Genomic DNA, 89394 nt, shown 5'->3' with positions numbered 1-89394 from the left:
TTCCCCTTCCTTTAACACAGAGGGGAGCAAGCGGAGCGCGGTAGGAAATTAAAAAATTCACCATTTCTATTGTCCAATTTATTGACATAGATCCATCTACATTCTTATTTAGCAGCAGGTCAACCTGGAACTCCTTTAATTTGTCGAGAAATATGGGGTTGGAAAATATATTATGAGTTACATCTGGTATATGAATATCTTTAACGTGACCAAATATCGCAAGAGAAGTATCGTCAAACTCTTCGACTTCTTGCAAAAGTTGCCTGTTTTCCCATAGTGTATAGGAATAGGATCCTTGTCTATCAAGCACGCTGCCAATAACGCTGTCAATAGTATCTGTGCTTAGCTGAGGTCGCGCCTCTTGAACCGATTCCCATCTATCAAATACACTACCAAAAGTATCATCAGATCTCCAAAACAATTGATACGGATAAATGGTATTGTCTTTCTTTAACCCTTGAACTTCAACAGTTGGATATTCGTTAAGAGTATTCTCTTTATTTATAAACTCCTCTTGATTGATTAAATAATAAATAGGAATTTTGATTGGCTCACTTTCAATATACATTTTTTCTATCTTATTTTTGCTTGTATCTGTAAATATAAATGCTTTTTCTAGTTCAACAAAATAGTCTTCTGTTCCTCTTATGTTGCCATTTTCATCTAACACGACAATCCAAGCATTATGCTCTTGGTAAAAGTCTTGTTCCAATTGTCGCAACCTATCCTCCTCATCAATATTTAGATATTCTTGACGAAAAGATGCAATAGCTTCTGTTAATTGATTGACTTTTTCCTCGGCATAAAATCGTTCAAAAAATAATGTTTGTCCAACAAATATAGCTAGTAAGATAAACAAACATAATCCTGTTGTTAAAAGAAATAACTTCAATACTATCCGGTTTTTCATGATTTCTCCTCAAATTTATAGCCAGCTCGAACCATTGTTTTAATTTGCTTTGCACTTGTTCCAAGTTTATTTCTTAAATTCCGCATATGCGTATTGATTGTTCGATCATCTCCGGCATACTCATACCCCCATACTTGATTGATTAATTGTTCCCTAGTTATAACAATATTTTTATTCATCATTAAATATGTTAATATTTCAAACTCAGTATGTGTTAATGCTATGTGTTTTCCATCCACTTTTATTGAATGAGATTGAAGATTCACTTCAATATGTTGACTAGTCAAAAGATAGTCCTTTTTGTTGGGAGTGTGGGAATGAGACGCCAGTAAACGTTTTGCCCTTGCCAATAATACACGTGGACTATAAGGTTTTGTAACATAGTCATCTGCGCCTAACTCAAATCCTAATAATGTATCTTCTTCATCTGATCGTGCTGTCAAAATAATGATAGGGACAACAGACTTTTCACGGATTCTCTTACAGACTGACCATCCATCTAACTTGGGCATCATAATGTCTAAAATAATTAGGTCAATGCTAAAATTTTCAAATAAATCTATTGCTTCCGCACCATCACTTGCTTCCAAAACATCACAACCAGCATCTAAGAAATAATCTTTACTAATTTCCCGTAAAATATGTTCATCTTCTACTATTAAAACCGTTTTTTTCATTTGAAATGTCTCCTATAGATGATTTGTGTTTTATCCACATTTTAAGTATTTTAATTCTAACAAATAAATGTTAACAAGAACATGTAAAGATAAAATAAAGAATTGATAGCAATGTAAAGGGAAGTATCAATAATGATATACTCCCCTTTTCGTATGTTTAATCATAAATTTATTTGATTATTATGTAATTTTTGGTAACCATATCATATAAGAGAGCGCTGTGTACATAGAGTGAAATCAAATATGGATACATTGAAAGATGTCTGTAAGAACCACGATGTAAGCATTGATCTTGTGAATGGTTTGTGCATTTTTATAAAAAATTTCGATCAAAACTCACTTAGAATTTTTTAATTGAAAGAGGCAAGTATCGCAACTTTTTTTACAAACATCGCGTCTTATGGAGTACCAAGTCTTAAGGCTTGTTTGAGTGCCTTTGAACAGTGGGCATTCTATCAAGGAGCTATCGATATATGGACAAGAAATTTTAACTATGTGGAGCAGCTTTATGATTATGGAAGTGCGTTACGCAAAATCATGTACACTACGAATGTTGTAGAAAGTATCCATTCCAGCTTTAGAAAAGTGACAAAAAAAAGAGCATTCCAAACGAGAACGCCCTTCTAAAAGTCTTGTATTTACGAACAAAAAGAACTTGAAAATAAATGGGAAGGCGGCCATATTCAACAATGGGCAATGGTCATGAATCAGCTATTAATTCATGATCACCTTCATGAACTTGTGTTAAAGTATTTAGAATAACTTACACACTTTATTTGACAAACCCTTATATATAATTATTCCGTTTCAATGGTATAACCAAGTTCTCTTGCACCATCAATGAAATTATATATATTTAATTAATTCATGCACCCTATAGTGAAAAAGCAGAAGCACTTCTATTAGCTGGTTTAGTATAAGACCATCCTTTACTTTATAAATGCTACTTCTCGAGGTAAAGTACCTTCTTGTATCCAATTTTCTATCAATTGGTTAAAGAAATCAGGATCTAATAAAGAAATTCCATGACCTACTTTAGGCATAATTATCCCCGTGCAATTTGAATTACTTGAAACTAAATCTTTCGCTGATTTTTTCATTACTGCTTTTTCCTTTTCTCCAACAGTAACCAGTATCTTGCCTTCCGCTTTACTAAAATTTTCAGGTATTTCAAACGACATATTTTCTTCTAATATTCTAATAAGTGTATCTGATTTCATTTGAGAACTTTCCTTGTAATATTTATCAAAGTATTCCTCACTGATATAGAGTGTTTTGGCTTGAAGTTTTGAAAATGACTTATTTTTAACTAAGGGGAAAGACAATTTTATCGACGGTCGAATCATTTTTTTAATAATTGAGTGGGGTCTTACTAATGCACTGTTAATAATCGCATAATCTACTAAGTTAGAATTAAGACTCAGCATTTTAATAGTAACTTGTGCACCTAATGAGAAGCCAACAACAATAACTTCTTTGCCCTTTGCATTTTTTTCTATTATCTCATTAACCTTTTCTGCACTTAGATGAATAGAAAATTTCTCTGTATTTTTACTTGCACCTTGTTCTGGTAAATCTATCGTAATACAATGATAATTACTGAAATATTGTATTTGTTTATCCCACATCCAACTACTTACTCCACCTCCATGTATAAACAACATTAATGGACTGTTCTTATCTCCATACTCTTGATATGTTAAGCCCAAACGATTCACCTTCTTTTTTTGTTTTATTAAAGTAAACTGCCCCGTTAGTGTAAGTACATTATTTCACCAAATCCCTCTTATCTATTTATATTTTACCATATATTCCTAACATTCTAAATCGAATCAAAAATGGATTCTCGTTTCCGTCGGTATATAGTTCCTCGATGTCCCTTACCTTGGAACGAGATTCTCCCATATGTTGAAGCACCCCATTCTTATTTAATGTAATCTCTCCTCTCTTTTAAGTTGCTCTTGCTTTCATCATATCTTATCGAAAAACCATCGAGAAAGATTCGAAAAATGGAACTCGGTTTTACAGAGTAGATGGGGGAATTAAGGTGATAGATAGAAGAATCATCACGTTTTTCTCTTACTCTCTACTTCATATTTTTTCACGCGCTTACATTTTTCTTTTATCTCCAACACTTGTCACGCTTAGTTTCTCACTCTTTTCTCCAAACAAAAAAAGAACCGAGAAGCTGTACAAATAGTACGTTCCCGATTCTGATAAAAGTATGACATAAGGTCGATACATAAACTGCTTCGATAACCCGTCTTTGTAAAACTTACTTACATCTTGCAATAAGAGTTACATTTTTGTAAGAGAGAGTTACGGGGGAGACAACAACATGTAGCTTTTAAATAAAGTTTGATCAAAAATACCTGGCTAGCCCTCGTTTTTCGCTAAATTAAAAGAATCCATTTTGAAAAAAGATTGATCAAAATGGATTCTTCTCCAACAGATTTCAATTTGGTTTTTATAAAAAAGTTTGATCATTTCCTATCTATGTTGCTCCACAATCGGCCTTATTTTAATTGAGGGTGAGAATCATCTTCTCCACATCTCCGCCACGAGTATTAGAAGACAGTAACCATGAATCCATATTTCTCTAAATTCTATTTTTCTGGATACACTACAATCAACTGATTCTTGATAGTTGATTCATTGCTTCGTATTCTTTGCTAGATAGCTCTATAAGAATATCAGAAGCATGATTTAAGAATAGGATTTCATACGTTTCTCCAGCTTTTCTGATAAGCTTAGAAACTTCCTCCCACATAGGCGCAATTTCGGTAAAGAGATTATATGCATTTTGTAAAGGAGCACTATCAAATATAATCAAGCATTCTTTTAGGAAATCTCTGTACATATTTCTAAAGAGAGATCCCCCGGTTTCCCCGCTCTCCATTAATGTAGCTGTTAATACTAAGTCATCTTCAATATTTTTGCTTCTCTCAAACCACTTATTAATCTCTGCGCTAGTCTTCTTAGTACCTTTATACCCTAAATTTTTTATAGGAGGATTATATAATCATACTTTGTAAGTTTAGTGCAATCTCGTTTTTCTTTGGTATAAGATAGATTTTTTGAAGACATTGGACCTTTTGCGCTTCTTGCCAATGCCAAGTTTTCAAGACTTGTTTTTACCGTACCACCCTGTTGTTTTGTATCAACTAGGTAGGCAAAACTATCGTCATATCCATACATAGCCACATAATGACCAGCAAAATGTACTTTATTAGTGAAATAATCCAAGTAATAACTGTCAAGCTTTAATCCTACTACAATTCCTTTATCTATGTTCTGTTTAACATTTTCCCGTGCCTTTTTTAAGGAAGAAGTCTCTTTTACTTCCATTTGAAGATTTAAGTTATTTACAATGTTACGGGTAAGAAGATCTGGTTTAACCCTTCCTCCAAGAAATGGAAAGTCCATGTTTTTCATGTCCCAATATATAGCCTAATCCTTCACCAATACCAAACAACATCGCCTCGGACATATCAATTCCTAAACTTTTTAATAAACTACCGGTAGCAGTAGTTTCACAGTGTTGGCCAGAAAAAGGCGAGAAATTCTTTACGATCATTTATCCATTCTCCTATCAACATTTTTTTCTAATAAATCCGATATTAAGGTATCCATAAATTCATTTTCATGTTTAATTAATAAAAGAGGGTGTCTGAATAACGCTTGTACGTGAAAAGGTAGTCTTAGTCCACCTTGAGATTCAAATTGTTTATTTATGTTTTTAGCCACTTCAGAAAGAAAATCTTTTCTATTTTGAAGTGCTGTCAAAACTTCCTCTGTAGTTAAGAATGGAATGTCTGCAAGAGCTAAATCAAATCTATTGTCTCTTTCCCGAGAAGATGATAAGGATTCCAAAGTATTCTGTTTTAGTATTTTCACACCATTATCTGTTACTTTAAATTTCCTTGGCATTGGTCCTTTACCTTGTTATGTAGGTTTAATCAAAAAAGCTCAGAAACGCTTAAATTACCTTAAACAGAAGAATCCATTTTGAAAAAAAGATTGACCAAAATGGATTCTATACTACAGTATAATAAGAGTTTTTTATAACAAATTTTGTTTGGGATTTTAGTTTGTTTAAAATATCTTTTTTAGAAATTGGTGAATTAGCTCACTGATCTCTGTAGCATGTGTTTCAAGAGCAAAATGCCCAGTATCAAGTAAATGGACTTCTGCAGATAGAATATCGCGCTTATAAGCCTCAGCTCCAGCAGGGAGAAAGGCAGGATCATTTTTACCCCAAACAGCTAATAATTGAGGTTGATATTTGCGGAAATAGGCCTGAAAATCAGGATAAAGATCCACATTTGTTCTATAATCACCAATCAAATCCAGTTGGATTTCTTCAGCCTCTGGCCGTGACATGTAAGCAATATCCAGTGAATAACCATCTGGTGAAACAAGGCTAGTATCCGTCCCATGAAGATACTGAAAACTGCGGATGGTTTCGGGTGTCAGGGATTCCCGGCATGCTTCACGATTTTCAGCTGTTGGAGAGTGCCAATAATTCTCCCATGGTCCCCAAGTGTCACTAAATCCTTCTACATAAGCATTGCCATTCTGACTAATAATCGCTTGGATCCTTTCCGGGTGAGCCATTGCCAAACGATAACCAATTGGTGCACCGTAATCAAACACATAAAGCACATATTTTTCAAGAGCTAATGCATCTGTAAAGCCTTCCATAACTTGGGTCAGACTATCAAAGGTAAAGTTAAATTGACCACGCGGTGGGGTTATTGTCTGACCGAACCCAGCAAGATCTGGTGCAATGACACGGTAATCTTCTGCCAATCTGGGAATGAGATCACGAAACATATGGCTAGAGCTTGGAAACCCATGTAATAGTAAAATCACTTGACCATCCTTAGGCCCAGCCTCACGATAAAAAACTTCTACATCCCCGACCTTCTGTTTATGATAACTAATTTTCATTATTTACATCTCCTTTAGATTTTTTATTAGGATTTCTTACAATTTCATCTATCTGTTTTTACGAAGGGCCAACAAGCGTTTTAGGTTATCATCAATAAATTTGTTATCGGTACTATTGATTCCTCGACCAGCAAAATGACCCCAAGTCGACTCGATAGGTTTAAAAACAGCATTAGGTATAAGTTTCGCCTCGTATTTGTTCTCGTCCGCAGTGCAGAAGAGATCCGTACTTCCTGGCATGATGCATGCAAACGCATTAATGTTTCTGAGGGCCTCATCGAAATCTCCGTTATAGTCAGGATTTGCACTAATATCTGCGTTTTGTCCAGTCCATAACATGGTTAGGAAATTGTATGGATCCATTTTCATAAAGCTATGTTCAAAGACACCAGCTACAAACTCTTCCAATGAATCAAATCCCATTTCTCGATAAAGTTCCTCTCTGTAAAACGCCTGAGATATTCCCCATCCCGCATAAACACGCCCAACGGCACGCATGTCTGCAGAAGTCAACTGCTTTAGTTTACTCGAATCAAAGCCAATTGCAGCCATGAGCGCAGCTTTCATTCCGTCCAGGACCACATACGTTTGCGACCAAGTCTTTGCACTTCCGCAGAAAGGTGCAATTCTTTCCACCATGTCGGAATAACTTGCTCCCCATTGGAATGATTGAATCCCTCCCATGGACCATCCAACCACGAGTGCAATCTTTTGAATGTCGAATTTTTCGGTCACCAGCCGATATTGAAATTTAACATTATCAAAGATGGTTACCTGTGGAAAATTAGCCTTGTCAAATGGAGCAGGCGTGTTACTAGGGGACGAAGATAATCCGTTCCCTAGCAGATTTGGAACGATAATAAAATATTCCTCCGGATTAAGTGCCATGTCGTTTCCAATCAACCATTCATTCTGAACATGCTGGTCGCCAAAAGCAGTTGGAAAGATGACCACATTATCTTTCTTTTCATTCAAAGTGCCATAAGTCTTAAAAGCCAGAAATGCGTTCGGTAACGTCACTCCTGATTGTAAGGTTACGTCACCTAAATCAAAAATCTCGTAATCCACATTATTTTCTCTCCCTTCAAAATGAACACAAACATTTAGAATTTTTTTCTTGTTATCAGTATAAAGCTATGTTCACCTCCTAATATAACCTTTATAAATTGATTTTACCGGTTATATAATCGTATGTTACTACACTTTTTCTAACTTGTAAATATCTTTTTTAAAGGTTATAATATTGTTGAGGTGAAACATATATGAACAAATCACTATTCTTATTAGGTGGAACGGCATGGATAAACCTAGTAAATACGACGTATATCTCCGAAAACCAAAACATTGATATCCTTATCGAACCATCAAGTACTCTTCAATGGCTTGAAGAAAATAACCTATTACGAGAGTCAGATTTTCAGGCTTTAAAAAATGAAGATAAATTGCTTAATTCGCTAACAGTCGAGCTCCGATCGCTTCGTGACCTTAGCAAAATGATTTTAAGTGATTTAGAACAACAAGGAAAACTTTCTCTAAATGTTACAGAGCAATTAAAAAGGCTTACTAAACAAGTGAAGGTAAGCTTAACTATTGATTCGGAGTCTGACAAATTAGAATTGGTCTATGAAGGGCTAACAACTAGAGAACACGTGCTATATATGATTATCCACTCAATTATTCAAACGTTGGATACAATTCCTACCCATCGAATTAGGAATTGCGAACATCCAAAATGCCTTCTCTATTTTGTCGATACATCAAAATCAGGAAAAAGACGCTGGTGTAGCATGGAATTATGCGGAAATCGCCAAAAAGCAGCCGATTTTTATGCAAGGAAAAAGAAAAAGTAATACACAATGTCCCCCAATAACTTTCTTTTTCCCTCCAAATCCACCTCAATCCCTTGTCACACCTAACCCCAACCCAATTTTACAAATAATGGTGCGTAATTAATGTTTTTCCGTAAGTTATAGAAAAAGGAATGACATAAACAAGAAAAAAAAGAGCAGAAGAAAAAATAACTCTTTTCTCTTCCGCTCTTCTATCTCATACGTATCAAGGGGGTCTCGCTCTAACTCACTCATTTTTCTCTCAAATCTTCTCTCTCCATCCTTTCTCTCAACCATCTTTCTCTAATGGTGAAAAACATTAATACTTGCGGAAAGAGATTAATTCGTACGGAAAAAGATTAATTGTGGGTGATACACAATTCTTCAAAAGAAGTCTTTAGATGTTCTTTTTCTTTTCGCCACAAAAAACACCCCTTTGGCTAAATAAAACCAAAGGGGGAAAGCTTCGCAACTTTTTTATAAACATCGTGACTTCAGCCTTCGTTCTGCCGAATCCACCTGTACTTCAGACCCCGTAACCTGTCAGTCACGACGCATGCAGGAGTATTGACGGGATGGTTTCAGGAAACTTGGTTCCGTCATTCCCATCCTTGGTTGTAAAGTTAGGATTATCCGCTAAGTAATCCCCTGCATTTCACGCTTCGAAGCGCTTATAGCAGAACTTGTCGAGCGGCGCCCGTTTGTTTAAGATAGTGATTTGAGTAATAGTCCCTTTTCTTCTAAAGAAGCTTTGAGAATAGGTAGAGATGCTGGTCCCATACCGTGTAGTTGTAAAATCTCGCGTTCAGTAAAACTCGAAAGTTTTTGTAAGGTTGTAATTCCCTCCTGCTCCAAAGCTTGTCTGGCAGGATTTGAAAGTAGCGAAAGAAAATCCAGTGTCCGGTTTCAGTTCTTTGCGCCCAATAGTTGAAGATCGAAATAATTATCATGATTGCTACCTTTAGCTTATTGAAGTAACGTACCATATAGTAAATTGAATCTAACAGAGGGAGTTTAAGTCGATTATTTTACAAACTATTGCGGTTTTTTTCTCCCCATTCACATAATTGTTCTAACACAGGTAATAGGGTTTCTGCTTTTTGTGTGAGGCTGTACTCCACTTTTGGTGGAATTTGAGTATACTCTTTTCTTCGAACTATCCCATCTGCTTCCAATTCTTTAAGTTGAGAACTTAATGTTTTAAAGGTAATAACTCCTATTCTTCTTTTCATATCATTAAAACGAACGGGTTGATTTTCCGCTAAGAGATAAAGTATAAGCATTTTCCATTTACCTCCAACTACTTTCAATGTATAACCAAAAGGTGTCTCTTGGATATTACCCTTTTCTTTGTAATCAGCCATACTCATATTGACACTATCCTTTCTCATAGTAGCTATCAATAAAGTGCGTACTACTTTTTTCACTGTACTCATTATATACTTATCTTACTTTCAAATAAAGGAGAGAGAAAAATGAGTAAAGTTAGAACCTATAATCACGATCTTTGGGATCATGGTATTAGCCAAGGCTATAGTGTTAACGGCACTATTTACGTTTCAGGTCAATTTTCACACAATAAAGATGGTATGTTTGTTGGCAAGCACGATATTGAAACCCAAACTCGACAAACACTTGAAAACCTGGATCGTGTACTGAAAAAATTAGGGGTCAAAAAGTCCAACCTATCCTATGTGGAAATCTATCTAACAAACCCGAAAGAACACTCTGACCAGGTCATCGTTTTGTTCAAGGAATACTTAGATAAACATCGACCGGCAGGCAGCCTAATCGGTGTAACTTATTTGGCGTTTCCAGAGCAACTGATTGAAATCTCAGCCATCGCACATTCTGATGAGGTAATTTAAAATTCAAAACGAAGTAATTATTCTAATATCACTTCTTTCTGTAGCTGACCTCTATACAAAAAGTCTATAATGATATTGAAAAAGCAATATCATTATAGACCACATAAAATTCCTTCGTACTGATTTTTCACTAACCTAATTCTTAGTTTAATAAACTTTCATCCATTATCTGGCCCTAAGCGGCCCCGTCGTTCTGCTAATAGGGAGGATAGTTTAATAATTCAGTTATTTAATACATAATCAATATTATTAGACGTTAACCTGTTCTTTAATCGATGCAACCCAGTCATACTGTATCTAACTCTGCATCAATTTCTGTAAAATCATACTAAAAACCTTTTAACATCAAATTCTTTATTTTTTGTTACTATTCTTAAAGCCTACTTCCTCCAGAAGCATCAATAACTTGCCCTGTGATCCATCGTGCTTCTTCGGATGCTACAAATACAACAATATCAGCAACATCTTCAGTGGTACCTACTCTAGAGAATGCGGAAAATGCCGCTGCTTCAGCACGTCCTTCTGGTGTGGCGCGCATATCCTTGTTCATATCAGTAGCCGTAACTCCAGGCGCTACTGCATTAACAGTAATGCCCTTTGATGCAAAATGTGGAGCTAAGGCCAAAGTAAGTGTCTCAATGGCCCCCTTGGAAGCTGAATAAATGGTATTCATTGGAGCAGCAACTCGAGTAAAACCAGTAGAAATGTTAATGATTCTTCCGCCGTCCCGCAAAAAAGGGCTCGCTGCTTGAGTAATAAAGTACGGAGCTTTAAAGTTAACATTAATCGTATCTTCAACCGTTTCAATTGACGTTTCTTCAAACGGAAAGACTGGTGAAATACCTGCATTATTGACTAAGATGTCCAAGTGCACAGTCCCTAACTCCAAACGAACAGCATCTTCAAATGCGGCCCAAAGCTTTTTTACACCGGAAATACCCTTGGTTAATTCTGCTTCCAGAGCTACAGCCTTTGAACCCAACGCCTTAATATCATCAACAACTTTTAAAGCAGCATCCCTATTATTGGCGTAATGAACACCTATAAAATCGGCCCCGCCAGCAGCTAATTTTTGGGCTATTTCAGCCCCTATCCCTCGACTTGCCCCTGTAACCAAAGCAACTTTACCACTGAATTTTCCTTCATTTGTCGACATATTATCCTCTCCATTTAATAGAAATTTTAATCACTTTTTAGCAAAAAATTCTTAGCACGAGTATAGAGCTATCTGGGCTAGCGGTATCTCATTTTGTAAAATCTTCGCTTAGCCCATCCTTGTTTTTTACATAAAAAGAACCTCTAAGTACGTTGTTGGACTCTTTCACACATATGGCCGGCCGAATAACATAACAATCGTTATGTTATTGAAGGTATACGATTCGGTTCGATTTGTCAATAACATAATGGTTATTATGTTATTCTGTTTTTAGACTTTTTTGTGTAGGCATTATGTTAGTATGATGTGTTGTGTTCTGTCGAGATTAGACAAAACGCGACCGCGTTTGGTGCCTGATGTGTGGCAATTCAGACGGCAGAGTATTTTGACGATCGTTCGCTCCCGTAGGTGTCCTTGCCCAGGCTCGCTTCAATCCGTAATGTGTGTTATGATAAAGTATAAAAATTGGACATGAGCCCTTTTAATATCAACTGTTATAAAAAAGCGAGGTGATCTGACTGATGGGACGTAACCGTGAATTCGATGTGGATCAGGTACTGGACGCGGCAGTTTGTGTGTTTTGGCGCAAAGGCTACGAAGGCACATCATATACAGACCTCACGCAGGCTACAGGTGTCGAACGACCTGCGCTCTACTCGGCGTTTGGCAACAAGGAAAAATTGTTCCGCCAAGCGTTGGCTCATTATTACGAGCACTACCTGGATTATTTCCCTGCAGCGCTGGAACTGCCAACCTCGCGGGAGGTGGCCGCACACCTCCTCTTCAGGTCGGCCGAATTGCATACTCGTTACCCGGATCGCAAGGGATGTCTATATGTCCACGGCGCCTTGGCTGGCTCTGACGATGCCGAATCTATTCGGTGTGCCCTGATCAATGCACGTACAGACGGAGAGGCATCGCTGCGTGATCGCTTCGAACGGGCAAAGCAAGAGGGAGATTTGCCGGTGACCACAAACTGTGCTTCACTAGCTGCATTCGTGATGGCAGTGCTCCACGGAATGGCTGTCCAAGCCAAGGCTGGCTTCAGTCGCGACATGCTTGAGGCTGTTGCTGAGCAAGCACTCTCCACCTGGCCTACCGGTAATTCCACACTTTCCAGATAGCCATCCTAAAACTTAGTGCAGAGGAATATCATTATACAAAAACACAAGCTTGGCTGTCATGCCCCGGGATATCTGTAATCAATTACAGGGCCTTGGGGTTCCGTCAGACATATGGATCCGTCCACCCAGGACGTACTAAAATCGATTCATCTGGTTATATGGATAAGTATCGAGGTGGGTTTGAGTCATCTTTTGCGTAATAGAGAGCCACTAATAGTATACAGGAAGTTTTTTAAGGTTAATTATCGTAACGTTTTGGAACTGTATATGTTCAGTGGTAACTTAGTTCCTCCCTCACACCCCCCTCCATTCCCCTGCCCTCCTGTCTCGGATACACTTTCTCTATTTCTATTATGTAACTACGTTCTTCCCTAAAACATCCGATTTTTCTACCAGAATTTAGCTGGTGTCGAATTGGAAAAGGTTGCAGAGTTGTTTCCTAGTAGTTGGAACAGAAAAAGAAATTGAATAAAGAAGAGTAAAAGATTCTCTTCCATTTCTCTCTTCCTCTTTCTAATACATTCGATTGAATAATTGCTGGAATTTGATTGACAAAAGGTTAGTTAAGGCCAATATTAAATATAGTTTAGGAGTTGAATTACATTATATTAAATACATAAGCTCTACACCCTCTTCACTCTTCCATTTTCCATGAACCTACTTTGTTATCAAGGGAGAAGCATTGGAGCTGATGCTTGATCAGTATCGTTAAGCGGAAAGCGACCATTGCTTGATAAAGCTGGTTGTAGACAGCATTACGGCGCTTTTTCGTGCAATTTTTTCAGCACCAAATGTTGTTTCGCCCTTCGATTGACCAGCCTGTTTGGTACAAGTCACTGATTTCTTGTGTACTGATTTTGGCATCATTGCAAACCATCGTTATTCTATCCTTCACTATCGAGCATTTCATTCAATCATTAAGGATGTTTCATATGCCCAATTTTGATCACTGCCTCTCGAATAATAGACGAAGCAGGATCCACTGGTACCTCTTCTATCACATGTACGATGGGATTAATTTTGATGAGCAACTAATTGAAATCAGCGCCATTGCCCACACCAACTAAAGTTGGGAGCAAAAGCACTTTCTTCTACGTAAGTACCTGACTTAAAAGTGCGTACTTACATATTGCAAACTCTTATTCTATACTCAAAGAGCAACAAAATTTAAGGGAAGGAGGATAGATCAAATGAGGACACTTATTGTGGTAGCTCACCCAAGCATAGAATCATCCATCGTCAATAAGTACTGGATGGAAGAGTTAAAAAAGCAACCTAAAGAGTTCACAGTACATGAATTGTATAAGGTATATCCGGAAGAACACCTTGACATTAAACAGGAACAGCAGCTAATTGAATCCCACGAAAATCTGGTTCTGCAATTTCCCATTTATTGGTTTAGTAGTCCACCACTTCTAAAAAAATGGCTGGACGATGTTTTTCTTGAAGGATGGGCTCACGGATCTAATGGCGGTGATAAATTAAAAAATAAAAAAATAGCATTAGCTGTTTCGGCAGGGAGCACTGCGAATGACTACAGTAAAGATGGAAGATACAGTCATACCTTAGAGCAAATACTTATTCCATTTGAAACAACCTTTTTCTATTGTAAGGCTGATTATCGTTCCATTCATGCATTTTACGGTGAAGAACCCTCAAAAAATGAATTAGAACGTAATATGCAGGAATATCTAACGTTTTTAAGAAATCTTTAAACAAATAACCCGGACACTTGGGTTGACACAAATCATTTATAGGAGTGATGAAAAATGACTAACTTATGGAGTACAGTAACTGTTGGAAATTTAAAACTACCCCATCGTTTAGCGATGGCCCCGATGACTCGTAACCGTGCGCTTTTTGATGGAACACCAGGAAATTTAAGTGCAGAATATTATGGGCAACGTGCCTCCCTGGGTTTACTGATAAGTGAAGGAACCCAGATATCTGATGATGGGCAAGGATATCTTATGACTCCTGGTATTTACACAGATAACCATGTGGAAGGATGGCGGAAGATTGCCGATAAGGTGCATGCTTCCGGTGGTCACCTATTCATTCAATTGATGCATGCAGGGAGGATGTCGCACCCGGATAATACCCCCCATCATCGTCAACCCGTTGCACCGTCAGCAATTGCACCCAGCATCCAGATGTTCACTAACAATGGAAAGTTGGATATCCCGGTTCCTAGGGAATTGAGCCAAGCAGAAATAAAAGAAACGATCGAAGATTATAGAATAGCAGCTGCGGCAGCTATAAAAGCTGGTGCTGATGGAGTGGAGATTCATGGTGCAAATGGTTACCTTATTCAACAATTTATTAGTGAACATTCCAATCATCGCACAGATGAATATGGAGGTTCTATTGTGAATCGCGCTCGCTTTGCCATAGAAGTTGCAAAAGCGGTTGTAGATGAAGTTGGAGCAGAACGTACTGGAATTCGTATTTCTCCAGAGGTTCCGCTTGGTGGCGTTGATGAGGGAAGTAGCGCTCTCGATGTATACCGTTACCTCGTTCCGGAGCTGGCAAAGTTGAACCTCGCCTATATTCATATGTTACATGTCGGAAACGAAGAATTGCTTAGTGAAATTCGTTCCGCATGGCCGAATACTCTGCTGGTGAACCGAGCAGGTCGTCCGCTGAAAGATATCGCTGTCGACATTGACGCAGGACTTGCTGACATTACTCCTGTTGGCGCCTGGGCTTTGGCGAATCCCGATCTAGTAAAACGGTTGAAGCTTGATGCTCCATTGAATGAACCGGACAGAGCGACTTTTTATGGCGGGGACAGCCGCGGATATACGGACTATCCGACGATAGATGAAAAAACCCTGCAAAATAGGTAAGGATAATGGGATAAATAACAAAGAATTTTATGTTGATACCCATTTGGTTTTAAAAAACGAGGAAAGCGTCAGGAAAGTGGGCTCAGCATTTAATAGTCTCATTTTCCTGACCATCCTCAAATAGAGAAGTGGAACGTATAAACCAGAAAGGAAAGTGGAAGTATGTGAATACAGAAAGCGTGGAAATGATCTACCTTGAATTCATTTCGCCCCAATCACACATCATGTTTACAACGGAAAGAAGCGATCGTCCCCGATCGGATAGCGAATATTCTACTTTGGGAGGAATTTGAGGATATTCTTTACGTACGACAATACCGTCAGCTTCCATTTCTTTTAACGTCACGCTTAGTGTCTTGAAAGAAATATTCAAGATGCTACGTTTTAACTCATTAAATCGCATCACCTCGTTTTCCAATAGCCAATATAGAATAATGATTTTATATTTCCCACCGATGACAGAGAGGGTATATCCAAAGCCAGTATCCTTTAAATCAACAACGTCTGAGGGGTGTGTCTCCTCCAATTCATTATGCATATCATCTCTCTCCTCGCACAGTTTTTATTTTTGCCTCCAATATACTGCCTACACGAATTGTGATAGCAGGCTTCTTTTTATTCTTTTTTATAACACAGTGTACACTTGAAGTCAAACAACAAAACGCTTGAGTGGAAAAAGAACAATCGCTAGTTGAATGCAAGAATATGGATCCATTAATTGCTGAAAATCGATTCACTCTTTACTCCGCTGATAATGAAGCTGGGACAAAAGAATGGATCATGACAAAAACCAAACGATTATTCAAATAGACCTACTAGCTTATTTTGCTTCGTAGTAATTGTTGAGAGGCTATCATTACGTAACAATCGCTCCGAATGTCCACTTTTCTTTCCACGGGTTTTTCTCCTCAGCTAACTTTGGTAAGGTGTTCTTCTTTGCTAAAGTTAGCTAAAGAGAATGCCCCTCGGAAAGCGAAACGATCAGCCGGAGCGGATACTTTGCACTCGATATCATAAAACTTAAGTTAGTGAACGGTATCCCTATATTGCACAACATACTTATTGCATCGTTATTATTTGATGTGAAGAGAATAGGTTATGTCCTAATCTCGCTGATAATGGTCAGTATTTTTTAAACAAATTAACACTTGCATTGGAGAATAAAGTTAGTTATTATGTTATTGATCAATCACTAATTAATGATAAGGAGGTTTAGTAATGGGCAGGTCGAAATCAAAAGCGAGATAAAAAAGATGTTGCTACAAGGAATTAAACTGAAAGCATAAGAAAAAAATCAAACAATAGGAGCTTCTAATGGAAAAAAATGTTGCGCTTTGAGGCGTAAAAAGGAGAGGAAATACATGAGTACCAAAAAGAATCCCACGTCCGGACTGATCCTAGATGTCTTCGGACCTGTCGTAGAGTTTTTAACAATGCCAGAAGATGAGCACAATGACTTTTGCGTCATGAAGGGTGAGCTCCCGCCTGGTGGTGTTATTCCCCTTCATAGTCACGGTGATACGGAGGGGTTTATCGTCATATCTGGCGAGATAGAGGCTTTAAGGCAAGATACGCAGGGCTACGAATGGATCAAGGCAAAAACAGGTGATTATATACACATTCCTGGGAATTCACAGCACGCTTGGAGAAACGTTTCCAGCAAACCCGCAGTTCTTCATATTATCGTGACGAATAAAATGGGACAATTCTTTCAAGAGATAGGAAGACCAGTGAGCAATCCTCCCAAACCTGTGACACCAGATGACCTGTCTCACTTCGAGGCTGTAAGCGTCAGATATAATTATTGGAACGCAACTCCCGAAGAAAACGCAGCAGTCGGAATAAATTTTAGTTTCTAAAGATATTTGTCCGGTTTGCCACACCATTTTGACTTAGTGTTACAAGGAATCAGATATTGACTGGCCAGGTAGTTCTCTCCCCCATTCAAAACAAATTTACTAATTAACACTTGCATTAGAGATCAAAGTTGGTTATTATGTTATTGATTAATCACTAATGAATAGCGGGAGGTTCTAGCAATGGTCAGTCCGATTAAAAAAAATCGTAAGGAAGAAATTCTTGAAGCAGGGATCGAAGTATTTGCAAAACAAGGGTATTACAATACAACCACCTCACATATTGCAGAAAAAGCCGGGATCTCGCAGCCATATGTTTTTCGATTCTTTAAAACAAAAGAAGATTTATTTATTGCCGCTTTAGAGCGAGCCTTTGATAGAATTCTTCAATCTTTTAAAAATATTACGGAAGAATCCGAACAAACGGGTGTTCAAATGGTTCAAGCTTATGAAGAACTTACGGTATCCCATCCTAACGAAATCGCTTTACAGGTGATCGGAATTTCAGTAACGGATGAAGCTGTCCGAAATTGTACAAAAAAGTGGCTATCCCGCATTAGAAATTATGTATTGGAGAGATTTAAATCAGTAGGAATTGAGAACCCTGAACGTGAAGTTACCGTATTTATAGCCATGGGAATTTTATGTAATATTTCTTATTTCATAGACCTTCCTGAGCTTTTTGATATGTAATCCAAATAAATTACCGAGTCAAATGAGGTGTTTATTTTAGTTTTTGTAATTGATCAATCAATAATAAAAAGGGGATGATGATAAGTAAAGGAATGAAGGGCATCTGTGTGCATCAAGTGAGACCATGCGGTATTCGCGTTATATTATTATTTTGTCGGTTTAATTGTAATTGATCAATCAATAAATAATATTGGAGAGTGAATGAAATGAAAAGTGTTGTTCAAAATCAAAGAAATACCAATCAGCGAAGTTCTAATCGCTATTTAGCGCTCGTATTCCTTAGCCTTGCTCAATTTATAGTTGTTTTAGATTCATCCATTGTGAATATTGCTCTACCATCAATAGGAAATGACCTGCTTCTTCATACCGATACATTAAGCTGGATCATCGTCGCTTTTGTTGTTCCTCTGGGAGGCTTGCTTTTACTCGGTGGACGTTTGGCTGATCGTTTCGGACATCGAAGAATTTTCATGGTGGGGGCAATCGGTATTATGCTGGGTTCAGCGATGGCGGGCTTGTCAACTTCCATTGAAATGCTTTTGGTCGCACGCGCAATCCAAGGAGTATCAGCTGCCTTCTTGTCGCCTGCCGCTTTGGCACTAGTCACGATGCTCTTTACAGAACCGAAGGAACGTGCCAAGGCATTGGGGATTTGGGGAATCGTAGCCGGTATTGGTAGCGGAGCAGGCGTCTTGCTTGGTGGCGTTTTAATCTCCATGTTCGGTTGGTCCTCCGTGTTTTTCATCAATGTTCCGATTGCGCTTCTTATCATTGTATCTATACCTATACTGGTAACCAAGGATACGAAAACGAAGAATATGAAAACAGATGTATTAGGAGCAGTGACCGTGACAGCAGGCTTGCTGGCGTTTATTACTGCATTTTCAGCGGGAGAACAAGTTGAAATGATGACAATGTTGATTCTCATTCTAATTGGTATTGTACTACTTATTGCTTTTGTATTTATTGAAAAGCGGGCTAAAGGCCCTCTTGTACCATTCAGTATTTTTCGTAATGCTTCCGTAACAAAAGGAAATGTAGCAATGTTACTGCTTGGCGGTGCAGCCATTGGTCTATTCTTCGGACTTTCAGTGTATATGCAAAATGTTTTGGAATATGATGCACTTACAACGGGACTTGCACAGCTTCCGCTCGTTGTCGCATTGATCATTGGGGCTGGAATGGTTCCAGTCGTTATGGAGCAAATAGGTATAGAACGGACGTTAGTTTTTTCACTCTTGTTGTTTTCGACTGGCTTAATATGGCTGTCTTTTGCACCTAGTAATGCTTCATTCATGGTTCATTTGCTCGGTCCGACCCTTGTAGTTGGAGTTGGTGTGGGAGCATCACTTGTAGCGAGTACTACACTTGCCGTCGATGGTGTGGCTCAAAGAGAAAAAGGCCTTGCCGGAGGACTTGTTAACTCCAGCCAGCAAATCGGTGGAGCACTCGGTATAACAATTCTTATCATTCTCTCTAGCACTCGAACCGATTCCCTTATTTCTCAAGGAGATAACATGGCGGATGCGCTCACTGGCGGCTTCAGCTGGGTGTTCATAGGAGGAGCAGTTTTTGCAATCATTGGCGCACTGCTCGTTATCATTGCTCAACGAAAAGCTCATACACCATCAGCAAGATCAAGCGTTGCGAATCAAGAGTCACAGTAAATATATCAATTGGAGTTATTGATTAATCAATAATAGGGGGTTTTAAAAATGAATAAGGCAATTGTACTGGGAGCTACTGGTGCTACGGGTCAGGTCATCGTATCAGAGTTACTGACTAGAGGGGTCGATGTCATTGCTTTTGGACGTTCTGAGACAAAATTAAAGGCATTAATAGAAAAACACCACTTCAATAAGCGATTATCATACAAATTGGGTGATCTATTCGATTATCAGACCATAGTTGACGCAGCAGAGGATTCAGAAGTGATATTCACATGTGCTGGTGTAGCTTATCAGGAGATGGAAGAAAAGCTTTCTTTACTAGGAGAAAGTGTGATGAAAGCATCCCATATTCTAGGTAGAAAAATCGTTATAGTAGATGGAATCTATGTATATGGATATCAAAGTACAAAGGGGGATGAAAACCATCCTAAACAACCACATACGAAGAAGGGAAAATTAAGAGTAGCATTCGAGGATTTAATATTCAGTAATAAATGGAAGAATGCAAGTCCATTAATTGTCAGACTTCCGGATTATTATGGTATAACCTCTCAAAATGCTTACTTGCAGCCAACATTGGAAGGGATGGCTGCACACAAAGTTTCCATTTTTATTGGAAATTTAAAAACACCGCGGGAATATGTTTATTTGCCGGATGCAGCCAAAATGATCGTAAATATTGCAGAACGAGATGATGCTTATGGAGAGAACTGGAATATACCTGGAGTGGGATTGATTTCAGGTAAAGAAATTATACAGATCGCTCGCGAGGTAACTGAAAATCGAAAAATGGTGATTCCTTTAACTAAAAACTCCATTCGTTTAATTGGGGTGTTTGATTCGTTTATGAAAGAAGTCGTGGAGATTATGTATTTGACAAAAAAGGGATTTGTGTTGAGTGGAGAAAAATATGAGAATCGCATCGGTCCCATACCTGCAACTCCTTACCGGAAAGGTCTTGAGCAAACGTTACGACTTTTAATGGACGGTAAACATCAGATTTGATAAGGGGTGATTAATATTTTCAGGAGGATACATGAATATGCCTAAAACCGAACAAAATCCAAGAATTGACACTCTTTCCATTGAGAAAGTAAGCTTTTTCAAAAGTATTGAATACAAACTGCTTTTAGCTGTTTTCATAAGTTTGATTATTAGTGCATTACTAGGCGCTCCGTTGCTTGGATATCTTGGCCAGGTAATTCCAGGAACGAGCTTATTTTCTATAATAGAGGCGCTGTATTTTACCATTATTCCACTTGTTATGATCTTTTTTGTTATCCGCATATTAGTGATTCAAAGACTTAAAAGGTTAATTAACGCCATAACTAAAATAACTGATGGCGATTTGCGAGAAAAGATCGAAAACCATTCCAAAGATGAGCTTGGTCAGCTCACCGACACGTTTAATCTGATGGCGGGGAAGCTAAATTCATTAATTCAAAGCGTTTCGGAGCGATCACGGCTCGTTGCCGATACTTCAGAACAGTTAACGGAAAATACGGAACAGAACATTCATTCAATCCGTGAAATGGCCGAATCCGTACAGGAAATATCTGTCGGAGCTACCACTCAGCTTCATCAAATTCAGCTTACCTCTGACGCAATCCGAGAGATTGAAGATACATTGGAAGTAACGTCGAATCGCAACGAGCAAACCATCGTATCGTCCCAACAAGCTTCGGAACTAGCTCAAGCCGGAGAAGTTATTGTCACGGAAACGATTGAAATCATCAGAAGGCTGAACGAAACGGTAAATGACACCGCAGAAACAGCGAAAACTCTTGAAAATCAATTCAAGAAAATTGTCGAAGCGATGGCATTAATCTCCAACATTTCACAGCAAACGAATTTGTTGGCATTAAACGCAGCTATAGAGGCAGCACAAGCAGGAGAGCATGGCAGTGGGTTTGCTGTAGTAGCGCAGGAAGTGCGAAAGCTTGCAAGCCATGCCAACAGTTCGGCACAGCAAATCAGCACATTAATTGAGAAAAACCATCGCTTGCTTGACACAATGATAGAAAAAATGGCATCAGGAACACTTGTGGTGAAGGAAGGCGTTCAAAAAGCAAATGAAGCAGGGCATTCATTTTCCAAAATTCAAGAAGCTGTCCATAAGGTGGATAGGAAAATATTGGAAACCACTTCTGATATAAAAAACATGTCCAAAAGCACCTTTAACAGTTTGGAAATGATTGAATCTGTTGTTGACATTTCCAAGATGACAGCGGAAAAATCAGAGAATGTATCGACGGTTACACAACAAGCCCACGCTTTTGAGGAAAAGACTGCATCTTCCGCACATAACTTATCCAGAGCTGCAGATGAGCTTCAGGACAAAATTGGCGTGTTCGTGGTGAAATAAATGACTGCGAGATCATAAATACCGTCATAAATTTACTTGTGGAAGTGTTCCATAAAGTGTCCATACATCATGTGATTTCTTTTGCCATAGCTTCTCTTTTCATTTGCCTTGATATTAACTGTCATTTTCACCCTCCATCTAATATAGTTAAGAGAATGATAGCAATAAAAAACAATAAATCTATTCTATTTTTAAAAATTTGTTTCGATATTATTATGAATTCTGCTTATTCGCATTAAAATGGTTCGCGGCAAAATTATGCTTCTCAGAATGATAACTCTGTTCGGTGGAATCCACCATGATTCCACCGAACAACTATATTTGAGCAGCTTTCCCTCTATAAAAAAAGGATACATTTTATGAATATTAACGATCTGCTACTTTCACCAGTAGTTTCCCTATGTTATTCCCTTTAAAAAGATCAATAAAAGCCTCCGGAATATTCTCAAACCCCTCTTGTATCGTCTCCCGATATTGCAGCTTACCTTCTTGTAACCAATGAGCCAATAGTGTTGCGCCTTCCGTGAAACTTTCGGCATAATTTCCAACCGTGAATCCTTGCATTAAAGCACTCTTTTTTATTAGCGTTCTTTGTATACGTGGTCCGACATCTACTTCCTCAAGATTATAGGACGAAATGGCACCACAGACTGGAATACGTGCAAAACGATTTAAATGTGTAAATATAGCGTTCGCAATCTCTCCACCGACATTATCAACACATCAACTCCATTAGGACAGGCTTCTTTTATCGCATTTTCGATATCGTTAGTTCGATAATTAATCCCTTCATCAAATCCTAATTCATCGGTTAAGAACGCCACTTTTTCATCGGAACCAGCCGAGCCAACTACGTGTGCACCTTTTATTTTCGCTATTTGCCCAACTACGGAACCAACTGCACCCGCTGCTCCTGAGATGACGACTGTTTCTCCTTTTTTCGGTTTCCCAATATCCAGTAAACCAAAATAAGCAGTTAAACCAGTCATACCCAATATACCTAAATGAGTTGATATCGGAGCAATCGATGGATCTATTTTCCGCACCTCTGTTTCTTTAGCATTATAATACTCCTGCCAACCAAACATTCCACTCACCACATCACCTTGTTTGAAATCAGCAGACTTGGATTCAATCACTTCATTTAATGAAAAAGGTGCCACATACGACTCTTGATCTTCCATTCTTCCTCTCATATACGGATCAACAGATACAAAAAGTGTTTTAACAAGAAGTTGCCCCTCTTTCAGTTGCTCGATATCCTTTTCTACAAATTGAAAACATACCTTTGGGCCGCTCCGCCAGTACGATTTTGTCGATTGGTAAATGTTAAGGAAGCGGAGAAATTTAAGCATGATGAACTATTTGCAAGCGACGCGCTCTTACTGGGACGTATAACCTATCAAGGATTTGCTGCTGCATGGCCTCCGATTGATACCCTTTTTTGATTCGATATGCGCCTTGCAAAATTTGTCGTGTGGTAACTTTGATTTTCCATAAGTAGTAGAAAAAAGATCAGAATAAAAAGTAAATCTTTTCTCTTCCACTCTTTTATCTCAAATATATCAAGGGTTCTCGCTCTAACTCAATCATTTTCCTCACAGATCTTTCTTCTTCAACTTTTCTCTCTCCCATTCAGGAAAAATCGGAAAGAGATTAATGCTTATGGATTGTATTATTGCGTTAAAGCGCTTCGTTTGTTGATTATCGTTATCATTACATGCGCTCAAAGTTCTTTAAACTAAAGCACCCTGTTAGTGCAACGAGTGAAACCTAATTAAACAAGTAATTACGTCAGTTTCTTATTACCATAAGCTATTATTTGACCTTCCATAGCGTAAAAGTTCATTGATATTTTTTGAGTCATTTTATTAAAATCAGATTGGTTATTTATGTAATCCTAAAATGAACATGCTTTTACTTCAAAGACTCTATAAAACTCAGTGGTTTCTAAACCATTTTTTCAATTCAGCACATCCAACAATTGATTCCATTATCAGTGTTACGTCTTTTAATAAACAATAACAATTTATCAAATCTAAAATCAGAGCTATAAATTTCACCATTTGGCTTCATTAATAACGGATATACTTTGATCTCACCAAGCAATTCAGACAAATGTACACAAAAAGCCCCTGTAGAGTAGTCTTTTTTTAGTGTCTACTCTACAGGGTACATTTTGGTTGACCACACTTCTTTTTAAATAACACCAGGTAAATTATTTTGGGATTAAAGCCATTTGTAATATGCTTTTTTAAGTAAGACTTGAGACGAACTATTTACTAGTATTCCAGCATGAAAAGGTCATTAATAAACCTAACTAAACCACTATTAACGTTTGATTTTATGGCATTTCATCCTCATTTATAAATTGATATTCTAGTGTGTAGCTACCTTTGGCGAGCACTCTTAAGAGTGTGCCTTGATCGAGTCTAGTACTGGTGGTGAATACCACTCGTTTAGTCTCTCCACTTTCGGTGACACCCTGCTCCCTATATTTATATCTTCCGTTATCATCTGCAGGTTCATCTTGAACCTCAACATATACATATTCCTGTTCAATCAATGGATTAAAACGATCGAATGGCTCGCGAAATAAGAGGTATAGGCTAGCAATGACAACGACCACAATGAGACAAGAAATTAAGATCTTCTTTTTCATCACTTTTCTTCCTTTCTATAAAGCATTTGTGACGATGCTTTTGTAATACCGAATGGTAACCACTGTAAACATCAAATAGATGACAATATACGCTGCCATACTAATGATGATTGGGGTGAGCATACTTGCGGCGATGAGAACAGAACCTACGTTAAGAGCAAAAGCAGCGTGAATTAAACCAATTCCCAGAGGAATTAAATAAACAAAGAGCTGTTTACGGACGATACCTTTCATCATTTCGTTTACTTGAAATCCGAGTTGTCGCAGTGTCCGGTAATGGGTTTTTTCTTGTTCAGCCTCTGTCATTTGTTTAAAGTACAAAATACTTCCCGTTGAAAGGATAAACACAAAGCCTAATAAGCCGGCGATGAAAATGAGGAGCCCGTAGTTTTGACGCGATCCCTCGTATGCGGAATAAAAGTCAGTGATATACAGGTCACTGTCCACATTCGTTAGAAAGATGTCAGAGGCGGTGTCTGATTTCTCAGTATCCAATAAGTGAAACACCTCAAAGGCCAAAAATTCTTTGTACTCATTCTCTTGTATGCTGTCTTTCATTCTCTTGAAGGTTTCTTCAGAAACAAGTAATTGTTCGCCATAGAATCTGTAATTCATTACGTTTTCAAGCTTAAAATTAGAAACTGTTAGTCGATTAACTTCATCATTTGATGGGTACTCTACGTATTTTGGATATGAATTCTCCATTCCTTCTATAATGGCTCGCGTATTATGATAGATTGCTTCACCATCTTGGGGACTCTCCACATCTAGTCCGGCCTGCACCATCTGCTCTGCTGAGAAAAGCATAAACGTTCTGTGACGATTGTCTACATTTGGATCCTGCTCTACCCATGCGCCATCAAATCGTATGGCATCTAGTTCATAATGATCGAATTCAATCTGCTCCTCTTCTAACTTACTTGATATAATAGCGGCTTCCGCCTGCATATTTTCCACTGCAAAATCAAAAGGCATCGCCAATCTCACATCTTTTTCGGTTGAATAATATAAGGAATAGGAAAGTGAAATCATCGTAATGGTCATGGCAGACAATACAGTGATTAAGGTTAACGAATTGGCGTGGCCTTTCATTCTGTGCATTAAAGGTGCTACCGACAGGCTATTATACAAGCCGAGATTTCCATTTTGCTTTTTTCGATAAACATATAATATCCAGCTTATTGTCGTACGGAAGACTAAATAGGTTCCGAGTATGGTACTGGCGAGAACTAATAACATAAGAAACATCAGCAAATCTGCATGGTCCACAATCAAGGTAGACACATAATAGCCAAACCCTATTAGACTTAATCCTGCTAACCCTAAAATGCTTGAAACGATGCTTGGACGTTTGACAAAGTAATCATTTTGATTATTTGCTTGAAACAATTGTAGTAGTGTGCTGCGATAAACCGTCCATATAATTTGTAAGGATGTAACAGCAATTAAGCAAGTAAAAACAGCAATTGTTTGTATCACTGCTTGACTGGAGAAGGTTAAGCCAACCACCGCTTCAATACCTATCAGGTTCATAAACAGTAAAAGAAAGAGTCGCGAGAGCAAAGCTCCAACTAATATTCCGATAAGTAAAGCTCCTAGACCGAGAATCGTTTGTTCCAAGATCAGTACCCGAGTGATCCAAGCCTTAGACAAGCCAATTAACTGATACAATCCGATTTCTTGACTACGCCTTCGAATAAAGATGCTCGTAGCATACATCGTAAACACAATGGTAATGAAAATGAGTAATATTCCAGCGACTTGAAAGGCCGTTGAGAAGTTCATGCTAGCTTCAACCATAGTAACAATAGTTTGGTCATTTTGTAGTGTAGAAAAGATAAAATACAAACTTATGCTGAAAATCATCGCGAAAAAATAGAGATAATACATTTTGATGTTTTTTCGTATGCTGCGGATCACTAATTTCTGTGTAGTCATTTCTGGTTACCTCCTCCAAGAACGGCTTGCATATCAAGAATGTCCTTAAAGAAGGATTCTCTTGTTTTCTCTCCCCGGTACAATTCAGAAAAAATTTTTCCATCCTTTAGAAAGATTACACGTTTACAATAGCTAGATGCCAACGGGTCATGAGTAACCATAACAATGGTGACCTGTCGTGCTTGGTTAATCTCATTTAAATTTCCTAATAAATTGGAGGCTGCTTTTGAATCAAGGGCGCCGGTAGGCTCATCAGCAAAAACAATGGAGGGCGAATGAATTAACGCTCGTGCTGCAGAGGTGCGTTGCTTTTCACCTCCTGAAATTTCGGCAGGGTACTTATTGGCTAACTGCTTGATTCCTAACATCCCCGAAATTGCATTAAACTCTTTTTCGGCCTGATCTTTGCTTGTTTTTGTTAAAGAAACAGGTAACAATATGTTTTCTTTTACCGTTAAGGTATCAAGCAAATTGTAATCCTGAAAAACAAAGCCTAGATGCTTTCGCCGAATATTTGATAGTTGGGTGTCTTTCATTTTTGAAATCTCTTGCTCATTTATAAAAATATTTCCTTCTGTGGGACGATCAATTGTAGCTAAGGTATTTAGAAGAGTTGTCTTGCCTGAGCCTGAAGGTCCCATAATTCCAACAAACTCACCCTCTATCACTCGAAGGTCGATTCCTTGTAACACCTGCTGAGCATTTCCCTTTAAGGCATAAGATTTAAGTAATCCCTCAGCGATTAGAACTGTCTTCGGTGTTTTTTGATTTTCCATTCTATACACTCCAATCAAGTTATCCTATAGATAGTGTAATTCTTTTGTAGCTCTAAGTCGTAAGTTTTAGGTGATAAAATGCAATCAAATGTGATATTTTTGTCACTTTCCAAAAAATCAGGTTTCTCCGTTGAAACGGCGAGGCCTTCTTGAGTCACGTCATCGTCTTTCCCTCAAATGCAGTCCTCATAGTTTTCGAAGCTTATAGTGGTATCGGACACCCCCTTTCTTATTATCAAGACCTAAATCGTAAAAAGTCATAAAAATTAAAGAGTGATACCTATTGTACATGTACAATATATATCACTCTTTTACTGTTGGTTTATAAAATATTTGATTATTTTCTACCTATGTTGCTCAACAATCGCGCCCGCTTGCGGAAGACTGCTTTTAATGGAAAATCAGTCAAATTTGTACAATAAGTATGACATTTTCGATTCTAACATACTTCTGATTTCCACTTGATTGTAAAAAGATTTCGCCTCCTATGATAATGTTCTTGAATAACATCAAAAATTGCAATTAAGATGGTGAATTTTTACAAGGCGATGAAGAATTTGTCTTTGTTCTTTCCGCCAATTTAGTAATCGATTCAATGTCTTGTTCAGTTAAAAAATCTAAGAAATGTTTGCGTATTGCCATTGAAACTACGGGCCGTGCATCATCTAATGTTGTTTTCCCAAAAGAGGTGATAATGACCTGAACGCCTCGTTCAGTTTCTAATGGTTCTCTTGAAACAAGTCCGCGTTTTTCCATCCGTGTTAAATGGTGGGACAACCGACTCTTCGTCCAATCCATTGAGACTGCTAATTCTTGTTGGCGTAGCTTGCCTTTTCCATAAAGATCTAACCGGTCCAATATACCGAAGTCACCCTCCGATAGCCCGGTTTGCTCAGACATGTCTTTTACTACGCGTCCAAAAATGTTCTTATAAGAGCTTTTCCAAATATGCCATATTTGCATTTCTTCTTCACTTATCATTTTTTTATTCATAAATGTAGTATATCACAGTTGACATGTCAACCAAAGTCTAGTAGTGTATATTTATGGTTGACATGTCAACCTAATCGATATGCATGAAGGATATATTGTCTGTAACGACAAAAGTTGAACTCAGAAAGGAGAGTATAACGAGTAATTTTTATAAAAATATCATTAAATTTTTGATCTATTACAGAAGGAGTGTATTATAAAAATGAAATATAAAAAACTTGGAAATTCTGGTTTGGAAGTTTCAGAGTTATGTCTTGGAACCATGAGCTTCGGCGTACCAGAGCGAGGAAATGCGCCATGGTCACTAAATGAAGAAAAGAGCAGACCAATCATAAAAAAGGCCCTTGAATTAGGCATAAACTTTTTCAGTACCGCTAATATGTATTCTGACGGCACAAGTGAAGAAATTCTTGGAAGAGCATTAAAGGACTTCGCTAACCGAGACGAAGTTGTCATTGCTACAAAAGTATTCGTCCCGATGCGTAAAGGTCCCAACGCAATGGGGCTTTCCCGTAAAGTTATCATGACGGAGGTTGAAAATAGCCTAAGACGCTTGGGTACTGACTACATCGATTTGTACCAGATCCATCGTTGGGATCCTAATACACCAATTGAAGAAACGATGGAGGCACTTCATGATCTAGTTAAGGCAGGCAAGGTAAGGTATATCGGAGCATCGTCCATGTCGGCTTGGCAGTTCGCAAAAGCTCAACATGTGGCAGAACTCAACGGTTGGACTCGTTTCATTTCCATGGAAAATAGACTTAACTTGCTTTATAGAGAGGAAGAAAGAGAGATGCTGCCTTTTTGTAAGGATGATGGGGTTGGCGTTACGCCATATTTACCATTTGCTGCAGGCCGATTGACCCGAGATTGGAATGAGCAGACCTCCCGATCAATGAATGACCAAGTAGCAAAGGCTCTGTTTACCAAGACCAAAGAAGTTGATCGGGAAGTGGCGGAAAAAGTGGCAGAGGTTGCTGCGAACCGTGGTATTCCACGAGCACAGGTCGCACTTGCATGGCTTTTACAAAAGGAAGAGGTTACTTCACCGATTATTGGGGCTACCAAGATAAGCCATCTCGTGGATGCGGAGTCAGCGCTAACAATCAACTTGACATCTGAAGAAATCAAGAGTTTAGAAGAACCTTATGTACCGCATGCTTTGGTTTAAATACAACGATGCTTAGGAGCGAACAATTAAAAAGTGTTCGCTCTTTTTTATAATTCAATCAGCGCAAAACTAAAATAAAGAACTACACAAGGCCATTGTATAGGAGTCTGACGTCAATCTCAATCCTTATTCAAGAATGACACCCGATTGTTGAATGGAAAAAATGCTCCTTGTAAACATACCGAAAATACCCCATTTAAAGCATAACAATACATTTTTTGAGTATTACTACATTCCATGTCGTATCTAGATATTTTAAATATCTCATTACTGGGACTACTGGTATGCCTCCTTCATCAAGAAGCATGTATCTTTTTTATTATCATCAAGTAACACTTCCTGTACTATCATAACAACCTCCATCAATATAGAATCATAAACTAAACATATGAGACTAAAATTTAAAAGTATATTATATAATTCTAGTATGCATAGAAAAAGATTAGCTATTATATTAAACTAACTATCCTCTTATTATTATAGTATATTTAACTTTTTCAGAGTGATCCAGCTTCCTTCAGATTTCACCTCACGATGGATACCCTTGCCCTTGGCTAGCGGTTGGTAACTACAGACCCCATACTGGGCTTTCCTCACCTAGCTAATTGCCATGCATGGCCACAAAAAAAGCAGTCAGGTTTTAAATATCCTAACTACTTCATTAATGCCTATTTTCAAAGTAATGATCGTCTCATCCGCTCAAATGGGTTATCACTAGAGAATATCATTTGAATCGATGTACCTTCGCTGGCGACCGAAGCAACTTCAAGTCGAATGTGTAACTTCACGCTTATTTTTTTTGCAAGATAAAGTCCCATGCCCGTCGCTGAGTGCTGAACCCTCCCATTTTCTCCAGTAAAGCCTTTATCAAATATGCGTGGCAGGTCATGTGCTTGAATGCCAGGCCCTTCATCTTTAATTGTTAAGATGACGGATTCATTTTCATGGAGGCCAATGTGAATGAATATATTTCCATCTGTTGGACTGTACTTAATCGCATTCGTTAAAAGCTGTCTGATCACAAACCCGCACCACTTTTTATCAGTGTACACGGTAGACGCGGTGTTCCCCGTCAAATCAATAGATATATTTTTTTCCATACACCATGTTGATAGCTTACGAACCTCTTCTCTTATCAAATCTTGCACTTCCTGCTTTTCTGGGAGTAAGTCTGAGTCTAAATTAGCTAATCGCGAAATATAAAGCTGTCGGTCAATTAATAAGTGCATCCTCAACCAGGGCGCATTTAGCTTTTGAGCTAACTCATTAGAACGGTGAGCATCAATGGTTATCTTCATCGCTGTAAGGGGCGTTTTCATTTCATGAACCCATGATGCAAGATCATTATGGTCCATTTGTTGAGAGGAGTGATCCTCACGACGTTTGTTTTTCTCATACTCATAAATTGTTTGTAAAAGTGTATACACAATGCTGTCCGGAAAACGGCTATGAGGAGAAGGAATTCTTTCAAACCAGTCATCGCCCAGATCGTTAAAAAGCGTAAGCAGGGATTTATAATAGGCGGTTTCTTTTTTGTATCTCCAAATAAAAAAAACAACACAGGTTGTTAGAAACAACCCATTTAAATAAATGATTGAGTAGGGCTCCACACGAATGCCCGCATCAAATAGAATTAAAGCGTTGGTAAGTAGAAGGAGTAACCCCATTAGGGCAATCCAACTCTTTTTATAAACGAGATAAGCGATAAACAATTTGGACCCTCCTATAGTGTAACGGCCATATACCCGAGCCCTTTTTTCGTCACAATTCCATTGGCTAAATTAAGAGAGGAGAGCTTTTGTCGTAATCTTGTGATGTTGGCTGTCAGCGTATTATCATTAATAAATTGATCATCATCCCAGAGCATTTTCATCAATTCATGACGCGAGATAATTTCATTATTTGATTTGACTAGTACCGAGAGAATAAAAAATTCATTTTTTGTAAGTTCAATGGTTTGCCCGTCCTTATAAATCCCGCCACTTTTTAAGTCAATAATGGCTTGATTCCATTCAATGACATCGGAGGATGCTTCTTCATACGTATAGGTTCGACGAAGAATTGCCTGAACCTTGGCGAGAAGGACATCCATATGAAATGGTTTCTGAACATAATCGTCCGCCCCTAAGTTCATGGCCATCACCATATCCATCGGATGATCTCTTGATGAAAGAAAAATAATGGGAACTTTGGACACTGCACGTATTTCTCTACACCAATGAAACCCATCAAACTTAGGAAGCTGTATATCAATCATGACTAAGTGAGGCCGATGCGCTACAAAGTCTTCCATTACATGAGAAAAATCACTTGGGCTACTTACCTCGTATGACCACTGGCTTAACCCTTCATTTAATGCTTCTAAGAGCAGGGAGTCGTCTTCAATAATAAAGATGTTCATATTCATTTGGAGTCCTCCTTCCTATATACTTATTTATTCTAAACTATTCATGATTAGAATGCTATTGGTTCTTCCTATTTTTAGGCGAATTCAAATAAATTAATTTAAATAAAAGGGTATTCGGATTTTAGTATGGAAAGAGGGTTAAAAAGTACCCTCTTCCCACCGACGAATTCATCCCATGTTTTTAAAATTCCTCCCATTACGGTGTGAAAATTGAAGTAGTGACCATATTGAGATACAAACTTATTGAGCTGTGGTTCCAATCCCCAACAGTGGGAACAAATTGGATCTGATACATAGTAGAGGTCTACTTTAGGTAAGTGTTTTATCATCTTGACTTGATCCCCTTTTCTATTTTCCATTTGCCATGTAACCTAATTGGAACAGGATTAAATGGATTCTTATACCAATGGAAATGCAGATATGTTGTTTATCCAACAGATGAAGAAAACTATTTAAAAAATCCATAGACCTCATTTTTTCTGTTAATACGATTCTAAATTAGTTTTAAGTTGATTTAGAATAAACATCAATCCCAGACATGATATAAGGTATTGCTAATTTGATAAATTCTTCTGGTGACAGCTTCTCATTATTTCTTTTCCAATCTTCGGAAGCTCCATAAATTCCCCAGCTTAATATAACAGCAATAACCTTCAGGGTTTGTTTATCTTTGTTTTTGCGCTGTTTTAATAACATTTTATAAAGAATGATTTCAAGCTGTTCTCTAACAAAGCGAGCAATTTTTTCTTCATATCCACTTTTACAACGGTTTGACAAAGATTCTTGAAACCGCGTTGTAGCTAAGAAAATACTAATAATTGTTTCTTCATTAAATTCGCTTTCCTCATACATATTAGAACTTAAATTAACCATTAGCACTTCCGGTAACGCCTTGTCTAACAAATCATACTTATCCTCAAAATGATAATAAAAAGTCGCACGATTAATCATCGCTTCCGTCGTAATATCCTTTACTGTAATATCGGTAAATTCCTTTTTATCGGAGAGATTAGTAAATGAGTCCATGATTAATTTACGTGTACGAAGAACTCGGGGATCTGTGTTTGATTGTGTCATAAAAATTCACTCCTACTTTTTATACAGTTTCTTCAATGTGTCGTATAACCAACAGATTGAAGAAATTATTGGTGTTGCTTATTTTTATTATGTTATACAATTCAATTGTAAGCAAATACTTAACTTATAAATATTGCTTATAAAGCACATTTTTAGCACACAACATTAGGAGGAATAAAATGGTTAAAATTGGTATTATTACAGGAAGTACAAGAGATGCAAGAGTAAATATTCAAGTTGCTGAATGGGTTAAATCCATTGCCGACAAAAGAACAGATGCTGAATATGAATTAGTGGACATTAAAAAATACAATTTACCACAATTCAACGAGCCTGTCCCTGCCATTTTGTCAACTGATTATCAAGCTCCAGAAGCTAAAGTTTGGTCAGAGAAAATCAGCGAACTGGATGGGTTTGTATTTGTTACAGCAGAGTATAATAAAGGCGTTACTTCAGGACTGAAAGACGCTATCGATTATTTATACCCTGAGTGGAATAATAAAGCTGCTGGAATTGTTGGCTATGGTTCTACACTTGGTGTGACTGCAGCGAATAACTTACGATCAATACTATCTGTTCCAAAAGTTGCGGTAGTTGGAACTCAACCGGGGTTAAGTCTTTTTACTGATTTTGAAGACATGAGAACATTTAATCCAGCACCATTTCATGAAGATACCATAAATACAATGTTGGGCGAAGTTGTAGCTTGGTCTACTGCATTGAAAACAATCAGAAATTAATCTTTAGGAGGAGAAGAGCATTGCCTTTTCTCCTCTCACTGTTTTTGAATATTGTAAGGAGGAATTAGAAATGATTAAGATTGAAGCTTGGACAGATTATGTATGTCAATTTTGTTATATCGCTAAACGCGAACTGGAAAATACTTTAGAAGCTACTGGACTAAAAAGTCATGTAGAGATTACTTACAAAGCATATGAATTAGTTCCTGATGGACCGACTACCCCAACAATAACTACATTAGAAGCATTAAGTAAACGAACAGGACAGCCTGCAGCTCAGGTTCACCAAATGGTAGAAAGTACAACTCAAAGGGCTTAGGACTTGACTATCGTTATGACAACATGATGTGGCAAAATACATTGAACGCACACCGTGTCGCAAAGTACGCGCAAGAAATCGGTAAAGCACAGGAATATCAGGAACGTATATTTTATGCGGTATTTACCGAAATTATATTTCTTCCAGACAATGAGCAACTTATCACCTTAGCAAAAGAAGTCGGTCTTGATGAAGATGCCGTACGAGAAATTGTAGAAGATGAAAATGCATATTTAGCTGAAGTTGAAAATGATAAAATGGAAGCATCTAAATTACAAATGACTGGCGTTCCATACTTTGTTATTAACCGTAAATATGCTATTTCAGGCGGTCAGCCCCAAGAAGTCTTTGAAAATGCATTAAAGCAGATTGCTGAAGAAGAAGGGAGTAAGCCTACGCTGAAAAGTTTTGGTTCAGATGGTGATGTTTGTGGTCCTGACGGGTGTTCAATTTAAAAAAAGGAGTTGTTTCTCCCTTTTAAATATAGCCTCTTTCTTTCAGGCTTGTAAAACTGTTATCACTATTTACGACTAAGTGGTCAAGAACTTCGATGCCTAGTAACTTTCCCGCCTCGACTAATCTTCTTGTAACTTTAACGTCTTCCATAGACGGTTTAATGTCGCCACTTGGATGCTGAACTGCAACTACACTTGCTGCGTTATTAAGTATCGCTGATTTAAACACCTCACGTGGATGAACGAGTGAGGAATTTAACGAACCTACATGACAACGATGAACTGCGATAACATTATTTTTCGTATTTAAACACATAACAAAAAACACTTCACGATCATCACGACCAATAAAGCGAGATGCTATCTTTGCTCCGTCTTCTGGACTACGAATAATGTAATCAACACCTTCTTCTGCCTCTCGAATAATTTGTTCAATGCGAACTACTTCTAAAATGGTTTCCATTTAGATCAACCTCTCTATAATTTTTTTGACCTTTTTGGTCACCATATAGAGAATCTTCGCATCGATTAATGTCAAGTGGCGTAAGTAGCAAAACTATCAAGTGATTCGTATATGTTTTGGGGAAGCCCAATGAATTAGGGTGCGTTAAAAGCGTTAATTGCTTTCTTACGCACCCTTATCCTACTTGGCTGACTCATAACATCCGAAGAACGAAGACCCTTTACATAATCGATAATTCGTCTCCACTTTACAGACGAATTAGGAGATTATAATTAGGGGAGCTGAAAAGGAAAAAACCTAACGGACAACTCCCTTCTATCCCAACACAGTATATATTTGCACTGTTCCAAGTTCACTATATTTTAACTTTACTTATTATTCTCGAAGTCTAACAAGTTCTTTCCTTATACTATCTTTTAAATAATTTTTTGCATCCTTTTTAAATCCTACGGGATAACCATCTATATCTTCATTCATTTCAAGGGGGTAGGCATAACCATAATCTAAATCACCAGAAATTAGAGATTGATATACATCATGATTAATTTTTTCCATATCAATTAGCTGATCAATTACAATTTGTAATAACTCGTTTCTCATGTTTACAGCATCTTCTTTTGTCACATTAGGAAATCTTTCTTCTTATATTGATTGATAGGAATTCTTTTATTATAAATATCCTTTGCAACTTTCCCATCCAATGCTGAAGCAATAGTTTCATGATCAATTGTTGTTTTTCGGTTACTATTAAACTGTTTTATTAACTGACTTTTTCTAAAGTCGCGTGCCCAGCAAGCCGTTCATTGCTAGTTGGTGAAAGTCCAACCCGAGTAAGTGCCAAGACGCTCGGTAGCTGACGGGCAACTGGTGGAGAAATCCTAAGGTTGAAGCCTCGTGACAAAGTACTCTTTACGGAGTGCGAGCAACTTAACAGGTTGTAACATCAAGTGAATCTTGCAGCCTCGTCAATTACAACCCTCTAAAAGGAAGAAGGGAAGTCGAGCTTGTGTCTTATAAGCGAAGACCATGGAAGGTGTAAAGAACTTGGTATATCAGCACCGAAGAATCCCTCGGGGTATGGAGAGCGACATGTTAAGAAAGTGATAAACGGAACTGGGGATATCCTCCTCGGTCACTTCTACAAGAAGTAAAACAGAAACCTATAAGCGTTAAGTGAAATGGTGGATGGACTGAGAGGAAGTCGGAGGGGGTCATAGTACCAGAGATGATCATGACAACACAACGTGATCTAGGGAAGGACGGTAGAAACCAATACCCTACTTCGTTCACATGTTGGAAGGAGGTAAGAGTGAGTGAATGCTAAAATAGCTAACTACACCAATCAGGTAAAAGCTCGACAACTTCAACGAACATTATACCTTTGTGCCAAGGAAAGTAAGACACGGCGGTTTCATGCCTTGTATGATAAGATGTATCGTCCAGATATCTTATGGGAAGCATGGCAACGAGTGAAAAGAAATAGAGGAAGTAGTGGGGTGGACAACCAAACCTTGGAAGATATCAGCGATTATGGAGAGAAGAAATTTTTGAATGAACTCTATATGGAACTGAAGGAGAAAGCCTATCATCCACACCCCGTGCTACGAACCTATATACCGAAAGATGATGGGAAGAAACGACCGTTAGGCATTCCGACGGTAAAGGACAGAATCGCACAAATGGCAATGAAAATCGTCATTGAGCCCATTTTTGAGGCGGATTTTCAAGACTGTTCGTTTGGGTTTCGCCCAAAACGAAATGCGCATCAAGCTGTGGCGAAAATTCGCAAAGAAAGTAAACAAAGATATTGGGTGTTAGACGTCGACATCCAAGTTATCACCAGTTTATCATTACCACCAGTTATGACTTGAATTTTGATGGGTTTATAAATACTAATAGGAAAAACAATAGGTTTTTAAATTCTATAAGATCCCAACTGGTGATAATCATATTTCCTACTATAATGAGTTTATCAGTTTTAACACTGAAATTCGTTATGGAGGATAACAATCATGAAAACTACAATCCTTATTGACAATGCTTGCAATTGTCTTGAAAAACAGCTTTTTACCAAGTCGAGCATCTATATCAATTATAGGTGGCATTGGAATCGTTTTATCAAATCTATTTATTTTGAAACTGAGTTTAACCTGCAAAGCATCAATAATTATCTGATTCATAAATGTGGTAGGAATTTACTTCTTGAAGATCCATCAGTACTACCCGTAAAAGAATATCGAATCCGTCATGCTTTTCATTCACTTATTTATTATTTCAACTATCAATCAATGCCAGGAACATCAATGGAGGGGTCATCTATAAGGAAAAAGTTGTCGAACTTCGATAAAATATGTCTAGATAGCTACATGGAACACATAAAAGAACTTGAGTACTCTCCGAATTCCCAAAGATATGCATATAACACGGTTCATACTTTTTTAACAACATGTTCATTATTAGATATTAGCGATGGTCTTTTACTACAATATTTTTATTCGCTTTCCGATCTTTCAAAACAAACTGTAAAATCCAAGTTAAAAGTATTGAAGCGTTTTCTTGTATATTGTAATAAAAAGGAATATATATATTCTGACTACAGTCCATTGTTTCCTTCAAATAAACATCGTAATCATACAGAGATTCCTTCTGTTTATACCCCAGAAGAAATCTTTCAGTTGTTAGATTATATCCGATATAGTGGTGGTATTAATCCAAAACGTAATTATGCAATTGCTCTACTTATTGCGCTTTATGGTTTCCGTGCCGGAGATATTTGGAACATGAAAATTTCTGATATAGATTGGGAAAGTGAAACGATTTGTATTGTTCAGTCCAAAACCAAACAGTTACTTACACATAAATTCAACGGTTATTCTGGCAATGCGCTAACTGATTACCTTCTGAATAAAAGATCTGCTTTTACGAGTGAAAAAGTATTTCTAAAAGCCGACGGTTCTGAACTCGGTTCAGCTGTAACGATATCAACTATGATATCTAATGCATTTATAAGTTCCGGTATTAACATCAACGGAAGAAAACACGGAAGCCACAGCTTAAGACACTCTCTGGCATCAAACATGCTCTCCAATGATACCGGTATTATGGAAATTTCCAAAACGCTAGGGCACGCATCTGTTGATACCACCAGGATTTATTCAAAAGTTGATTTTAATCATCTTCGCCTCTGTGAACTCGAGGTGCCAACTTATGAATAAAACCTACATTTGTGATACTACTTATTTCAGAAGTTATTTGGCAGACTGTATTGTTTCTTTCATTGAGTATAAAGTCAATGCAAACCGTTGTAAACCTGAGTCATTTCTTCCTGTTATGTCACTGTTTGACAGGTACTGTATGGATTATCCAGAACAAGAACATTGTTTAAAGAGAGAGACTGTCATTGGTTTCCTTACTATCGGACCAGATGAAAAAATTCAACTGCATCCAGAAAAGCTTCTATTATACGCTCTTTTGGTAATTACCTTACATCGGTACTCAGAACAAAAAATGTTTATATTGTACCTGCTTTGATAAAACGTAGGAAGAATACCTTTGTGCCATATGTTTTTTCACATGACGAAATTGCAAGGGTGCTGTATGAATCCAGAAATTATCAACCTAAACAAAAATACACAGGAACACCAAATATGTTAAGTTGTATGTCATGTATTTTTACCCTGCTTTATTGTACCGGAATGCGAATTTCTGAAGTCACAGGATTAAAAGTAGAAGAGGTTGACCTGAAACAACGTATTATTCACATTAATCGTGCTAAAAATGATAATCTACGTATTGTAACAATTTCAGATTCACTTTTTGAAGCCTGTAGTAAGTACCTAGAACAATCAAAAACCCGAAAGGGTGTAGGGAGATATTTCTTTGATAGTGGATCTCCCCATAATAATGGACAAGTTTCATCTCAAAGAGCGTATATCTATTTCAGACGGTTTTTAAATATGGCAGGAATAGAGCATAAAGGAAAAGGATTCGGTCCTAGGATGCATGACATCAGAGTCACATTTGCAGTCCATTCATTACAAAAATTATCCCGTATGCCTGGGGATATCAATGTACACCTGATGTCGCTTTCAACCTTCATGGGACATCAATCAATTTACTGTACACAAGAATATCTATGGCTAACAAACGATCTATTTCAGGATACCTTAGAAAAAATGGAGAAATATACATCATTTGTATCATCCATTTTTGACGAAAAGGTGGGTGAGTTTAATGAATAAAACATTTCCTAGTATGCTTGAATATTTTGTTGTCTCTTATGTGAAAAACGAAGCAGGTATGTCTCCTGAAACGCTGAGGTCTTACTATACAGCAATTGAACAGTTTGTCCTCTGGCTAAAGAAAAGCCAAACCCTCCAGATTGAGGATATTAATGTCATTCATTTTGATAAGAGTTACATTCGAATGTTCTTGTCATATATAGAAACCGAAAAAAGTGTATCTATATCGACCAGAAATCAGCGCAGAGCTGGAATTGTCGCTTTTCTTTCTTTTGCAGCTGATATTAATCCGGTTTATGCCAATGCTTATTTAAACGCAAAAGATATAAAAATTAAAAAAGCACCAAAACCAAAAAAAGATTTTTTAACTATTGAAGAATATCAGGCAATACTTGAATCCATAAATATATCCACGGATGCTGGTTACAAGCATTTTATCCTTATTAATGTCATGTATGATACTGCGGCAAGGGTAGATGAAACGGTCCGCATGAACTTGAAGGATTTTTCATTTGGGAAAGAAAATTCTGTTGTCATTTTTGGTAAAGGATCCAAATATCGCAGAGTATATTTAACCAAACATACCGTAAAACTTATGAAGCAATTTCGGCAGAAATTCCTACTTGAAAATGGCGCTTTGTTTAGAAACCGGTGTGGTGACAGAATTTCAGATTCCGGCATAGATTATATACTTAAAAAATATGCACTTGCAGCATCAGAAAAACTGGACTCACTCACCAACAAAACAGTATCTTCTCATATGCTGAGGAGATCCAAGGCAACCCATATGCTCTTAAATGGAGCTAGTCTTCCGGTTATTCAACGCTTTCTTGGACATGAATCCATTCAAACAACAGAGGCATATCTTGAAATTGGATCGGATGCAATGATGAAAGCTGTTGAAGCCGCTGGAAATTTAATTTTTAAAGATAATGCTGAAGAACCGATAGCTTCATGGAAAGATCCTGAAATCCTAAAAAAACTTAAAGGATTAATAAAATAATACTAATAATTATCACCAGTTAGAAAATAGACTATTAAATAATTCAAGCAGGTTTTGTAACTATTGCTTATAAACAATTTTATATTTTATCAACTAACTGGTGGTAATGATTAACTGGTGATAACCTTGATATCAATGTCAACCACAAAATGAAAGTGTGCTTGATTGATAAGGAATTGGATTCTTGCCATCGCATGGTGCGCTGACCGAAGCGGTCTAAACCCATAACTATGATTATAGAATTGAGCTTCAGCAATCGGTTCAAGCACCTGCTTGAAACTTTGTTGGATGACTCGATCTAGAATACAGGGAATCCCAAGAGGTCTCAACTTACCATTATCTTTTTCAATCCATTTTCGTCTGACTTTTTTCGGGCGATAGTTTTCGAGTTTGTTTTGAACTTCTGTCACTAATTCTTCTTCCGACAACTTTTTAATGTCTGTGATGGTTTTTCCATCGGTTCCTGGCGTCTCGGATCCTTTATTGGATTTTATTGTACGATAAGCCAGTAAAATATTTTCTCGAGATGTAATAACATCAAACAGATGGGAAAATGATTGTTGTTGATTGGCTTTGTCGTACAAATCCGTAAACGTCTCCGTCATATCGTAATAATCCCAGTATCGTAAAGCTTGCACTGTGGTATCCCTCCTTACGGAAGTGATGTTCCCACGTTCTTACCCGATCGGTGCAATGCACGTATGGAAAATGATCATTCTTTCCCGTTAGACTTGGGGCTGTTCCTCCACTCCCATTACAGGAGATTCATCAGTCGTACCCCTACCCTCGCAAGGATCAATGCTTTTCAGCATAAGCCTTATAGCAACCATTTCGGATGACAGTCCTTGTCTCAATGATCCTTGTTTTCCAAGTCCCTTACAACCTAGCTTTCCGTTCTGGACGTAGGTGTTCCCTGTAAGCCTGTGAGCTGGATACCGCCTTTGTTCGGTATAGCGTGTTTCAGAGGGCCAATTTTTACTCCACACCACTCACGCCATCGTTGGATGGCCTATAGGTTTCCCTATAGTCAAACTTTAGACCTGTATGTTCGGGTGTTCGTCAGTTCCCTTCCTGGAAACCATTCTCACCATATCCAGTTTTTCAGCCGTGCGGCATATCCGTTGGCATACCTTTTCTAAAGGAATGGCTTCAGCCTTCGTTCTGCCGAATCTACCTGTACTTCAAACCCCATGACCTGTCAGTCATGACGCATGCAGGAGTATTGACGGATGGTTTCGGGAAACATGGCTCCGTCATTCCCATCCTCAGTTGTAAAGTTAGGATTTACTAATAATCCCCTGTATTTCACGCAATATAGCGTTTATAACAGAACTTGTCGAGCGTGGCCCGTTTATTGAAGTTATCCGAAGTCAGTTTTCTCTAAAGTAAGGGGATGGGAGACATTATAAGAACTTTCCTAATAAAATTCTAGCCCAATTTCGAATCCCATTACTACTATGTTTAGCTTTTGTTATGTTAATTCCCACACTTTCAAAGTATGCTAATGACTTACGAGTCCAAGTGCCACTAGCATTGACAAGCTTTATAAGTATTTGATTATAGGTAGAACTCCAATCTTGGTTAGAGTATGACGATAAAATAAGTGTTGATAAGGAACGATGTTCACGTTCTACCTCGATAATATTAAACCGTCCCCCATTCACCATAAATACCTCAGCGATTACATAACGTCTTTTTGTAACGCCGTCGCTAAGCTTTGTAAACTTCCGCTCTCCTAACCCCTCTGGTAACACATCCATAAATGCCCGAATTGCTTTTACTTCTGAGTCCTGCTCCAATATTTTTAAGACATTTATAAAGTCCTGCAGCTCCCCTTGAGCTTGGATCTCATGCAACATTTGGTGTTCCAAGCCTCTTTCAAGTTGTTGTCCACCGACATCTGCTGTAGAACGAATGGAATCGTTGACGCCATAGTATCTTTTGGTGTTTTCATCCTCTTCCATACGCTGCTTTGAAAAACCACGTTTGATCCGTTTGACGTTTGGGACTGAAGTATATTCATGTCTCAAACGATTCATTTGCACAAGATCAAAGTCATCTGTAGATCCATCAACTTCTTCATCTAATGTAAACCCTTCTTGCTTGTCAGTTTTATTTAAAGTACGATATGTATATTTCTTCGCCTCTTTCGACTTCCTTTTATCTTGTATTTCTGGGTGTGAAATAGAGATATTGTCATATGAAATATGCTTATTTTTTACATTAACGATTTTTAATACCGTCCACGTGCTTCTATTTTCCTTTACACGAGCAGTTATTGTAATCGGTTGTCTGAAATTCCATTTAAACTTTAATGTTTGTTCCTGCAACCATGTGAAGGAAATGTTTTCATAAACTTGTCGTAAATCACGATTCGTTAGCAGCCACACCAATTGGTAAACGAATGCTGTCTTTGTGTACTTCAATTCATATAGTGATGAAAAGCTAAGATGAATCTTATTTGCTTCGTATGTTTCTGTGAAGAACTGGGGAAAGGAATTCGATTCAAACAAGCGATATAAAAGAAAGCCATTTGGTGCTAATATACTCCGCAACACTTCAATGACTGGCAGAATGACATTTTTGCCATCAAAGGAAAATATAAAACTGCGAGAAATTGCAGGGTCACCACTTCCCTGTATGTTCCATGGCTTCTCATAATACTGCACTCTGCCCGGATATATTGTTATATCTACTTCCCGTGCTCCTTGCGGTGGCTGACTTGTAGTAATTAACCCATCACTATAAAAATGCTGGATGGCTAAGCAAGGTAATGTGCCCCAGTCCAACAGTACCTTTTCGGTAATTCCCCGTGACATAAAGTACGCATGTAGCATCATTTTATTATCAAAACGGAAGGGATCACCAATCCAAATTAGTCTTGCTTTTTCACCTTTCCTAAACGGCCATTTAATTTTAACCTGTCGTGTGCTCATCATTATCCACTTCCTGTTTTCTCTGCAAATATGTTTCCAAATGCGGTTTTATTTCATGAAAATACTGTGATTTCACCGCACCAATGCGTTGCACTTTCCATAACCTAACAGGTTCTTGTTCCAGCAACATTTGGTCTATAACTTTACAACATCGCCTGATTTGGAACTGCTGTATCGTTTCTGTGACCCCATTTAGGAATTTTTTCGTTTGCGGCAGCTTATCGAGATGTTTCTCTAAGTTCGATAATATTCCAAGACGTTTTCCAACAATCGAAATAGTGATTCGAACGGGCTTATCTAACATTATGAGTTCTTTGGAAAGCTTTTTGACTTTGGAACAGTATTCACGATCACGAACTTCCCAATCCACAGTTGTTTGTGGTTTTTCCTTCGTGCGAATGTTAGGCAACTGTTTAAATAACCATTCCTTATCATGGCGATACAAATAGGCGTACTCCTTTTGAAAACGCTCTCTAATTTGTGTTCTTGAATCATTAGGATATCGTTGTATCCCTTCAAGTAATTTTTGTCGATACTGTTGGAATGTTGGAGGAATTACTATGCTTTCAACCTCTTCTTTTTGCCTATCCATGGATAATAAATACCTCTTCACAGTCTTAGAATCAACTCCAAGCATTTCAGCCATTGCTCTTATGCTAAGATCCTTGTTTTTTGCTATGACTTGTAACTTGTCCATCCAGACATTTCCAAACGCTTTTACACGTCCAATACGGCATTTATCTTCGTTCGATTTAACAGGGCCCTTTCTAGCATAAATGAAGCCACAGGAACACTGAAACGTACCAATGGGGGCGATTGATTTAAAATCTCTTGTAATCTCTACATGATGGATAACGAGTTGCTTATAATGATCAGCAGCTTTATTTAAACATGGCCACGGACCGTTCCCAAAAGGACCTTCATCTTGTTCAACATGCAAAAACTCCTCTACATCTTTGTCTAAAAAATACAGAAAGAATAGGTGGCGCAAAGGGTGCACATGGCGTTTTTCATTGCGGGTTAATACCTTTAACCAATTGTATTCATTTTCCTCATTTAGCCCCGAATCGTGCTTTTCTAGAAACTCTTTTGGGAACTTTGCTTGGAATGCTTCAAATAACTCATTTTGCCTTATTCGATTTGAAGGAGTAAGCAAATTCTTTTCTCTGAGGAGTAATCGATACCTATTAAAGACCTTCTCACGCGAGAACGTTTTTATATCAACATTTAACAATTGATATGCCATTTGTGCTAGCTTAACTTGAATATCAAAATGATCAGAAGATTTCACTTCCTGTAAAGTAGAAAAATCCATTCTTTTTGCCTCAAAGCGAATAAATTTGATTCGACTTTGCTCGTTAAAATCCTCTGGATATTTTCTTAGTTGTAAATAATGATGCGCACATATGTCTATACCTTGTAGTTGGTGTTCCCTATGTATGTACGGTTCACCGTATGTATCAATATCAGATTGAGCACATCGTGAACAATAGTATAAACCGTCTCTCTTGCAAATACCTCCGGCAACCATGCCCAGCCGTGTATACAGACCCTTTCCATCACCTTGGACATCATGCATAATATCTTGCTGTCGATGCTTGGAAAGGAACGGGGCATAAAACGGGTAAATGGTATGTTTCGCTAGTAAATTCTCTACTGAAAAATGATTTCCCATCTGTCCAGCCAAGGAATGAAAATGACTACCAATCTCTAAACTTGGTATCACAGAACGACTTTGAAATACTTCTTCCAACGTATCTTTGTAATCAATATTTCCACTGTAAAAGTGATAACGTGCTATTGCTGAATAAATCAACTCATCTGGATAAGGATCAGTAAAGAATGGCAGCACTTGATTCCCTCCTAGTAGAATTCCTCCAATGGATTTTTGATGTATCCATTAGCCTTCAACAATTCATAAGGGTGTTGCTTTTTGTCCAATGCCCGCTTTCTTAGCTTCAGTAATGGTAGAACCTCTGACTTTTTTACATTTGCCTTTGCCTTTTGATCTTTCTTTTGTTGATTTAACGCAATCGCCTGCTCAATCACATCTGATTTAAGCTGGTGAAAATCAGTATCAAGTGGATATTCCTCGACTATTTTTTGTACCAATTTTTTAATGTCGTTATCTTTCAATCGATCAAAAATACCAAGGGCTGCTACTTCAACACTTAAATTTTCAATCGTATCTTGACGTTTATACTGGATTGTATTTTGGCGTTCTTTAAACGCCTCCTGAATACGTCCTGCTATTTCTGTGTTTCGCTTATGATTCAGCATGACTTCATCCAGATTGATCATGATATCTTCATATTTCATCATGTCTGCCAAATTGTTCGTTCGAATAGCGTTCATCATTGGTTGAATGGTTTGCATATCTTCTTTAGCAGTCTTTTTTAATACTTGTGGTGCGATGATTTCATCCGGGTTATCCTCATCGAATAAAGCTCGTTCTTGTGCTAGAATAAACAAATTGACAGCGACAGCAGTAATTCCTTGGCACTCATAGTAAAATGCCTTTTTCGTATTCTCTGTAAGCTCGGAATAGGATTTTAAGCACTGTAATTCCCAAAGCGTTTCAAGGAAGAACTCCCATTCTTCACTATCCTCCAACATACGATCCCAAATAATAGCTCCATCACTTGCAGCTCGTCTTGCCTGTCTAAAGTTTCCTTTGAATAATTTTTGCGCTTTAGAAGTACCGATTAAGACCGTGGGAATACCAACTGTATTGGACAGCGTTACAAAAAAGTTCAGCATTTCTTCCTGATCATTTTTTGAATGTAGTAAGTGCTGGATTTCATCAATGACCAAAACACCAATACCATACATACTTGCCAAAGATGTCATGTGCAACAACATTGTCGATGTGACTCGATTTAAATAACCGTACTTTTCTAAATAACGAGTACCAAGTAGATCATCAATTGCTTTGAAAAAGCTTTTACAAAGCGTTGATAAGCTTCCATCATATGGACAATCGATTTTAAGCCAAACAATTTGTGTGCGATTAAAAGGTTGTCCCTCATAAGTTTCATGCTTGATCACTTGCGGATACATGAGCAGTAAACGTTCAATCGCTGTGGTTTTACCAATTCCAGAAATACCGATAATAGATAAGCTATCAGCAGTTGAGCGAATATAATTTAAACGCTCCTTGATATGCTTATGTGCAAGATCATCTTCTTCACGTAATTCATGTAACACTCGAACACGCTCTAGAAATGTTGTATCTAATGGATTTCGTGCTAAATAACCCCGTCGAATCAAAGTGGACAACCGACGTTCCACTTCAAAATGAATCGGCAATGGCTGGATAAAGTTCCTGACACGTTTTAATACGTGATAACGAATATTGGATTCACTTAATTTATCTTGCTCACTAATTCGTGGGGTGACCATAAATCGCTCTAGCACATCATCCTCACTGAATATCGGCGGAAGAGCCTCGATAAAAGGATTATTGGTATATTCACTTAAAGATTGTTCCTTATAGACACCTTTCTCAAATTCTCCCTTTAAGACAACCATGTCATTTGTTTTTCCCAAGTTCCTCATCTCGCTTCTTCTTTAATTTTTGCATTAGGCGTGAGGTTGATTTCTTTGGTAGTGTATCTTCACCGTTCTTCTCTTTTATAACGAAGTCGATTACTTCGGCTGATTCACTAACCTTATCTGGTGATAAATCAAATTTTTCAGATTCACGGTTTAATAGTTTTTCAACATCCTTGTTATCGCGAATAGAAGCTATTTTGGCTTTCTTACTCGTCGGTTGGTTGTAAGATTGTTTTTTGTTTTTCACAGCTTTCTTAATGATCTCTTCCATTGCTGCATCTGTATTTATCGTCAGTTGAATTTGATTTGTACGTTCTATTCCTTCTATTTCATTCCGAAGTTGTTGTTGAAAGATAATCTCTTCTAAGAAATCTTCTTTATATTGCTGACTTGGTTCTAACAAAATACACGTCTCAAAGTCTGTTCCATCATCGTGGGGAATATAGATTTTTTCAACGTTTCGAGGATCATAAACAACTTCTACACTTCTATTTTTCAACTTCAAATACCAATGTTCTTCAATCGCTCTTTGAGAACCATATAAGAGATTTTTAAACCTGATGCCAGCCCTTGAAATTGTCGCCTTTCCTCGTGGTAGCACATTCAAACGAAGAATATTTCTATCAATTGTTCTTAGCCTTCCTGTGCGATTTTGAATGCCCCAATTCCATAAATTAATCGGCGTTGGAACTAATCCTTCGGCAACCATTTCTTTTTCAATAGGGTATTTATCAATGACCTTTTGATTATGATGCAGTGCCATTGTAATAATAAGAGACGTAAATTCCTTTAAATTCAGCGTAGCATTTAAACGATAATCCTGATCTCCACGCTCTCGATATTCTTTTTGAATGGCTCCAGGTGCTTTTTGCTTGACCTTCCCGTTAAACGTGCGGAATTTTCTTTCAACAATCCCTTTCAAATCTCCACGGTAAGCCGTAGTATTCTCAATTTTAATATTAAGATTATTAATTAAGTTGTCTACCGAATAACCTTCAAACTCACCTCGGTCTGCAATAATAATTTCAGGCAAATGATGTGTTGGCCATTGCTCAGGTGTAATATCAATACCATATTGCTTACAAAATTCTACTTTATCCGCAACCATATTATCTAAAGCCATCATGGCACCAATCCATGATGGACCTTCTAGTCCAACGTAGAGACCTGTGATCATACGTGAATACACATCTAGTACCGCATAAATAACTGGTCGTCCAATTACTTTATTTACATCAAGCGAACTAACTAAATAAATATCCGCAATAGTTGCGTCAATCTGGAATCTAGTTCCAGGACCATTTGTTTCCGATTTAGAATTACTTAAAATCGGACGATGCTTCAATTCATATTCTTTCGTGCTTTTACGAAACTGAATATCACTTTTTGGGTCTTCTAGTTTTTTGAACCAATAGTAAAATTGATGGTATGAAGGAATTCGGGTAGCATCCCAAATACGATACTTCAGTTCACCGTTCTCCTTATAGCGATCAGAATAGAAGTCACGAAGCATAAAGTTATAAACATCTTTTAATGTGTAGTTATTCTTTTTCCTGTAGTACTTATTGATAACGTGTTCAATTTGGTCTTTTACTTCGTCTGTAATGTTAATACCAGTTTGATATTCATTATTTATATTTATTTTTCTAGGACGACCAACTTTTTCTTTCGTTAAAGCTTTCGTTTTACCTTTACCACCTGAATTAGAGTAGTCAGGTAACATAGCATTTTTAGTCATACCACGCTGCCAATAGCGAGTTAGTAGCTTTTTAACCTTTGTCTTGCCTAAGTTGCTCTCTTGAACGATTTCACGAATCTTGCTTTCTCTTCCTTGTTTTTGGAGCAAATCTGGCATATTGGGGATACAGTATTTTTGTATATTTCCCCAATCTTCTTCACGCTTACGAATTTGCACCTCTGTTAAATCATCTTCGGAAATTACTTTTGCATAAGGATCACTAATCGCTAACAGTTCACTTTGCTTGATATCTGTGGTTAGACTAGAGTATAGCTCTTTGCGTGGCATAGCACTGCTGGTGTCAATATTAACTATATAGACATACGGTTCTTCAATATCTATTACACGAATTCTTTTTGAATCTGTGACATACTGAAATACCTGATTAATATAAATCATCCGTACTTCACCTTCTCCAATTTACTTTCATCAATATACTTAACATCAATTGGTTGCTCTAAATCAATCGGCTTGTACATATCTGTAACCATTATTTTTTTAGCAAGCAAATGATAAAACAACGTAACACCACATCCAAAAGGCAAATGTGTATCTGCATCAAACTCACTAGTAATTTCTCGGATACTACGCGAATTATTCAATAAACGATTCATAAGAGACATTGATAAATCTTCTATATGTTGATTAGCCATTTCTCGATATACGTCATAGCTCCGAATATCAAAATAATCATGAATATAACTAATATTTCTAGCCATTGTCTTATTGATTTCTTCCTCTGTTACAATACCCCAACTAATGCCTTTACGCTCCCAGAATTCCCGTTCAATTTCGAATTTTTCCAACACACGTTCTTCTAGTAGCTTATCTTTCATTTTGATAGTATGAGCGACCTCAAATACACCCTGTCCCTTATCAACTGTTAATAAAAAGTCCGTTGTCATAACAATTGGATCGCCTGTTTTTGGATCAATTGGGTGTTTAACTCCAAGCTCTTCCGCAATGACAATTGTCTCTTCTTGTGGTAATAAAGGAAATTGTTCACGAATATCTAAGACAACATCGGAAAATTCGGTCAAATAAAAGTAGTTTCGTTCTAAATCAGATAAAAACTCATGTTGTCTGCCAGTTTTTATACCCTTTAATCTCGTTGACCGACCTAATGAGGAAACATCTTGAACTTTTAGCCAAGGCTGATAATCTGCCCCACTGCCAATTCCTCTACCTTCTTTAATCCATTTTTCGACTTTAGATATTCTTTTTCTTTTCACCACAAAAACACCCCTTTAGACAATCATATCCAAAGGGGTAAAACTTCGCAACTTTTTTATAAACATCGTGACTTTGTTTTAAACATCGTATCTTTTTTACAAACGTCGCAACTTTATTTCAAAGCCACACAACAGTGTAGCTTTAAAATAAAGTTTGATCAGAAATTCCTCACAAACCCTTATATCACCGTAAACAAGAAGAAACCATTTTGAAAAAAGATTGATCAAAATGGATTCTTCCTTTACGCTGCGGTGTTCAATTTTTATAAAAAAGTTAGATCATTTTCTGATGTGATCTTCAACAATCGCGCCTCGTTCGTGGGGCATTAGGTGCTGTTATGCGATTACCCTTCCATTTATTTTATGTTTATCCATTCAAGAATGAAGTATGCTCTTTAACCCATTGAGAATATGTTTTTAGAGGTCTATTAATAATATTTGTAATTTCAGAGTTAAATTCAACTGGGTTATTTGAAATGGATTCAAGTACTCCTAATCTGTGAGAGATTTCATACTCATCAAGCCCTTCCTGGCGGAAGTATTCAAAAGCCTCATCTGAGGTTAATTCTTTGAATTTTATTTCTTTATTTAATACTTCACTTAGGATTTTTTTGCGCTCCAAAGGGCTTATAGAATGCCCATAAACATGCAGTGTTTTATTAGATAAATTGACTTGTTGAAGTTCTTTAGAAATTACGAATGCTAAATCTTCTTCATGGATCAGAGGGACTTTTGTATGAACGTATGGCTCTTGAATTAGGCTATCTTCTCTTATATGTTCTGCCCAACTTTTACCAGCTGAATAATGGTCTCCAACCAGAGTAGAAGCCATAATATTTGAAGGAACAATACGCGTATGTTTAATCTCCGAACGCTCAACTACCACATCAATAGCTAACCAATACCAGCTGTCGGGGGGAAATTGAATTTCTATTTCAGGACCATGTGAAGATAATGTTACTATTTTCTTTACACCAGCTTCTTTAGCCATATTTACAGCTTCGTAAACAGTTTCCGGAATAGCTCCTGCGAGAAATACTGCATCTATATTTTCAAATGCCAGAGGAGTATCGTCAGGTTTCGTAATGCTGCCATTTATGACCTTAGCTTCTTTTGGCCAGTTTTTACTTTGCGATTTATTTGCAAGTATGTGGACATCGAAGCCTTCTTCAATAAGCTGCCTCGCAAGATGCCGAGATACGAATTCATTGGGAATAGACCCTGGATAATCCACAAAGGGGGTTACTGTCAGTAATATTTTCTTCATTTAATACCTCACTCCTTATAGAGTTAATATACTTGATTGCAATCTGTATGTTACAGTGGGAAAACTAAGTAGGCTTTCTACCGTGATGGTACCGAAACTAGAATAATTAGTACCCCCGCGACATCATTTCCTGTTTACGCTTTTCCATAGTGGAGCCTGATTCTTTACGTGCCATCCTTCGTAAAATTCTCGGAACGACTAAATATCTTTTTTTGGGTCTTCTTCGTACTTTTACGAAACTGAATAGCGATCAGAATAGAAGTCACGTAGCATAAAATTATAAACATCTTTTAAAGAGTAGTTATTCTTTTTCCTGTAGTACTTATTGATAACGTGTTCAATTTGAACCTTTACTTCTTCTGTAATGTTAATACCGGTTTGATATTCATTATTTATATTTATTCTTCTAGGACGACCAACCTTTGCATTTGTTAGAGCTTTTGCTCTCCCTTTACCACCTGAACTAGAGTAGTCAGGTAACATGGCGTTTTTGGTCATGCCACGCTGCCAATAGCGAGTTAGTAGCTTTTTAACCTTTGTCTTGCCTAAGTTGCTCTCTTGAACGATTTCACGAATCTTGCTTTCTCTTCCTTGTTTTTGGAGCAAATCTGGCATATTGGGGACACAGTATTTTTGTATATTTCCCCAATCTTCTTCGCGCTTACGAATCTGCACTTCTGTTAAATCAGCTTCGGAAATCACTTTTGCATAAGGATCACTAATCGCTAACAGTTCACCTTGCTTGATATCTGTGGTTAGACTAGAGTATAGCTCTTTACGTGGCATAGCACTGCTCGTGTCAATATTTACTATATAGACATGCGGTTCTTCCATATCTATTACCCGAATTCTTTTTGAATCTGTTACATATTGAAATACCTGATTAATATAAATCATCCGTATTTCACCTTCTCCAATTTACTTTCATCAATATACTTAATATCAATTGATTGCTCTAAATCAATTGCCTTGTACATATCTGTAACCATTATTTTTTTAGCAAGCAAATGATAAAACAACGTGACACCACTTCCAAAAGGCAAGTGTGTATCTGCATCAAACTCACTAGTGATTTCTCGGATACTTCGTGAACTATTCAACAAACGATTCATAAGAGACATTGATAAATCCTCTATATGTTGGTTAGCCATTTCTCGATATACATCATAGCTCCGAATATCAAAATAATCATGGATATAACTAATATTTCTAGCCACGATCTTATCAATTTCTTCCTCTGTTACAATACCCCAACTAATGCCTTTACGCTCCCAGTATTCACGTTCAATTTCGAATTTCTCTAACACACGTTCTTCTAATAGCTTGTCTTTCATTTTGATAGTATGAGCGACTTCAAATACACCTTCTCCCTTATCAACTGTTAATAAAAAGTCCGTTGTCATAACAATTGGATCGCCTGTTTTTGGATCAGCTGGGTGTTTTATTCCAAGCGCTTCCGCAATGACAATCGTCTCTTCTTGTGGTAATAAAGGAAATTGTTCACGAATATCTAAGACAACATCGGAAAATTCAGTCAAATAAAAGTAATTTCGTTCCAAATCCGATAAAAACTCATGTTGTCTACCGGCTTTTGTACCTTTTAATCTCGTTGACCGACCTAATGAGGAAACATCTTGAACTTTTAGCCAAGGCTGATAATCTGCCCCACTGCCAGTTCCTCTACCTTCTTTAATCCACTTATCGACTTTAGATGTTCTTTTTCGTTTCCCCACAAAAACACCCCTTTAGACAATCATATCCAAAGGGGTGAAACTTCGCAACTTTTTTATAAACATCGTGACTTTGTTTTAAACATCGCATCTTTTTTGCAAACGTCGCGACTTTATTTTAAACTTACAAACAGAATCACAACTCCAAAATTCCTACTCCACCGTCACACTCTTCGCCAAATTCCTTGGCTTATCGACATCACAATCACGGTGTAACGCCGCATAATAGGCAAGCAGCTGCATTGGAATTACACTTACCAATGGTGTCAGCAACTCATGAACGGCTGGCACGACAAAAGTATCACTATCTTTCTCTAAGCCTTTCATACTTACAATACAAGTGTTGGCGCCGCGGGCAGCCACCTCTTGTATGTTTCCGCGAATCGATAAGTTAATATTCTCTTGGGTAGAGATGGCGATAACTGGTGTCCCCTCTTCGATCAGGGCAATTGTTCCATGTTTTAATTCACCGCCTGCGAAACCTTCTGCTTGGATATAAGAGATCTCCTTCAACTTCAATGCTGCCTCTTGTACCACATAGTAATCCACACCACGCCCGATATAAAAGGCATTACGGGTTGTTGCAAAAAATTCCTTAGCGATTCGCTCAAATTCTTCTTTTTGGTCGGTTAATGCTTCCATCGCACTTGCCACAATACCTAGTTCCTGCAGTGGATGAAAGGATAGGTCCATACCTTTTGCTTTTGCACTGTCCACAGCCAAGATCGCTAATACGGCAACTTGGGCTGTGTATGCCTTCGTAGACGCTACTGCAATCTCAGGACCTGCATGCAAAGGCAACGTATAATCTGCTTCACGAGAAAGGGTAGAGCCTGGCACATTAGTAATCGTTAATGCCGGATGCCCTAACGCTTTAATCTGTACTAAAACGGATCGGCTGTCTGCTGTTTCTCCACTTTGGGAAATAAACACAAACAACGGGTTTTCCGAAAGAAGCGGCATATTATAAGAAAATTCACTGGCAATATGCACTTCTACTGGAATATTAGCTAGTTTCTCAAGAAATTGCTTCCCAACTAAACCGGCATGATAACTCGTTCCAGCGGCAATGATATATATGCGGTCAGCCCTCTGCATAGCCTGACGAATATCATTGTCCAGCTTGATGTCACCTTCATTATCTTGATACTCCTGAATGATTTTACGGATAACAACTGGCTGTTCATCAATTTCTTTTAACATAAAGTGTGGATAGGTTCCTTTTTCTGTGTCAGCTGCATCAATTTCGGCAACATAAGCGTCGCGCTCCACGACAGAACCATCTAACTTCTGAATTTCTACACCTTCACGACGGACTAATACCACTTCTTTATCTTCAATTTCCACATAACGATTGGTTTCCTTTAATGTAGCCATCGCATCACTGGCAACCACATTAAAACCTTCTCCTAAACCAATAAGCAATGGGCTTTTGTTTTTCGCTACATATAATTGATCAGAATTCTGATTATCGATTAATGCTAGGGCATAAGAACCTTTCAGTACAGTTAATGCCTCACGGAAACCAGCTAACACATCGCCTTCTTGAGCGACAAAGTATTCAATCAGCTGTACCACTACTTCTGTATCTGTTTCACTCTTAAAAGGAACATCGGCAAGGAATTGATCACGCACTTCGGAATAGTTCTCAATTACACCATTGTGTACCAAGGTAAAACGGCCAGATCCACTTTGATGTGGATGAGCATTATCTTCACTCGGCTCACCGTGTGTAGCCCAGCGTGTATGACCTATTCCAACTGTTGCTGCAGTGTTTGCGTCTACTTTCTCACGCAAAGCTGCAATTCTGCCTTTTACCTTTGTCACGTATACTTCGTTCTCATCTAACAGAGCAATTCCTGCTGAATCATAGCCTCGATATTCTAATTTCTCTAATCCTGTTAATAAAATATCCTTTGAATCATCTACTCCAATATAACCTACAATACCGCACATCGTCTTGTTTCCTCCTTCGGAAAGGGGCAAACAAACGACCACCTTTAAAAAACGTAAAACAGCCACTTGAAAAAAGATTCCTTTAAGAAAAGGCAAACTATTACAGCATTGTTTATACGAATTTACTTATTTACAAGGGGCGATTTATTTGCCCCTTTCTCGTGTAATAATTTTGATCATCTCGTCACTATCCTTGTACAGGAAGTTGCCTGCCTGTTTTCAGATAATAACCTATCGATTGAGATGTGCAATCGGGAGGCATCCGCCGATCATCTTCGATAAACCCCCACCTCGTCAGCTATGAACATTCCGGTCGTCATAGCCCTGGCGCTTCTTCTTGCTGCTACCTTACAAGGCTCCTTTCTATCTTTGAGTACTGTCTTTTTAAGCGACTATTCCATTTTAAAACATATAGCGTTTTTTCGCAATCATTTTTATAAGCTACTACTATATTATGTATGATTTATTAATATGTTGATCATGAAAAAAACTGACTTGCGTGCTTTCGATTCATTTCACACAAGCGTTTTGACAGTTCCATTCAAAGGAAAGAGATGCCCTGCTCATAAACTGAAAAGCAATGCTGCATTTTGTAACAGCTTTTTTTGTATGGTGGATAGTTCCTTTTGATTGTTGCTAGTGATGGGAAAGAGCACTCACTAAGATAACTTTTTTCAACTTTCTAAATTGGCTTCAACAGCTAGAATCATAGCCTGAAAAGATAAGATAAAGCTGTCATCTTATCAAAAGACAAAAGAATAAGTCATGCACTTAAAAAAAGAGGGACTGTCGCACCCTGTAACTCCCATTGTGCAACAGCCCAAAAGTTTTACAAACAATCACCCCTTCGGCAGCTGGAAACTAATCGACGTTCCTTTACCGGCCTCACTTGTAATAGATAATCCCTTACCAATATACTGCTGCAGCCTTTTCTCTGTGTTCCATAAACCAATACCAAATGTACCAACTCGGACTTTAGCACGTAACATCTCTTTCACTTCCTCCGGGAGCCCCACACCATCATCTTTCACCCGAATCTCACATGTTTCCCCCGCATCCACTGCTTCGATCGTAATTCTCCCGCCTTGTTGGTGACTTAATATTCCGTGTTTTACCGCATTTTCTACTAATGTTTGAATTATTAAGGGCGGAACAAGAATAGAGGCACTGTCCACTTCGATATGTTTGTCAATCTGCATTCTGTTCCCAAATCGGGCCTCTTCAATCGTAAGGTAAGCATCTACTAACTTTAATTCTTGCTCCAGTGAAACGAGGTTGTTTGTATTTTGGAAATCAAAACTTGTTTGCAGAAAATAGATAAATTGATCCAATAACTCTCGCATTTTTTTCTGATCAAACTCCATCAAACTATAAATGGCATTTATCGTATTAAATATAAAATGTGGATTAATCTGAGCTCGCAGCCATGCCGCTTCCATATGCAATCGCTCGATAACAGCTGTTTTCAAATCGGTCAGCACCCGTACTCGTGCTCGTAATTCTAATGGTTCAATAGGTTTGATCACATAATCATTGGCTCCAGCTATAAAACCTGCCTCCACATCTTCTAGACGCGCACGTGCTGTAAGCAGTAATACAGGTAGTTCTGATAAATTATAATGTTCCCTGATTCTTCTCGTTAACTCAAAACCAGACATCCCCGGCATCATTACATCACTAATCACCAAATCAAATTGCTGTTCGTTTAGATATTCCAATGCATCTGGGCCGTTATCAGCAAACATAATGTCATATCGGTTTGTATCTAATATTTTTGATATGACTGTTAGATTGATTCGTTCATCATCAACAAGCAGCACTCTAAACTGCAAATTAGCTGTTTCTGACACTTTAACAGGCTGAGGCTGTTCTTCCACTGTCGTAATTGCTTCCCCTTTGAGCTTATTATTATTTACTGCTACAGAAGGACTCCCTTCAAATAGCGCAAGTGTAAAACGAAAAACAGTCCCCTTCCCCACTTCTGATTCAACATGAATTGTACCGCCTTGTAACTCAATCAATTCCTTGGTAATTGCTAAACCGAGGCCTGTTCCCGTATTATATGAGTTATCTTCATGGCTGACCTGCTCATAGGATAGAAATATTTTGTCGATATCTGTCTCGTTAATTCCTTTACCCGAATCCGCCACTTCTATAACTGCCATACCATTAATCACTTCTGCTTGAATCACAATCGTACCTTCTTTGGTAAACTTGACCGCATTATGTAGCAAATTCAATAGTACTTGGTTTAAGCGGTTTTCATCAGCATCAAGCGCTGGAAAGGATGGGCTTACTTTATTGATAATTTGCAATGGTTTTCCTTCTACCACATGTGCCAGCATATCCATAACAACCCTAATTTGGCCATGAAGGTCAACTGCTTTTTTGTCCAATCGTAAATTATGTTCCCTTATTTGTGACAGATCAATCAAGTCATTGATCAGCATCGACATTTTTCTGCCTATTTGCGTTAGCAAAATAAGGTCTTGACGATCTTTATTCGTTATTTTATTTTCCGGATTGTCTAACACGTATTGGGCAATATGCATCATACTGTGCAACGGATTTCTCATTTCATGTGAGGTATTCGCTAGAAAATCATCTCTGCTTTTATTTGCCAGAAGCAGTTTTCTATTTTTTTCTTTAATATCTTTTACATGTTGCAAAAACATGCCTATCCAAAAACCTTCAAACAAAATCAACGCCATTAAAATATCCAGTGGATAAAAATTAAGTACTAAATCCATTCTATGCTTTACAAATGACCATACTACATTATTCAATATAGCAAGACCAGCTAACATTAATATAAAAATGTTCTGCATGCCAGCCAGATTTGCCCGGCTAACTTGCACAGTAGCAAGGGTTGCGCTAAGTATTAGAACAATACCGAGTATCCATTGATTTTCCAAAATGATCGACACAGGTAAAATGATCACAAGTAATCCATATATCGCATACAAAACAGGTAAGATTTGATTTAAAGATTTTAGTGCATAGTCAGGTAAAAAATATTGAATGAATTTGACTAAAAAGATAGCGATCAATATATACACAATGAGCGTTGACTTAACCCGAAGTGTTGTATCCATCGATATATTAAGTAACGCAACTCCTTCAGGATCAAGCAGCACCATCAGAAATATGCTAATCATCAGCAAACTGAAATAAAGAGACAGCTTTGGTTTATATCTCATGCTAAGCAAGAAAATGGCGGCGATAGTAAGCAATAGTGTGAAAATCATCACCACAATTTTGGACAATGTGGAAACAGACATCATACTGTAGATATCATCTGCTGTACCAAATAATAGAGGCTGCGCACTATAGGTAGTTCGCAGCTGATCATGACTGGCCTGGATCAAAATATCAAGCTGCGGTGACTCCGTTTGGAAAATAACATGATATGGAAGTGACCTCGATAAAAAATCCTCTGTCTGTATGGATGGATTTCCAGACTCACCTACTAGTTCTCCATTGATATATATTTTGCTAGCGGAAGGAAACCTAGGTATATAAATCGCTAATGGTCGTTGAATAAATGTTTCATCAACGGTTGCCTCTAAATGGAATGTACCGTATGTATATTTCTTATCCTGTATATATGTAAACCATTGATCAGGAAACTCCATATACACTTTATCCTGAGCCGAAGTTATCTGATTTACTTCACCTGGGGTGATTAATTGCTCAGGATAGAAACCCCATTCTCCTTTGAGCTTTATAATCGATTGTTCTTCCGGCTCCTGCTCTGTTAAATGAACCTGTCCCTGCTGAATGAAACTGGATTTTCCTATATCAAACAAGTCTAACCATACAAAGCGCAAACTGGTAAGCAAGATAAGGAATAACAACACTATTATTATTTTTTTCCGAGTCATATTGAAAATGAATCTCCCCTGTACTTTTTCATAACTGATTTGGATAACTGTGTGACGAACTGGGACCCTTTAGCGATTTAAATTGTTCTGTACTAAGCTCACCGCTTCATCATCTAACTTCACTAATGTTTGCAACTTTGGTAAAGTATACACTGCCTCCTCCTCATGGTGACTTATATATTCGATTACATGGTTAATTAATTGAAACCATATATTCCTTATATCATTTCTTTTCTCCAAAACCCACGATTGTTGCATGTCTTCCAGATAATGACCTGAATATGTTGTTAGCAGCTCCAGATACGGATGTATAGATACGTCATTTGCTTCTAACAATAGTAATGCTGAAATTTTCCATTCGTTAGATTGAACCTGTGTTTTGCTCATGTCTATTCGATAAAATTCATCTTGACTGACAATCTTGAGCGGAATACCAATATATTCGACCATTTTTCTAATCTGATAGACAGCCGAATACAATTGCGAATGACCTTTCTCCCATGACAAATTCTGCCATAGTAAATTGGTTAATTCACTTTTTGGAATGCTTCTCTCATGATGCTGGACTAGATAAGCAAATAGTTCTTTTATTTTTAATGTTCTCCATTTTACCTCGATAGGGTGGCCGTCTCTATAAATATGTAGTGCACCAAGATTTTTAATAGAATAATCCGCAGAAGATGCCTTATGGACAGATGGTGTATTACTTCTCTCTTTAATTCGGTTAATAGCTGCCCGTAAACGCTCTTCTTTTACAGGCTTCATGATATAATCTAATGCATTTAATTCAAACGCTTTCACTGCATATTCATTATAACCTGTTACAAAAACAATATGTAAGGAAGGCTGAATATTTAATAGTTGCTCCGCTAAATCTATCCCAGTCATACCCGGCAGCTGTATATCCATAAACGCCACATTAATATGCTGATGCCGGGCATGATTGATTAAATCTTTCGGATCACTATATTTACCCCTGACTTGCACTCCGTCTATTTTATGCAACAAAAAATCCAAATATTTCAATACTAAAGGTTCATCATCAATAATACAAAGTTCCAGCATAAAATGTCCCTCCCAATTCGTCTTTTTTTGGGATTTTTCAATAAATGAAAAGCCTTCGTTTATCGCGCTGTTAACCATCAGCAGGAGGATAAAAATTCCTTTGATAGAAAAGCACTGCTTTATTGCCCCCGATTCTAATCATACTTGACAATAAAAACTTACCTGACACTGATAATCTGTACAAATTCTATTCACGTTATCATCTGTCATTTATGCTGCGTTATCTTTACATTGAGACCACTATTAGAGTGGGATCAGAGATATACTTATGAGTAATTTCACGCAAAAATATCGTTTTAACAAAGGTTTTTACTTATTTGGGATATATCAACACATGAAAAAGAGATGATCTCCAGGCCATAATGGGATCATCTCTTGTTTATTTTACCAGCTACAGACTATTTATGATCGTTTGCGTAACTTATTGAAAGGCCAATAAGTACATCGATTACTAATAGCAGCAAACCAGCCATAAACATATTACCCATATTAATTGCTGTAGATCTGTAAATCTTGTCCTCTTGAACGATCGACTAATCCTAGGTTATGGAGCCTTTTTTATTGTTTTTGAATACGCACTATATGTATTCATAATCTGAAAAAGTAGCTGCCTGACCATAATAGTGATTATTCTCGTCTACTATATTCCAAGTGATTACCTGTTTAATGCAAAATCGCCTCCCTGTACTAGAAACGCGAATAACTGCATCGTTCTCAGTAAAACCATTTTCTGTAACTTCTTTGATAAACCTTGATCTTTCCTCTCTCCTCACAGGTTCAGCCGTAAGTCTAGACGGAGTTTTTACAAAAGTGGCCCGATCCATTTCCCATAAGTTCAATGCTGCTTGATTTCCAAAATTAAGTACAGGGTCTGGTTCTGTCCCGTGTGATAAAATGAAGATATTGCTATGAAGTAATTGCTGCAGAAGACTTTTGCTTTCCTCTATTTGGATTAAATCTCGCCCCATCCATCTTTTAAAACTATCATTTAATCGTTGCGCATGTTGCTCTGTGTATCCGTTATCAGACATATCCAATTTGAACACTCCTTTAGCTAACTTTATACGCTTTGGCATATACACTATTCGACCTTTTTACTTTAACATTGTTCGTGTATTCTGCCTGTTTCTACTTTCTGGGTTGAGTACAAACACATCTATGTTTCAAAAAATAGTTCCTTATCACTACTATATCATACTTCATTCTGAGGTGAAACGGATATTTTACATCTATAGTTCTATACCATTAGAAATAATGCAAGATTTTACAAAAGAATAAACAATTATAGAAAAATAGTATTAGTTCTTTAACACAATCCTAAATTGGAACCCCTGCTTTGCTTCAGCTAAATAACAGGTTTCTATTGGCAAGTATAAGATTGGCAGTTTGATCCATTGCTTAGGCTTTTACTACAACTTATTCCCCCCTGCCAAAAAAAAGAGCTATGCCAGTGCATAACTCTTTCTTTTCTGCTTATTCTTCATATCCCAATACTTCTTGAATAACCGTTGCAACTTGATCTACATATCGGTTACAGTCTTCTACTGTTGGTGCTTCCACCATTACACGTACTAAAGGCTCTGTACCGGAAGGACGAACCAGTACACGTCCATTGCCGTTCATCTCTTGCTCTACCTTCTCAATAGCTTCGTTCACGATTGGGTTCATCATGACTTCATTCTTTTTCACTACTCGAAGGTTCTTTAAGACTTGAGGAAATTTCTCCATTTCATTTGCCAATTCAGATAAAGGCTTGCCAGTTTCCTTCATCACATTAACCAATTGCAATGCTGATAACATACCATCACCAGTTGTAATGTAATCCAAGAAAATAATATGACCTGACTGCTCTCCGCCTATATTAAAATCGTTATTACGCATTTCTTCCATCACATAGCGATCTCCCACAGCTGTCTTATTACTCTTCATGCCATTCTCTTCTAGTGCTTTATAAAAACCTAGGTTACTCATCACTGTTGATACAATTGTAGAATGGCGCAGCTGCCCGCGTTGATTGAAATGCTTGCCAATAATATACATAATTTGATCACCATCGACAATGTTTCCTTCTTCGTCAACAGCAATCAAACGGTCACCATCACCATCAAACGCAAGGCCAATATCGGCCTCTCGCTCTACTACCAAGGCTTGTAATGCTTCAGGGTGTGTAGAACCTACTCCATCATTAATATTCAAGCCATTTGGAGAAGAGCCGATAGTAGAAATATCTGCCTCTAAATCAGCGAATAACTGAGAAGCCAAGCCAGAAGTTGCACCATGCGCACAATCTAAGGCAATGTGTAAGCCGTCTAGTTCATTATCAATCGTTTCTTTTAAGTATTGAATGTACTTTTGACCACCTTCTAAGTAATCACTAACTTGTCCTAATTGATCACCAACTGGTCTTGGCAAATTGTCTTCCTCTTGATCCAAGAGGGCTTCAATTTCAAGCTCTTGTTCATCTGATAGTTTAAAACCATCCGAGCCAAAGAACTTGATTCCATTATCTTCTACAGGGTTGTGAGAGGCGGAAATCATTACACCGGCTTGTGCATCCATTACTTTTGCCAAATAGGCAACCCCTGGAGTTGAGATAACGCCTAGGCGCATAACCTCTGCACCAATAGAAAGTAGTCCAGCTAAAAGAGCTCCTTCTAACATTGCACCTGAAATTCTTGTATCCCGGCCGATTAGCACCTTAGGCTTCTCTGAACCTTTTGTGACTACATATCCGCCATATCGCCCTAACTTAAAGGCTAGTTCTGGTGTCAGCTCTTCATTTGCCACACCCCGGACCCCGTCCGTTCCAAAATATTTACCCATTTTCAATAATCTCTCCTTTTAGCGTTCTTCGCCATTAGCTACTTTATCTCAGATTCTTCTTTTCACAATGCGAACCATCTAGCGGGACATCAAAAACCCCCGCTAATGGCTCGTACTATTGAATGTTGACCGTAACCTCATCAAATTCCAATTCAAATTCCAGATTGTCCGGTACATCCTCTGGTGCTTCAAACTTCACTGGCAGTTGATGTTCGCCAGGTGACCGATTTCCGATATCAATAGACAATTGCAAATCATCGGCATTGATTTCGGACATGTCAGAAGGGTAGCCCCTCATAGTCACATTCATATTATCCGATGATGGTTCTACAAATGTCACTGTCTGCCCTTCTGGTGAATCATAATCAATTGCTACATTTTCCAACTCTTCTTCTTCTATTAATTCCACTTCTATATTCACATTAACGGTTTCTGAACCAAGCAGTCTCACCTCTGAAGAAGGGGCTAACTCTACCTCTATCGTATCACTTTCTGTGATTTGACTAAGATCGATTGGTTCAGTCGCTATCTCGTTTAATTGCTCTAAATAGCTCTCCGCAGCAAATACCTCGACTTCTTCCGCTTCCGGCTCTATAGATACAAGCTGCATATCCTCTGGCAGTTCATTTTCCGTTTCTACAGAGATTGGCGCCATTTTACTCGGATTCTTTACATCCACGGTAACATTGGTCGTTGGCGGATCAATTCTTACACTCAACTCATTACCTTGATTGTCATATACCTTGACCGGCACATTATTGATAGTCTGTGTATCATCAAGGCCTGTTACATCTACAAAAGCCTTCACGATAGCAATTTTATCAATAACACTCTTTGAACTGGTCACTTGTACTTCACTTGGCTCAGCATAAATATTGGATACTTCATAACCTGGGGCAATTTGTTCCCGGTTGACCGTGTCAATTGCCACATTAAAAGACTGGCTGTGACGTTCTTCAATGGTTACTTCTATTTCTTGCGGCTCTATATAAGCATTTAGACCGTCAGGTATGCCAAAGTAATCCAGTGCTACACGGTGTGTCCCTACTCCCAGATCCTCAAGGTCAACAAAAACATCAAAGTTGCGCTGTCTGGCTGTCGATGTTACCAGGGTAAGCGATCCTTGTAAAGATACGGTAACAGTTTCTGGTACTCCACTTACTACATATTGCTCTTGATCTAAATGGATTTGTACAGGAACATCTTCTAAAGTTTGTGTCTCATTTGTATTTCCTAATGATAAATCCAGTCCATCATTATCATATACATTCTCATCAAATGCAACGACAACAAAGAGCAATACAGAAAGAATTAAGGCTACTGCTCTAATCGCCCATGGTTTCTCCAACCATTTATTCATTTCTTTTCACCATCCAATTCCAACCTTTTGTCGCCGAGGACTTGAGCTTACCAATTAATTCTTGATCTAATAATTCTGCTAATTTCTCTGATGTAATATCCCGATGCAATTCTCCATTCTTTGTACAGGAAATACTGCCTGTTTCCTCAGAAACAACAATTGTCATCGCATCGGTCACCTCACTGATACCTAATGCAGCCCTATGCCTTGTTCCTAATTCTTTTGAGATAAACGGACTTTCGGATAAAGGCAAATAACAGGCTGCTGCCACAATTTGATCCTTATCGATTATCACCGCACCATCATGGAGCGGGGTATTAGGCACAAAGATATTCGTTAATAACTGATTGGTCAATTTACCATTAATCGGTATACCAGTAGAGATATAATCACCCATCGCTGTTTCGCGTTCAATTGTAATTAATGCACCAATTCGTCGCTTCGCCATATATTCACAAGACTCCACGATCGCTTCAATTGATTGGCTGATTTCCTGCTCTTCTGAGGTAGTATTACGCGAGAAAAAACTTCCCCGGCCCAATTGTTCTAATGCCCGGCGCAATTCGGGCTGAAATAGAATAATAATTCCGAGAGGTCCCCACATGATCACTTGGTAAATGATCCTTCTTACTGTCACTAAATCCAAAAATACACTTAATAAATAAATAAATATAACAACAAATATACCTTTTAACAGCTGAATCGCCTTCGTTCCGCGAATCAGCATCAATAATTTATATAAAACGTACCAAACAATTGCAATGTCTAAAAGTACTCTTAAAATGCTTAAAAAGTTCCAGTCACCGCTAAACACGCCACCACAACCTTATCTCCATCGAATCCTCTTCCTATTTTAGTAGTATAATCATTCATATTATAGCACACTTAGCTTTATAACTTCACTCTATATATTATTACCAATTCATTACGAAAAGGTGTAACGGCCATGTGATGAGATTATTGTATCAATTGACACTTCCAGCAACGGAATTTTCTGACCTTTATCAAGGTTCAGAAGCACTTATTCAAGTGTGCTCGGTTACTCTTCCGGTCTGTATCTAAAATCAGATTTGCAATCAATTCCTCTTAGTATCCCCCTGAATAAGCATTTATCCTCATTTTTCTTACCATTCGCAGCTATACAGAAAAGCAATGATTCGCAAAGAACCACTGCTAATCTAAATGAAAGACACTACGAGCTGTATCTTTTATTTTATACCATGCTTTCTCAAACAGGCGGTCGATTTCTTTAATTTCACCCGTCACTTTTCCAGCAGAGGCAGAAAGATGCTCGCCATTCATCACTATTACATCACCATGTACCTCACCCAGCACTTCTACATCGCCATTGCGAACTTCTAAATCATTCTCCAGCACTACTCCTTCTGGAACAATCACCGTACCATTCTTCACAATGACTCCCTCTGCTTTTGAATAACTGAGCTGATCATCTTGGTTCCATGCCGATAATAATCCTGTAAACATAAAAATGAAAAACACTGCTGCTGCCGTAAAGAAAGGATGCAGCTTAATCCATCGTTTCGCTGTTATTTGTTTCTTCTCTTTCGGCAATGCAGCCATCACATTTTGTGTAAAATTGGAAGATGTCCTTAATTCCGTCGTTGCGGTAACCAATGCAACAGTTCGTTTTAATTCTTTGAAGTGCTCTTGGCATTCTGTACATGTTTGCAAGTGAGCACGTAATTGTTGTTTTGCTTCTTTCGTTATATCACCATCTAAATACTGATGCATTAACTTAACGACTTCTTGATTACATTTCATTTCCATTAACACCCCTTACAGATGGCGAAGCCTTTTTCTAAGAGCTTCTCTACCTCTATGGATTCTCGTTTTTACTGTACCCACTGGCATTTCCAACACATCACTAATCTCCTTCAGAGAGAGCTCATCTAAAAAGCGTAACGCAATGACACTTCGGTATTTAGGCGGAAGTGCCATGATTTCCTTTTGAATATGACTTTGCATTTCCAAACTAACTATTTCTTCTTCTGGCAATGGATCATCTGCTGCTAATTGACCATATAAATTAATGCCTTCTGTTCCCTTTATTTCTGCATCAAGATAATAATCGGGTTTCTTCTTTCTGATTTTATCAATCGTTAAATTCGTGGCAATTCGATATAACCAAGTCGAGAATTTCCGATTTTCATCAAAGGATTCAATGTTGTAATAGGCTCGAATAAATGCCTCCTGGGCAATATCTTCTGCCTCTTGTTTATTGCCAATCATTCGATAGCAGATTGCGAAAACCCTATTTTGATAATAATCAACAATGTCCTCAAATGCAGATTGATCACCTTTTTTTACCTGTTTGATATAATGTGCGATTTTTTCTTCTATCATCTAAATACCTCCGCGACATTTGCGGTTACTTTTAATACGCATAGAATACGATGAAGGTTTCATTTTCTAAAAAATACTTTTCGTGTTTATCTAAATGCCTGTTCAAAAAGTTTGGTAAAAAGGACCATCATCGGTTAAGTTTGCAACCTCGTGTTGCAACACCAACACTGATACTAGCACATCCTGTACGTCGGCAGGCTAAACCCGTGACGTCCTGTCACAACGCCTGCACGTCGAAAGTTCAAGGCGGCGCAGCCTTTGAGCCACAGAGCGTATGCTTTTCATACGTGAGTAGCGGATTTGCACAGGAAGTTTCTGCGTTGTTCACATGATGTGGACGGTTTTAGCAGAAGTTCCCCTATTGCCAACACAGAAATTCGTCGTGTCATTTTTTTATTGGACTTTTTGAACATCCTCTATAAAAGCAAACCATTACTATTATACCAATAAAACCAAACATTTTGGGGATGAATCCCATTTTTATTTATAAAAAAATCTGCAGGAATGATTTCATTACACTGCAGATTACACACACAAACAAGACATACTGTTTAGCTGATAAATGTTTCCAACACATTTAGAGTGCTGACAGCTTTAGCTCGTTTGTCCCTGAATAAACTTTACAGGCAATTGATAAAGGTCGTCCAATACAATATCTGCGTTATCGACCCGCTTCATTAACAAATCAATCAAAAGATCCACGAACTGATCGATTGGCTGCAGTACCGTAGATAAATGCGGGAAGTAGTTCTGGACAAATTCGGTGCCATCATAGCCAATCACCTTCAATTGGTCTGGGATTTTCAACCCTAATTCCTGTGCGGTATTAATAACCAAAATCGCCGTTAAGTCGTCTGTACAGAAAATACTATCGATTTCTGTTCTCGTTAAAATTTGCCTAATTTCTGTTGTTTTTAAAAACGGTGAATAATCAGGAGGAAACTGATAGATCATTGGCTGCAGATTGTGCTCTTCGATAACAGATTGATAACCTTCCAAGCGGCGATTCGTTGGAGAAGCAGATTCATTAGTACCTGTCAAAATCGCAATCTTCCGGCCGCCTCTTTGATACAATTGCTCTGTCGCCAGACGTCCGCCTTGGTAACTATCACTGGAGACAATTGGAATGCCATCCGCTAAATGGCGGTCAAACGAAATAATCGGCAAATCTACCCCTTGATATTCCGTTATTCCCAAATTATGCGCTCCGGCAATAATGCCGTCTACCTTATTCGCTGCCAGCATTTTTAAATAATCTCTTTCTTTTTCCTTATTATTTGCACTGTCGCACAAAATAGTTTTATAGCCTTGTTCAAACAATTTTGTTTCAATCTTGGCTACTAGTTCACCATAAAACGGGTGTGATACGGTAGGGAAAATTAAACCGATCAGCTGTGTACTTTTTCCCTGTAAAGAACGAGCCATTGAATTAGGCTGATAATTCAATTCTTCCATTGCCGCATGTACTTTATCAATAGTCTTCTGACTAAGATAACCATAATTATTAATAACTCTTGAAACAGTTGTCGCAGAGACGCCAGCCTTCTTCGCTACATCTGTCAACTTAACCCCCATAGTGACCACCTTTATGATTTATTCATGGATCGCAAAACCCAAAGATCTCCTGTATATAACCCCTCTCCACCTTGCAGAAAAATATTGGTGGCATTGGCTTGTGGAAAGACACGACTAGTCATGACACGATAACCATCATTGACAAACACTTCACACACTGAACGATCAACAAAAACATGTAATGTCAGCTTGGTTTGCTTCGGTAATACAGCCGTTCTGACAGAGCCGTAAGATTCGCCAAACATCACGCCGGCCTTACTTCTATCCATCATTATTGTACCATGTTTCGCATCGAATGAAAGCCGTAACCCTGCTTGATTCTGTTTATCTGCAAATACATAAAGTGTACCCGTCGCCTTAGCGTCTAACTCCAGCCTTAATTCATAACTGTTTTGCTCAGGAGCAGCTAGCAGCTGTACCTCTTTTGGCAAAGAGCCTTGGTAAGTCTGGTGTTGTTGGCGCAATGCTTGCATCTCTTGCACTGGTGTTTGGTATAAGTGTTGATCTTTTACCGTCAATTCTCTCACAATACTCAGACAGTGCGCCCAGCCTTCTTGAAAACTTGGATAATCTATTTCTGGCAAGCCAATCCAGCCAACACTTAATACACGGCCATCCGGGGCATGAAAAGCTTGCGTTGCATAGACATCAAATCCCTCATCCAGATTCACTAATTCAGAAGTATTTTCTAGGGATATCTTCTCTTTGTCAAAAGAGTCACCGATTACGTACATGTTAGGGTAGATATTCTGGTAAGGGGTTATCTCTTTATCTAAACCTTGCGGGCAAAACAATAGTACAGGCTGTTCATTAACAAATACAAGATTAGGACATTCGACCATAAAACCCATATCCTCATTTGTATAATGTAACTCACCAAGCAATTCCCAATCGGTTAACTGGCTGCTTTGATAAAGCAAAACAACACCCTTTTCTTCTATTGTCTGAGCACCAATTGCCATCAAATAGTGATCCTGATAACGAAATAGTTGCGGGTCACGGAATTCATGTGTATACCCTTCCGGAGGATGTTCGATCAATGGCTTTGCCAGCTTCTTCACCTCTGCTGCTTGATTCATCCAAGCCCCTAACTGATAAGAATGGCGCTCCCAGTTTTCATTTCGCACATTCCCCGTATACATAAGAAATAATTGATCATCCACCGCAATTGCAGAACCAGAATAGACACCATGACTATCGTAAGAAGAATCTGGTAACAGTGCATAGCCTTGCTGCTCCCAATCGACCAAATTATCAGATAGCAGATGATACCATGACTTCACACCATGAACCGGACCGAATGGATAAGCCTGATAAAACAGATGCCATCTTCCATCATAGTAAGAAAAACCATTCGGATCATTTAGTAATCCTGTTTTTGGCTGAATATGATATGACAGTCTCCATTTCGAATCGTGAAGGGTTGATTTAAGCAAATCAATATAGGTAGCCGGCCATTGATGATAGGCTTTATAACGCAAAGGTGTTGTCCATTCTGTTATAAATTTCATATTCCGTCATCTCCTTATAATATCAAATAAAATCCTTACATAGAGGATATGCAAAATCACCTATTATGTCAAACGTATATCATATAAAAACACGAATTAAACAGAATAAATAATATAAATATTTATTTTGTGATAAACGATTGACACAAATATAATTTCTTTGTATGATAAGAAAAATGGTTATAGGAGGAGGGCTTTTTCATGAATCATAAACAAGTTGCAGAAGATATTATTCAAGCACTTGGCGAAAATAATATCCAGGCAGCTGCTCATTGTGCTACACGTCTACGTTTAGTTTTAAAAGATGATAACAACATTGACCAACAGACATTAGATGAACACCCAGATGTAAAAGGGACATTCAAATCAAATGGTCAATTTCAAATTATTATTGGCCCTGGTGATGTCAATAAGGTGTACAAAGAATTAACAGCCCTAATCGGCATTCAGGAAGCTTCTAAAGAGGATTTGAAAGCGGTAGCGGAAGAAGGAAAGAAGACAAACCCGATTATGGCTTTAATCAAGATATTATCTGATATTTTCGTACCAATTATTCCAGCCTTAGTTGCTGGTGGTTTATTGATGGCCTTAAATAACGTCTTAACCTCGCAGGATTTATTTGGACCGCAATCTGTTGTAGAAATGTTTCCAGCGATCCAAGATGTGGCAGCTATTATTAACTTATTAGCTTCCGCACCATTTGCCTTCTTGCCCATCTTAATCGGTTATTCGGCTACCAAACGGTTTGGCGGTAATCCGTATTTAGGTGCTGCCATGGCGATGGCGATGGTAATGCCAGACTTAGTAAATGGTTACGGCGTAGCTGAGGCTATTGAAACTGGCACGATGAATTATTGGAATATTTTTGGATTAGATGTCGCACAGGCAGGTTATCAGGGATCCGTATTACCGGTATTAGCCGTATCCTGGATATTAGCGAATATCGAGAATTTCTTCCATAAGCGGATGTCTAATGCCTTTGATTTTACCTTTACACCGATGTTTACGATTATTATTACTGGTTTCTTAACATTTATTTTAGTAGGACCGGTTATGCGTTCTTTATCTGACGGTTTAACAGACGGCCTTGTTTGGCTCTATCAAACAACGGGAGGATTTGGTTTAGGAGTATTCGGTACATTCTACTCCTTAATTGTAATTACCGGATTACATCAAAGCTTTCCAGCGATTGAAACGATGCTGCTTGCCGATGTAGCGGCAACGGGCGGTTCCTTTATCTTCCCGGTTGCCTCTATGGCTAACGTGGCTCAAGGTGCCGCATGTTTGGCGATCTTCTTTATTACCAAGGATAAAAAACAAAAAGGACTAGCGTCCTCTGCCAGTGTATCGTCTATGCTTGGTATTACAGAACCAGCCATTTTCGGTGTTAATTTAAAACTGAAGTTCCCATTTATTTGCGGAATGATCGGTGCAGGAATTGCTTCTGCCTTTATCGGTTTCTTTCATGTATTAGCAGTAGCAATGGGACCAGCCAGTGTGATTGGGTTTATTTCTATTGCACCAAACTCCATCCCTATGTTTATGATAGGTATTCTGATTAGTATGACAATCGCTTTTACTTTAACATTTGTCTACGGCAAACGAAAATTAACTGTATCAGCAAATGATCAGAGCTCGGAGGAACCAGCAAGCGAAGACCAGCCGGCAGAAAACACACCAGCAACAGGAGAAACACTAATCAGTGCCCCGCTTACTGGTAAACTTGTTCCATTACAAGACGTCGATGATCAAGTGTTTTCTTCTGAAATGATGGGGAAAGGGATTGCCATCTATCCGACAAAACAACAAGTAATAGCACCTGCAGATGGCGTAATTACGGTTGCCTATGATTCCAAACATGCCTATGGTATTCATACCGATCAGGGTGCAGATATCTTAATTCATATCGGTATTGATACCGTCAATATGAAAGGGGAAGGTTTTGACTCGAAAGTCACCCAAGAACAACGAGTAAAGAAAGGCGATCTGCTCGGAACTTTTGACATAGATACGATAAAAAGGGCTGGTTATGACCCGACCGTAATGGTGATCATAACGAATACAAATGAGTATAACGAGGTAACCACCATCGACCAGCAAGAAGCTACTGAAGGTGACGATTTGCTGAAGTTAAATAAATAAAAGATATAATAAAGCTCAACGTTTCTGGAAAAATGATTCGCTTTTTATGAGAATTTCTTTATTGGACACTAGTGATGAAAAGAGTCTGTCGCAAAAAATGTAACATCTACATTTTTGCGACAGACTCTTTCACACTCTAGCGTATAAGTTTTGCAGAAAAAACAGTGATTGGACTTTTTGAACGTCCTATTCCATTTATTTTTTATCAATCATCTTCATAATCAATTTCCAATGAAAGAATATTTCCTGTTTCTCCGTCGATGTCAATGTCTGCTTCTTGATGTCCATTAACAAGTTCTAGCTCATAAACATAGCGGCCATCATCATAGTCTAATTCCATTTCGACAACTTTTCCATCAAATTGTTGTTTCGCAATCTCTATTGCTTCCTCTTGTGCAATTAAATTACTGCTGTTACCATTATTATTTGGGTTTGCTATTGTATCCTGTCGCTTGTCTTCTTGATTTCTATCATCATCGATTTCTTCATAGACCACTTCACCTGTTACAGCATCCATTTTTACATCATATTCTTGATTTTCAACGATGATTTCTGCTTCATAATATAGTTTATTATCTTCTTGATCTAGCTCTAATTCTTTAATGGTTCCTCGATATTCCTCTTCAAGCTTTTTGGTTGCTTCCTCCATTGTGAGGTTTTCTGTCTCTACAATTTTTACTTTTCCTTCATTTGAACTTGCTGCTTCTGCATGGTAAACACCTGTCCCGATAACTCCTGCTAATGCGACTACTCCAGCAATCATTCCAATTTTTTTATTCATTTGTTTTTCCTCCTTATTTCTTGTTAATTACATCTTACCCGGCAACAATGAGAACACCATAAGAGTAAGATTAAAATTTCATGAGAAATAAGAAGTTAGGAAAAGACATCCAAGGTGAATGCTTTCTTTATGAAGAAATAATCCCTTCACGCCAGTTCCTGTCAAAATCGATTGACAATTGCTTGAATGACTGCTGAATCTGCTGGAAGAACTCCATGTCATCCTTATCCTGTGCCAGCATATCGGCCAGTTCATTATTTTTCAACGGCATGATTGTTACGGATTCGGCAAATTTATCGGCTTGTCTGGAGGATTGTAATGGCACCATAGCCACTGCTCGCCAAATATTGATGGTATTCTCATCTAATTCATCGGCAATAAACAGGGTTGTAACAGGTTTTGGTGCGGATTCAATCGTTAAGTTGGCAGCATGGCGGAGCACCGGCTCCCATTCGCCGCGTTTTTGTGCTTGCTTGTTCATTAAAGTTACCTCAAGCATCAAGATATGACTGTCATATTCAATCACAATATCACCTGATCCGCCACCAGCATGGGTCTCAGGCTCAAAGTCGGCATTTAAGGACAAATTGAGACTGGAGAAAAGGTCAAATTTTTCAGAGCTAATATGATACCAGGCAATTCCGACAATATATTCAAAGATCGTCGGAACATCGGTACTTTCGGCAACCATTTTCTGAATTTTGTTATCATTCCTTCGATCAGAGAAAAGCGGCAGTATCTCAAGGATTCTTTCTTTCGGGTAGTTTGTTTCAATATGCTCCTGAAAAGCCATACTTGTCTTCGTAAGCAAGGTATCACGAATATCTTGCTCCTCTGTTATCTGTAATTCCTGCTTAATTTCTTGAATGGTTTGGTTCAGCTTGTCCTTTGGATAATCGATAATTTCTTCTAATTTTCGATGGTTGAAAAATGGCGAAGCAGCGATATCCTGTTCATATACTTCATATTCTTGCTCGGTAGAAGGCCGAAAAATCAGCGCTGTTATATCGATTTTGTCGAAGACCTTCTGCCATAGTTCACGCTGTGCTAATTCGACAATTTGATTCTTAAAGCTGATCAAACCTGTAACCCGCATCACCCGCTGTGTCACATCACCATACTCCTGAATTTGGTCATGGCGTTTAGAGGCCTGAAACTGCAGAAAGAGTTTTTCATTAATTCTTTCATTCGACAGAATATCCACCTCTTTATTCTGCTCTAAAAAACGGGTGACATCTTTCTTATTTTTCTTGTCAAATTGAAACAGATTACGTCCGAAGCCAAATGCCTTGTTAATCATTGCCTTCTTTTGCCGATCTGCAAAGAATTCTGTCAGTTTCTCCAATTGAACGGCTGTCGTTTCCATATTGAAGGCGATTAACAACTGATAAAACTCCCAGTATACCGAAATAGTCTTTTCGCTTTTCCCGCTGGAAAAATGGTTGGCAAAAAGATCCTGCGACATCGGGATTGAAGCTGCTGCTACCTCTTCCAAGGCTTCATCATGCTCATAATCCATATAATTCCGTTCTGTTACTTGGGCGGAGCCTTCCAGGAAATCTTCGACAAAGGCAGCTACATCCACTGGCTGATAAGGACTCATCATTTGAATCAAGGTAATAAATAAATCTTGGCTGACACGTTCGTATTTTAATAATATGTACATCGCCATCAACATCGGCGAATAATAATAAGTACCTTCATTCGTATAAACCCTTAACTTCAATAACTGACGGAAGAAAATCAAGTTGGTGTCGTCTATCGGCAATAATTCTTCCAGTCTGCTTCGACTAATCGGCTTACCATGAATCCATGACTTTCCGATAGATGAAATCTGCCGCTTTTCGTCGGCCAAGCCAATTTTCACTAAATTACTCGAATAATGCCGAGCCCTTTTTTCGATATGGGTATCTAAAAGTTGATACAGTTCCTTTAATTCAGGATCACGCTTCAAGTCTTTAGTTTCTGTCTGTTCAAAAGCCTCTCTAATTGCAGGATCTGCCATCGCTTCTACAAATTGATCATATTTGGTGTGTTGTTTAAAGATTTCCGGTGACCGCTCAATCGCTAATTCATAAAAACGGAATTGGGTGGAGGCCTCTGGATAGCGGCCCCACACCTCCGATTCACTCTCTGCGTAAACTTGTTCAAGAATTTCCGTGTAGATCTTGTAGGCATTGATCACATCTTTTCTTCTGCCATTGGTATCATATAAGTTAAAAACTTGCTTCTCTTTGACCTTCATCCTAGCCCTCCGCATATTTGTTAATAGTTGGTGATTAATACTTCCTGTGTCTTATTATGTTTTGCTTTGGATTGATAGTTAGAATTATTATAATGGTAATCTAGTATATGCATATGGTATTGCTCTGCCCATTTCAATAACATCGTATTCTCTTGTCCTTTATGCATCGAGACATTGGATAAAGCCCAGCGCGTTCCCTGCTGATGCAAGCGATCAAGAAAATCTAATAAATCTCGTTCATCCTGCTCTCCCCAGCCGCCATTCTCATTATAACTAGCCGTAGAAATCAGGTATGGCGGATCAAGATAAACAAAATCATCTTTGCCGATCTGGTCGAAATCACGGAAATCCTTGGTAGAAAAGACAAACGATTTTGCCTGCAGTGCCTCAATAAAACGAATTAACTTTTGTTCCATACGGATGTTAAAATCCCGCTTGCCGACTGGTAAATTATAAGCACCATTAGCATTAAAGCGAATTTGATTATTAAATCCGTATACTAACAGCACATAAAAGACAATTGGTTTTAATGGATCTTCATCATACACACCTTGGTTATAATCATTTCTTAGCTGGATAAATTTCTCCTTATTATAGACGGCCAGCCCTTTGGCTGAGTCCAATCCATAAAAGGCATAGCCTTTGTTCTTGGTATCTGACAACTGATAGCGGCTGATCGTTCGTTCTACCATTGCCAATATCTCGTCTTTGGGTGTTTTGGCTAACAGCTCATACAATTCAATTACTCGTTCTTCTCGGTCATTAATAAACACCTTGTCTTTTGGATCAGCATTAATGCCTACATTAGCACCGCCGGCAAAGATATCAATAAAGTTATCATACTGGTCAGGAAATAACGGAAAAAGCTGTGGCAGCAATTTATACTTTCCACCGGTATAATTGATCGCTGACATCGCATAGTCCGCCTTGTCCATCGTTTTTTGCTGTTTGACACCGACCTGACAAACATAGAGTAATTCTTTATGGTCTTCAATATTGGTTTTTCCTGTCGTAAATGCTTGAAAAGGAGTTTCATAGATCGTCACCAATCCACGTTTTTCTAAAGAACTGATAATTTCCTCATTAGAAATCTTCGCATTCGACCTGCCATTTCCTTTCTGGGCCATATTGTTGTAAGAAACGACAATATATTTCGCCTCTATATGCTGAATTAAGTCATCAAAGGCCAATGGGGCTTGTTTCGTCGAATAATCACTCTTGATATGTTTGCGATCGACCATTTTCTTGGCCACACCAGTAACCTCCGGCTGTTGCCATTTCGCAATATTCTCCAATAAATGATAGGCATCCCCATATTGCCGTGAGTTATAAGGGGTATCGATATAGACAAGATCAGCCTTGATATCACGTACCAGCTGATTGGCGTCTTGGCAGTATATTTGATTATTTTGATTATGATTTAGTTCTGGTACACGTAAATAAATCGGCCTAAAACTGTCCATTGTACGGCGATAGGCATCATAGTGTCCGACTGTATTGGCGACCTTATCCATCGCATATAACAGGGATGTAATTAGAAAGGCTTTTTCCCGCTCATTGATATCAGTAATCTGTTCGATGTGCTCACGTATTGCCCCAATCTTGCGTGCATTTTCTAAAGAAAAGTAGCTGTCGCCAAAATGCTCTGATACATAGTTATCCTGATCTGCCGGAAGTTGATTAAGCTCATGAATATAACAAGTGATCTTGTCATAATCGACTTCTTCATTGCCAAACCAAGTTAAATAGGCAACATAATTAGAATATAAAATATCATTAACGATTACCTTCTTTCCTTGCGCCCGAAAAATATCGGCCACTGCCCCTGTTCCGCCAAAAATATCGGCCACTGTATGGATATGAGAAGTATGTTTGGCCACTGTATCTTCGATAAAATTGAGAATCTTTTGTTTCGAGCCTAAATAACGGCGGTTGATTAATTTCAGTTTTTCTGCTGCTGTTTGTTGTATCGTTTGATTGTTCTGCTGTTCTTTGATCTCCATTAGATGTCTAATCTGCCTTTCGTTTTCTTCTGACCAGCTAAACCAACCGCGCCAGTCTTTTTGCGGTGTCGCTAATAGCCCTTCGTTAATCCAATTATGTAATGTCTGTCGCGTAACTTGGTACTGCTCTTCGATATCTCTGGTTGTCTTCATCGCTCTCACCTTTTTTGCAACTATGCATCTTATATATTTTACAGTTAATTATAGCATAACTTAATGAGTGATTTATATAGAAAGAAGCGGGAAAAACACAGCTCTCTCATTGAGACTTATAAAGGGTTCATTTTATGCAAAATATCATACACTGCTAACGTTAGATGCTAAGCAGTGTATGATTTTGTTCCAACCTCATTCTAAAATGGTTCATTATTCTTATTTGTTCTTCTGTTAACTTTTCTTTATCCCAATACATATGCATTAAGCTGTATTCAAATATTTCTTTTAATCTTATAAATAGAGGAAGCTTCTGTAACATGTCTTGATCTAAGTTATTCTCCTCCCGATACCCATCAATGATTGCTTGTGTAATACCATGCCCTTATTCCACTATATTACCTCCGCCCACAAACGAGTACTCCAACGCACTATATATTGGAACAGCTAAGTCAAAGATATAAAAATGTTTCTCACAATCTTGAAAATCAATCATCGCCATCTTCGATTCACTATCAACCAAAACATTTTCTAACCATATATCACCATGTAATAATCCATAATTTGATTGATTTTTTGGTATTTCTTTTATAGTTGATAAAACTTCTTGTGCAATACCTCTAATCACACCCTCTTCTTGAGGGATATATCTAAGAAAAGAGTATTCCTCATTATGATGCCAATCATTGATATATTGGACAGGATGTATCTGTTCAAATTTCTTGGACAAGTGATGCAATCTTCCTATATGTCGACCTAACTCTTTTAATACACTGGCATCCCATTGGTTTCTTTGCAGATGTATTCCGGGAGCCGACTGATAGAGAACTGCTAAAATCTCTTGATTATCAAGTATGACCCGCTCTACTATTTTACCGTTTAGAGATGAGACAGCAGGGGAAGCACCAAACCCTTCTTGAGATAAAAAGTTGGTATACGTAACTTCCTCTAACTGTGCCTCATAAGTTTTATAGTTGGTAATTCTTGCAAAATAATTGCCCTGTACAGAAGTACAACGGAACATCTCATCTGTTACCGCTTCCACTTTGATAATGTCTACTGGATATATTTGATTGAGTAATTCAAGTATTTTTTGTTCCATAACTATCTCCCCACATATTTATTCAAACAGTCTGTTGAAACCATTTATTCTAAAGCCATAGACTTAAATTTTTCGTTCGATTATGTTGCACGTTAAATGAAACAAGGCACAACCTTTGGAGCATGAACTTAGATACTTTAAGTGTATCATAGGTTTTCATATTTTGTATTATATTCCTTTTGTGAATACCCTTACAACCATCAGCAGCTGCGTCGGTATTTTTAAAAAAATTATTAATCTTATATTTCTCAAGATTAGATAAAGCGAAACTTATCGGGGGTTAGTGTCCGTTATCTCTCACTTAGACTTCTTTGCCTCCCGCAAAACCTTGAAACGGTAGGTTTATGGATGGTTGCGTCAGAATTAAAAAATAGCTTAAAATCTATTAACAGAAAAGATTCTAAGCTATTTTTATGTTTCTTAGTACACCTGCAAATCCGCTTCAAAACGATAACACATATCTCCTTCATACCATGCTGGGAAATTGGTTCCCCATACATTGTTAAACAAATTAATATAAATGCCTTCATTCAAGGAAGGCTGAGCATTGTCAAATAACAACAAGCTTCGGCGGCCAAAGGAGAATAATGGTGCTTCTAGGGAACGTAGGGACAGCTTTCCTTCTATTCCTGTATAGGTTAGTCCCTCCTTCGACAAGGCATGCATATTGCGGTTGCCATTCTCGACAACATGATAAGGAGACAATGGCTGATTTAGTTTATACATCTGCCAACGATAAGGATTGGCCACCGATAAAGTCGTTTCCAGCCAGTAGGCTTCCGGCATCCGATTGGCGATCTTCTCCTTCATGCGCAGTTCACCTTGCAGGGTCTGTTTTTCCAAATCCAATAGATAGTTTAGACGTATCTGTTTTGGCAGACCATAGTTATGGACAGCAGCTTCTTTAAAGGCTAGATCAAAACTGATGGTTACCTGTTGATCATGTTGCTTCAGCGAGGATTGCTTTACATAGGGAAACAGCAACTCATGACGAATGTCTGCATAAGCTTCAATTCCCCTTTTGGCAAAATCGACTAAGGCCCAAGAACTCGTCCAGCGTGTAAGACGGCTGTATTTACTTAAAAACTGACTGAAATCAGCAAAATCAAACCGTTGGTACGATAATTCACCAAATTTCTTTCCCTCTTCCAGCAGAGAACGCTGCTTGACATTAAGCACTTGCAGTGCCCCTGTCGCCGAAAAGGCCAACTCTATATCTCCAAACTGATACATTTGGCCTGCTGTAACCGGCTGTGCTGTCTCCGCCAACGGAAGAATATCTGCTTCCCAATCGGAAAAGGCTTGCTTGGCTTGCTGCTGCAGTTCTGTGGGCAAACTGGCGACCGCCTTTTTTACATAGTTATCCTGTTCTTTCCAGGTGGCCTCATACAATTTGTACGAACGCTTATGGGCTTGTTCCGGATCATCGATATTGGTGCTGATCGACGTCATTAAGTCAAAGAAGTCCTTATTTGTTTGGCTGTGGTTAAAGGTTAGCTTATCCTTAGCACGTGCTTGCTGAAAGTCATCGATTAAGTAATTTCGATAGTCGGGAAGAAAGACATTCCCATTACCCCCCCATGTATGCTCTGCAACAAGCAGTAATTGCTCAGAAAACTGACGGTAACTGGCACTATCCCTTAACAAGCTCCCTTCCTCTAGCCACTTATCACGTAAGTGCAGTAGGAGTTGATACTTACTAATTTTTGCAGGTGCTGAGCCGATGCCATGAATCCATGTATCGGCAATTTCTTCTTCTATGACAGGCAGTGTATCCTTTTTTGCCCAAGCGGCTGCTGCAAAAGCGTCTAAGCTGGAAGCTCTGATTTCTGCATCTGGATACTGCTGTTTAAGCTGCTGGTGGAGTGCCAGTACCTCCTCCGCATCGGCTGGTGGCCCTTGATTATCATGGCTATGAGCAAAGTAAAGCATATCGTCCCAGCCTTCTCTTGCAAAGGTCTGTCCGTAATCTTTAGCATAATGCACCACAATCTCCGAACCATCCTGCGTTCGCCAAACAAATAATTCCGGCACATTTGGCACAGCAGAGCTTGCATTGACGCCAATATGCAAATATTTAAGACCTGCCTTTGCCATCAATGGCACCATCGCAATCGTATGACCAGGAACATCGGTCATCTTAGCGGCAATCGTTTCCTGTTGGAAACGATCATCCAGACCTTGTGAAATGGAGAGGCCATACGTAAACAGCTCACGATCCATTAATTCCGTATGGGTAGTAACAGAGAGGCCGTGCCACTTGATTGTGCCGGATTCAATCGCAGCTGCTAATTGCTCTTTGGCCTCTGTGGAGACCGATGGATGATTGAAATAATGAGCAATCAGCCAAGAACCAGTGGTCCAGGTAAATTGATCTGGCAGCGCCTTCCCTATCGCTACCGCCCGTGGAATAAAATCATAAAGGTATTGATCCATCACTTTTTCAGCTAGGTCGGTAAAACCAATATCTAAATGTGTTTTAAAAACAACATGCAATGTTTTCATCGGAAAACTCCTTTTTTTATTCTGGATTGGCAGGGAATGACACTAAGCCCTGATTTAGTTGACGGCATTTTTCGATTAATTGTGCAGGACCTTGTGCTTCAGAAACCAAGTATAATTGATAGTCAAATTCATAGAATCCGGACAAATCAACCTTAAAATTGGTTTCCCAAAAGTTATTCATCACCCAAGAGAAAACCGGCTGGCGATTTTTATGATGGAGCTGGTCATTAGCCATTTCAATCGGATGATGGTCAAGTTCCCCTAAGGTAATTAAAGGGGTATCCCGGATCGCAACTACAAGGGCACTTTTTTCGCCTGTAAAGGCAAGCCCATGCTGCAAGGAGTAAAACTCTGTATTTGTTCCCGGCAGTTGGTCAATCACTGGCCGGAGCACCGCCCCTGTCTTCTCGATAAATAATTCACCGTTTTCATCAGCACTAAAGGGCAGTGGTATATAAAGGTTTTCCGGTGCCCATTCATTTTGTTTTTGGATTCTAACTGTCACCGCAATTTTTGGTAGGTCTTTATATATCTTCAGGATAACGCTGTACATTTGTGTACCTGCCAAGTCAAAATCCAGCTGAACCGTGGTGAATAAGCTGCCATCTTTGGTCACTTCAATATGCTTCAAACTAGCAATATGACGTTCGGCTAACCTCCCTTTACGATTTCGTCCCATCAGCCTTCTTTCTGTACAGGCATCTGTTGCTATTGGTGTTTTTTCATATACACCCGCAAATGGAGCATATGGGGCGTCTTTATGAATCAACTCTTTGTCATGCATTTTATCCCGTAACGACGTGATGCCTGTGGAATGATTAAAGGTTAATATATAGTGTTTGGTTTCCACCACATGTGTGTTGAGCGCCCCATCATATCCTGGATAAGGAGCAAGATCTTCGACTCGATCAGTGCCAATATGCGCATGGTTGGCTATCCTCGGCTTTTTTGGCGCCTCCCCTTTAACCAGTTTCACCAGTCTCGTTTCCTTTGCTCCCAATGAAATGGCAAATTCAATTAAATCACCACTAGGAATCGGGGTAAGCTGTGCAGCGAGTACCTCATTCGTTTGACAATCAATCACATCAATATAATTCTTGCGATCCCATGCCAGATATCTGCCATCGATATGTTCCCAATGCTTGATGGACACCGATGTATAATCTGTTACTGGGTAATCATGCGGATTGATCACCTTGAAATATTTTTCGCGATCGACGGTCGGCGGTGCCTCTCCCAAATGGCTGAGTACTTGATCCATATGTTGTGAAATAAAACGATTAGCATTAGTGGCATAGGCCGCCTTACGATAATCTAAATCATTGACAAGGGTATTCCATGGCTCACTGACTGAAGAAGCATACCCCCAGGTGTGCTCTGCATACAGCATCAACTGATATTCCGCTTCTTGTAATAAGGCAGGATAGCCAAGCGTTCCCTGTGGACCCAGTTTCTTCGACAGCTGATATTTTCGCTGGGCATCTCGGTAAATTTTAGTAGGTGCAGGAGTGGATCCTACTCCATCTGCCCACCAATCTGCCCAGTCGCCAGCATAAACTGGTAAATCAAGCTTCTGTTCACGCAGAAAGTCAAAGAATTGGTGCAGAGTAAGCAGCTCTATTTCTACTTGTTCCCCATGCTTCTCATTCCATTGATGTATCTTTTCTATTAAACGCGGATTAGGTGGCGCGTTATCGGTCACAATTCCTGAAATCATATTCGGAACAAAATCAAAGGGGTAATCCTCTTCTTCCAGGTTCTCCAAGTATGCAAAAATGCGCTGCTCGGCAATATCCAGCTGTTCTTCCGATGTGATCATCTCTGTCCCTTTATCTATACGAAAACTATTTGGAATCAGCATAAAATCATTGCCAATTTGATAATGATCACCATTCCAGACTAAAATTTTATTCCCATTAGGTGTTTCCCACCAAAAGGGAAGTTGTTTCTGATAGAGTGGAAACATGCCATGATGGGTGTGAAGACAAGAAAACAAATTCATGATTCCATTCTGATACATCGTTTCCGCATAGCCCCACGAAAACCCATTGATATCTGCCGTCATTGCTGAATCGAGGTCAAGCTGATGCTGATCAGAAAAACTTCTCCCTTTTTTAAACATACTATCTAAGATGTCATTATCAACTAGTTCCGTCATATTTAAATAAGTTAATGAAATATCAATTTTCCCCGCTTTTACATAGTGAATAAACTTTTGCTTATAACTGTCATCACTTTGTTCGAAAAAGCGCTCGACCTGCCAATAGTTTTCACATGTCCACTTATATCCTTGCCATTCTGGTTTCGTGCCATCCTCACTTGCGTCCAATATATCAATCACTGCTTTGATATAGTCCACATGGTGCCGCTCAATCTTCTCTTGCCGATCGGTATAGCCAATATCCGTGTGTGAATGATGTATCAGTTGTAACTTCCATTTTTTTCGCATTTTTCACCCTCCTATTTTTGAGACTGGTTTAATTGATAGCATAAACCTTTATAGGTACTCCATGAACCAGCCGGACTTGCGATTATATCTAGTGACGCTTGGTTATCTAATCCTGCTTCTATCCCTTTTTTCATCAAAGTGAAGCTCTTTGAAATTTGCCCGCCTAAGACTAGGCAATCTGGTTGAAAAGCTCGCACATAAGGCTGGAGAGCTGTTCCAATCATTAATCCAAATTGATGAAACACCTGCTTGGCTTCGATTGATCCCGCTGCTGCTGCCTTTGATAAGCTTAATCCATCCTTAGCTCTCAACGAAAATTGCTGCGCTATTCTAGTTAAGCCACGAGCCGATAAATAATCCTCGATCACACCGTCTAAGAAAGGTTCTTGATACAGCATGCCGTTGTCTGGCAATCCATAGCGATTGCGAACCACTTGCCCTTTTTCAATAAAAGAGGAACCACATCCTGTACCGAGAGTAAGACAGATTATCTTCTCCGCCTGTTTGGCTGCACCATCGAGATATTCTCCTAACGCAAAGGCAACTGCGTCATTTTCAAAACAAATTGGAAATTCGCTCGGATACCCTCTTGAGATCAACCATTGTTGAATAAAGTTTGCTATATTAACTTGATAGAGAGATTCATATTTTCCTAATCCTTGCATCCAACTAATGCCGCAAACATAATCAAATGGACCAGGCACAGCAAAACCTATTCCCTGTATCGAGCCTTTGAAGTTCTGTAATTGCTCCTCGATAATGACGGTAAAATGATCGAGAATGTCTTGTTTACTCGATTGTGCATGGGATGGGTAGTGATAGTCTTCTGGATAGAAACGTTGATAATCTTGATCTAGTATGTTCAGCTTTATTTCGGTGCCGCCTATATCTAAACATAGATAAAATAATTGGAACACTATTCCTCCTCCTATGCTTTAGCGCACAAATGCCTTGATCGTCATTAGTTTTTTACCTATACTCCTGCCATAAGGCCGAATCGTATATTGTTTCACTGATTCCGGAATAATAAAGGTTTCCCCGTAGTGTACAACAAACGGTGCAAAACCATCGTCTATACTCTCAATAATGGCTTCTTCCCCTTCTACTAAATTCAACATATTGACACTTCCATGGGTTTGATGCAAAACCTTGCCCGTAAAAGTATGTCTTCTTGTTTCAATAAATTCCGTTTTGTGTAACCCTGTACGCTCTTCCTTCCACTCTGGCTGCTCTGCTATCATCTCAAATGGATTGCACAGCTCCTGCTCTACCCAGTCTTGATCACGCGATATCACAATATTTGGTTCTCCATGATTTAAATGGACAGGACGAGGCAAGCCATCTAAACCAAGCCGATCCCAATCCCAAAGTTTAAACGTAAAGCGATTGGGAGTAGCGCTTATCTCTAATACCACAGTATCAGCCCCAGCACTATGGATGGTCCCCGCTGGAATGGAATAGTGGTCATGTTTTTTGACAGACCTTTGGTAAATATACTGTTCATCAGGAAAACGCTCGCCTGTTGATGCTGCATGTTGCAGCGCCTCGATTAACTCTTTTTTATTGGTTCCATTTTTAACACCTAAATAAAGTGAGGCCTGATCTTTAGCCTCCATAATGTAATAACTCTCATCTTGCGTATAGGACATGCCAAAGGTCTTTTGTACATACTCTTCTAATGGATGCACTTGCAGGCTTAGATTCCCTCCCCCTACTGTATCCAAATAATTAAAGCGAATCGGAAATTCTTTGCCAAATTGAGCATAGACTCGTTCGCCTAATAAGGCAGCAGGCTGATAGAACACAAGGTTATTAGCTGGGATCTCCATTCGTATCTTGTCTGTCGTTAGCAGCAGACTATTCTCTTCTGGGACACCATCAAAGCTCCATGCCAAATTGACCTGATCTTGCTCAACCTCAAATGTTTCCTGCATCCAGTTGCCGCCCCACACCCCAGGATCAAAAAATGGTACTAAACGAAAAGGCTGGCTGGCAACTTGTTCTAATGCCTGAAAATAAGCTGAAGCCTCTAACATTACAGGCTGATTTGGCTGATGGGTATCTAGAAAATAATCAATTGAATCAAATAATTGCTGTTTTAACCGATCCGCAACACGCCATTCAAAGAAATAACCGCGCTTGATCATACGCAAGGGGTCTTCCCCGGCATTATCGGCCTGCCAGTTACTATATTCACCGGATTGAAATCGCTTCTGGATTTCCCATCTGGAAATATCCACATAAATTAACAGATCAGCTGGATAGAGCAAAGAAGCTCCGACTCCATAGATCACTACCGTACGATCGCTTGCCAGAACAGCTTGGATTTTTTGCTGTAATATCTCCTGCTGTTGGCTGTCAATAAAATCCTGAAATTGGTGGTGGCTAATCACACCAAAAATCCGATCCTCTGTTAGATTACTTTCAATCATAGCTTTGATTCTTTCTGCTGGATAGAATTGTTCTGAAGCCTGTATGATTAAGTCAGGCTCTAAAGGTGCTATTAATTGCTCCAAAATCTCTTCTTCGTTGATAGTTGGGTAGCATTCAATAACAATTAGGTTACCTTCCGCTGCTTGTAATTCTTCGCGAATCGCAGCATAGCCATTACACCCTCCTTTTACCTTTACCTTTGTCTTTGGAAATGCATCATACATAACATACCTCCGCTATTGTTCTTTTGTCATAACATTATAGCACAGGGAAAAGGACTGAAATTGTTTTTTTCAAAGTCTACTGCCTCTAGGGCTAATCAGCTTTGTTATAGAATGTATACTTTAATGAAAGTCAAGATAATAACGATATTTCTTACCGATATAAAAGCATTCTGTATATTCATAAAAGTTCTCATCCATCTGTGAGGTAAAACGGACACGCTTCAACACCGGCTCTGACGCCTTGATTTTTAATTTTCGCTGTATTTCCCGATTTGGTGAAACAGCCTCTACATACTCCCGTTCCTCGTTAACCACAATATTTTTTGTCTGCAAATAAGCATAGAAAGATGTATAATAATCGTTCGGATCTAAAGAGTAGTCACGATCATAAACAATATATGTAATAAAAAAAGCAAACACTGCATCTTCGTCACCTCGCACACGTTTCAGACGCAGTAGCTGACTGCCGATTTCTGTATTAAGGTACTTGGCAATTCGCTTATCCGCATTTACTAATTGCACCTCAACATCTACTGTCTTGGCATATTTACCTCGCTCTTGCAGTTCTTGCGTAAATCCTTTAATCACCGTAAAATGATCTTCTTCCTGAAAAGCTTCCTTTACAAATGTCCCTTTGGAACGGATCCGAATCAGCAGATCCTCTTTCATCAACTCATCCATTGCCTTGCGGATAGTAATTCGACTGACATGATACAGCGAACACAGTTCCATTTCAGTTGGTATCCGCTCGCCCTCAGCCCATTTTTCTGTTTGAATATTTAAACGCATATCATCCGCTATCTGTGCATACAACGGATAAGCATCTTGATTTTGTCTCTTCATGGCCCATTACCTCCTAATAAGTCAAACTGTTTATCCTTTTTACTGATTAGACTTATCGACAAATAACCAAATTCATGCTGTCTAAGCGATTTGATGATTCTCCCACATTACATGGTTCTACTGTCTGGTTCATTGCTTGATCCCAAACAGACAGTTCTTCAAAAGCTAATTTATGTTAGTAAATCTTGTATTTCCTGTTTTATCATGTTTGCCTCTCCCAGCATTTTTAATTCCATTCTGTTGTGGTTGTTATAGTGTATTTCTGTAACCAAAATGAAAGCGGTAATATTTTTCCACGTTATTATTTTTTTATGGCATCCATTCAAAATATTTATGCAAGCTTCATTTTTCATCATTTTAACACAGCTCTTATTGATCTGTAAGTACAGCTCTAAAAAGCGTTAAGGCTGTCAGATATGTACTTTGGAATAAAGAAGGAAAGGTGGAAAGGAGGAGAAGGCAAATAAAAAAACCACCCTCATTGAAGTGACCCCATAAAGTTAGACAGATAATTTTACTTGAGCAGCTACTAAGGTCTGAATTCGGCATTGTACCACCGGGCTCAGGCCTTTTAGTTTTGCCTTGATTCGTTTGTTATTATAGTATTCTATATATTTTTCTAACTCTTGTTTAAAATGCTCTATACTTTCGAATTCGTTTAAATAAAGAAATTTTGATTTCATAATGCCAAAGAAGTTTTCAATAACGGCATTATCATAGCAGTTGCCTTTACGTGACATACTTTGCGTAATCGATCTTTCCCTCAAGACGTGCTGAAACTGTTTCATTTGGCAATGCCAACCTTGATCAGAATGAATAAGCAGTTTACTTTCTCTAATAACCGTTTAAATGATTTCTCCAACATTTCCGATACAAGTAAATAAGTAGGTCTAGAGTCGATTGTATAGGCAATGATTTCCCCATTATATAAATCTAGCATAGGTGAAAGATAGAGCTTTTCCCCAAATAATTTAAACTCTGTAATATCCGTTACCCATTTTTGATTTGGCTTTTTGGCATTAAAATTCCGATCTAAAATATTTGGTGCAATATTGCCAGCCGTTCCTTTGTAAGAGCGATATTTCTTCATTCGAACTAGGCTTTTTAAACCTAATTCTTTCATGATGCGTTGGACTTTTTTATGGTTTACCTTATGCCCTTGATTCCATAGCTCGTCCCGGATACGGCGGTATCCATAACGTCCTTGATGTTCATCGTGGATAGCTTGAATCAGCTTTTTCAACTCCGCATCTTTATCTGGGAGTTCCAATTTACTTACTATATAGTAGTACGTGCTGCGTGGAATCTCTGTCAGCTGCAGTAGTACCTTCACAGGAAATTCATGCCTTAGTTCATAGACTACTTGCGCTTTGTCCTGTTTGGTGATTTTTCCTTGTTTTGAACTAGGACATTCAACTTTTTTAAATAGGCATTCTCTATACGTAAACGATCTATTTCTGCTTGTAATGCTTCTGGAGTCCCTTCAGCCGGTTTTTGCTTTTGAGATATATGATCAGAATCTTTTTTCATGGATGGACGCCCTTTTTCTTTGGTTCTAGGGCATCTATTCCTTCTTCCTCCAATTGCTTTTTCCATTGTAAAAGCGTGGCATGCGTAGAAATATTAAAGATCGCTGCTGTTTCCCAGATAGATGTCCCTTGTTCGTTCATATAATTAAGTACATCTAGTTTATACTGCAATGTGTAAGATGTATAGCGTTTTTCAAAAGCTTTTTCCCCGTGATATTCATATTGTTTAATCCAATTTAAGAGGACAGAATGGTCAACTCCCATGGATTTAGCTATTGACTTTACGCCTTCTGTACCACTTTGAAAGCGAATGACTGCTTGTATTTTTTCAACACTGGTGAATTTAGCCATAAAAAACTGCACCTCCAATTATTAGATTTGTGTCTAACAATTGGGGTGCAGTTCACATCTACGAGGAATGGCTGAATGGTTATAATTATGGTGGAGCCTAGCGGGATCGAACCGCTGACCTCCTGCGTGCAAAGCAGGCGCTCTCCCAGCTGAGCTAAGGCCCCAGCTTTTATAACATATGGTGAGCCATGGAGGATTCGAACCTCCGACCCTCTGATTAAAAGTCAGATGCTCTACCAACTGAGCTAATGGCTCTCACACTACTATGTATTTTTTAGGAAAAGAAAATGGCTGGGCTAGCTGGATTCGAACCAACGCATGACGGAACCAAAAACCGTTGCCTTACCGCTTGGCTATAGCCCAATAACTATAAAATAAGTGTACAAATTTATTATATACACTTCAGCATTTTTTATACAATGGTGGAGGGAGTAGGACTCGAACCTACGAACCCGATGGGAGCGGATTTACAGTCCGCCGCGTTTGGCCAACTTCGCTATCCCTCCATGTATAATAACTATATAGAGTTAACTCTGGTGCCGGCCAGAGGACTTGAACCCCCAACCTACTGATTACAAGTCAGTTGCTCTACCAATTGAGCTAGGCCGGCATAAAATGGTGGAGGATGCAGGGCTCGAACCTGCGACCCCTTGCTTGTAAGGCAAGTGCTCTCCCAGCTGAGCTAATCCTCCGACATACAGGATGTGCTAGTGCATGTGTTATGACAGGAAGTCGTGATCTTAACAAGCCTTCCTTTTATCATGTAATCCTAAATAATTATGGTGACCCGTACGGGATTCGAACCCGTGTTACCGCCGTGAAAGGGCGGTGTCTTAACCGCTTGACCAACGGGCCAATCTAAATAAATACATATTTAAAGCAGAGCTTCCAGCCGGACTTGAACCGGCGACCCCTTCCTTACCATGGAAGTGCTCTACCGCTGAGCTATGGAAGCATATGGCTCCACAGGTAGGATTCGAACCTACGACCGATCGGTTAACAGCCGATTGCTCTACCACTGAGCTACTGTGGAAAATACTGTATATATGTTGTTCCACAAAGCTAACATAAGTATAGCCTGGCAACGTCCTACTCTCGCAGGGATAAACCCAACTACCATGAGCGCTGAAGAGCTTAACTGCTGTGTTCGGCATGGGAACAGGTGTGACCTCTTCGCTATTGCCACCAGGCTTGCATGACGCAAGTCGATCGATGTTGTCACAGGATGTGACCGTCTTTAATCGATCTTCCATTGTCTCTATATACCCTAAAAACTAGATAAGAAAGACAAGGTCAAACAAAAGGTGTATAGATAAGTCCTCGATCGATTAGTATTCGTCAGCTGCACATGTCACCATGCTTCCACCCCGAACCTATCTACCTCATCGTCTCTGAGGGATCTTACTCTATCGAATAGATGGGAAGTCTCATCTTGAGGGG

At 38.5% G+C, this 89394-nt stretch carries 67 protein-coding genes, 9 tRNA genes, 2 rRNA genes and 7 pseudogenes; 21 read left to right on the top strand and 64 right to left on the bottom strand.

Translation table 11 applies throughout. The features are described from left to right. Positions 1-910 (bottom strand): annotated as a pseudogene (locus JOD18_RS15455) (hypothetical protein); the annotation flags it as partial. Then, complete coding sequence (locus tag JOD18_RS15450) at positions 907-1587, bottom strand: response regulator transcription factor (RefSeq protein WP_204670027.1); 681 nt, start codon at positions 1585-1587, stop codon at positions 907-909. The pseudogene JOD18_RS15455 and the gene JOD18_RS15450, both read right to left, overlap by 4 nt. A gap of 399 nt (positions 1588-1986) precedes the next feature. Between JOD18_RS15450 and JOD18_RS15445 the strand changes: the two are divergent. After that, positions 1987-2349: pseudogene (locus JOD18_RS15445) on the top strand (transposase); the annotation flags it as partial. A gap of 167 nt (positions 2350-2516) precedes the next feature. Here JOD18_RS15445 and JOD18_RS15440 read toward each other — a convergent pair. The 6 genes and pseudogenes from JOD18_RS15440 to JOD18_RS15420 form a co-directional block, all read right to left on the bottom strand. Beyond that, positions 2517-3296: an alpha/beta fold hydrolase gene (locus tag JOD18_RS15440; protein ID WP_204670026.1), complete on the bottom strand. Its 780-nt coding sequence runs from the start codon at positions 3294-3296 to the stop codon at positions 2517-2519. 920 nt (positions 3297-4216) lie between these two features. Beyond that, entirely contained in the window at positions 4217-4549 is a 333-nt protein-coding gene (locus JOD18_RS24820; protein ID WP_338029553.1) for a DUF4872 domain-containing protein, read from the bottom strand. Between the two features lie 41 nt (positions 4550-4590). Then, a pseudogene (locus JOD18_RS24815) lies at positions 4591-5077 on the bottom strand (BtrH N-terminal domain-containing protein). A gap of 83 nt (positions 5078-5160) precedes the next feature. Further along, positions 5161-5517: a hypothetical protein gene (locus JOD18_RS15430; RefSeq protein WP_204670025.1), complete on the bottom strand. Its 357-nt coding sequence runs from the start codon at positions 5515-5517 to the stop codon at positions 5161-5163. A 165-nt stretch (positions 5518-5682) separates the two neighbouring features. Beyond that, positions 5683-6540 carry an alpha/beta fold hydrolase gene (locus tag JOD18_RS15425; protein WP_204670024.1) on the bottom strand — a complete coding sequence of 286 codons (858 nt, stop codon included), beginning with the start codon at positions 6538-6540 and terminating at the stop codon, positions 5683-5685. 48 nt (positions 6541-6588) lie between these two features. Further along, on the bottom strand, positions 6589-7608 hold the full coding sequence (locus tag JOD18_RS15420; RefSeq protein WP_204670023.1) for an alpha/beta fold hydrolase: 1020 nt from the start codon (positions 7606-7608) through the stop codon (positions 6589-6591). A gap of 194 nt (positions 7609-7802) precedes the next feature. Here JOD18_RS15420 and JOD18_RS15415 point away from each other — a divergent pair, with 194 nt between their 5' ends. Next, positions 7803-8390, top strand: coding sequence for a CGNR zinc finger domain-containing protein (locus JOD18_RS15415; RefSeq protein ID WP_204670022.1), 588 nt, complete (start codon positions 7803-7805; stop codon positions 8388-8390). A 1007-nt stretch (positions 8391-9397) separates the two neighbouring features. Here JOD18_RS15415 and JOD18_RS15410 read toward each other — a convergent pair. Beyond that, entirely contained in the window at positions 9398-9739 is a 342-nt protein-coding gene (locus JOD18_RS15410) for a winged helix-turn-helix transcriptional regulator (RefSeq protein WP_204670032.1), read from the bottom strand. A 105-nt stretch (positions 9740-9844) separates the two neighbouring features. On the opposite strand from JOD18_RS15410, the gene JOD18_RS15405 reads away from it, so the two are divergent. Then, positions 9845-10237, top strand: a complete 393-nt coding sequence (locus tag JOD18_RS15405; protein ID WP_204670021.1) for a RidA family protein — start codon at positions 9845-9847, stop codon at positions 10235-10237. Positions 10238-10610: 373 nt separating this feature from the next. On the opposite strand, the gene JOD18_RS15400 is transcribed toward JOD18_RS15405, so the two are convergent. Next, the gene (locus JOD18_RS15400) at positions 10611-11393 is read right to left on the bottom strand and encodes an SDR family NAD(P)-dependent oxidoreductase (protein ID WP_204670020.1); all 783 of its coding nucleotides are present in this window, start codon (positions 11391-11393) and stop codon (positions 10611-10613) included. A 521-nt stretch (positions 11394-11914) separates the two neighbouring features. On the opposite strand from JOD18_RS15400, the gene JOD18_RS15395 reads away from it, so the two are divergent. Continuing rightward, a complete protein-coding gene (locus tag JOD18_RS15395) occupies positions 11915-12517 on the top strand; it encodes a TetR/AcrR family transcriptional regulator (protein WP_204670019.1) in 603 nt (200 codons plus the stop codon). Between the two features lie 708 nt (positions 12518-13225). Here JOD18_RS15395 and JOD18_RS15390 read toward each other — a convergent pair. Then, positions 13226-13384: a hypothetical protein gene (locus tag JOD18_RS15390; protein ID WP_204670018.1), complete on the bottom strand. Its 159-nt coding sequence runs from the start codon at positions 13382-13384 to the stop codon at positions 13226-13228. A 323-nt stretch (positions 13385-13707) separates the two neighbouring features. On the opposite strand from JOD18_RS15390, the gene JOD18_RS15385 reads away from it, so the two are divergent. Then, a complete protein-coding gene (locus tag JOD18_RS15385; protein ID WP_204670017.1) occupies positions 13708-14232 on the top strand; it encodes an NAD(P)H-dependent oxidoreductase in 525 nt (174 codons plus the stop codon). 54 nt (positions 14233-14286) lie between these two features. After that, positions 14287-15366 (top strand): alkene reductase, encoded by a 1080-nt coding sequence (locus JOD18_RS15380; protein ID WP_204670016.1) that lies wholly within the window; start codon positions 14287-14289, stop codon positions 15364-15366. 190 nt (positions 15367-15556) lie between these two features. Here the strand turns inward: JOD18_RS15380 and JOD18_RS15375 are convergent, their stop codons facing one another. Further along, positions 15557-15904 (bottom strand): winged helix-turn-helix transcriptional regulator, encoded by a 348-nt coding sequence (locus tag JOD18_RS15375; protein ID WP_204670015.1) that lies wholly within the window; start codon positions 15902-15904, stop codon positions 15557-15559. An 823-nt stretch (positions 15905-16727) separates the two neighbouring features. Here JOD18_RS15375 and JOD18_RS15370 point away from each other — a divergent pair. From JOD18_RS15370 to JOD18_RS15350, 5 genes are all read left to right on the top strand, one after another. Next, positions 16728-17225 (top strand): cupin domain-containing protein, encoded by a 498-nt coding sequence (locus JOD18_RS15370; protein ID WP_204670014.1) that lies wholly within the window; start codon positions 16728-16730, stop codon positions 17223-17225. Positions 17226-17405: 180 nt separating this feature from the next. Beyond that, entirely contained in the window at positions 17406-17915 is a 510-nt protein-coding gene (locus JOD18_RS15365) for a TetR/AcrR family transcriptional regulator (RefSeq protein ID WP_204670013.1), read from the top strand. 206 nt (positions 17916-18121) lie between these two features. After that, entirely contained in the window at positions 18122-19582 is a 1461-nt protein-coding gene (locus JOD18_RS15360; protein ID WP_204670012.1) for an MFS transporter, read from the top strand. Positions 19583-19630: 48 nt separating this feature from the next. Continuing rightward, entirely contained in the window at positions 19631-20590 is a 960-nt protein-coding gene (locus JOD18_RS15355; RefSeq protein WP_204670011.1) for an NAD-dependent epimerase/dehydratase family protein, read from the top strand. A gap of 37 nt (positions 20591-20627) precedes the next feature. Then, positions 20628-21950, top strand: coding sequence for a methyl-accepting chemotaxis protein (locus JOD18_RS15350; RefSeq protein ID WP_204670010.1), 1323 nt, complete (start codon positions 20628-20630; stop codon positions 21948-21950). Between the two features lie 366 nt (positions 21951-22316). On the opposite strand, the pseudogene JOD18_RS15345 reads toward JOD18_RS15350, so the two are convergent. The 5 genes and pseudogenes from JOD18_RS15345 to JOD18_RS15325 all read right to left on the bottom strand — a co-directional run bounded on the left by JOD18_RS15345 (position 22317) and on the right by JOD18_RS15325 (position 28319). Then, positions 22317-23234, bottom strand: a pseudogene (locus JOD18_RS15345) (NADP-dependent oxidoreductase). 1060 nt (positions 23235-24294) lie between these two features. Further along, positions 24295-24612, bottom strand: coding sequence for a YxeA family protein (locus tag JOD18_RS15340; RefSeq protein WP_204670009.1), 318 nt, complete (start codon positions 24610-24612; stop codon positions 24295-24297). Between the two features lie 15 nt (positions 24613-24627). After that, a complete protein-coding gene (locus JOD18_RS15335; protein WP_204670008.1) occupies positions 24628-26550 on the bottom strand; it encodes an FtsX-like permease family protein in 1923 nt (640 codons plus the stop codon). Further along, positions 26547-27326 carry an ABC transporter ATP-binding protein gene (locus tag JOD18_RS15330; RefSeq protein WP_204670007.1) on the bottom strand — a complete coding sequence of 260 codons (780 nt, stop codon included), beginning with the start codon at positions 27324-27326 and terminating at the stop codon, positions 26547-26549. The genes JOD18_RS15335 and JOD18_RS15330 overlap by 4 nt, the downstream gene beginning before the upstream one ends. A gap of 522 nt (positions 27327-27848) precedes the next feature. Then, positions 27849-28319, bottom strand: coding sequence for a MarR family winged helix-turn-helix transcriptional regulator (locus JOD18_RS15325; protein ID WP_204670006.1), 471 nt, complete (start codon positions 28317-28319; stop codon positions 27849-27851). A 202-nt stretch (positions 28320-28521) separates the two neighbouring features. Here JOD18_RS15325 and JOD18_RS15320 point away from each other — a divergent pair, with 202 nt between their 5' ends. Further along, positions 28522-29493, top strand: a complete 972-nt coding sequence (locus JOD18_RS15320) for an aldo/keto reductase (protein WP_204670005.1) — start codon at positions 28522-28524, stop codon at positions 29491-29493. Positions 29494-30167: 674 nt separating this feature from the next. Here JOD18_RS15320 and JOD18_RS15315 read toward each other — a convergent pair. The 4 genes from JOD18_RS15315 to JOD18_RS15300 form a co-directional block, all read right to left on the bottom strand. Further along, positions 30168-31205, bottom strand: coding sequence for a sensor histidine kinase (locus JOD18_RS15315; protein ID WP_204670004.1), 1038 nt, complete (start codon positions 31203-31205; stop codon positions 30168-30170). A gap of 11 nt (positions 31206-31216) precedes the next feature. Then, positions 31217-31900 (bottom strand): response regulator transcription factor, encoded by a 684-nt coding sequence (locus tag JOD18_RS15310; protein WP_275583025.1) that lies wholly within the window; start codon positions 31898-31900, stop codon positions 31217-31219. Positions 31901-31998: 98 nt separating this feature from the next. Continuing rightward, positions 31999-32229, bottom strand: coding sequence for a DsbA family protein (locus tag JOD18_RS15305; RefSeq protein ID WP_338029552.1), 231 nt, complete (start codon positions 32227-32229; stop codon positions 31999-32001). 175 nt (positions 32230-32404) lie between these two features. Then, a complete protein-coding gene (locus tag JOD18_RS15300; protein WP_204670002.1) occupies positions 32405-32977 on the bottom strand; it encodes a TetR/AcrR family transcriptional regulator in 573 nt (190 codons plus the stop codon). Positions 32978-33156: 179 nt separating this feature from the next. On the opposite strand from JOD18_RS15300, the gene JOD18_RS15295 reads away from it, so the two are divergent. The 3 genes from JOD18_RS15295 to JOD18_RS24635 all read left to right on the top strand — a co-directional run bounded on the left by JOD18_RS15295 (position 33157) and on the right by JOD18_RS24635 (position 34491). After that, on the top strand, positions 33157-33717 hold the full coding sequence (locus JOD18_RS15295) for an NADPH-dependent FMN reductase (protein WP_204670001.1): 561 nt from the start codon (positions 33157-33159) through the stop codon (positions 33715-33717). A 70-nt stretch (positions 33718-33787) separates the two neighbouring features. Then, positions 33788-34036 (top strand): DsbA family protein, encoded by a 249-nt coding sequence (locus JOD18_RS24640; RefSeq protein WP_275583024.1) that lies wholly within the window; start codon positions 33788-33790, stop codon positions 34034-34036. Between the two features lie 41 nt (positions 34037-34077). Beyond that, complete coding sequence (locus JOD18_RS24635; RefSeq protein WP_275583023.1) at positions 34078-34491, top strand: DsbA family oxidoreductase; 414 nt, start codon at positions 34078-34080, stop codon at positions 34489-34491. Between the two features lie 22 nt (positions 34492-34513). Here JOD18_RS24635 and JOD18_RS15285 read toward each other — a convergent pair whose 3' ends face one another. Both JOD18_RS15285 and JOD18_RS15280 read right to left on the bottom strand, forming a co-directional pair. Further along, positions 34514-34954 (bottom strand): JAB domain-containing protein, encoded by a 441-nt coding sequence (locus JOD18_RS15285; protein ID WP_204670000.1) that lies wholly within the window; start codon positions 34952-34954, stop codon positions 34514-34516. 375 nt (positions 34955-35329) lie between these two features. Then, positions 35330-35578 (bottom strand): hypothetical protein, encoded by a 249-nt coding sequence (locus tag JOD18_RS15280; protein ID WP_204669999.1) that lies wholly within the window; start codon positions 35576-35578, stop codon positions 35330-35332. Between the two features lie 689 nt (positions 35579-36267). Here JOD18_RS15280 and JOD18_RS24810 point away from each other — a divergent pair. The 5 genes from JOD18_RS24810 to JOD18_RS15255 all read left to right on the top strand — a co-directional run bounded on the left by JOD18_RS24810 (position 36268) and on the right by JOD18_RS15255 (position 40198). Beyond that, positions 36268-36825, top strand: coding sequence for a reverse transcriptase domain-containing protein (locus JOD18_RS24810; RefSeq protein ID WP_204669998.1), 558 nt, complete (start codon positions 36268-36270; stop codon positions 36823-36825). Between the two features lie 141 nt (positions 36826-36966). Further along, positions 36967-38169 carry a tyrosine-type recombinase/integrase gene (locus tag JOD18_RS15270; RefSeq protein WP_204669997.1) on the top strand — a complete coding sequence of 401 codons (1203 nt, stop codon included), beginning with the start codon at positions 36967-36969 and terminating at the stop codon, positions 38167-38169. Next, positions 38162-38485 (top strand): hypothetical protein, encoded by a 324-nt coding sequence (locus JOD18_RS15265; RefSeq protein WP_204669996.1) that lies wholly within the window; start codon positions 38162-38164, stop codon positions 38483-38485. The genes JOD18_RS15270 and JOD18_RS15265 overlap by 8 nt, the downstream gene beginning before the upstream one ends. Positions 38486-38508: 23 nt before the next feature. Beyond that, positions 38509-39195 carry a tyrosine-type recombinase/integrase gene (locus JOD18_RS15260; RefSeq protein WP_204669995.1) on the top strand — a complete coding sequence of 229 codons (687 nt, stop codon included), beginning with the start codon at positions 38509-38511 and terminating at the stop codon, positions 39193-39195. Further along, complete coding sequence (locus JOD18_RS15255; protein WP_204669994.1) at positions 39188-40198, top strand: tyrosine-type recombinase/integrase; 1011 nt, start codon at positions 39188-39190, stop codon at positions 40196-40198. The genes JOD18_RS15260 and JOD18_RS15255 overlap by 8 nt, the downstream gene beginning before the upstream one ends. A gap of 110 nt (positions 40199-40308) precedes the next feature. On the opposite strand, the gene JOD18_RS15250 is transcribed toward JOD18_RS15255, so the two are convergent. The 20 genes and pseudogenes from JOD18_RS15250 to JOD18_RS15155 all read right to left on the bottom strand — a co-directional run bounded on the left by JOD18_RS15250 (position 40309) and on the right by JOD18_RS15155 (position 69194). Beyond that, positions 40309-40836, bottom strand: coding sequence for a reverse transcriptase domain-containing protein (locus JOD18_RS15250; RefSeq protein ID WP_420827806.1), 528 nt, complete (start codon positions 40834-40836; stop codon positions 40309-40311). A 765-nt stretch (positions 40837-41601) separates the two neighbouring features. Continuing rightward, entirely contained in the window at positions 41602-43137 is a 1536-nt protein-coding gene (locus tag JOD18_RS15245) for a Tn7-like element transposition protein TnsE (protein WP_338029551.1), read from the bottom strand. Beyond that, the gene (locus JOD18_RS15240; RefSeq protein ID WP_204669993.1) at positions 43115-44986 is read right to left on the bottom strand and encodes a TnsD family Tn7-like transposition protein; all 1872 of its coding nucleotides are present in this window, start codon (positions 44984-44986) and stop codon (positions 43115-43117) included. The genes JOD18_RS15245 and JOD18_RS15240 overlap by 23 nt, the downstream gene beginning before the upstream one ends. 11 nt (positions 44987-44997) lie before the next feature. Further along, entirely contained in the window at positions 44998-46692 is a 1695-nt protein-coding gene (locus JOD18_RS15235; RefSeq protein WP_239588157.1) for an ATP-binding protein, read from the bottom strand. After that, positions 46667-48826 carry a Mu transposase C-terminal domain-containing protein gene (locus JOD18_RS15230; RefSeq protein WP_204669992.1) on the bottom strand — a complete coding sequence of 720 codons (2160 nt, stop codon included), beginning with the start codon at positions 48824-48826 and terminating at the stop codon, positions 46667-46669. The genes JOD18_RS15235 and JOD18_RS15230 overlap by 26 nt, the downstream gene beginning before the upstream one ends. After that, a complete protein-coding gene (locus tag JOD18_RS15225; RefSeq protein ID WP_204669991.1) occupies positions 48823-49662 on the bottom strand; it encodes a TnsA endonuclease N-terminal domain-containing protein in 840 nt (279 codons plus the stop codon). Before JOD18_RS15225 ends, JOD18_RS15230 begins: the two co-directional genes overlap by 4 nt. 364 nt (positions 49663-50026) lie before the next feature. Further along, entirely contained in the window at positions 50027-50926 is a 900-nt protein-coding gene (locus tag JOD18_RS15220) for an SDR family oxidoreductase (protein ID WP_204669990.1), read from the bottom strand. A 243-nt stretch (positions 50927-51169) separates the two neighbouring features. Then, positions 51170-51823: pseudogene (locus tag JOD18_RS15215) on the bottom strand (Mu transposase C-terminal domain-containing protein); the annotation flags it as partial. Further along, the gene (locus JOD18_RS15210) at positions 51820-52659 is read right to left on the bottom strand and encodes a TnsA endonuclease N-terminal domain-containing protein (RefSeq protein ID WP_204669989.1); all 840 of its coding nucleotides are present in this window, start codon (positions 52657-52659) and stop codon (positions 51820-51822) included. The gene JOD18_RS15210 and the pseudogene JOD18_RS15215, both read right to left, overlap by 4 nt. A 150-nt stretch (positions 52660-52809) precedes the next feature. Beyond that, positions 52810-54612, bottom strand: a complete 1803-nt coding sequence (gene glmS, locus JOD18_RS15205; RefSeq protein WP_204669988.1) for a glutamine--fructose-6-phosphate transaminase (isomerizing) — start codon at positions 54610-54612, stop codon at positions 52810-52812. 839 nt (positions 54613-55451) lie between these two features. After that, a complete protein-coding gene (locus JOD18_RS15200; protein ID WP_204669987.1) occupies positions 55452-58496 on the bottom strand; it encodes an ATP-binding protein in 3045 nt (1014 codons plus the stop codon). Between the two features lie 69 nt (positions 58497-58565). Next, positions 58566-59561 (bottom strand): response regulator, encoded by a 996-nt coding sequence (locus JOD18_RS15195; RefSeq protein WP_204669986.1) that lies wholly within the window; start codon positions 59559-59561, stop codon positions 58566-58568. A gap of 578 nt (positions 59562-60139) precedes the next feature. Then, positions 60140-60592 (bottom strand): MEKHLA domain-containing protein, encoded by a 453-nt coding sequence (locus tag JOD18_RS15190; RefSeq protein WP_204670028.1) that lies wholly within the window; start codon positions 60590-60592, stop codon positions 60140-60142. Positions 60593-61034: 442 nt separating this feature from the next. Next, the gene (gene glmM, locus JOD18_RS15185) at positions 61035-62384 is read right to left on the bottom strand and encodes a phosphoglucosamine mutase (RefSeq protein WP_204669985.1); all 1350 of its coding nucleotides are present in this window, start codon (positions 62382-62384) and stop codon (positions 61035-61037) included. Between the two features lie 115 nt (positions 62385-62499). Continuing rightward, positions 62500-63744 carry a CdaR family protein gene (locus JOD18_RS15180; protein ID WP_204669984.1) on the bottom strand — a complete coding sequence of 415 codons (1245 nt, stop codon included), beginning with the start codon at positions 63742-63744 and terminating at the stop codon, positions 62500-62502. Beyond that, complete coding sequence (gene cdaA / locus JOD18_RS15175; RefSeq protein WP_204669983.1) at positions 63737-64558, bottom strand: diadenylate cyclase CdaA; 822 nt, start codon at positions 64556-64558, stop codon at positions 63737-63739. Before cdaA ends, JOD18_RS15180 begins: the two co-directional genes overlap by 8 nt. Positions 64559-64917: 359 nt before the next feature. Beyond that, the gene (locus JOD18_RS15170) at positions 64918-65526 is read right to left on the bottom strand and encodes a zf-HC2 domain-containing protein (protein WP_204669982.1); all 609 of its coding nucleotides are present in this window, start codon (positions 65524-65526) and stop codon (positions 64918-64920) included. Between the two features lie 15 nt (positions 65527-65541). Then, a complete protein-coding gene (gene sigW, locus JOD18_RS15165) occupies positions 65542-66108 on the bottom strand; it encodes an RNA polymerase sigma factor SigW (protein ID WP_204669981.1) in 567 nt (188 codons plus the stop codon). A gap of 594 nt (positions 66109-66702) precedes the next feature. Next, on the bottom strand, positions 66703-67683 hold the full coding sequence (locus tag JOD18_RS15160; RefSeq protein ID WP_204669980.1) for a LacI family DNA-binding transcriptional regulator: 981 nt from the start codon (positions 67681-67683) through the stop codon (positions 66703-66705). Between the two features lie 11 nt (positions 67684-67694). After that, entirely contained in the window at positions 67695-69194 is a 1500-nt protein-coding gene (locus tag JOD18_RS15155; RefSeq protein WP_204669979.1) for a sucrose-6-phosphate hydrolase, read from the bottom strand. A gap of 201 nt (positions 69195-69395) precedes the next feature. On the opposite strand from JOD18_RS15155, the gene JOD18_RS15150 reads away from it, so the two are divergent. Then, positions 69396-71336, top strand: a complete 1941-nt coding sequence (locus JOD18_RS15150; RefSeq protein ID WP_204669978.1) for a sucrose-specific PTS transporter subunit IIBC — start codon at positions 69396-69398, stop codon at positions 71334-71336. 205 nt (positions 71337-71541) lie between these two features. Here JOD18_RS15150 and JOD18_RS15145 read toward each other — a convergent pair whose 3' ends face one another. From JOD18_RS15145 to JOD18_RS15045, 21 genes and pseudogenes are all read right to left on the bottom strand, one after another. Beyond that, complete coding sequence (locus JOD18_RS15145; RefSeq protein WP_204669977.1) at positions 71542-72117, bottom strand: PepSY domain-containing protein; 576 nt, start codon at positions 72115-72117, stop codon at positions 71542-71544. A 127-nt stretch (positions 72118-72244) separates the two neighbouring features. Beyond that, positions 72245-74362 carry an AlwI family type II restriction endonuclease gene (locus JOD18_RS15140; protein WP_204669976.1) on the bottom strand — a complete coding sequence of 706 codons (2118 nt, stop codon included), beginning with the start codon at positions 74360-74362 and terminating at the stop codon, positions 72245-72247. Positions 74363-74382: 20 nt separating this feature from the next. After that, positions 74383-76518, bottom strand: a complete 2136-nt coding sequence (locus tag JOD18_RS15135; RefSeq protein ID WP_204669975.1) for a Dam family site-specific DNA-(adenine-N6)-methyltransferase — start codon at positions 76516-76518, stop codon at positions 74383-74385. A gap of 160 nt (positions 76519-76678) precedes the next feature. Then, positions 76679-77620: pseudogene (locus JOD18_RS15130) on the bottom strand (phosphotransferase enzyme family protein). A 420-nt stretch (positions 77621-78040) separates the two neighbouring features. Next, positions 78041-80125 carry a DUF5054 domain-containing protein gene (locus JOD18_RS15125; RefSeq protein WP_204669974.1) on the bottom strand — a complete coding sequence of 695 codons (2085 nt, stop codon included), beginning with the start codon at positions 80123-80125 and terminating at the stop codon, positions 78041-78043. A 16-nt stretch (positions 80126-80141) separates the two neighbouring features. Continuing rightward, the gene (locus JOD18_RS15120) at positions 80142-82574 is read right to left on the bottom strand and encodes a glycoside hydrolase family 38 N-terminal domain-containing protein (protein ID WP_204669973.1); all 2433 of its coding nucleotides are present in this window, start codon (positions 82572-82574) and stop codon (positions 80142-80144) included. A gap of 11 nt (positions 82575-82585) precedes the next feature. Further along, positions 82586-83491 (bottom strand): ROK family protein, encoded by a 906-nt coding sequence (locus JOD18_RS15115; RefSeq protein WP_204669972.1) that lies wholly within the window; start codon positions 83489-83491, stop codon positions 82586-82588. 18 nt (positions 83492-83509) lie between these two features. Next, positions 83510-85231 carry a class I mannose-6-phosphate isomerase gene (locus JOD18_RS15110; RefSeq protein ID WP_204669971.1) on the bottom strand — a complete coding sequence of 574 codons (1722 nt, stop codon included), beginning with the start codon at positions 85229-85231 and terminating at the stop codon, positions 83510-83512. A gap of 120 nt (positions 85232-85351) precedes the next feature. Continuing rightward, the gene (locus tag JOD18_RS15105) at positions 85352-86074 is read right to left on the bottom strand and encodes a GntR family transcriptional regulator (RefSeq protein WP_204669970.1); all 723 of its coding nucleotides are present in this window, start codon (positions 86072-86074) and stop codon (positions 85352-85354) included. A gap of 500 nt (positions 86075-86574) precedes the next feature. Next, a pseudogene (locus JOD18_RS15100) lies at positions 86575-87954 on the bottom strand (IS3 family transposase). An 88-nt stretch (positions 87955-88042) separates the two neighbouring features. After that, positions 88043-88118, bottom strand: a tRNA-Ala gene (locus tag JOD18_RS15095). A gap of 15 nt (positions 88119-88133) precedes the next feature. After that, positions 88134-88209: transfer RNA gene (locus JOD18_RS15090), tRNA-Lys, on the bottom strand. Between the two features lie 33 nt (positions 88210-88242). Further along, positions 88243-88317: transfer RNA gene (locus tag JOD18_RS15085), tRNA-Gln, on the bottom strand. Between the two features lie 57 nt (positions 88318-88374). Then, positions 88375-88460 (bottom strand) — tRNA-Tyr (locus tag JOD18_RS15080). Positions 88461-88488: 28 nt separating this feature from the next. Then, positions 88489-88564, bottom strand: a tRNA-Thr gene (locus JOD18_RS15075). Between the two features lie 6 nt (positions 88565-88570). Continuing rightward, positions 88571-88646, bottom strand: a tRNA-Val gene (locus JOD18_RS15070). Between the two features lie 88 nt (positions 88647-88734). Continuing rightward, positions 88735-88809: transfer RNA gene (locus JOD18_RS15065), tRNA-Glu, on the bottom strand. Positions 88810-88837: 28 nt separating this feature from the next. Further along, positions 88838-88909: transfer RNA gene (locus tag JOD18_RS15060), tRNA-Thr, on the bottom strand. A 3-nt stretch (positions 88910-88912) separates the two neighbouring features. Next, positions 88913-88987 (bottom strand) — tRNA-Asn (locus JOD18_RS15055). 43 nt (positions 88988-89030) lie between these two features. Beyond that, positions 89031-89144, bottom strand: a 5S ribosomal RNA gene (gene rrf / locus JOD18_RS15050). Positions 89145-89262: 118 nt separating this feature from the next. Next, positions 89263-89394: ribosomal RNA gene (locus tag JOD18_RS15045) — 23S ribosomal RNA — on the bottom strand; the annotation flags it as partial.

The sequence above is a fragment of the Gracilibacillus alcaliphilus genome, assembly GCF_016909015.1.
Classification (GTDB): domain Bacteria; phylum Bacillota; class Bacilli; order Bacillales; family Amphibacillaceae; genus Gracilibacillus; species Gracilibacillus alcaliphilus.
This window is presented reverse-complemented; position numbering and strand designations above follow the sequence as displayed.

Bases quoted from the DNA above. Each gene is read 5' to 3' on its own strand.
- JOD18_RS15450 (WP_204670027.1), bottom strand. From the start codon at position 1,587: ATGAAAAAAACGGTTTTAATAGTAGAAGATGAACATATTTTACGGGAA.
- JOD18_RS15430 (WP_204670025.1), bottom strand. From the start codon at position 5,517: ATGCCAAGGAAATTTAAAGTAACAGATAATGGTGTGAAAATACTAAAA.
- JOD18_RS15425 (WP_204670024.1), bottom strand. From the start codon at position 6,540: ATGAAAATTAGTTATCATAAACAGAAGGTCGGGGATGTAGAAGTTTTT.
- JOD18_RS15415 (WP_204670022.1), top strand. From the start codon at position 7,803: ATGAACAAATCACTATTCTTATTAGGTGGAACGGCATGGATAAACCTA.
- JOD18_RS15410 (WP_204670032.1), bottom strand. From the start codon at position 9,739: ATGAGTATGGCTGATTACAAAGAAAAGGGTAATATCCAAGAGACACCT.
- JOD18_RS15405 (WP_204670021.1), top strand. From the start codon at position 9,845: ATGAGTAAAGTTAGAACCTATAATCACGATCTTTGGGATCATGGTATT.
- JOD18_RS15400 (WP_204670020.1), bottom strand. From the start codon at position 11,393: ATGTCGACAAATGAAGGAAAATTCAGTGGTAAAGTTGCTTTGGTTACA.
- JOD18_RS15395 (WP_204670019.1), top strand. From the start codon at position 11,915: ATGGGACGTAACCGTGAATTCGATGTGGATCAGGTACTGGACGCGGCA.
- JOD18_RS15390 (WP_204670018.1), bottom strand. From the start codon at position 13,384: ATGATGCCAAAATCAGTACACAAGAAATCAGTGACTTGTACCAAACAG.
- JOD18_RS15385 (WP_204670017.1), top strand. From the start codon at position 13,708: ATGAGGACACTTATTGTGGTAGCTCACCCAAGCATAGAATCATCCATC.
- JOD18_RS15380 (WP_204670016.1), top strand. From the start codon at position 14,287: ATGACTAACTTATGGAGTACAGTAACTGTTGGAAATTTAAAACTACCC.
- JOD18_RS15375 (WP_204670015.1), bottom strand. From the start codon at position 15,904: ATGCATAATGAATTGGAGGAGACACACCCCTCAGACGTTGTTGATTTA.
- JOD18_RS15370 (WP_204670014.1), top strand. From the start codon at position 16,728: ATGAGTACCAAAAAGAATCCCACGTCCGGACTGATCCTAGATGTCTTC.
- JOD18_RS15365 (WP_204670013.1), top strand. From the start codon at position 17,406: ATGGTCAGTCCGATTAAAAAAAATCGTAAGGAAGAAATTCTTGAAGCA.
- JOD18_RS15360 (WP_204670012.1), top strand. From the start codon at position 18,122: ATGAAAAGTGTTGTTCAAAATCAAAGAAATACCAATCAGCGAAGTTCT.
- JOD18_RS15355 (WP_204670011.1), top strand. From the start codon at position 19,631: ATGAATAAGGCAATTGTACTGGGAGCTACTGGTGCTACGGGTCAGGTC.
- JOD18_RS15350 (WP_204670010.1), top strand. From the start codon at position 20,628: ATGCCTAAAACCGAACAAAATCCAAGAATTGACACTCTTTCCATTGAG.
- JOD18_RS15340 (WP_204670009.1), bottom strand. From the start codon at position 24,612: ATGAAAAAGAAGATCTTAATTTCTTGTCTCATTGTGGTCGTTGTCATT.
- JOD18_RS15335 (WP_204670008.1), bottom strand. From the start codon at position 26,550: ATGACTACACAGAAATTAGTGATCCGCAGCATACGAAAAAACATCAAA.
- JOD18_RS15330 (WP_204670007.1), bottom strand. From the start codon at position 27,326: ATGGAAAATCAAAAAACACCGAAGACAGTTCTAATCGCTGAGGGATTA.
- JOD18_RS15325 (WP_204670006.1), bottom strand. From the start codon at position 28,319: ATGAATAAAAAAATGATAAGTGAAGAAGAAATGCAAATATGGCATATT.
- JOD18_RS15320 (WP_204670005.1), top strand. From the start codon at position 28,522: ATGAAATATAAAAAACTTGGAAATTCTGGTTTGGAAGTTTCAGAGTTA.
- JOD18_RS15310 (WP_275583025.1), bottom strand. From the start codon at position 31,900: ATGAATATGAACATCTTTATTATTGAAGACGACTCCCTGCTCTTAGAA.
- JOD18_RS15305 (WP_338029552.1), bottom strand. From the start codon at position 32,229: ATGATAAAACACTTACCTAAAGTAGACCTCTACTATGTATCAGATCCA.
- JOD18_RS15300 (WP_204670002.1), bottom strand. From the start codon at position 32,977: ATGACACAATCAAACACAGATCCCCGAGTTCTTCGTACACGTAAATTA.
- JOD18_RS15295 (WP_204670001.1), top strand. From the start codon at position 33,157: ATGGTTAAAATTGGTATTATTACAGGAAGTACAAGAGATGCAAGAGTA.
- JOD18_RS24640 (WP_275583024.1), top strand. From the start codon at position 33,788: ATGATTAAGATTGAAGCTTGGACAGATTATGTATGTCAATTTTGTTAT.
- JOD18_RS15285 (WP_204670000.1), bottom strand. From the start codon at position 34,954: ATGGAAACCATTTTAGAAGTAGTTCGCATTGAACAAATTATTCGAGAG.
- JOD18_RS15270 (WP_204669997.1), top strand. From the start codon at position 36,967: ATGAAAACTACAATCCTTATTGACAATGCTTGCAATTGTCTTGAAAAA.
- JOD18_RS15265 (WP_204669996.1), top strand. From the start codon at position 38,162: ATGAATAAAACCTACATTTGTGATACTACTTATTTCAGAAGTTATTTG.
- JOD18_RS15255 (WP_204669994.1), top strand. From the start codon at position 39,188: ATGAATAAAACATTTCCTAGTATGCTTGAATATTTTGTTGTCTCTTAT.
- JOD18_RS15245 (WP_338029551.1), bottom strand. From the start codon at position 43,137: ATGATGAGCACACGACAGGTTAAAATTAAATGGCCGTTTAGGAAAGGT.
- JOD18_RS15235 (WP_239588157.1), bottom strand. From the start codon at position 46,692: ATGAGGAACTTGGGAAAAACAAATGACATGGTTGTCTTAAAGGGAGAA.
- JOD18_RS15230 (WP_204669992.1), bottom strand. From the start codon at position 48,826: ATGATTTATATTAATCAGGTATTTCAGTATGTCACAGATTCAAAAAGA.
- JOD18_RS15220 (WP_204669990.1), bottom strand. From the start codon at position 50,926: ATGAAGAAAATATTACTGACAGTAACCCCCTTTGTGGATTATCCAGGG.
- glmS (WP_204669988.1), bottom strand. From the start codon at position 54,612: ATGTGCGGTATTGTAGGTTATATTGGAGTAGATGATTCAAAGGATATT.
- JOD18_RS15200 (WP_204669987.1), bottom strand. From the start codon at position 58,496: ATGACTCGGAAAAAAATAATAATAGTGTTGTTATTCCTTATCTTGCTT.
- JOD18_RS15195 (WP_204669986.1), bottom strand. From the start codon at position 59,561: ATGCTGGAACTTTGTATTATTGATGATGAACCTTTAGTATTGAAATAT.
- JOD18_RS15190 (WP_204670028.1), bottom strand. From the start codon at position 60,592: ATGTCTGATAACGGATACACAGAGCAACATGCGCAACGATTAAATGAT.
- glmM (WP_204669985.1), bottom strand. From the start codon at position 62,384: ATGGGTAAATATTTTGGAACGGACGGGGTCCGGGGTGTGGCAAATGAA.
- JOD18_RS15180 (WP_204669984.1), bottom strand. From the start codon at position 63,744: ATGAATAAATGGTTGGAGAAACCATGGGCGATTAGAGCAGTAGCCTTA.
- JOD18_RS15170 (WP_204669982.1), bottom strand. From the start codon at position 65,526: ATGAAATGTAATCAAGAAGTCGTTAAGTTAATGCATCAGTATTTAGAT.
- sigW (WP_204669981.1), bottom strand. From the start codon at position 66,108: ATGATAGAAGAAAAAATCGCACATTATATCAAACAGGTAAAAAAAGGT.
- JOD18_RS15160 (WP_204669980.1), bottom strand. From the start codon at position 67,683: ATGGGGGTTAAGTTGACAGATGTAGCGAAGAAGGCTGGCGTCTCTGCG.
- JOD18_RS15155 (WP_204669979.1), bottom strand. From the start codon at position 69,194: ATGAAATTTATAACAGAATGGACAACACCTTTGCGTTATAAAGCCTAT.
- JOD18_RS15150 (WP_204669978.1), top strand. From the start codon at position 69,396: ATGAATCATAAACAAGTTGCAGAAGATATTATTCAAGCACTTGGCGAA.
- JOD18_RS15145 (WP_204669977.1), bottom strand. From the start codon at position 72,117: ATGAATAAAAAAATTGGAATGATTGCTGGAGTAGTCGCATTAGCAGGA.
- JOD18_RS15140 (WP_204669976.1), bottom strand. From the start codon at position 74,362: ATGAAGGTCAAAGAGAAGCAAGTTTTTAACTTATATGATACCAATGGC.
- JOD18_RS15135 (WP_204669975.1), bottom strand. From the start codon at position 76,518: ATGAAGACAACCAGAGATATCGAAGAGCAGTACCAAGTTACGCGACAG.
- JOD18_RS15125 (WP_204669974.1), bottom strand. From the start codon at position 80,125: ATGAAAACATTGCATGTTGTTTTTAAAACACATTTAGATATTGGTTTT.
- JOD18_RS15120 (WP_204669973.1), bottom strand. From the start codon at position 82,574: ATGCGAAAAAAATGGAAGTTACAACTGATACATCATTCACACACGGAT.
- JOD18_RS15110 (WP_204669971.1), bottom strand. From the start codon at position 85,231: ATGTATGATGCATTTCCAAAGACAAAGGTAAAGGTAAAAGGAGGGTGT.
- JOD18_RS15105 (WP_204669970.1), bottom strand. From the start codon at position 86,074: ATGAAGAGACAAAATCAAGATGCTTATCCGTTGTATGCACAGATAGCG.